This is a genomic window from Polymorphobacter sp. PAMC 29334 (genome assembly GCF_019431245.1).
In the GTDB taxonomy this organism is placed as follows: domain Bacteria; phylum Pseudomonadota; class Alphaproteobacteria; order Sphingomonadales; family Sphingomonadaceae; genus Polymorphobacter_B; species Polymorphobacter_B megasporae.
Genome location: NZ_CP080242.1, coordinates 343,485 through 458,827 on the forward strand (window position 1 = coordinate 343,485; position 115,343 = coordinate 458,827).

The window sequence follows — 115,343 nt, forward strand, 5'->3', positions numbered from 1 at the left end:
GCATCGATGGCGGCGGCGGCATTTCTTATACGCGACGGCGACATGCCCGGGCATGCGATTACTATCTTCGAGGAGTCTGACCGGATCGGCGGCGCGCTTGACGGCGCAGGCTCGCCCGACACGGGCTATTCGCTGCGCGGCGGGCGGATGCTCGAGAGCAAATATCTGTGCACCTGGGAGTTGTTCGCGTCGATCCCGACGCTCGACAGCAGCCAGACCGTGACGCAGGAGACGTTCGCTTGGAACGAGACGCTGAAGACGTCGTCGAAATCGCGCCTCGTTCGCGACGGCCAGCGCCAGACCGCGCCGGCATTCGGGCTCAGCGAACGCCACATCCTGACGATCGAGCGGCTTGCGCTCGAACCCGAAACGATTATCGGCCACACCAGCATTGCCGATCAATTCGATCCGACGTTCTTCGAGACCGACTTCTGGTTCATGTGGTGCACGACGTTCGCGTTCCAGCCGTGGCACAGCGCAGTCGAGTTCAAGCGCTACCTCGTCCGCTTCGCTCACATGGTCGGCGGCTTCGACCGCCTGCTCGGGATCATGCGGACGGTTTATAACCAATACGACTCATTCGTTCGACCGCTGCGCAAATGGCTGCTCGACCGCGGCGTGACGTTCCAGTTCGAGACGACGGTCACGGATATCAATTTGGTCGAGCCGAACGGCATCAAGTCCGTCACTGGCATCTCGTGTCGGCATGATGGGCGCGACCAGACCATCGCTATTGAACCCGACGACTTCGTCATCGTCACGCTCGGCTCGATGACCGAGGCGTCGAGCCTCGGCAGCATGGACGCCGCGCCGCTGCTGCTCGGCAAGGATGACGGCGGTGCGTGGGCGCTGTGGGAAAAGCTCGCGCTCGGACGCCCCGAGTTCGGCCGTCCCGCGGCATTTGCCGACCACATCGGCGAGTCGAAGTGGCTGTCGTTCACGACGACCCTGTCCGACCCGACCTTCCTGCGACTGCTCGGCGATCTGACCGGCAACGTCCCGGGCGAGGGCGGGCTGATCACCTTTCCCGACTCGAACTGGCTGGCGTCGATCGTCGTGCCGTATCAGCCGCATTTTATCGGCCAGCCCGCCGATGTGGCGGTGTTCTGGGGCTATGGACTATCGGTCGACAAGCCGGGCAACTTCGTTGCGAAGCCGATGTCCGCGTGCACCGGCCGCGAGATCATGACCGAGATCCTTGGGCACCTCCGCTTCGCCGACGACGCCGAGGCGATCATCGACCATGCAATCTGCATACCGTGCATGATGCCGTTCATCACCAGCCAGTTCCTTACTCGCGAGCACGGCGACCGGCCGCAGGTAATCCCCGCCAACACGAAGAATCTCGCTTTCGTGGGTCAGTTTTGCGAACTGCCCGACGATGTCGTTTTCACGGTCGAGTATTCGATCCGCTCGGCCCAGGTCGCGGCCTACGCGCTGCTCGGCATCAAGCGTGAACCGCCCGCAGTCTACAAAGGAGCGTTCGACCCGCGCGTGCTCTACAAGGCGTTCCGCGCGCTGCACGACATCCACGGCTGACGATGCCCGCTGACGCGGGATGCGGCGTGGGTAGTTTCCGATGCTTTGCCGGCACGGCCAAGTGTCCGAAAATCACCCCGCTCGAGATAAGGAAATGATCGCCATGCACGATGCAAACAATTGGGTCTTCGGCTGGGGCTGGGTCCTGTGGCTCGCGTTCATCTTCCTGCTGTTCTCTGGCGCCGGCAACTGGGGCTACACCTATCGCGCCCATCGAAAATACGATCGCTGGACGCCGCGTACCGCTCGCGAAATTCTCGACGAACGCTATGCGCGGGGCGAACTAACGCGCGAACAATTCGGTCAGCTAAAGGCCGATATTGCGGCATAGGCCCAGCGGCCGGGATCGCGTAGCGGACAGGTACCGGCTCAGGGGGTTCGAGCCGCATCGGCTCGAAGGGCCTCGTAGCCGGCAACAACGTCGAACAATTCCTCGTCGATGCCAGCCTGGCGCAGGCGGTGATATTCGCCGCCGAGCGTGTCGCGCAAGTCGTCGATGTTCTTTTCGGCGCGCTGCATCGCGGCCAGGCGACTAGTGTTCTCACTTGCCAGCGATTCAGCGCAGGCACGGAACAGCGAGACGAATAGATATTCCCGGATGAAGGCGGCGAGGGTCCCAGCGTTGGTGGCCAGCACCTCAGGTAGCCCCGAGGTTGGCCATGCCACTGCGGCCGTGCGCGAGCGCCATGCGTTGTCTAGAGGCAGAAGCTGGATGCTGACCGGGCGAAAGGTCGCCGACGGCGCGATCTGGTTATAGACGAGGTGGAGCTCGATGAGCCGGTCCGCGTCCAGAAGCGCTTGGTCGGCGATGAGTAATTGGCCGACAAAGGTCGTGATCGCATCTACTGACGCCGGAACGTCGAACGAATGCTCGATCACCCGGCCGGTATCGCTCATCAATTCGTGCACGCGCTGGCCGACGGTCCAGATCGCGACGGCGCCGGACTGGCCGGCGGCCAAGGCCGTGGCGCGATCGGTGACGATATCGTTGAAACGGCCGACCAGCCCCTGGTCGGAACCGAAGACGACGATCCTGACCGCACGCTGCCGTTGGTCCGGGGTGGGCGCTACGACGCTCCGCGCGCGAATGCAGACGCCGAGACCCAGCGATACCGTTCGCTGATATTCGGCCAGCGCCGTGACCGAACGTTCGAACTGTTCGATGCTCGCGGCCGCCTGCGCCTTCATGGCGCGCACCACCGATTGCAGGTCGCCCGCGCTGGCGATCGTGCGCCGCAAACCGGCGATCGTCGCGCTCATTGTGCAGGCGCCGGGTTTGCGGCCGGGTCTGCCTCGCCTGCCGGCTTTGCCGCGCCCGCTGGCGGCACGAACTCAGCGAGCGCGGTCTGCAGCATTGCCATGACCGCGGCCCGGTCCGCATCGGCGAGTTTGCCGGTTCCGGAAAGCCGGTCGAGCAGCCCGGTTGGCAAGGCGTCAACCGCCGCGCCGATTGCCGCCTGCGCCTCGTCCATGCGAGGCAGTGGCACCGGATCGAACAGTCTGGCCCCAAGCGCCAGAAGGATAGCGATCTGCTGCTGGACGGCGAGCGGTGCCATCTCGTTTTGCTTCAGGGCCGCGCGGATACGGCGGCCGTGGGCCAGCGTCTTCGCCGTTGCGGCGTCTAGGCGCGCACCGAATCGCGCGAATGTCTCCAGTTCCTCGAACTGGGCGTAGGCGAGCTTGATGTCGCTGGCGACGCCGCGCAGGATGGCGTGCTGCGCATTGCCGCCGACGCGTGAAACGGACTTGCCAACATCGACCGCCGGCAGCACGCCAAGCTCGAACAGCGACGGCGATAGATAGATCTGGCCATCGGTAATCGAGATCAGGTTGGTCGGGATATAGGCGGCAATATCCTCAGCTTCGGTCTCGATGATCGGCAAAGCGGTCAGCGAGCCGGCGCCGAGCGCCTTGTTCAGATGCGTCGACCGCTCGAGCATCCGCGAATGGATGTAGAAGATATCGCCCGGGAATGCCTCGCGGCCTGGCGGGCGGCGCAGCAGCAGCGAAATTTCGCGGTAGGCGCGGGCGTGCTGGGTCAGGTCGTCATAGACGATCAGCACGTCGCGGCCCTTCGCCATGAACGCTTCGGCGATGCTGGTCGCGGCATAGGGCGCGATATAGAGCAGGCCCGGCGGCTGGTTGCCCTCGGCGACGACGACGACGGTGTAGGCCATCGCATCGTGTTCCCGCAGCGAGGCGATGACCTGCGCGACCGCTGACGCCCGCTGGCCGATGGCGCAATAGATGCAGACGACATCCTTGCCGCGCTGGTTTAGGATCGTGTCGAGCGCGATCGCGGTCTTGCCCGTCCGCCGATCGCCGAGGATGAGTTCGCGCTGGCCGCGGCCGATCGGCACCATCGCGTCGATCACCTTGAGCCCGGTCTGCAGCGGCACCGTGACCGCCGCGCGGTCCATGATCGCGGTGGCCGGCCGCTCGATCGGCAAGCGGTCGTGCGCCGCGATCGCGCCGTTGCCGTCGAGCGGCCGGCCAAGCGGATCGAGCACCCGACCGAGAAGCGCATCGCCGACGATGACATCCATGACCCGCCCGGTGCGCAGCACCTCGTCCCCAGCCCGCAAATGGTCGTGATTGCCGAGCAGCACGACGCCGATCTCGTCGGCGTCGATATTGAAGGCGATGCCGAAGATGCCGCCGGGGAAGCGCAGCAGCTCCTCCGACCCGGTGCCCGGCAGGCCCGATACCTTGGCGATGCCGACCGAGACATCGGTGATCGCGCCGATCTCCTGCGGCACCAGCGCGACGGCGAACGCGGCCTGCCCCGCCTCGATCGCCGCGAAAGCGTCGTCGAACGCGCGATGCAGCGGCTCGGCGCGCTTCACTTCGCCGACTTCGCTGGCTTCGTCGCGGGCGTCGCTTCGAGCTGGGTATCGATGCCGGCCTGCATCGCCTGCAGATAGTCGGCGATACTCCAGCTCAGCTTCTGCCCCGAAACGACGAGTTCGAAACCGCCCAGCAACGCCGGTGAAGTCTCGAAATCGATGGCGACGTCGCTGCCGAGCAGGTGCCCGACCGCCGTGCCGATGGCGGTACGCTGGTCCGCGGGGAGATCAAAGGCGGTACGCACCATGGCCTTAGCGGCATGCGACGAGGCCAGCGCCACCTTCATCTGCGTCACGGCGGTGGCCTCCATCGACTCCAGCCGGCGGAGGAACAGCTTGCCGATGCTGGCCTCGAGGCTCGCATCGGCAAGATCGGCCAGCATCTTCCGGGTGATCGCGAAGACACCGTCGCTGGTGCGGCGGCGGATCGACGCGACGAGTTCGACATCCTCCGCTTTCAGTGCATCGCGGCGTCGCGCGGCCGCAGCGTCCGCGGCCGCGCGCGCCGCTTCGACGAGCTTCTTGCCCTCGGCATCCGCCGCCGCCTGCGCCTTCGTGAGCAGGTCGGCGCGATCGGCGTCGAAGTCGGCGTTCTTCTTCCCGAACGCGAGCTTTTCCGTATGCGCTTCGGCCTTCTGCCGCTTGGCATCGGCAAGCTGCCCGTCGATGCGCTTCTCGCGGGCGTCGATGGCATCGAGAACGGGGCGGTAGAGGAACTGCTTCAGCAATCCCATCAGGATGAGGAAATTGAGCGCCTGCGCGCCAACCGTGAACCAGTCGATCAGCATCTATTTGCCGGCGTGCGCGGCGACCGCCGTGACGGCCGCGTTCCAGAACGGGTTGGCGAAGATCAGGATCATCGAGACGACGAAGCAATAGATCGCCGTCGACTCGATCATCGCCAAGCCGACGAACAGAGTTCGGGTGATGGTGGCCGACGCATCGGGCTGCTGCGCCAGCGAAGTCATCGCGGCGGCGACCGCCCGGCCCTCGGCAAAGGCGGGTCCCATCGTGCCGAAGCCGGTGGTGAGACCGGCCATGACGATCGAGACCACGGCGATGATGACGCTGGCGTCCATGGGTGTTCCTTGTATCGGGAGATCAGGCGGGCACTGGCGGGGTGCGGGGTGCGGGGCGCGGCTGGCGCGCGGCGGCGGCGATGTAGACGGTGGCCAGAATGGCGAAGATGTAGGCTTGGACCATGCCGATCAGCAGGCCGAGCGCGGTCATCACGACCGGAAAGAGCAATGGCGTGATGCTAACCAGGATGCCAACGATCATCGCGCCGCTCATCATGTTGCCGAACAGGCGCACCGCGAGCGCCAGTGTCCGCGACGCCTCGCTGATGATGTTGAACGGCAGCATGATCACCGTCGGCTGGACATAGGAGGCGAGGTAGCCGCCGACGCCGCGCGCTGCGATGCCGAACACCGGCACCGCGACGAACACGCAAAGCGCCAGCGCGACCGTGGTCGACAGTGATCCGGTCGGTGGTTCGAACCCCGGGATGATGCTCGACAGGCTGGAGGCGCCGATGAACAGGAACAGCGTGCCGACGAAGGGAACATAGCGGCGCGGGTTGTCGAGGCCGATCTCGCCGATCTGGCCTTCGATCGCGGTCACGACGATCTCGAGCAGGTTCTGCCAGCGCGAGCGGCGGCTGCCGGTCGCCAGCCGCCGCGTGGCAAGCGCCGAGCCCGCCACCAGCACGACCATCAGCACCCAGGTGAACACGATCGTCGCATTCAGGCTGACGACACCGCGGTGCCAGAAGACCAGTTGATCGGGGCTAAGGCGCATGGTGGCCCATTCCGGGTGCCAACGTTCCCGCGACCGGCACCGGCAGCAACCGCGCGATAACAAGGCGCGCCGCGACGAACCCCGCCAAGACGACGAGCCAGCGCTGCCATTGGTCACCGGCGGCGACGAGGAAGCCCGCGAGCACGAGGGCGATCCGGACAATGAAGCTGGCGATCAGCCACGCTGCAGGAAGGCGCGCCGCCAGCACATGGCGGACCGTCCACCACAGGCCACCGAAGAACAGCGCTCCGAGCGCGACGCCGGCGGCCAGCGCCGGGGCGAGCGCGATGACGTCAGACGGAGTCGTCATCGTCAGCCTCCAGCTTGGCCTGTTGGGCCGCGACCCAGTGCCAGGCATTCCACGCGCCGATCGCCAGGCCTGCGACAAGCAACGCCAGCGTCCACGAGCGGCCACACGGATGGTGATGATCGAGCCAGCTGCCGAGCGCTGCCCCGAGCAGGGTCGGAATTGCCACCGACCAGCCGACGAGGCCCATCATGCCGAGGCCGAACCACACGCCGTGCCCGGCATTGCGCCGCGCCCGCGCACGGCGAACCGCCTGCGCGCCGACCGAAGCGGCAAACCCCGGGGCCCCGCGTGATCTTTTCGGCTCAGGCATTTTCGAGCGCCGCGAAACGCTTGATGAAGCCGCTCTCGAGCTGTGCCGAGACGCGGCGCTGGGCCTGCTGGAGATCACTCAGCGTCAGGAACTCGGCGGCGATGTTGTGCTGCAGCTGTTCAATGTCGCTCCCGGCGATGGCGCGGCGCACCGAAACGAGGACGTCGTCGCCGGCCTTCACCAGCACGCCCTCGTCGAGCGCCAACGTCACCTCGTCGACACCCTCGGCTTGGTAGACGAACAACCCCGGTACGATCGCCGCGACGCAGTCCGCGCGGCGCGACAACAGCCCGAAACTGCCGCCCGGCGTCATGAAGACGATCCTTGCGATCCTCGCTTCGTCGGCAAAGACCCGGTCCGGGAGAAGGATCTTAAGCTGCAAGGGGCTGGGCCTCGGATTGCGGCGCGTCGGTGTCGGCCTTTGCCTTGGCCTCGTCGACCGCGCCGATCATGTAGAGCGCGGCTTCGGGCACGTCCTCGAACTCGTCGGCAAGGATGCGTTCGCAGCCATCGAGAGCATCGGCGCGCGATACCTGCTTTCCCGCCTTGCCGGTGAATTGCTCGGTGGTGTAGAACGGCTGGGTCAGGAAGCGCTCCAGCCGGCGCGCCCGGCCGACGGTCTTGCGGTCATCCGGCGACAATTGCTCGAGGCCAAGCATGGCGATGATGTCCTGCAAGCCGGCATATTGCGCGAGGGTCTTCCGGATTTCCTGCGCCAGCCGGTAGTGGCGCTCGCCAACTACCGCCGGCGTCGCCATCTTGGAATTGGACTGCAACGGATCAATCGCCGGATACAGGCCCTCGGCGGCGCGCTTGCGCGAAAGGACGAGCGAGGCCGACAGATGCGAGAAGGTGTGGACCGCAGCCGGATCGGTAAAGTCGTCGGCTGGCACATAGACCGCCTGGATCGAGGTAATCGCGCCCCGGTCGGTGCTGGAGATACGCTCCTCGACCTCGGAAAGCTCGGTACCCATGGTCGGCTGATAGCCGAGCCGCGACGGCATCCGCCCCATCAGGCCCGAAACTTCCGCGCCCGCCTGGATAAAGCGGAAAATATTGTCGATCAGCAGCAGCACGTCGCGGTGCTGGTCGTCGCGAAAATACTCGGCCATCGTCAGTGCCGCATATCCGATGCGGAAGCGCGCGCCGGGCGGCTCGTTCATCTGGCCGAACAGCATGACCATGCCGGGCAGCACGCCCGCCTTGTCCATCGCATGGTAGAGTTCCTCGCCCTCGCGGCAGCGCTCCCCGATCCCGCAGAAGATGCTGACGCCGTTGTCGTGGCCGATCATGTTGTGGATGATCTCGGTCAGCAGCACCGTCTTGCCGACACCCGCACCGCCGAACAGCCCCGCCTTGCCACCGCGTTCGAGAGGCGCCAGCACGTCGATCGCCTTGATGCCGGTTTCGAAGATTTCCGACTTCGTCGACCGTTGGACGAGGGGCGGCGGGGCGCGATGTATCGATCGCCAGTCGACGCCCGCCAGCGCGGGCTTGCGGTCGATGGCGTTGCCGAACACGTCGAACATTCGCGACAGCACCGCCATGCCGACGGGCGCCTTGAGCGGGCCGCCGGTGTCGGTGACCGGCATGCCGCGGGCAAGGCCCTGCGTGGGTGCCAGGGCGATGCCGCGGACATGGTGTTCGTCCGGGTGCGACAGCACTTCGAGCGCTATGTCCAGATCGGCGCCAGCGCGCAGCAGCGAATAGATCGGCGGCAGGCGGCCCGGAAAGCGGACGTCGACGACGCTGCCGCGAATCGCCGTGACGATGCCCTCGCCGCGCGACGGTGACGGTTGCTGAGCCGGGGGGGCGACCGCCGCTGTCATCGCGAAAGCGCATCGCGCGTCGGTCTCGTGTAGGGCTGAGAGGCGAACGGCATCAGGACGATGTATTGCGCCCGTCGATGAACGAGCAGCCTCGGAAACTACGCATGGATCGGGGTCGATGGCCGGCGTCGGGGCGTTGTCCGCCCCGACGCGGCGCGATGCGACGACTGCCCCGTAGGTAGTTTCCGGCCCTCAGAGCCGGCGGTCGCGGCGGCTAATACAGCGACTTGTATTGGTGCTGCAGGGACGAACCGATGATCCTCCATGCCTCGAAGATCGAAGGCTTCGCACTGGAAGCGAGCGATGGCCCCATCGGCTCCGTCGTCGATTTGCTGTTCGACGACGTAACGTGGCGGATTCGTTGGCTGGTGATCGATACCGGCGGCTGGCTGGGCGATCGCAAGATATTGCTTCCGCCGTCGGCGCTGGGTCATGTCAACCATATTGGCCACCAATATTCGGTGCTGCTGACAAAGCAGCAGATCAAGGACAGCCCGTCGGTCAATACCGACGAGCCGGTATCCAGACAGATGGAGACCGGACTCTATGATTATCTCGGTTGGGCGCCTTATTGGTCGACCGGCTTCTACATGGGCGGCTACGGCTATACCGGCGGCATGATGGAGCCGCCAGGGCCCGGTTTCGCAGAGGCGCAGGCCAAGACGGATCACGCGGCCACGGGCGACGCACATCTGCGTAGCGTTCGTGAAGTCACCGGTTACCTGCTGGAGGCCACCAACGGCGAGATTGGCCATGTCGCCGATTTTCTGGTGGAGGACGCCGACTGGAGCATCCACTATCTCGTCGCCGACACACGCAACTGGTGGCCCGGCAAGCATGTTCTGGTTTCGCCACGGTCGATCACATCGATCGACTGGTCGCCGCGGCTGGTCCACGTCGATATCAGCCGCGAGACGCTGAAGGGTAGCCCGGCCTACGATGGCTCGCAGGCTGTGGATCGCGCTTATGAATATGCCTTCCACGGCTATTATGACGGCAAGCGCGTCGTCGAACCGGCCTGACACCATGCTGGCAACCGCGCTCGAGCCGCATCCCCCTGCGGCGGGACCCGAACCCCGCGACGACATCGACGCGCTCTGCATCGACACGATCAGGACACTGTCGATGGACGCCGTTCAAAAGGCTGATTCGGGTCATCCTGGTACCCCGATGGCGCTGGCACCGGTCATCCATACGCTATGGCAGGACGTCCTGCGCTATGATCCGGCCGACAGCCACTGGCCGAACCGTGACCGTTTCGTTCTGTCAAACGGCCACGCCTCGATCATGCTATACTCGATCCTGTTTCTCTGTGGCGTCCACAGTCCGCAGCAGGATGCGCTGACTCTCGACGACATCATGGCGTTCCGCAGCCTTGGCAGCCGGTGCCCCGGCCATCCCGAGCACGGACTGACGCCGGGTGTGGAAACCACCACCGGGCCGCTCGGTCAAGGCTGCGGCAACAGCGTCGGTATGGCGATCGCCGGACGTTGGCTCGGCGCACGCTTCAATCGCCCCGGCTTCGTGATGTTCGATCACGACGTCTTCGCATTTTGCGGCGACGGCGACCTGATGGAGGGGGTAAGCAGCGAGGCTGCTGCGCTTGCCGGCCACCTGATGCTCGGCAACCTCTGCTGGATCTACGACCGCAACCGCGTCACGATCGAAGGCCATACCGACCTTGCCTTCACCGAGGACGTCTCGGCGCGGTTCCTCGCCTATGGCTGGAACGTCGAGCAGGTCGGCGACGCCAATGATACCGCGCGCCTGGCCGCTGCCTTCGCCGGCTTCCGCGCCCGCTCCGACGTGCCGACGTTGATCATCGTCGACAGCCACATCGGCTACGGTGCGCCGCACAAGCAGGATACGAGCGCTGCGCACGGCGACCCGCTCGGGCCCGAGGAGATCCGGCTCGCCAAGCGGCGTTATGGTTGGCCGGAAGAAGTCGCCTTCCGCGTGCCGGGGGGAGTCGAGGCGCACTACAGCGCGGGCATCGGCGCGCGGGGCGGCACCCTCCACGCAGCGTGGCGCGATTTGCGTGAAGCCTATGGGGTCGCTCATCCGAAAGACGCGGCAGTGCTCGACCAAATCCTTGCAGGTCGTCCTCCCGCTCGCGTGACCGACAACCTCCCGGTCTTCCCGGCGGATGGAAAGGGGCTCGCCACGCGGGAAGCGTCTGCAACTATCCTCGACGCGGTAGCGCAGCGCTATCCAGCGCTGCTTGGCGGTGCCGCCGACCTCGCGCCGTCGACCAAGACCCGGCTGAACTTTGTCGGGGCCGGCGATCTGGAAGCGCCGAACCCGGGTGGGCGCAACCTTCATTTCGGCATCCGCGAGCATGCGATGGGTGCCATCGTCAATGGCCTCGCCCTCTCGGGTTTGCGCTCCTACGGCGCGACCTATCTGGTCTTTTCAGACTATATGAAGCCGGCCATCCGACTCGCTGCGCTGATGGCGCTACCGGTCATCCACGTCCTGACGCACGATTCGATCGGCGTCGGGCAGGACGGCCCGACGCACCAGCCGGTCGAACAGCTCGCGGCGCTGCGCAGCATGCCCGGCCTGCTGACCTTCCGCCCCGCCGACGCCAACGAGGTCGTCGCGTGCTGGCAGGTCATCGTCCAACTGCGTCAGCCTGCCTGCCTGGTGCTCACCCGCCAGGCGGTGCCGACGCTTGATCGCAGTCGCTACTCTGCGGCGGCGGGTGTCGCGCGCGGGGCTTACGTGCTGGCCGGCGACGCTGACGCCACCCCGGCGCTGATCCTGATCTCGACCGGCAGCGAGGTTGCGCTGTGCATCGCGGCGTTCGAAACGCTGAGCGCCGAAGGCATTGCGGTGCGGGTCGTCAGCATGCCGTGCTGGGCGCTGTTCGAGGCGCAGGACCGATACTATAGGGACGCCGTCCTACCACCGGGTGTCACCGCGCGAGTCGCGGTCGAGGCAGCTTCGCCTCTGGGCTGGGACCGCTACGCCGGTCCGGCCGGCACGGTCATCGCCATGCGCAGTTTCGGCGCATCGGCCCCAATCGGCGACCTGATGGAGAAGTTCGGGTTTACGGCGGCGGATGTGCTGTCGGCGGCCCGCGCACAGCTGGCCACCGGATGACACCGACAGATCGGTCGAATCCCGCACCGCGCGCCGTCGTCGGCGACCCCTGTACAATCGTCATCTTCGGGGCCGGCGGCGACATGACCAAGCGCCTCATGATTCCGGCGCTCTACAATCTTGCGCGGACAGGGGTGTTGCCAGAGGATTTCGCCATCATCGGCGTCGACCTCGCGCCGAACACGGCGAGCGGCTGGAAAGGCAGCTTGCACGCCATGCTGTCCACCTTCGTTGGCGACGAGCACGCCGAGTTCCGGATCGACGAGATCGACGAGGCGGTATGGCAGCGCCTTGCCGAAAGAATGACGTACCTCCAGGGCGATATCACCAAACCCGAACTCTACGCCGACATCGCCAAGGCGCTCGACACCCTCGGGGAGCAGTTCTCGACCCAGGACAACGCGATCTTTTACCTCGCAGTCGCCGGCAGCTACTTCGCCACCGTCGTTGCGCAGCTCGCGGCCGCCAATCTGACCGCGGATGCCGGCACCGGCCATTGGCGGCGCGTTGTCGTCGAGAAGCCGTTCGGCCACAGCCTGGCGTCTGCGCAGGCGCTCAACCGCGACATTCTCTGCAGCCTGCGCGAGGACCAGATTTTCCGTATCGACCATTTCCTCGGCAAGGACACGGTGCAGAGCATCATGGCGCTGCGCTTCGCCAACGGGCTGTTCGAGCCGATCTGGAACCGCGACCGCATCGACCATGTCCAGATTACCGTCGCCGAGACGGTGGGCGTCGAGACTCGCGGCAGGTTCTACGAGGCCACTGGCGCGCTGCGGGACATGGTGCCGAACCACGTCTTCACGCTGCTGGCGATGGTCACGATGGAGCCCCCAACCGGGTTTGACGCGGCTTCGATCCGTTCGCGCAAGGCCGATGTCTTCGCGGCGATGGCGACGGCCCGGCCGGATCAGTCGGTACGGGGTCAATACGCCGCCGGCACAGTGCGCGGGCGTCCTGTCGCCGCCTATCGCCAGGACGCCGACGTCGCCGCCGGCTCGACTGTCGAAACCTATGTCGCGATGGAGCTGGCGATCGACAACTGGCGCTGGGCCGGGGTGCCATTCTACTTCCGCACCGGCAAGCATCTGGCGGCGCGCAGCACGGAAATCGCCATCCGCTTCAAGCAGGCGCCATTCGCCGCGTTCCGCGATACGCCAGTCGGTAGCCTGCGGCCGAACTGGCTGGTGCTGAGCATCGCTCCTGACGAGGGCATTTCGCTGCAGTTCGAGGTCAAGCGCCCCGGTCCGGTCGTCGACCTCGCGGCGGTGCGGATGGACTTCCATTATGCCGACTGGTTCCCGAAGGAGCCGAACGTCGGCTACGAAACGCTGATCCGCGACGTGATGATTGGCGATCAAACGCTGTTCATGCGCGCCGACATGGTCGAGCAGGGCTGGCGCATCGTCGAGCCGGTGCTCGATGCCTGGGCTGCCGATCCCGGCGGCCCGGCGCGGTACGAATCGGGCAGCGACGGGCCGGCGGCAGCCGACGCTTTGCTGGCGCGCGACGGACGCGAATGGCGCGCGATCGGCACTTCGAAATGAGGCGCACACCGTCTTCCGACGTCGTCGGCCTCTCACCGCCGCTAATCGTCGCCGCCTCGATCCTCGCGGCCGATTTCGGACACCTTGCCGATGAAGTGCGCGCGGTCGATGCTGCCGGCGCCGACTGGATTCATGTCGACGTGATGGACGGCCGCTTCGTGCCCTCGATCACGATTGGGCCGCAGGTCGTCGCCGCCGTCCGCGCGTGCACGGCAAAGCCGCTCAACGTCCATCTGATGATTGTTGAGCCCGACCGGCAGATCGCCGCCTTTGCAGCAGCGGGCGCCGACCACATCCTCGTCCATGCCGAAGCGACCGCGACGGTTCATCTCCACCGCGTTCTCGGCGAAATCCGGGCGCTCGGTTGCAAGGCCGGCGTCGTGCTCGATCCCGGCACCCCGGTCGCGATGATCGAATATGTCCTTCGGCTCTGTGACATCGTGATGGTGATGACGGTCAACCCCGGGGCCAGTGGCCAGTCCTTCCTGCCCGACATGCTGCCCAAGATCCGTCACCTGCGCGCGCTGTGCGACGCCCATGGGTTCTCCCCGGTCATCGAGGTCGATGGCGGCCTCGACGGCGATACAACCGGCCTTGCCGTCACCGCCGGCGCCAATGCCATCGCCGCGGGCAGCGCCATCTTCCAATCGCCCAACTATGCCGCAGCGATTGCCGACCTGCGGCGATCGCCACGCTCGGCAACGCCCGGCCCCGCGCGTGGCCTGCTGCAGGCAATGCCGCTCACGTCGTGAGCACGGACGACATCATCCTGACGCTGAACGGCGGATCGTCGAGCATAAAGTTCGCGCTGTTCCCAGCGCAAGGTTCGCTGGTTCGTTTCCTTTCGGGTGCCGTCGACGGGATCGGCTCGGCAAATCCGCTCCTGCATATGAAGACGACCGGCAGCGCCGCGACCGCGATGAAGGCGGCGGCGGCAGACCACCGGGCGGCAGGTGACTTGGTGCTCGCTACGGCTGAACGGGAGGTCGCTGGCCAGCGAGTGCTCGCCGTCGGACACCGCATCGTCCACGGCGGTCCCGACTTCGTCCGCCCGCAGAGGGTCGGCACGACCGAGATTGATGCCTTGCGTCGCCTCGTCCCGCTCGACCCCGAGCATCTGCCAATCGAGCTCGCTTTGGTCATGGCAGCGATGCGCTGCTTTCCATCCGCTATCCAGGTCGCCTGCTTCGATACCGCCTTTCACCACGCCATGCCGCGCGTCGCAAAGCTGCTGCCGATCCCGCTTCGCTACGCAGCCAAGGGCGTTATCCGCTACGGATTCCACGGCCAGTCCTACGCCTATGTGATGGGCGAAATCGAACGCCTCTGCGGCGTGGCCGCAGCGCACGGACGGATCGTCATTGCGCATCTCGGCAGTGGTGCCAGCCTGGCAGCCGTGCATGGTGGTTGGCCGATCGACACTAGCATGGGCTTCACCCCGGCATCGGGCGTGCCGATGGGTACGCGCTGCGGCGATATCGATCCGGGCCTCGCGCCCTATCTGGCGCGCACCGAGGCGATGGACATCGCCACATTCGACCAGATGGCCAATTTCGAGTCCGGCCTGCTCGGCCTGTCGGAGACCAGCGCCGACATGCGCGACCTGCTCGCCTGCGAAGCGAGCGATCCGCGCGCCGCCGATGCCGTCGCCCTGTTCTGCTATGCGGTCAAGCAGCGCATTGGCGCCTTCGCCGCAAGCCTTGGCGGTATCGATATGCTGGTATTCACCGGCGGAGTCGGGGCGAACGCACCGGTCATCCGCGCTAGGATATGCAACGGGCTGGGCTTTCTTGGCGTTGTCGTCGATCCCGACCGCAACGATGCAGGCGCCGCCATCGCCTCGCCCGACGCCGGCCAAGTCATGATCCGCGTCATGCCGACCGACGAGGAGGTCATGATCGCAGGTTCGACCCGTGATCTGGCTGTTGCCGGGCATACCCGCTGATGCGGCGTGAGTAGTTTCCGATGCTCCCCGCCGAGGAGCGACCCAGGCTAGCTAACGCCGCGACTTACGCTCGGCCCCGCATGCGGGGCTGGCGTCGCTGGAGAAACGCGGTGCAGATCGGAATCGTCGGCCTCGGTCGAATGGGGCTCAACATCGCAATCCGGCTGTCTGCCGCCGGCCACGAGTGCGTCGTTTTCGACCATGATCCCGCAGCGGTTGCGGCTGCCGTTGCCGGCGGCGCCAAGGGTGCGGCGGACCCCGCCGCGATGGTTACGAAGCTGGAGTCCCCGCGGATCGTTTGGCTGATGGTGCCTGCTGCCGCTGTGGACGGTGCAATCGACGGGCTGGTGCCGCTGCTGGCGGCGGGCGACATCGTCGTCGACGGCGGCAACAGCAACTACCACGACGACCTGCGACGGGCGCACGCCGTGGAGACCTTAGGCCTCCATTACGTCGATGTCGGCGTCAGTGGCGGCGTTTGGGGCCGGGCGCGCGGCTTCTGCCACATGATCGGGGGCGAGGACGCGATCGTCCGCCATCTGGATCCGATCTTCCGCTCGCTAGCACCGGGCGTCGCTGCGGCGGCGCGGACGCCGGGCGCGGTCGGCGAGCCCGGCAATGCCGAGCTTGGCTACCTCCACTGCGGCCCGACTGGCGCCGGCCATTTCGTGAAGATGGTCCACAATGGAATCGAATACGGCATGATGGCGGCGCTTGCGGAAGGGCTGAATGTCCTGCGCCATGCCAATGCCGGCGCGGCGAATCACGCAGCCGATGCCGAAACTGCGCCGCTGCGCCACCCTGAGCTCTATCGCTACGACTTCGACATCGCCGCCATCGCCGAGATGTGGCGGCGTGGCAGCGTCGTATCGTCGTGGCTGCTCGACCTTGCAGCGGCGGCACTCCTGAAGAGCCCCGGGCTCGATGGTTTTGCAGGAAGGGTATCCGACTCCGGTGAGGGACGCTGGACGTTGCAGGCGGCGATCGATGAGGGCGTTCCCGCGCCGGTGCTTGCCACGGCTCTGTTCGGCCGGTTCGAATCGCGCGGTGAATCCGACTATGCCGATCGCGTGCTCTCGGCGCTCCGCTTCGGCTTCGGCGGCCATCTTGAAAAGCCGGCGGCCGCGCCGGCCCAGCATTGAAGGCCCAGGCCATGCTCGCCACCGCCGCCCTCAGTTCGCTCGGCCAGAGCGTATGGCTCGACAACATCACCCGCGACCTGCTCGATCGCGGCATGCTGCAGACGTATATCGACACGCTGTCCGTCACCGGACTGACCTCGAACCCTACGATTTTCGACAAGGCGATCGCCGGCAGCACTGCTTATGACGCGGAAATCCGGCAGCGCCATGCGACGGGCGAAAGCGACGAGGACCTGTTCTTCCATCTCGCGATTGCCGACCTGCAACGCGCCGCCGACCTGTTCGCGCCCGTCCACACCGCCCGTTGCGGCGTCGACGGCTTTGTTTCGCTCGAAGTGTCGCCCCGGCTCGCGCACGACACCGACGCCACCATCGCGCAGGCCAAGGCGCTTCACGCCCGCGGGGCGCGTGCCAACCTGTTCATGAAAGTTCCCGGCACCGCGGAAGGCGCACCTGCCATTTCTGAATGCCTGTTCGCCGGCGTGCCGGTCAACGTCACGCTGCTGTTCTCGGTCGAGCAGTACCAGGCGGCGGCCGACGCTTGGCTGACCGGGCTCGAACGACGCGTCGACGCGGGGCTGGCGCCGGATATCGCCTCGGTCGCGTCGCTGTTCGTCAGCCGCTGGGACGTGGCTGTCGCCGACCGGGTCCCCCCGTCGCTGCGTAATACGCTGGGGATCGCGGTCGCCGGACAAGTCTATCGCGCCTATCGCGAAATGATGGCGTCCGACCGTTTCCAGCGGCTGCAGAATCTTGGCGCGCGGCCGCAGCGGTTGTTGTTCGCCAGCACCGGCACCAAGGACCCCAAAGCATCGGACACTCTCTATGTCGACGCGCTAGCGGCGCCCAACACGATCAACACCATGCCCGAGAAGACGTTGCGCGCTTACGGCAAGGAAGGTCGGCAGCCGCTTGCGATGGTCCATGAAGCGGGCGCTGCCGATGCCATTGTCGCGCGACATGCCGCCGCCGGGATCGATATCGACGCGCTCGGCACGCAGCTACAGGACGAAGGCGCGGGTTCGTTTGTCGCGTCGTGGGCGAGCCTGCTCGCGGCGATCGCCGCCAAGCGGGCAGCGGCATGACTCCGAGCCCCGCCTGGGCAGCGCTTACCGCGCATCATGTCCGCGTCGCGGATGTGCACCTGCGGGACCTGTTCGCGGAAGACGAGGGGCGGGCGGCTAGCTTCTCGGCGAAGGGCGCCGGCTTGTTTCTCGACTATTCGAAAAACCGCATCACCGATGAAACGCTGGTGCTGCTGCTTGCGCTCGCCGCCGAGCGCGACGTCACCGGCCGCCGCGATGCGATGTTCGCCGGCGAACACATTAACACCAGCGAGAATCGCGCGGTTCTTCACGTCGCATTGCGGGCGCGGCCCGGCGAGCGAATTACGACCGGCGGTGTCGATGTGGTGCCCGAGGTCCACCGCGTCCTGGCGGCAATGGCGGGATTTGCCGAAGGCGTGCGCAGCGGCGCGCTGACAGGCCACCGCGGCCAGCGCTTCAGGACGGTCGTCAACATCGGTATCGGCGGCTCTTATCTGGGTCCCGAGATGGCCTGTCTCGCCTTGCGCGAATTCCGCCATCCCGGCCTCGACTTCCGCTTTGTCGCCAATGTCGACGGGGCGGCATTTACGGCCGCTACTGCAGACCTCGACGCCGCCACGACCCTGTTCATCGTCGCCTCCAAGACCTTCACGACACTCGAGACCATGGCCAACGCCGGCGCGGCCCGCGCGTGGCTGGTCGAGCGGCTGGGCAGCGAGGCTGCCGTAGCCAGCCACTTCGCTGCGGTTTCGACCAATATTGAAGGCGCCGTCGCGTTCGGCATCGACCGAGCACGCATATTCGGCTTCTGGGACTGGGTTGGCGGCCGCTATTCGATGGATAGTTCCGTCGGCCTGTCGACGATGATCGCCATCGGTGCCCAAAGTTTCCAAGCGATGCTCGGCGGCTTTCATGCCATGGACGAGCATTTCCGCAACGCACCACCCGCCGCCAATTTGCCGATGCTGCTGGGGCTAATCTCAATCTGGTACAACGATTTCTTCGGTGCCCAGACGCTCGCCGTGATCCCCTATGCCGCTGATCTGGCGCGGTTTCCCGCCTATCTCCAGCAGCTCCAGATGGAGAGCAACGGCAAGCATGTCGACCTCTCCGGACACCCGGTCGGTTGTGACACTGCGCCGATTATCTGGGGCGAGCCGGGCACCGACGGCCAGCACAGCTTTTTCCAGCTGCTCCACCAGGGGACGCGCCTGGTGCCGTGCGACCTGATCGGCTTCTGCCATCCAACCAGCCCGCTCGCAGGTCAGCACGACCTGCTGATGGCCAGTCTGTTCGCCCAAGCTGAGGCACTCGCGTTCGGCCGGACGGCCGCGACCCTGTCGGCTGCGGGTTCGCCCGCCGCCCAGACGCCGTTCCGCGTTACGGAGGGCAACCGACCGACCAACGTCATCCTCGCCGATCGGCTCGACCCGGCAACGCTCGGGGCGCTGGTCGCCCTCTACGAGCACAGCGTTTTCACCCAGGGTGCGATCTGGGGGATCGACAGTTTCGATCAGTGGGGCGTCGAGCTGGGCAAGGACCTCGCCGGGGCCATCATCCCCGAGCTCGACCGGAGCACGGCGCCGACGCTGGCGCACGATGCCTCGACCAATTCCCTTATAGCACGCTACCTGGGTCGGCGCGGGTGAATGACGCCGCCACCTTCAAGCAGCAGGCCGGCGAAGCGGCGGCGGCGCTCGTCGAGCCCGGCATGGTGGTGGGCCTCGGCACGGGGACCACGGCAATCTTCGCCATCCGGCGGATCGCGGCGCGGTGGCGCGGTGGCGAACTGCCCGGTCTGGTCGCGGTTGCGACCTCCACCAAGACCGCGGTCGCGGCGCAGGCGCTCGGCATCCTGCTGCTCGGCGACGACATGCCTCGCGCGATCGACCTGGTCATCGACGGCGCCGATGAAGTCGATCCGGCGCTCGATCTTATCAAGGGTGCCGGCGGCGCGCTGGTCCGCGAGAAGATCGTCGCGCAGGCGAGCGACCGTGTCGTGATCGTCGTCGACGCGAGCAAGGTTTCGGACGCGCTCGGCAGCAAGGCTTTGCTACCCATCGAGGTACTAGCTTGGGGCTGGGAGGCGCAACTGCGGTATCTTACTGGTCTCGGTGCGACTGTGACAGCGCGCGAGGCAGATGGTCGCCGCTACCTCACCGATGGCGGGAACATGATTCTGGATTGCGGTTTCGGCACCATCACCGATCCGGCCGGCCTCGCGGCGACGCTCGAAACGCGGGCCGGGATCGCTGGCCACGGCCTTTTCGTTGAGATCGCAGACGACGTTTTCGTCGCCGGCCCCGCGGGCGTCGAACACCGCCGCCGGAGCCGCACTGGGTAGTTTCCGATCCTGCACGGCAGCGGTGACAACCGTTAGCCTGACCTATGTCAACGGCGCACCGGCCATGCGCTCGCCATGTCAGGATGATCCAAATGACTCTCGACGAACCCCGCACCTGCGCGACCGACGAGCCCGAGGCTTTAGCCAACGGCACCGAAGAGCTTGCCTTGATTGATGCCTACTGGCGCGCCGCCAACTATATCTCGGTCGGCCAAATCTATCTTTACGACAATCCGCTGCTGCGCCGGCCGCTAACGCTGGCCGACGTGAAGCCGATGGTCGTGGGGCACTGGGGAACGACCCCGGGACAGAATTTCATCTACGTCCATCTCAACCGCGTCATCCGCAAATTCGATCTCGACATGATCTATGTTGCCGGCCCTGGCCATGGCGGGCCGGCGATTGTTGGCAACGTCTGGCTGGAGGGCAGCTGGAGCGAGGTCTATCCCAACGTCGGCCGCGACGAGGCGGGGATGAAAGCGCTATTTAAGCAATTCTCCTTCCCTGGCGGCATTTCGAGCCATGTCGCACCGACGACACCCGGATCGATCCACGAGGGGGGTGAGCTGGGCTATTCTCTGAGCCACGCTTTTGGCGCGGTGTTCGACAATCCGGACCTGATCGTCGCGTGCGTTGTTGGCGACGGCGAGGCTGAGACTGGTCCGCTCGCGACTTCATGGCAATCAAACAAGTTGCTTAGCGCAAGGACAGATGGTGCCGTCCTACCAATATTGCACCTTAATGGCTTCAAAATCAGCAATCCGACCCTGCTAGCACGAATTCCACACGACGAGCTCGATGCGTACCTCCGCGGATGCGGCTGGGATCCACACTTCGTCGAGGGCGACGATCCCACGACTATGCACGCACGCATGGCCGATGTGCTCGAGACGGTGGTCGCTGCCATTCGTTCGATCCAGCACAATGCCCGACATGGCGGTGCGCCACTCCGCCCAGCATGGCCAATGATCGTGCTCAGGTCACCAAAAGGCTGGACCGGACCGAAGGTTGTCGATGGCATGAAGATCGAAGGGACATTCCGCGCCCACCAGGTGCCGCTCCTTGTCGATCAAGCCCACCCGGCACATCTCCCGCTCCTCGAAAGCTGGATGAAAAGCTACCGCGCTGAGGAGCTGTTCGACGCCCAAGGCTGCCTGATCCCGGAGCTTGCAGCCCTCGCCCCGTCGGGTGCGCGCCGTATGGGTTCAAATCCCCATGCTAATGGCGGCCTGCTTCGGTGCGACCTTGTGATGCCCGATTTCCGCGATCAGGCCGTCGCCGTGCCGACGCCTGGGGGTTGCGATGGGCAGGATATGATCGTGCTCGGCCGTTTCCTGCGGGATGTCGCGTTGTATAATTCGCCACATCGCAATTTTCGCGTTTTCGGCCCTGACGAGACGCTATCCAATCTGCTCGGCGCGGTGTTCGAGGCGACGGATCGGCAATGGGATGCCACCAGCGTTCCAGGCGACGAATTCCTCGCGCCCGTTGGCAGGATCCACGACTCGATGCTGAGCGAGCACCAGTGCCAGGGGTGGCTCGAGGGGTATCTGCTGACTGGCCGTCACGGTCTGTTCAACAGCTACGAGGCCTTTATTCGGATCGTCGATTCGATGTTCAGCCAGCATGCGAAGTGGCTAAAGGTTTGTGCTGAACTGCCGTGGCGGCGCAGCATTTCCTCGCTGAACTACGTCCTCGCATCGCATGTCTGGCAGCAGGATCACAATGGCTTTACCCATCAGGATCCCGGCTTTCTCGATCACGTCATCAACAAGAAAGCCGACATTGTTCGGGTATACTTGCCGCCCGACGGCAATTGCCTGTTGTCGGTCATGGATCACTGCCTGCGAAGTCGCGACTACGTGAACGTCGTCGTCGCTAGTAAGCATTCCCGGCCGCAGTGGCTGTCGATGGATGATGCGATCGTCCATTGCACCAAAGGCATCGGCATCTGGGCCTGGGCGAGCAACGATGCGGGCGCGCGACCTGATATCGTCATGGCCTGTTGCGGCGAGACGCCGACGCTGGAGGTCCTCGCTGCAGTCTCGATCCTGCGCCAGCACCTCCCTGAGCTCAAGATCAGGGTGATCAACGTCGTTGACCTGATGCGGCTGCAGCCCGCGTCGGAGCACCCGCATGGGCTGAGCGAGGCGGAGTACGACGCACTCTTCACCCGCGACGTGCCGATCGTCTTCGCCTTCCACGGCTATCCGTGGCTGGTGCACCGGCTGACCTATGCCCGGGCCAACCGCAACCTCCACGTTCGCGGTTACAAAGAGGAGGGCACAATCACGACCCCCTTCGACATGCGCGTCCAGAACGATCTCGACCGCTTCCATCTGGTTGAGGACGTCATCGACCGGGTGCCGGGCCTCGGCGCGCGCGGAGACTATCTGCGCCAGGCGATGCGCGACAAGCTGATCGTCCACAAACATCACGTCGACACGTGCGGCGAGGATTTGCCCGAGATCTGCGAATGGAGATGGGGCACGCCGCCGGAAGTGTACGCGCCGTGACCGCCGAACTCATCGAAACCGCCCGGCTGCTCGTGGCGTGCGGCAAGGGCCTGCTCGCGATGGACGAGAGCAATGACACCTGCAACCGGCGCTTTGCCGAGGTCGGGATCTCGCAGACCGAAGATGCTCGCCGCCGCTACCGCACGCTCCTGATCACGACGCCGGAACTGAAGGAGTCGATCAGCGGTGCTATCCTGTCCGACGAAACGATCCGGCAACAGGCGCCCGACGGCCGGCCGCTTGTCGCCCTTCTTGCCAATCGCGGTATCGTGCCGGGCATCAAGGTCGATCGCGGTACCCACCGGCTGGCGCTCCACCCCGGCGAGACGGTTACCGAAGGCCTCGACGGATTGGGCGACCGGCTCAGCGATTATGCGGCGCTCGGCGCGCGTTTCGCCAAGTGGCGCGCCGTCCTCGCCATAGGCGACGACCTGCCGAGTGCGGCCGCGATCGCAGCCAATGCCCAGGCCCTCGCCCGCTATGCCGCGCTCTGCCAGGCTGCCGGCATCGTTCCCATCGTCGAGCCGGAAGTCCTAATGACCGGCACCCATTCGTCGGAACGCAGCGGGGAGGCGACCGCGGCGGTGCTGCGCGCGGTCTTCGCCGCCCTGGTCGAACAGGGGGTAAAGCTCGAAGCGATGATCCTGAAACCCAATATGGTGCTTGCCGGGAGCGACTGGCGAGGAGAGACTACGGCCGAAATCGTGGCGGTCGAGACGCTGTCCTGCCTTCTGCGCACAGTGCCGGCGGCGGTCGCTGGCGTCGCCTTCCTGTCCGGCGGCCAGTCCGGCCCGCTCGCGGCCGCACGCCTCGATGCGATCAATCGTTGCCGCTCGCTCGACAGTTCGCGCGCGCCGTGGCCGCTGGTGTTTTCCTTCGCCCGCGCGATCCAGCACCCGGGGCTGCAAATCTGGCAGGGTGACGAGGCCAATGTCGCTTTGGCACAGGCGGCGGTCGGCCACCGCGCGCGCTGCTGCCATGCCGCCATTCATGGTCGCTACGATGCAGCGATGGAAGAGGCGGCGTCGTGAGCGGCGACGCGGGACCTCCGACGATTTACTTCGTGCGTCACGGCGAAACCGCGTGGTCGCTGACTGGGCAGCACACCGGCAGGACCGATCTGGCGCTGACCACGCACGGTGAGGCTCAGGCCCGCGCGCTGGCGCCGGCGCTGCACGGCATCGTTTTTGCGCATGTACTTACAAGTCCGCTGCAGCGTGCCCAGCAAACCTGCGCACTGACCGGGCTAGCGGCTGCGGCGGTAACCGAACCCGACCTGATCGAATGGGACTACGGAAAGTATGAAGGGCTGCGCTCGGCCGAAATTCGCGAGAAGCGCCCTGCCTGGTCGCTGTTCGACGACGGTTGCCCAAGCGGCGAAACGCCCGACCAGGTGGCGGTTCGTGCCGACCGGCTTATCGCCAGGCTCGCCCCTCTGTCGGGCAATATTGCGGTGTTCAGCCACAAGCAGTTCGGTTGCAGCCTCGCGATGCGCTGGATCGATCTAGCCGTCGCCGAGGGTCAAAGGCTGGCGCTCGACACGGCATCGCTGAGCGTGCTCGGCCACGATGCGCGTCACTGCGGAACTCGCGTCATCGAACTCTGGAATTTTGTGCCCGATCGGTTTGCCGCGAGCCGCGTGGAGGTGTCGTCTACGCATCCGTAAGTAGTTTCCGAACCTGCCCTCTTAGCGCACTGAGCATTAATCTTCGACCTCAAACCGGCGGCGACGCGCGCAGCCGTCCAACCGCCATGCCAATCCGTCGCTGGGGCTCCCTGTCGCCCGGGCGCGGTCGCAACCGGTTTCAGGAGTGCGTTTTGTTGCTCAAGTATCTTCGGTCGTGGCTCACCCCGAAGCCGGCGGTGCCAGAGCCGCCGATTTGCGCCGAATTGTTCAGCATTGAGCGACTTGAAATATGCGCCCGCGAGCTTGCCGGCAGCCAGCCGATCGCCGCCAATCCGCGCCACGGACGCTCGATTACGGCACGGCTCAAGGATAACAGCAACGTCCTGACCTCAGCCTATCGTGCCGTCGCTGCCGATCTGGCCGCGCGACGCCCGATCAGCCCGGGCGCGAGCTGGCTGCTCGACAATTTTCACATTGTCGAGGAACAGCTGAGGCAGATCAGCAACGATCTGCCTCGGGGTTTCTACCGCCGGCTACCCAAACTGGCGGAGGGTTCGCTGCGCGGCTACCCACGCGTCTTCGGCATTTCCTGGACCTTGGTCGCCCACACAGACAGCGCCCTCGATGCGGCGCGGATCATTGGGTTCGTCGAGGCTTACGAGACCGTACAACCGCTCGACATCGGCGAGCTCTGGGCGCTCGCTATCACCCTGCGGCTGGTCCTCGTCGAGAACCTGCGCCGGCTGGCGGAAGCCATCCTGATGCAGCAGGCGGCGGGAGACGCAGCGGACAAGCTGGCCAGTCGGATCTTCGGCACGGTTGCAGGGCGGCCGCAGACCGACGATGAGATCGTCGCCTGCCTCGCTGCCGCGCCGTGGTCCAACGCCTTCGCGGTCGAGCTGACTGAACGCTTGCGCCACCAGGACCCCGGCACCGTACCGGCGCTGCGCTGGCTGAACGAACGGCTGGTCGCCGACGGCTCCGATACAAGCCGCATCGTCCATGACGAACTGCAGCGCCAGAGCGCCACCGACGTGACTGTGCGCAACGTCATCACGAGCATGCGCCTCGTCTCGATGATGAACTGGGCGGAAGTCTTTGAGACCTTGAGCCCGGTCGATGCGGTCCTGCGTGGCGCCAGCAACTTCGGTGCGATGGATTTCCCGACGCGCGATCACTATCGCCGGATTATCGAGCTCCTGGCCCGGCAGTCGGGCTTGGCTGAAGTCGAGGTCGCGCAACGCGCCATCACCACCGCGGCGGCGGTCAAGCCGGCGCCGCCGGGCGCAACGCCGCCGCGCGAAGCCGATCCCGGTTACTATCTCATCAACAATGGTCGCCCCGGCTTTGAGGCGGCGATCGGCTGCCGAGTGCCGCCGCAGACAGCGCTGTTCCGGCTTTACACGAATGTCGGCATTCTGAGCTACGTCGCAATGATCGCGTTGCTGACCTTGGCGATACTGGGCCTTGCCCTGTGGGCGGTTGTCGCGGCCGGGGCCGACAGCATGAAGCTGGGCATGTTTGCGATGCTGGGCGTGGTGCCGGCATCCGACATTGCAGTGGCGCTGGTCAATCGCTGGATTACCCGATCGGTCAGCGGCAGCCCGCTGCCTGCGATGGCCTTGCGTCAGGGTATCACCGCCGAATTGCGCACGATGATCGTCATCCCGACCCTGCTCGTCGATGCCGCGGGTGTCGTCGAGCAGCTCGACCGGCTCGAGGATCACCACCTCGGCAACCCGGATGAATATTTCAGCTTTGCGTTGATCTCGGACTGGCTCGATGCGCCGACCGAACATCTTGCCGGCGATCAGGCGCTCGTCGATCAGGCCGCTGCCGGGATCGCGCATCTCAACCACCTGTACGGGCCTGGTCCGGACGGGCCCCGCTTTTTTCTGCTGCACCGCCATCGAATGTGGAATGCCGGCGAAGGCAAATGGATCGGTTGGGAACGGAAGCGCGGCAAGCTTCGCGAGCTCAACCGCCTGCTGCGAGGTGCGACCGATACCAGCTTCATGGCGATCGGCGACGCGGTGGCCGCGTTACCGACCGCCATTCGCTATGTCATTACGCTCGATGTCGATACCCGGCTACCGCTGGGGACGGCGCGCAGGCTGGTCGGTAAGATGGCGCATACGCTCAATCGCGCCGAGTTCGATGTGCAGGCGGGCATCGTAACGCGCGGCCATGGCATGCTGCAGCCGCGCGTTACCCCATCCCTGCCGCTCAGCAGCAAAGGTTCCCTATTTCAGCGGGCGTTTTCTGGGCCGAACGGTCTCGATCCGTATGCATTCGCGGTTTCTGACGTCTATCAGGACCTGTTCGAGGAAGGCTCATTTACCGGCAAGGGCATCTACGAAGTCGACAGTTTCGAAGCCGCGCTGAACGATCAGTTTCCTGAAAGCACCGTGCTCAGCCACGACCTGCTGGAAGGCATCTTCGCTAGGGCGGCGCTGGCCGCCGACATCGAAGTCGTCGAGGAGTTTCCCTCTCGTTATGCCGTTGCGGCGGCGCGCCAGCATCGCTGGGTACGCGGGGACTGGCAGCTGCTCCCGTGGATCCTCGGTCTTGCCTCTTTCACGAAGGCCGGCCCGCACTCCACCTCAATCCCGCTCATGGGCCGGTGGAAACTAATCGACAATTTGCGCCGGTCGCTGTCAGCTCCGACGGCACTTCTGGCGCTGTTGATCGGCTGGCTCCAGCCGCCCGCCATCGCCGAAGTCTGGACCGGCTGCATCCTGCTGACGATCTGCCTGCCGCCGTTGCTGCCGGCGATTGCCAGCATCATGCCGACACGCGCCGGCATCTCGCTCCGCAACCATTTCCGCACACTGCGCGGCGACTTCGCTTTGGGGCTGATGCAGAGCGGCTTCCTGCTTGTCTTCCTAGCCCATCAGAGCTGGCTGATGATCGATGCCATCGCGCGGACGATGCTGCGGGTCTTCATCCGGCGTCAGCATCTGCTCCAGTGGGTCACTGCGGCGCAGAGCCGCGACGCCCATCGCTTCGATACCCGCGCACTGACGCTGCAAGTCGTCGCCAGCGCCGCCTGCTGCGGCGGGTTTGCGCTGCTGATCGCAGCGTCGGGCGACCGCACGTGGATCGTCGCGGTGCCGTTGCTGACACTGTGGCTGGTGTCGCCGCTGATCGCCTGGCGAGCCAGCCTGCCGCCCGCCGCAGCGGCCAACCTCACGATCACCGACGGCGATGCGATCGCCTTGCGGCTGGTAGCGCGGCGTACCTGGCGGTTCTTCGAAGGGTTCATCACCGCCGACGACAACATGCTGCCGCCCGACAATTTCCAGGAGACCCCGAGGCCGGTCGTCGCCCATCGCACCTCGCCGACCAATATAAGCCTCTACCTATTGTCGATCATCTCGGCGCGCGATTTCGGGTGGATCGGGACCGAGGAAGTAATTGATCGCTGCGAGGCGACCTTCGCGGCCATGGACCGCCTCGAACGCTTTCGCGGCCATTTCTTCAATTGGTACGATACCACCGACCTGCGTTCGCTGGAGCCGCGCTACGTCTCGTCGGTGGACAGCGGCAACCTTGCAGGTCACCTGCTGGCGTTGCGCAATGCGCTTCAGGAAATCGCCGCCGGACCGGTTGTCGGACGGGGCTGGACGGCGGGGATCGAGGACGGTGCCGCATTGCTCGCTGAAGCCATCGAGACGGACCGGGCGGCCGGCAGCCTGCCCGAGCCCGCGGCGGCGTCGATGCTGGCCCGCCTCGAGCTGTTCAACGCTCGATTGTCCGCCAAGGCTTCGGCCCATGGCGAACTGTCGTCGCAGCTGCGCGATCTCGGCGACCACGCCGACGCGCTGGCGGCGGCTGCGCGGCCAGCCGTAGGCTCCAACGACGTCAGCGAAACACTCGCTTGGACCCGGGCGCTCGTTGCAAGCGTCCGTGGCTGGAAGTTGGAGGTCGATGCTGCGAGCCAAGCTGTCGGCGCTCGCCGGCAGCGGCTCGCCAGCCTCGCCGATCGCGCAAAGGCGATGTTCGACGGAATGGCGTTCGGCTTCCTGTTCGATCCCGATCGTGAACTGCTGTCGATCGGCTACCGTGTCGACGATTCGAATCTCGACGCCAATTTCTACGATCTGCTGGCCTCCGAAGCCCGGCTGGCGAGCTTCATCGCCATCGCCAAGGGCGATCTGCCGGCCAAGCACTGGTTTCGGCTGGGTCGCACGCTCACCCCGATCGACGGCAGCTCGGGGCTGATCTCGTGGTCCGGATCGATGTTCGAGTATCTGATGCCGTCGCTGGTGATGCGCGCTCCCGCCGCGAGCCTTCTCGCCCAGACCAATGAGCTGGTCGTCTGGCGTCAGCGTGATTATGCCGAGAAACGGGGGATGCCTTGGGGGATATCGGAGTCGGAATACAACGCCCGCGACCTCGAGCAGACCTACCAGTACTCCAGCTTCGGCATCCCGGACCTCGGTTACAAGCGCGGCCTAGCCGACAATCTGGTGATTGCGCCCTATGCGAGCGGCTTGGCCGCGATGATCGATCCAGCTGCGGCGGCAGCCAATTTCGACAGGATGGCCAAACTGGGTGCGCGCGGAGTCTACGGCTGGTACGAAGCGCTTGATTACACCCGTTCCCGGCTGCCTGACGGGACCAAGATGGCGATCGTGCGCGCGTACATGGCGCACCATCAGGGGATGGTGCTGGTCGGCATCGGCAACGCGCTGCACGACGGCCGGATGCGCGCGCGCTTTCATGCGGAGCCGATCATCCGCGCCTCCGAACTTCTGCTTCAGGAACGCATGCCGCGCGATTTTGCCGTTGCGCGTTCGCCCTCCGAGCTGACCGGCCCCGCCGACCAAGCCGCTGCAACCGCGACGCCCGACAACGACCGACACTATTCGTCGCCGCATTCGCGCATGCCACGCACGCATCTGCTCTCGAACGGCCGACTTTCGACGATGCTGACGGCAACGGGATCGGGCTATTGCCGCTGGAACGACATCGCGATCACGCGCTGGCGCGAAGACGTGACCTGCGACGAGCGCGGCGCCCACATCTTCCTTCGTGACTGCGACAACGGCGCGGCATGGTCGGCAGGCTTCCGACCGACCAATGTCGAGCCCGCGCAGTACGACGTCGCCTATTCCGAAAGCGCCGCCCGGATCACCCGCATCGACGACGATCTCGAGACCGCCTTGGAAGTCATGGTGTCGCCGGACGACGACGCCGAGGTGCGACAGCTCTCAATCGTAAACCACGGCACCCGTGACCGGTTCATCGACGTCACCTCCTATGCGGAGCTGGTCTTGGCGCGACAGTCCGACGATCTGGCACACCCCGCATTCGGGGCGTTGTTTGTCGAAACCGAGTTCATTCCCGATTTGGGTGCGCTGCTGGCGACCCGCCGACGCCGCAATGCGAGCGATCCTGAGGTCTGGGCCGCGCACCTCAGCGTGGTCGATGGCGAGGCGACCGCCGAGGTCCAGTACGAGACCGACCGGGCGCGGTTCATAGGCCGCGGCCGCACGGTCGAAGCGCCCGCCGCCATCACCAACGGCTGGCCCTTGTCGAACTCGGTCGGAGCCCTGCTCGACCCGGTCTTCAGCCTGCGTCGGCAGGTTCGTGTACCGGTAGGTTCGAGCGTCCGCATCAGTTTCTGGACCTTGGTCGCGGCGTCGCGCGAGGCCGTGATTGCGCTCGCGGACCGTCACCATGATACGGTCGCCTTCGAACGCACCGGCACCCTGGCCTGGACCCAGGCACAGATGCAGTTGCGTCACCTCGGCATCAATAGCGGCGAGGCGCAGCTCTTCCAGCGCCTCGCCAGCCACGTGCTATTTTCCGATCCCGCGCTCAGGCCCTCGTCGATCGATATCCAGCGCTGGGCCGGGCCGCCGTCCACGCTCTGGGCGGCGGGCATCTCCGGGGATTTGCCGATCGTCATGGTGCGGATCAGTGACGATGCGCATCTCGACCTGGTTCGAGATGTGCTTCGCGCGCACGAATATTGGCGGCTGAAGCGGCTCGCGGTGGACGTCGTCATCATCAACGAGCGCGGCGTGTCGTATGCCGAGGGCTTGCAGGCTGCGCTCGATGCGTTGGTCAGGATATTCCAGTCACTCTCCGGAGAAGCGGACAGGTCCGCGGGTGCGGTGTTCATGCTGCGCGCCGACCTTATCGCGCCCGAACTGGGCGGCCTGATCGCCGGCTGTGCCCGCGCCGTGCTGTACGGCGACAGGGGTACGCTCGCCGACCAGCTGCGACGCGCAGGCGACGCGGATGACCGGAATGCCGGCGACTCGTTGCGCACGCCGCCAAGTGTTGTGACGCGACCGGCGGCGCCGCCCCTCCCCACGCTCGAGTACTTTAACGGCAGCGGCGGGTTCGATAGCGACGGGCGCGACTATGTGACTATCCTGGATGACGGCCGGACGACGCCGGCACCGTGGCTCAACGTCATCGCCAACCCCGGCTTCGGCTTTCAGGCGAGCGCTGACGGCAGTGGATTTACCTGGGCGCGCAATAGCCAGCAGAATCAGCTGACGCCCTGGTCGAACGATCCGGTCTGCGATCCGCCCGGCGAGGCGATCTACATCCGCGACGAGGACACCGGTGCCGTCTGGACGCCGACCGGGCTGCCGATCCGCGATCCCGCCGCCCGCTACACTGTCCGCCACAGCCAGGGGTTCAGCTGTTTTGAAATGTCCGCTCACGGCACTGCCCTGTCGCTGACTCAGTTTGTCCCGGTCGACGATCCGATTAAGATCTCGGTACTCCGTATTCACAACGAGTCCGGCCGCCCTCGCTCGTTGTCGGTCACAGCCTATGTCGAGTGGGTGCTTGGCCAAAGCCGGTCGGCAAGCGCCCCGTTCGTCATAACCGAGGTCGATCCCGGGACGGGTGCCATCTTCGCGCGTAACCGGTGGAACGCGGCCTTCGGCGACGATGTCGCCTTTGCCGACCTGAACGGCGCACAGACTTCGCTGACCGCGGATCGCACCGAATTTCTCGGCCGCAACGGCGCCATGGAGCGGCCGCAGGCGCTGGCGTCGGGGCGGCCACTGTCGGGCAGCGTCGGTGCGGGTCTCGACCCGTGCGCCGCGCTGCAAACGAGGCTGCAGCTGCCGCCCGGTGCAACCGCCGAAATCGTCTGCTTTCTCGGGCAGGCGGACTGCACCGCAGCGGCGCAGGCGCTGCTGGCGAAGTATCGCGCCGCCGACCTCGACGCCGTGTTGGCTGCCGTGACCACTCAATGGGATGCAACGCTTGGCGTCCTCCAGATCAGCACCCCCGATCGCGCGCTCGACGTCATGTTCAATCGCTGGATGCCATATCAGACGCTCGCCTGCCGGGTGTGGGCGCGCACTGCCTTTTATCAGGCGAGCGGGGCATATGGGTTCCGCGACCAGTTGCAGGACGTGCTGGCGCTGTGCGTGGCGCGACCGGAGATTGCCCGCGCCCATCTCCTGCGTGCCGCCGCCCGCCAGTTCGCAGAGGGCGACGTCCAGCATTGGTGGCTGCCCGAGTCCGGGCGTGGTGTCCGCACCCGGGTCTCGGACGACCGCGCGTGGTTGGCCTATGCGATTGCGCACTATGTGATGGTAACCGGCGACGCTGCCATTCTCGATGAACCGGTACCGTTTATTGCCGGTCCAGTACTGGCCGACGGCGAACGCGACGCCTTCTTCCAACCGACCACGAGTGCGGAGCGACCCAGCCTGTTCGACCATATGGCGCTGGCGCTCGACGCCAGCCTCGCGACCGGTGCGCACGGCCTGCCGTTGATCGGAACCGGCGACTGGAACGACGGCCTGGATGCGGTCGGCGCTGGCGGCCACGGCGAGAGCGTCTGGCTTGGGTGGTTTCTCTACGGCGCACTATCCGACTGCGCGTTACTGGCCGATCATCGCGGGCTGCCAGACAAGGCCGATGCCTGGCGCCGCCATGGTAACTTGCTGAGGTCGGCGCTCGATGACGTTGGCTGGGACGGAGACTGGTATCGACGCGCCTTCTTCGACGACGGAACCGTACTGGGTTCGGTCGGCGACCGGGAATGTCGGATCGATTCAATCGCCCAGTCGTGGGCCGTGATCTCGGGCGCGGGCGATCCGGCCCGCGCGACCCGCGCGATGGCCGCTCTCAACCGGTACCTGGTACGGCGCGATGACGGCCTAGTGCTGCTGTTCGAGCCGCCCTTCGACAAGCCGGATCGCGATCCCGGCTATATCAAGGGCTATCCTCCCGGCATTCGCGAGAATGGCGGCCAGTACACCCATGCCGCGACCTGGGCGGCACTGGCATTTGCGCTGCAGGGCGACGGGGATCGAGCCGGCGAAATCATATCGATGCTCAATCCGATCCGCCACAGCGACACGGCGGTGGCAATCAACCGCTACAAGGTCGAGCCCTATGCGATCTGCGCCGATGTCTATTCGCAAGCGCCGCATGTCGGGCGCGGCGGCTGGACTTGGTACACCGGGTCGGCCGCGTGGATGTATCGCGTGTCGCTGGAGGGGCTCCTCGGCTTCCGGCTGAGCGGCGCGACGTTGCGGATCGACCCGTGTATTCCCCGCGACTGGCCGAGCTTCGGCATCGTCTATCGCCACGGCTTGACCACCTACGACATCGTCGTCGACAATCCCGACAGCGTGTGTCGCGGCGTCGTCGCCGTCCAGCTCGACGCCGCGGCGCTCCCCCCTTCGGCACCCGTAGTGCTGGTCGACGACGGCGCAACCCACCGCCTGCACATCACCCTCGGCTCCACATCCTAGAGGTCGCCATGCCCGAAACCATAAGCCCCCTTGCCGGCAAGCCGGCGCCGCGGTCGCTGCTCGTCAACGTGCCGAAGCTGTTGACCGCGTATTTCACGCTGGTGCCCGATACGGCCATCGCAGCGCAGCGGGTGTCGTTCGGCACCTCGGGGCATCGCGGGTCTGCGTTTGCGAGCGCCTTCAACGAGGCCCATGTCCTTGCGATCACCCAGGCGATTTGCACGTGGCGCCGGCAGGCCGGCGTCGACGGCCCGTTGTTTCTCGGCATGGACACCCATGCGCTATCCGAAGCTGCCTTCGCCAGCGCCGTCGAAGTGCTTGCCGCCAACGGCGTCGAGACGATGATCGACGACGCTGGCGGCTATACTCCGACGCCGGTCATCTCTCACGCCATCCTCGGCTACAACAAGGGGCGGAGGGCCGGCCTCGCCGACGGCATCGTCATTAGTCCCTCGCACAACCCGCCCGACGAAGGTGGCTTCAAGTACAACCCCGCCAACGGCGGTCCCGCCGATACCGACATCACCGGCGCGATCGAGGCGGCGGCGAACGGCTTGCTCGCTGATGGGCTGAGGGATGTGCGCCGCATCCCATACGCGAGAGCGCGCAAGGCCGCATGCATCCACGAGCACGACTATGTCACACCCTACGTCGTCAGCCTCGGCGACGTCGTCGACATGGCGGTGATCAGCGCGGCTGGCGTGCGCGTCGGCATCGACCCGCTGGGCGGTGCCGCCGTCCATTATTGGCAGCCAATCGTCGATCGCTACAAGCTGGCGGCGAAGGTGGTGAACGACGTGATCGATCCGACATTCGCCTTCATGACCGTCGATCACGACGGCAAGATCCGGATGGATTGCTCGTCGCCTTGGGCGATGACCAAGCTGGTGGCGTTACGCGACAGTTACGACGTCGCGTTCGCCAACGACACCGACGCCGACCGTCACGGCATCGTCTGCCCGTCTGCCGGACTGATGCAGCCGAACGAATTCCTCGTCGCTGCGATCGACTATCTGTGCCGAAACCGGCCTGATTGGACCGGCGCCGGGGCGATCGGGAAGACCGCGGTTTCCAGCGCGATGATCGACAGGGTGACGGCGAGGCTCGGACGCAAGCTGTTCGAGGTGCCGGTCGGTTTTAAGTGGTTCAGTACCGGGCTGATGGACGGATCGCTCGTATTCGGCGGCGAGGAAAGTGCTGGCGCCTCGTTCCTCCGCCGCGATGGCACCGTTTGGACCACCGACAAGGACGGGTTGATCATGGGCCTGCTGGCAGCCGAGATAACTGCCCGCACCGGCATGGATCCGGGCCGCTATCATGCGCAGGCAACCGCCGGACTTGGGAAGTCGCATTATGCTCGTACCGACGCTCCGGCGTCGCAGGAACAGCGCGCTAAGCTCGCAAAGCTCTCGCCCGAAGCAGTAACAGCGACCTCGCTGGGCGACGAGCCCGTCCTAGCGGCGCTGGACCGCGCACCCGGCAACGACGAGCCGATCGGCGGGATCAAGATTGTGGCGCATGATGGCTGGTTCGCCGCCCGCCCGTCGGGGACCGAAAATATCTACAAGATCTACGCCGAGAGTTTCCGCGACGCCGCGCATCTCGGGCAGATCGAGGGTGAGGCCCACGCGCTGATCGACCACCTGTTCGGGCAGGCTTAAGGGCCCTGGCCTGGCTTGCGGCCGCCGGAGGCAAGGAGTTGGCCGCCCTGCAGCGGACTTGCCCGCCATGAGTAGATCCCGAAGCTGTTGAGTCCCAAGCAGCGGCGTAGAGATGACCTAGCACGGCCGTCGCCATGCCAATCGAAGGACGAGACCATGACTGAGGATGCAAACTCGGAAGCCAAGGTAACCGCGAGCGATCCGCCCGTCGCCACCAGGGAAGATGGCCAGTCCCGCGACCGCCGGACACTGCGACTGTCGCCCAACCCTCAGCATCCGTCGGCGGGTAGACCGCCCCTTTTTCGTCAGTAGGGTACCAGGTCCGACCGCGTGAGGCCCCTGATCGCCGGTAACTGGAAGATGCATGGGCTGGCTGCGCAACTGAGCGAGATTGGCACGATTTCCGAGTCCGTGATCGCCAATCCGCCTGCCGCCGACGTGCTAATCTGCGTGCCGTCGACCTTGCTCGCGCAGGCCGTGCAGGTCGCTGCGGGTCGGATCGCGCTCGGCGGCGAGGACTGCCACACCGAAATATCAGGGCCGTTCACGGGTGATATCAGCGCTCAAATGCTCCGGGATGCAGGGGCTGCGTCGGTGATCGTCGGCCACTCGGAGCGGCGCCGACACTATCACGAGACGGATATGATCGTAGCCGCGAAGACGGCGGCGGCTTGGCGTGCGGGATTGGCCGCCATCGTCTGCGTTGGCGAGTCCTCAAAGGAGCGAACCGACGGCGATGCGTTCGCTGCCTGTTCAGATCAGGTCACGGGTAGCCTGCCCCGTGATGTCGCCCGCTCCGGACGGGTTGCGGTCGCCTACGAACCGCTGTGGGCTATCGGGAGCGGGGACGTCCCGACCCTTAGCCAGATCAGCGAGATGCACCGGCATCTTCGCTCCAGCCTGATCCTGCTAGCGGGTTCTGCAGGGGCGGACATTCGCATCCTCTACGGGGGGTCGGTGACCGCCGACAACGCGAGCGAGATACTCAGAATGCCTGACGTAGGTGGTGTGCTGATCGGCGGCGCGAGCCTGCTGGCAGCGGACTTCGATGCAGTGCTCCGCTGCGTACCGTGAGACACTCCATCCGAGTAGCTTCGGGCCGCCTGTCACGCCGCAGTTGCCAAGCCATCGCTGAATGCGTGAGGCGCACAGGCCGCCGTGCGGGCACGGATGAGCGAACGGCAGTTTTCACCAACAACGACACATTGGAGCCTGCACTATCGTAATTAAAGCGGCTGTCGGTTTACGCGAGGAAGATTCCGCCATTCAGAATGGTGGCTATGGCTGTTATCGACCTCGCTCGAGACTGATGCCTAGCTTGCGAATTGGAAGTCAAATGAGCTTTGGGCTTCAGACGCCCCGCGAGAGAGGCTGAGATCGGAAAACGTAAATCACAAAAACGATATGCGGCAATCACTTGATAAGGCGACACTTCCCGGCCTGCGCTTCTGCCGGACTGCACCCGACCAAGCCAGAATATCAATTGAGCACTTGCAACGCGGGTGCCATCCACAGAAGACAGTCAGGAAAAGGCCCCTTAGCTGCATTGGATGGCCCGCTGACGTGGGCCGAACCGCCTGGAGAGACCATTATCCGACGCCGCTCGTTCTGCTGCCACATTATCTGCCGTGGAGCAGCTTCTTATGACGACGCCAGCGCAACGAACGGTCATCGTTACTGGAGCGGCGGGTGGCATCGGCGCAGCAATCGCGTCGAATCTTACGATGTCGGGATGGCGCGTATTTGCAACCATGCGCCGACCGGTTCTAGCGCAGCACGGGCCGGATGCTCTGGCGCTGGATGTCACCAGGGATGATAGCGTAAATGCCGCCGTCGCTGAGGTCGTGGGCCGCACCGGGCGCGTCGACGCAATCGTCAATAACGCGGGTGTCGATATGCTCGGCGCTGTCGAGGAAACCACAACCGAGGAAGCGCTCAAGCTTTTCGAGACAAACTTCTTTGGCGTGCATCGGCTCACCCGGGCAGTGCTACCAATTATGCGTGCCCAGCTTTCCGGCCGCATCGTTACGATCGGATCGATCGCCGGGTTTGTACCGACCCCGTTCAACGCGTTCTATTGCGCATCCAAACACGCGTTGAACGGCTACTGCGAGGCGCTCGACTACGAGATCAGACCTTTCGGCATTCGTACCATCCTGATCGAGCCGGGATTCATTCGGACAGGTCTCCGAGCCAAGAAAAGGACGGTGGCCGACAGCATCGACGCATATAGCGAAATTCGCGGCCGCGCGGGGGCTGGGTTCGACGAGAGTGTCAGTCGTGGGACCGATCCGGCTCGTGTTGCTGAAGTGGTCCAAAGGGCGCTCGTTGCCGCTCACCCAAAGTTCCGGCAGCTGGTGGGCAATGACGCCCGGTTACTCAACATCGTCTATCACTATTTGCCTGGCTTCCTCTTCAAAGCCGGTATGAACCGGCAGTTTGGGATCGCGGGTCGGTAAATGCGCAGAGGGCGAGCCGGCAGGGAAGCAAACGCAGCGGAGGAAAGATGACAATCGCAGGGAGCGCAATCATCGAGAAAAGGAACGGCGGAATGGCCTTGGGCGCACTGGCTATCGGGGCGGTCGCCTTCGGGGCCGCCGCGGTAGGAGCCTTTGCCGTAGGTATCATGACTGTCCGGCGCTTACGGATTTTGGAAGCTCGTATCGACAAGCTCTCCATCGGAACGCTAACCGTTGATCATCTCAATGTGAAGTCAGCTGACGCGACGGGCTCTCTGTAGCTCATTTCGTTTGAAAGCCGCCCGGCCGTGTGTGGCCGCCCCGATGGATGCAAGGGGTTTTTGAGGGCATGGGTGCGCGGGACTAGGTGCTTCCGTGTGTCCGGCCTGTTGATGCAGCCATATCACGGCTGCTGGCCTGTATGAAGATCGCGGATCGGGTCCAGACCGCTTTGGCGCGCTCGAAGCGCTTGGACAGTGCACTGGTTTTGCCGACCCTGTCTTCTGACCGTTGCGCCATACCTCTCTGCTGACCTTACCGTTGCGGCCTATGTCCGTGCGCTGTCGGGGCAGGACCTCGGGAGTGACGCTGCGCGCGCCACCGGAGAGCGTGCCGCGGCCACGATCGGGCGGTACTTCGTCCATATCGGCTGGGCTTACCGCATGGCGGGGCGTGACGATCCGACCGCAGCGCCACTGGTGCGGTTCGAGCATAAGGCGGCGCGCAAGCTCCTCGGTGTGCGGCAGCGCCAGGCGCGCGCGATCCGGTTCAAGGGCGACGTCACCGACCTCGACGGGCCGCCGGCGGGGGTGTGCCTCGCGACGCTGCTCAAGGCGTGCCGCAAGGACATGCTCGGCGCGCGCGACCAGGCGCTGCTGCTGCTCGCCTACGACACCGGCTGCCGGCGCTCGGAACTGGTGGCGATCGAGGTCGACCATATCGATGGTCCCGACGGCGAGGGGGCGGGAACGCTGTTGATCCCGCGGAGCAAGACAGATCGGGAGGGGGAGGGGGCGCTCGCTTATCTGTCGCCGGCGGCGATGAAGGCGATCAAACGCTGGCGCGAGATGGGGCACATCGATCGCGGGGCGCTGTTTCGTCGGGTCGAGACCTACTTCGACGGCGGCGTCCGCACGGTCGGGGAGGGGGCGCTCCACCCCGGCACGATCGGGATCATCTACACGCGGTGATCCGCGCCGCGTTTGACAAGAAGCTGCTCGGAACCATGAGCGAGGCCGAGTCGAGCGCTGGGTTAAATCGGTGTCGAGCCATTCGATCCGGGTCGGGGTCGCGCAGGACAATTTTGCTGCAGGGGAGGGGTTGCCGGCGATCATGCAGGCGTACCGCTGGCGCGACGCCAAGACGGTGATGCGCTACGGGGCCAAATTGGCAGCGAAAAGCGGGGCGAGCGCGCGGTTGGCGAAGCGATTTGCCGCGGATTAACGGTCAAGGTTGTCGGCAACTCCCTCGACATCAATGGCGAAGCAACCAACCATCTGCCGGCCGAGCGGTTCGAGGAGTTCCTCGCCAGTCTGCGAGCCGCGGTCGAAGCCGGCGAGTTCGACAAGGAACTCCCCGACTAGGGCCACGGCGACGCCAAGGTGCAGGCTCGCAAGCGCGCACCGCCATCGATCTCGCCCGAAGTCGCCAAGCTGCGCGAATCAGGGCCGCTGCTACCCGCTAAGCAATCGAGAGAAGGCTAAAGCCGGCAAGAGACAGACGCTAACATTTACAAAGAGCAACTACCGCAATTTGAGGACGGCAGGCAAGATTTACAATGTGGCACTTGTGGTGGTCGTGTCATTTGATGTACAGTGTCACGCATGAACGAGATGGTCGACATCCGGATTGCTGAGAACGGGCGCATGGTGCTGCCACGAGCAGCGCGACAAGCGCTTGGTGTAACGGGAGCTGGTATCGTAGTCCTGTCGATCGACGGGGACAACGTGAAGCTGACTTCGATGCGTCAGAGCATCAAGCGCGCTCAGGACCTGTACCGTAAGCACGCGACCCATGATCTCTCGGTCGATGATTTCATCGCCGAGCGACGCGCCGAAGCCGTCCGCGAAGACTTCGACTAAGCCAGCAAGAAAGCATGGCATCGATCGTTTTTGACGCCTCGGCGATATTGGCGCTGCTGCGCGACGAGCCCGGGGCCCATGTCGTCGCGCCGTATATTGGCGACGGGGTCATTTCGGCGGTAAATTTTCAGGAAGTGATCAAGGGCCTGTTGCGCCGCGAAGTTCCCATCGAGGCTGCGTTAGCGATGCTCGACGCCCTGCATCTAGAGGTGCGTCCGCACGCGCGCGAGGACGCTATCGCGGCGGCCAAGCTCTATTCCGCCACCAAGGAATTTGGCAGCGGCCTTGGGGATCGGACGTGTATGGCGCTGGCAATTGCTGAAGGACTGCCGGTCCTTACCGCTGATCAGGCGTGGGCGCGGATCCAAATCCCAGACCTCAAGCTTGTGCTGGCGCGATGACGGATCACGGCCGCAGTCGCCAAAAAGCATGTCTGTCATGACCATTGATAAGCTGTTCGATCAAGCGCGGGCGGTCGCCGCCGCGTTAATCGCGAAGAAGCAAACGATCGCCGTCGCCGAATCGTCGACCGGGGGCTTGATCTCGGCAGCGCTGCTCGCGGTGCCGGGAGCCTCGGCCTATTATCTCGGCGGCGGCGTGATCTATACGCCTCGCGCCCGCCATCGCCTGCTCGACCTCACGCGCGAAGATGTTCGTGGCCTGAAATCGGCAAGTGAGCCGTATGCAGTCCTGCTCGCCTAGACCGTCCGTCGGCGGTGCAGCGCCACTTGGGGCATTTCCGAGACCGATGCTGCGTGTCGGACCGGCAACCCCCATGCTGATGTCGCCGGTCATTGTTGCTTCGCCGTTGCCAGCACCACCACCGTCGCACAGACCCTCGAGATCCGACGCAGCGACCGGCTGAAGAACATGATCGCGTTCGCCGCCGCGGCGTTGACCCTGCTCGAACAGCAAATCGCGTCGAGCTGAACGACCTGCGGGCGCCTACTGAATATGGCAGCGGTGCGCCCATATCTCGTCACCTAGATGTTTGGTCCCGGGATCTGATGGGTCGGATCTGACGTAAATCTATGAGGCTCGGCAAGCCACGCTTTGCAGATAGCTTCATAGGGTGTGAGGCCTTTGAGGGTCTTGAGCCTGCGACCGAAGTTGTAGGCGGCAACGAAGTCGCCAAGATGCTGCCTGAGCTGATCGTGCGTGTCGTAGTGATACCGTTTGACGGTCGCTTCTTTGATGGTGCGGTTCATCCGTTCGACCTGCCCGTTGGTCCAGGGATGGCGAGGCTTGGTGAGCCGGTGGTCGATGTCGTTCTGGGCGCAGGCGAGCGCGAAGGAGAGGCAGCGGAAAAGTTCGCCATTCGCGATGGCGCGCTTGACCTCTTCGACAGCCGAGCCCGGATACTTGGGATCGGTGAAGTGGATGCCGTTGTCGGTGAGCACGGTGCGCACCGTGTACGGCACCGCGGCGATGAGATGCCGAAGGAAGTCGGCAGCGACCCTGGTGATCGCCTTCTCATGAAGCTCGACGAAGGCGAACTTGGAAGTGCGGTCGATCGCAACGAGCAGATAGAGCTCCCCCTGCTCGGTGCGTACCTCGGCGATATCGATGTGGAAGTAGCCGATCGGATAGCTCTTGAACTTGGCGCGGACGGGCGCGTCGCCCTCGATCGTGGGCAGCTGCGAGATGCCGTGGCGCTGCAAACAACGGTGTAGCGACGAGCGCGTCAGGTGCGGGATGCTGGCCTGCAGCGCGTACAGGCAGTCGTCCAGAGGCAGCAGCGTATGTCGGCGGAAGGCGACGATCACGGCTTCATGTTCGATCGACAGCACCGTCGATCTGGCGACCTTGGGGCCGGTCGGAAGATCGGCTGTCGAGGTCCGCTTCTTCCACTTCGCGACGGTCTTCCGGTTGATGCCGTGGCGCTTGGCCAGCGCCCTCAAGCTAGCTTGACTATGCTGTATCGCTCGACGGACTGCCTCAGTCGTCGTGGCGTTCCCGTGGAGGACCTGCCCATAGCGCTTCCCTGCAGCTGGCACTGAATAATACACCATCAAAGCATGGGATCACACATCTAGGACACCGCCTGTCGGCGCTCGGAACTGGTGGGGATCGAGGTCGACCATATCGACGGGCCCGATGGCGAGGGGGCGGGGACGCTGTTGATCCCGCGGAGCAAGACAGATCGGGAGGGGGAGGGGGCGCTCGCCTATCTGTCGCCGGCAGCGATGAAGGCGATAAAACGCTGGCGGGAGAGGGGGCATATCGATCGCGGGGCGCTGTTTCGTCGGGTCGAGACCTACTTCGACGGCGGCGTCAGCACGGTGGGGGAGGGGGCGCTCCATCCCGGCACGATCGCGATCATCTAGGAGTGGCTGATCCGTGCCGCGTTCGACAAGAGGCTGCTCGGGGCCATGAGCGAGGCCGAGCTCGAGCGCTGGGTCACGGCGGTGTCGAGCCATTCGATCCGGGTCGGGGTCGCGCAGGACAATTTTGCGGCAGGGGAGGGGCTGCCGGCAATCATGCAGGCGTACCGCCGGCGCGACGCAAAGACGGTGATGCGCTACGGCGCGAAGCTCGCCGCCAAGAGCGGTGCGAGCGCGCGGCTGACGAAGCGGTTTGCCGCTGAGTAGCTACTAGTCGGACCGGGTGCGAGACTGAAGCCTCGCAGTGGGAGGTGCCGTCGCCGATATGTCCGAAACTCTTGGGTTCCGGACATATCAAGCGCGTGAGCCCAAATCGTTTGCCCGCGTGTCCAACGCCCTGCGCGTCAGGCGATATTTGGACCTCTTAAGCCGCCTGTGCGTCGAACGCCGGCGCGAGCTTGGCGCGTAGGGAACGTGGCTTTTTTGCCGAAACGGCCTCAACCGCGGGTGCGGGCGGGGCCTTGCGTCCGAGTCCGATCTTTATCGCCAGGCTGCGACGCTGCTCGGCATAGGCAGGCGCGACCATCGGATAATCAGCGGGCAGTTTCCACTTGGCGCGGTACCCGTCCGGCGTCATGCCATAGCTGGTCATCAGGTGCCGCTTGAGCATCTTCAGCTTTTTGCCGTCCTCGAGGCAGACAAGGTAGTCCGGCTTGACCGAAGCCCGGATCGAAACCGCCGGATCCTGCTGGACCTTCTCCGGCTCGACCTGTGTTCCAAGGCGAGCAAGCGCTGCATGGACGCTTGCGATCATTCCCGGGACGTCAGAAAGCGCAACCGAGTTATTGGCGACGTGCGAGCTGACGATATCGGCCGTCAGGGTCAGAAGTTCATTATTAGACGCAAGATCGTTCACAGAAAGTTCCTTGTCTGAGGCCGTTTGCATATTTCAGCTGACCGGTAATCCGCACTTAGTCTGCCAGTTGTCACATTACCAGATGCCTAATCAAGATCTTCGATCTTAATTGCAAATCAATGTCGAGGCAGTTTTGTCCAAACGCCGGATTATTGGGGAGAAGGGCTGATCGGAGGCTCGCGATCGCTTCTGGGAAAGTTCATCGGGCTACTATTGTAGTGATGCAAGGCCTCGTGGACAAAGGCTGACCCTAGGCTCAGGGTTGATTGAAATCTGTCTTCTAAAGGCAACTTAGCGCCAGCAAATCGGGGGCGCGGATGAAGAACGAATGTTGGTTCTGGTATCTCGCCCCAAATGTCGTTTTTGAGCGGGGGGCGACATGTCCGCGATATTCAATTTTAGACATGTCGAACAGATTTTCTCGCGGCCTAATCGAGCACCCGACCCCGCCCATCAGGCGATGTCCGGCTCCAACGACGCGATCCTCTTGTTAGATGACGTTGCTAGGTGCGGGGGGAGCGGGTTTTCTTTGAGTCGCCGGCCCGTGCGGTAGATGCGCGCTGCGCGGTGGAGTTCATCCGCCCGAGCCCGATTTTTAACGCCAAGTTGCGACGCTTTTCCGCATAAGCGGGGGCGACCATCGGGTAATCTGCAGGTAAGCGCCATTTTGCGCGGTACGCGTCTGGCGTCAAACCGTAGCCATTCATCAGATGTCGTTTGAGCATTTTAAAATGTCTGCCGTCCTCAAGACAGACAAGATAATCGGGCTTGATCGACGCGCGAATCGAGACCGCCGGTGTCTGCTGGCCGGCTTGCGGTTCGACCTGGGCGCCGAGGCGAGCGAGGGCCGCATAGACGTTCGCAATCATTCCTGAAAGGTCGGAAAGCGCGACAGAGTTATTGGAGACGTGCGCACTGACGATATTGGCGGTTAAGGAAAGCGTTTCACTTTGAGCAGCAAGCACGTTCACACAAAATTCCTTAGTTTAGGCCGGTTGAATTTTTACGTCGTCTGTATAACTCGTGCTGAGTAGCGACGTTCCAATCGCACTTTTAGTGGCTCATCGGCGCTGGGCGCTTTCGATTATTTAGTCCTAAAAGATGAAAACTATTTGAACCGTCTCAGACGGACTGAAGGGACAAAATAACGTAAACGGTCATTCGGTCGAAAGACGTCTCGTCCGCTGTGCGCCCATTTCTCGCCGTACAACTTTCCTGAGCCCGAAAGCCGCCGTCCGTTCAGGTGGCTCAGCTGACTTAATTGGTAGATTAAGGCCGGCCGCTTTCGAGCGCTGAGGTGACGCAAACGGCCTTTCGTTCATGCGTCGCCGGCCGACAGCTTCGCTTCCGATTTAAGACAATTGCGATGGGCGATTCGAGCCTGGAAGCGGTGGTTTATGGCATTGTGCAGGCCGCTTGCACGCTCAGCCTCGGATGTGTCGCGAGCCCGTTGAAGGCGGATGGTCGGCGCGACTTCACGACCGCGCGAACGCGATCAACGGCTCAAAGTCTTCGGCATCGGCTGCTTTGAGCGCGGCAATGTAGGCCTTGCGGGTCTCGGTCGGATCGACGAGATTGACCTGCCCCCAAGTGAAACGCGGTTGGGCAAGTTCGATCGCGAGAAGGTCGCCGACCATACGGGAAAAGCGACCGTTGCCGTTTGGATAGGGGTGGATCGCGACAACGCGGTGGCTGAAGCGAATGGCAATCTCGTCGGCCGGAAAGGTCTTGTTTGCGGCCCAGTATATGGCGTTATCGATTGCTTGGTAGAGCTCGACCGGGATGCGGTGGGCGTCGATGCCGATATTGCGTGCGGTGGTGCGGTAGGTGCCCGCCCACCTCCAGACATCACCATACATGCGTTTATGCAGCTCATTTAGAAAACGGGGATTGAGTACTTCTCGCTTTCGCGACGACAGCCAATTCCTCGCGTCTGCGATGTTGGTCAGTTCGGCTTCGTTCAGTTCGGCGCGCAGCGTGATGTAAGATGGAATGAGCTGCTCGCGCTCTTCGGCTTCGAGAGGCGTGTTGGCATCGTCGTCACCCTTAAGGAGCGGATCGCTCATTCCTTTTCCCACAAGCGACGGTTCAGGTGGGTAAGCCATTCACCAACGAGCCGTCGCTCCTCGTCTTTTAGATCGGCAGGCGTGAGCGCCTGATTTTCGAGGCGCATCGTGTGATTGAGGTGTGCAAGTTCGTTACGCACCTTACGCGCGGCCTGATCGTAGAGCATCTCGTCGAGTGGCTTTGTCGGCACGAATGCATAGACAAACTGACAGCCCAAAGCTCCGGCCGTTTGGCGCAGAGTTTTGAGGGTAACTGCGCCTGCCGTCTCCGCTTTCTCGATCGTGGTGACGCGCGAGGGTGCTACGCCCATGCGCTCGGCGAGCTGGCGCGTGGTCATGCCAAGGGACTCGCGAATGGCTTTCGTCCAACCGCGCGAAGGCGTCACAATCGGCTCTGTCCGTAGGGGGGCGAGCTTCTTGTCGAGGTTTTTTCTGGCGAGTTGGGCCTGTTTCATGCTCATATATATGTGTCCATCCTTGAGTACAATAACATCTTTATATGAGCAGAACGATGATAAATAGTCATATACAAGTGAGCAAAAAAAGAGAAACTGCTTATACATAAGTGAGCGGGCAAGGCTGCAGCGGCGGAATGAAGTCGGCGTCCCGCTCTAATCGGAAAAGGTAGTGTCCACGCGATCGGCAAGTTTCGGACATCGCCATCGTCTCCGGGCACGACTGCTATTGGGGGCGGGAGCTGCCATCGGATCCGTGATACGTCGAACGGCAGCTATGCTGCACTCATGCCGGAAAGCTGCCAGACAGTTACCGGCCCCCCCCTTGTCGCTGGGGTTCAAGCACAAGAAGTGGCGCCGGCGCGATTTGCCGCCAGCGGGCTTTCGGCATAGCTAAAGGTGATAAACATCCTGTTGAGGACGTCCGACGGTGAAAGGTGCAATGCGCATGCTGGTTGTCGCGGTCACTGCGGCGACCTTTCTGGCTGGCTGCGGTAAGCAGGAGCCCTCGTCAGGTCCCCCGAGGAACTCAGGTCGATTTACGGGCATAGGTGTATTCGATGCGGGACGGCTATGGGCGAAGATGAACATTGCTCGAGCCAAGCCCGACGCGGCTGATGCAGGGATCGAGGATGATGAACACGTGATCGTCGTCCTCGACAGCCATACCGGTGAGGTGCGCCAATGCGGCGACCACAGCGGCTACTGTGTAGAAATGAATCCCTGGAGCGGGACGAAGGGGCAAGGAATGCTGCCGGCTAAATTGACGAAGCACGCTTCCGACTTTGCGGTCGAGGACCAGACCACCACGGTTGAAACCTCAAAGTAGCGCCGTAGCTATGACGCCACATTAAGACCGGCAGAAGCGTTCAATTTTATTTTCCGAGGAACGACTGCGAGAGGTCGAATGCGGCGGCGACATCGCGGTCTACGATGACAGCTTTCTCCCTCCTGACTGCCGAAAGCGGACTGGCGACTATCGGCCCCGTCCCAGCTAGCACAGAACACCATTACGTGGATTTGCCACGAGGGGGTGTTTAGAGGTCGGCAGAAGATTGCTAACTCTCCTGGGGCGGGTGGTCGGCCGACTGTAATTGGGCGGGCATGCCTTACGACAAGTCGACAGCTCCGTGTCTGCGAACCCCGCCTCAGCCGATCAGGCCTGCTAGGAGCCGGCCCGACAACCACGCTGCCTCGATGCGCGGCGCCAGCAGCCAGTCGCCGCACACTCCGATCCTGAGAGCGTTATCCCGCAGCGCACCGGGCCCGCTAGTGGTGTCGCTGCGGGCGTAACGCCACCGGTGCGCTGACAGGTATACTGGCGCCGGTAGCGGCATGCCGAGCGCGGCTTCGAGACGACGCAAGAGTTTGGGCGCTATTTCCTCTGGTGACGCTTCCAGATGGGCGACTGACCATTGCGGCGAGGCTTGGACGATCCAGGTTTCCGCATGATTACGGCCGGGTTTCGCGCCATCGCGAGTTGCCCATGCGACAGCACCAATGTCGCGTATGATTGTGGTCTCCGTCACGATCGCCTCCGCAAAAGCGATCATTGCCGTCCAGCACGGCGCCGAGCGGCGGCGAGCCGCGGACGCGGCGAAGTCGGCATGAAACGGCTTCAGCAGCGACGCGGCCTGTTCGGCAGGGACGGCAATGATCATCGTGTCAAAGCCCCCGGCCTCGGGCCGACCGACGATACGCCATGTTCCGCCGTCACAGTCGAGCGTCTCAACTCGCGCGTTCCATGTTACCGCGTGACCCGCCGCCATCGCCCTCACGGGTGCGCTCATGCTGGGCGTGCCGACCCACGCGTCCGCGCCTGCTTCGGGCCAGCGTGCCGCCACACCGTCGCGCTCCCAGTCGGCGACCTGCAACGCGAAGGCGGGATCGCGCACAGTAAAATATTGGGCGCCATGGTCGAAGTGCAGCGTAAGTCCGAGCGCCTCGACCCGCCGCGTCGACATGCGGCCGCCTGGTCCTCGCCCTTTGTCGAATAAAGCCACCTCGTGGCCCTGCCGGACGAGAGCGTCGGCGCAGGACAGACCGGACAAACCGGCACCAATGATCGCGATCAGCATAATCGGTTGCACCCGCCTCATGTTCGACTGGGCGGCAAGTTCCTTATCTATCCGCATGCTTGAGTTCATGGCTCGGTTCGACAGCGATTGCCCGCTTTGCCGCGATATTGGTTCAGGCCATCCCAAGCTCGGCCGCGTGCTGACATTTAATTTTGGCTCTTGAGGCGTTGGGGGCGGCGGTGTCGCCGCCCCCGGATCATCCTCAGGCCGTCGGCATCAGAACGGTATCGATCACGTGGATGACACCGTTGGTGCACTCAATGTCAGCGGTTGTGACGTGCGCGCCGTTGACGCTCACACCATGATCCGTGGTGATGTTGAGGTGCTCACCACCAACCGAAGCGGGCGACATCGGCCCAGTGATGTCGGCTGCCATGACCTTCCCCGGAACGACATGAAGCGTAAGGATCGCGGTCAGCTTGGCCTTGTTCTCGGGCTTCACCAGTTCCTCAACGGTCCCATCGGGGAGCTTGGCGAACGCGTCGTCCGACGGGGCGAAGACGGTAAACGGGCCGGCACCCTTTAAGGTCGCGCCTAGGTCGGCCGCGGTGACGGCGGCGACGAGCGTCTTGAACGAACCCGCGGCGACGGCAGTATCGACGATATCGTGCATGATATATCCTTTAAAGATCGCCCCGAATATCCTGGGTCGACACAATAACCCTAGACTAGCTGCGGATTAAGATCAGCAAAAAGATCTAACATGTGACGTTCTGTCTTTGCGTCAGATTAATGACACATTAGAATATTATATCGGAGCGATATTGTAATCGCTTGATACTGGACGCGGCGCTGGCCGCGGTATTCGTCGGCGGCCAAATGGGTCGGTGTCACGGCGCTTAAACAGGATCGGGGCGAGCATATGCGGTACCGTCAGGATCGACAGCGCCATGAAAGTCGCCGCCGTCAGTCGTTCCGGCACCGCAAGCCCGCCACGAATTAGATAAATGCAGGTGACGATCGCCAGCGCTGCACCGGTCACGGGAACGACAACCGGGAGCCACTGTGCGACGCGCCCGCGCCGCGCAGCCCGGAGAGCACCAACGAAATGCCGCGGGGAATGGAACAGGCAAAAGAACGCTGCAAACCCGATTACAGGAGGCAACGCGGTGAGTGCGATCAGGCTCGCGATCGCTGCCGCTGCGGAAGTAAAGCGGCGCGCGGCGATCATGGCCAGGATTCCGGCCGCAGCGATCGCCAGCGCGACCGGCCCGACGAGTAGGAGCCCGTCGGCAAGCCGCGCGGCGGCCGGCGCTTTTGTCAGTGCGACAAAGATATCGGCGACCTGAGCGTGGTGCAGCATCGCGGGCGCGGCGATGAGGGCGACTGCGAGACCCGTGGCAAGGAAGCGCGAGTCGGTTGCCTCCCAATCCTCGGCAAAATGGATAACGGCGATGACGATAAATCCCGCGAGCGCCGCCACTGGTTCGACCAGCCAAGCAGCGGTCGTTATCGCTGCGATGCCAAGATAGACCGAGAGGATCGAGGCCAGGCCGTGACTGGTCCTGCCGCGGCGGTGGATCAGCTCGATGTCGAGTGCGCCATGCGGTAAGCCAAAGACGAGGATCGCCGCACACGCCGCGACGAGAGCGGTCGAACCGGACAGCGGCACGCCGGTGACTGCTGCGACGAGCAAAGCCACGGTTGCGCTAAGCGCAACCGTGGCACCGGGGAAGGTCGATTTTTCCATCGTCGTGGTACGAATGCCACGCGGTCCGTGCGAAACCGCGTGGACCATCCTACGCTGCAATCGGCCGGTTTCCGGCGAAGGGCTCATCACGCTCGGCTGCCGATTTCCGCACAGCGATATTGTACACAAGAATGCCGAGACCGACCTTCGAGATGATGTCGGCAAATGTATATCCAATCTGCACACCCGTCGTCACTGCACCGCCGCTTAGGCCGGTATACGGCAACATGTAAACGAGCGGGTAAAAGCCCCATGACGCAAACGTCAGCAATCGCGCGCTCTTGATCAGGCCGCGGACATTCTCGGGCTGCCGGTTGATCGATTCGCCCAAGCCCTTGAACAGCGCCCATACGATATAGATGAACGGGATGGTCGACAGCGTGCCCCACAATGCGCGGGTGGCGTTGTCGCCTGCAATCTCACCGGGGTAGCCAAGGCCGATCATCAGCACGGCCGCAAGGCCGAGGCGGAACGACCGCGAAACCGTCTCGCTCTGCGGCAGTTTCATTACGAGAATTAGCTCAATGAGCAATAACGGCACGGTCAGCAGCCAATCGACGTAACGATAGGCATCGTTAAAGGCGAAGCCGGTTGCCGTCAGCGCATCATTACGTAGTGTGTAGGCGCTCTCCCAGCTGTTGAAGATGCGAAAATAGTGATAAGCAGCGATCGCTGTGACTAGTCCGGAAATAGTCAACGCTGTCTTGTAAGAAGTCGAAACCTGGCTTCGCCCCATCCATAAGAAGATCGATGCGGCCGCCATCGTAGCTAATGTGAATGAAAAGGCGTTGTACACAAGCGTGTACTGCCCCACTGTTAATTGGGTCATGTCGGTCTCCGCTGTTGACGAAGCCATATCGCGCCGACACGAAACCCCGTCTATGGGCGAAATGTCATGCGTGGGGATGCCACACGCGGCAGATGCGCCGCACTGGGCCATTCGGCGACCAAGGGCGGCGGCACCGCGTCCGAATAAATGCACAAGCGATTGCAAGGCCGTCGCACCGGCGTACTCCCACATAGTTGGCATTTCTAGGCCCGTACTTACCCCCAACCGCCCGTCATCACGAAGATCCCGGTGAAAAAAGGCAGGATTGCGAGGACGAAAGCTGGCGGGATGGTGCCTCTGGTCCCTCATCGCACTTAGCCGGGCGTTGCCATCCGGGCCTGATCCGGCATCTCGCCAGCTTTCTTAGATCGTGACCTCCGCAGGCTCGCCACTTACGCACGCCAAATCAATGTCGAGTACAGCGAAACCGCCAAGGGCTGGCAGCTGACAGTCACCGATGACGGGGTCGGAATGCCTGGCGATGTGAGCGCTGCCAAGGCTGGACTGGGAACGACGATCGTAACCGCGCATGCCAAGCAACTTTATGCCACTGTTCACGTCGTCGCCGCCGAGCCAGGCACAATCGTAACCGTCAATCGGACCACGTTGAGGCTCGTCGGAGGGGCCGCCCGCGATCCCGAAGTCTAGGCAGTCTAGCAGAAGGCCTTCAGCGCCTGCGATTTCAAAGCCTTATTGTCACGGCACGGAACAGCGAATGACACGGTCGGTTAAGCGTTGGTTATGGGGGCCATTGTGAAGATTGATATGCGCGAAACCCTAGATGTGCCTGAAGCGATCCCCCTGCTTCTCATGGTCGTCGACGACGAGGTTCTGATCCGATTTGTTGCGGCGGACATTCTGCGGGACGCCGGCTTTGCAGTTGTCGAGGCCGGCGATGCGGACGAGGCAATGATATTGCTGGCGACGGGAATGCCCTGCAGTCTGATTTTTTCTGACGTGAATATGCCGGGCTCGATCGATGGGGTCGGACTGGTGGCTCATGTGAAAGAGCATTACCCGGTCATCCCGGTGGTCCTCACGTCGGGTGGTGTAGCGTTGCACGAACTCGTCAATGCCGGAGCCGTGGCGATCGTGCCCAAGCCCTATTCCGAATCTACGCTCATCGGCACAATCGACCGTGTGCTCGGCCGATCCGGTGACTGAGCGGCCAAAGCCGCGGGTCGAAGAAGCGCTGCTTCTGGTCGATGGTGAGGTGATCGCCCGCCACGCCTTGGCCGAATATCTGCAACACTGCGGCTATGCCGTGATTGCGGCGGCCTCGACCGAGGAAGCGATGACCGTCCTGAACGCCCCGGATTATGTCATCTCGGCTATGCTGTGCGCATTGCCGGCGATTGGTTCGCAAAATGGCTTTGCTTTCTGCCGCTGGGTTCGTGACAATCATCCGACGATAGAAATCGCGCTGGCCGGCACCCTCGATGCTGCGGCTGAAGCGGCTGCTGAGTTTTGCGACGCCGGGCCGCGACTGGTTCGTCCCTACGACCCCGGCGCTATTGTCGAACGGGTCCAACTGATGCGCGAGCGCCGCAGGCAGAAGCTCGCGCTGGGCTGATTGACGCATTCCCGCGGCGGCTCAGCATAGGTGTGTCGCCGACCGAAGTCTCTGCTCCTCAGCGACGTCTCGAGGGTCGCGGACTAACCTAAAGGTCCGCTTTCCACGATCGGTCGCCCGAAAGCCGCCAGGCCGGAAACGGCCCCCGCGGTTGTGGCGCTGACACTCGCAATCGTCGGAATGCATTTTCTGATTATGTTACCCGCACTGGGGCCCCGAGTCGGAGGGCTCGGGGTAGCGTGCGTCGTCAATGCAGCGTTGTTCTGGCGGACGCGAAGCTACAGGGTGCAGGCAGCATGGGTGATAGATGGGCTGTTGAAGCTAGCACTACTTTGGCAGATTAGATTTTGCGGGCGGGGTGAGGTGCTCATTGCAGTGCGGGCATCGCATCGGTGGCGCTCTCGCGAACAGGTCGACGATTGCCTGCCTGACGGCTGGCATGCTTGGTTGCGGTGGTGGTCCCGAGACTCTTTTTTTTCCGTCCCGCTGCTGTGAGGCGGCGGGACTGAAGGAAGGCGTAGGCGATCATCGTCATCAAGGCGTGTCGATGCAGGCCTGTCCACGATCGACCTTCAAAGTGGTCGAGGCCGAGTTCCTCCTTGAGCTGCTGGTGCGCCTGCTCGCAGATCCACCGCGCCTTGATTGCTCCGGCGAGCGTTTTGATCGCGGTGTCGGCAGGCAGGTTCGAGAGGTAGTATTTGCGCTCGCCGGTCGAACGATGCTCACCAACCAGCCACACTTCTTCACCCGGCAGATGCTGGCCGCCCATGTCGCGGATACGCTGGGTCGGGCCGTCGGCGACACGCACGCGCAGTGCGGCGAAGCGCGCGGCCAGTCGCCCTTTCGTACCCCGTCGCCAGCTGACCCGTTTCCATGGCTGCCCGGCGAGCAACGTCTCGGACGCAACGGACTTTGCATCGGGGATATGGTGCTGGCGAGGTCGGCCATGTCCCGAGATCGGGAAGATCATCGCGACATCGGCCGGATACACCTTCTGCCGGCCGGGTATGCCGACCGCCCAGGACAGGCCGCGCTCGCTCAGCGCCTGGCGGAACGGCGCGCTCATGCCATATCCGGCATCCGCCAGCACACAGCCGAAGCGCACGCCTGCCGTCGCGACCCGGTCGATCTCGGCGATGGCGATCTCGGGCTTGGTCAGGGCGACCTGCCGGTCGGCGGGCACCTTCGCCTTCGTCATGCGCTCGGGATCGCTGGTCCAACTCTCCGGCAGGAACAGGCGCAGACCAACCATCACTGGCACCTCGCGCGATGCGAGCGTCACCGACACGAGCGTCTGGCAGTTCGCGTTCTTGCCGAGCGAGGACGCATATTGCGGCGCGACACCGACCGAGTGGCGCCCCTTCTTCGGCATCGCGGTGTCGTCGATCACAAGGAAGGCATCGCCGCCGCCGACCAACCGGTCGGCTTCGGTCAGCAGCGCCGCGTCGAGCGGAGCACTGTCCCAGACCCCTGCCGCCACGAAGTGATGAAGCTGGTCATACCCAATGGCATCGGCGCGAGCCGCCATCGGCTGGACGCTCTTGCGGTCTCCAGGGCCGATCAGGCCGGCAACATAAGCGGGACACATTCGCGCCCGCTTCTTGTGACCGAGCGCCGCTAAAAACGGCGCCAACCAAACCTCAAGGTCGCTTCGCCAATCTCCGCCCATCGCCAGCCTCCATAGCTGGCTCCCTATGAATCACGCAAAACTACCCAAGGGAATCCCAAAAATTATGCTTCTGCCAAAGTAGTGCTAGGCTCAGGACTCATTGATCACAGCCAGAAGATGACGGTTGCGGCTAGCGCGATGGCCGAGAAGAAGGCGTGCGCGCATCGGTCGTAGCGGGTGTGGATGCGGCGCCAGTCCTTGAGCCTGCCGAACATGTTCTCGATGCGGTGACGTTGCCGGTAGAGGGTTCGGTCATGCGGGATCGGGGTTTTGCGGTTGGCCTTCGATGGGATGCAAGGGGTGATGCCCTTGGCGATCAGGGCGGCGCGGAACCAGTCGGCGTCATAGCCGCGGTCACCGAGCATGGCCCTCGCTTTGGGCAGGGCGTCGAGCATCAGCGCTGCGCCCTTGTAGTCGCTGGTCTGCCCCTCGGTGAGGAGCATGACGAGCGGTCGGCCCTGGCCGTCGCAGACCGCGTGCAGCTTGGAGTTCAGGCCGCCTTTGGTGCGTCCGATACATCGGGGAAGAGCCCCTTTTTGAGGAGGCTCGCGGCGGTTCGGTGTGCCTTCAGGTGGGTCGCATCGATCATCAACTGGTCGGGCTTGCCGCCTTTTGCCGCCAGCGCTGCAAAGATACGGTTGAACACACCCAGCCGGCTCCAGCGGATGAAGCGGTTGTAGATCGTCTTGTGCGGACCGTAGTCCTTGGGCGCATCGCGCCAACGCAGCCCGTTCCTGATCACGAAGATGATCCCGCTGATCACTCGCCGGTCGTCAACGCGCGGCACCCCATGCGACAGGGGAAAGTGCGGCTCGATCCGACGCATCTGTGCCGCCGACAACCAGATCAAATCACTCATCACGACGCCTCCCTGGCGTCACCATTGAATCAACCGATCACCGTCTCCGCAACCACTTTAATAGGTCCTGAGCCTAGGTCGCCTCTGAAAGAGGCTTCTCGCGCAATACTTGGCAAGTGTCATGCCGTCGATGCCGCCACTCGCTGATAGAGATATAGCGAAAATGGCTTCGGGCTTCGACGGAAAGGCTTCCGCTTGCTCGACCGATCACGCTTACTACAGCGTTTAGGCTACACTAGTTGGATATGGCCCCGACTAGCTTCAAGAATGGCCTCGGCGTTGATCGCCGAGGCCATATCATGCTCGTTTCAGATCAGGCCGATGCTCGCGTTGCGCCGACGGATCGAGGCTCCCACCATTCCAAAGCCAAGGATCATCGCGCCCCAGATCGACGGCTCGGGGACAGCCGCAGCAACGCTCACCGTCAATTGCGTCGGGTAAAGGTTGCCGATGGCGGCCGAGATTTCGCCGCCCGAGTTATTGTCGATAAACGACACGTTGGCGGCCTGACCCGCCGCCAGTGCCAAGCTGATCGGCTGGTCGACCGTGGCGGGAAATCCAGCTCCAGTGAGATCAACGTAGAAGTTGTTGTCGCCCGATCCGCGGACCATGTCGTTCGACAAAATCTGGTAGTCTCCCATAGTGTACAGCGAACTGTAATTGCTGCCGGCCGTGGAGAAGCTCCGGCCGTTGATTGTCAGGGTTCCGCCGACGGCATACGGCGGGCTGCCACCGAAAATGCTGTTGGAGGACACCCCGGTGCTCGTCTGCGGCCCGAAAGCGTTCACCGCCGACGTGTTCACGATGAACGTCTCGACGAAGCTCTTGTCGGTGAGGCGCTGATCCGTCCCGTAACCGAAGACGTCGGCGTTATCAGAGATGTTCTCCGCGTTGCCGGTGAGCGTCACGGTGATCAATGTCGCCGCGGCGGGCGAAGCCGCAAGGATCAGCGAGCTCAGCGCTGCGCCGACCAGAAAATGCGATCGCATGATGTAGCCTTCCAAGATATTGATCAGAGCCGGACCGCTGGAACGTCGTCATTGCTGCCAAGCAGCACGAATCATTAACCGTTCTTAATGACGACAGTGTGACGTTCGGCCCGGACGACGCCGATCATGCAGTGACGGCACCGGCTTCTGCGCGGCGACTGCGAAGGAAGCTGCCCAAAGTCACGAAGCCCAAAAGCAAGCTTATCCAGGTTGAAGGCTCCGGGACGCTGCTCGTGACGGTTAGCGTATCGCCAGCGCCACCTAGTGGATTGATCGGGACGGACGAGTCCTGTTGGGGATTCCCGGCGACGGTCGAACGTGCGACGTTGGGGGATGCGCACTGGTATCAGGATCGAGGTCACGGCCTCGGACAAGGCTCGGCTTGAAGCGATTGTCGCGGCGCGCGGCTCCCCGCAAAAGCACGTGTGGCGGGCCAGGATCATTCTCCTGACAGCGGGCGGCCTGGGCACTGTTGCGATCATGGCGGCGACGGGCAAGTCGAAGACCTGCGTGTGGCGCTGGCAGGAGCGCTTCATGGCCGAAGGCGTCGATGGCTTGCTGCGCGACAAGACCCGACCTCCGGGCATCGCGCCGCTCGAGACTGCGCTGGTCGACAAGATCGTGGCGTTGACCCTCGCACCACCCGACCATGAAGCGACGCACTGGACAGTCCGCGCGATGGCCAAGGCGGTCGGCATCGCTGCGTCCTCGGTCGTCAAGATCTGGCACGACCATGGCCTGGCACCGCACCGCTGGCGGAGCTTCAAGCTGTCCAACGACAAGGCTTTTGCCGAGAAGCTGCACGACGTGGTCGGCCTCTACGTCTCGCCGCCGGCGCACGCGATCGTGCTGTCCGTGGACGAGAAGAGCCAGATCCAGGCGCTCGATCGCACCCAGCCGGGGCTGCCGCTCAAGCGCGGCCGGGGTGCGACCATGACCCACGACTACAAGCGCAACGGCACGACGACCTTGTTCGCGGCGTTGAACGTGCTCGACGGCTCGGTGATCGGGCGCAACATGCAGCGCCATCGGCACCAGGAGTTTATCCGCTTCCTGAACACCGTCGAGGCCGAGTTGCCGCCCGACAAGGCCGTCCACGTCATCCTCGACAATTACGCTACCCACAAACAGCCCAAAGTCCGCGCCTGGCTGGCCCGGCATCCGCGCTGGACGTTCCACTTCGTGCCGACGTCGTGTTCGTGGCTCAACGCCGTCGAGGGCTTCTTCGCCAAGCTCACCCGCCGGCGCCTGAAAAACGGCGTCTTCTGCTCCGTTGTCGACCTCCAGGCCGCTATCAACCGCTTCATCAAGGAGCACAATCAGCAGCCCCGACCCTTCGTCTGGCGCGCCGATCCAGACGAAATCATCGCCGCCGTCAGGCGAGGGCACCAAACGTTAGAATCAATCCACTAGGACAGCGTCTTGATAGACGCCGGTCGCTGCGAGCGCCGTGCCGGCGAAATATCGGATAATCGTTCCAACGCTCGCGGCACGATATTCGATGACCACGTCGGTTGGGCGAGGGGAGAAGCTCAGCCCAGTAGGCAAGATCGACTGAGTGTCGCAAGGTGCTCCGGCATATCCAATGCAGCTGGCCATTTTTCCGTACGGCTCGATCACATTCAGATCGAAGTTATATTCGCCAAATGTATTCGCAGCTTCCTGAGAGAGAAATTCCGGAGCGACAACGGTAAAGCCCGATCCTTGCCCCAGATCGAAGGTGTATTTTACGGTCGCCAAGGCCGGGGTGGTTGCAACGAGTGAAGCAGCTACCGCCATTACGTGAAACAGAGCTATTTTCTGGCTCGTGATAAAGCGCATAATTTGCTCCCTGCATCGCGATCTCAGAAATCCGATATTTACAAATTATTATCCATCCAAGTGAAGTTTTTGAGACAGCCCAGGGGCGTACTAATTTTGGTGATGACGACTGGTGCGATCCCTCTCTCAAGCTCAAGAACTCGTCCACAGGGCAGCATAAAGATAGGGGCTAACGCAGGATCTAAATCTTCTGCTTCGAGGTGCCCAAAGCCGGTTGTGCGACCGAGGTAAAAGGATGGCCGCTTCTGGGAGCCGCTCATGTCCACCTAGCGTCCGGAACTGGGTCTTGCTGGTGTACGGCGGTGGCTGAACGAAAGTCCGCTTTGAAGCGTCAGATGCCCGGAAGCTGCCAGTCCGGAAACGGCCCCGAGGCCGCCCCGGGACAGGCTCCGCGGCAGCGGCGACTGAGGGGTGGAAAGCGGACACTCAGCGCAGCGTATTGAGTCGACGGGACCGAAGCGGCCGTGAACTCAAAACCAGGACTGTGCTTCGCCATTGAAACCAAAATGGATGGCTTGCCAACCCATGCCCGACCGCACGAAAACGAAGTTCCATTTCAACACATTGTCGCGATGTTGAGCGAGGTAGATTTGGCGAACCGCCATCGTGCCCAACGTTTCACAACAAATCCGCTCATAGCCGGTCATCGGTCCATTTATGCGTATGGAACTGTCGATCTGCCCGACCAACTGCTAGCGCATTCCAATCTTTGTTGCCCACAACGGGGAACAGCCGAATATTTCGTCGACCGCTTCGGCACTCCTTCGATCATGCATCAGGCTGAAAAATGCTTCGATTTGGGTTTCAACGTCGTCTGACATTCAAGCCTCGGGATGGCCGCACGATGCGATGGAGCGAAGAGAGACTAGCTGATACTGCGAATGACAGGAACGGGGTCGGAAGCCACGGTCGGAGCCGGGACTGGTTGAACGGCAGCTATGCCCGGTTTCACGCCAAAAAGCCGACAGGCCGCTTTCGGCCCCGTTTAGGAATTAGGATCGGTCGACGACGAAAGAGCGTTTGGGAAGGAGGGATCATGCATATCCTCTGGGTCATGGGTGTCAGTCTGGTTGTCGCTTCGCTTGCCGATTGGCTTTTCATAGGCGTGCTGTTCCACAATAGTTATTCGACATTTCCCGAAGTTTGGCGTGACGCGAAGGATAAGCGGCGTCAAATCCTGATTGCTCAGGCATATTCCGCGATGACAGCCGTCGGGTTCATATGCTTAGCAATTCGGTTGACTCTTGTTTCACTTGGTGGTGCGCTGAGCCTTGCGGTCTTAATCTGGATTATTGCGCCTCTACCTTTGCTGCTTGGCAATCACGTTTTCATCAAACTTGATCAGAAAGTGACGCTCGCCCACGCTTTAGGTTGGCTGGTTAAGCTGCTACTAATCGGCGCGACAACTGCAGCACTGCTTTAACAGTCGGTCGACAAACGGAGCCGCTTCGCATGCGTGTCCCTTCCCCTTCGCCGATCGCGACCGTCAACACGGGTTTTGGCCGCCGGCAAGTCAGTGGTGGCAGACGGCGGTTATCCCGCTACTGGCGCTCCAAGCAGCCAGACGCCTTACGGCCCCACTACGTGGTGACAGACTGCACGCCTTCGTCCGCGACCGGTTTGCCGTGATTGTGGTCAAAGCGGGCCGGATTCAATTACTTAGCGACGTCCTGTGCCGCGCAGGCGACCATCGCCGAGAACTACGTCGGCCTGCCGCTCTAGTCGACGTGGCCCGGCAGGCGCTCGCGGCGCGGCGCCGTTTCCCGGAGGAAAAGCGACAGGGCAAGCCCGATCGCGAGACCGGCGAGCGGAATGACGAAGATCTGCGCGATGCCGTAGTGCTGGGCGACGAAGCCGGCGATGACCGGGGCGATCCCTCCGCCGAAGATCTCGCCGGCGCCCGCTACGACCCCGACGGAGGAGGACATCAATGCCGGCGACACTGCTTCCGAGGCGACAGGGCCCGCAAGGATCGACGTCAGACCGAGGGCGAAGAAGGCGGTGACCGACAGCCAGCCGAACAGGAGCCATGGGTCTGCGGGGGCGTGGGCGAAGAACCACGTGCCGACGGCGGCGCCGAGGAAGGCGAGCGCGGTGGCGGGACGTCGGCCGATGCGGTCCGAGATCCCCGCAACCATGAATTCGCCGAGGAAGCCGCCCCAGCCCATCCCCGACATCACCAGCCCCATCGTCACCGGCGTGAGGTGCAGGAAATCGACGAGGTAGTTCGGAACCATGGCGCCGAGGACGAAGATGCAGCTCATGGCGGCGAGCAGGCACAGCGCACCCAGGATGACGTTGCGGGACTTTATGACGTCAGTCCACGGTGCGCGCGGGGCGGTTACCGCCAAGCGTGGGGCGTCGCGGAGGACGCGGTTGAGCAGGAAGGCGAGGATGAAGCCGGGGATCGCGACGATCATGAACACCTCGCGCCACGACGGCAGGACCTGGAGCAGCTGCGTCGCGACGATGGGGGCGATGCCGAAGCCGAACAACGCGAAGGCACCGAGCTGAAGACCCTGATTCAGACCGCGCCGCATGGGTAGCGATGCCTCCGCGGTCGCGGCGACGCTGGCCGGGAGGAATGCCCCCTCGGCTGCGCCCATCGTCGTCCGCGCGAGCAGGAGCATCACGAAACCCGTCGCCAGTCCGGCCGCACCGGACAACGCCGAGAACACGACCAGTGCGGGGAGCAGAACGGCGCGGCGCCCGATCCGGTCGGACAGGTTGCCGATCAGGATCGCGAACACTCCCCACGCAATGCCGAGGCCGCCGACCAGCGTGCCGAGCTGGCCGTAGTCGAGGTGGAGGTCGGCCATGATGGCTGGGAACAGCGGCCCGAGGATCCAGCGGTCGAGACCGACGAGACCGAAGGACAGCGACAGCAGCAGGACCACGCGCCATTCGTATCGCGCATCCCAAGAGCCGCCGCCGCGGAGTGCAGCCGGGGTCGTGTTCGCGGCTATGGCGGCGGTCATCGGCGCGTCCTCAAATCGGGAAGTGTCCAGGTTGGGTCTCTATGGTGATCCAGCGGAGTTCGGTGAAAGCGTCGATGCCGGCCTTGCCGCCGAAGCGGCCGTAGCCGCTCGCCTTGGTGCCGCCGAACGGCATCTGCGCCTCGTCATGAACGGTCGGGCCGTTGATGTGGCAGATCCCGGACTTCATTGCCCGTGCGATCGTCAATCCCCGGGCGACGTCGCGGGTGAACACGCTTGCCGAAAGGCCGTAGTCGGTATCGTTGGCCAGTTCGACGGCATGCGCCTCGTCCCGCGCCCGGGTGACGGCGACGACGGGACCGAAGCTCTCTTCGCGGAAGAGCGCCATCGCAGGGGTCACATGATCGACGACGTGCGGCGGCATGATGACGCCGTCCGCCGGGCCGCCGGTCCCCAGACGTGCCCCCGCGGCGACCGCGGCGTCGACGAGCGCGGCGACGTGGTCCACCGCCCTCGTGTCGACGACCGATGCAGCGTGCATCGTCGAGACCTTGGCGGTGAAGGCCGCGACGAACGCCTCGGCGACCGCGTCGACGACGATGATCCGCTCGGTCGACATGCAGATCTGTCCGGCGTTCATGAATGAACCGAATGCCGCGGCTTTTACTGCTTGGTCGAGATCGGCGTCAGCCAGCACGATCAGCGGTGCCTTGCCTCCCAGTTCGAGCAGCACGGGTTTGAGGTTCTGCGCGGCGCGGATGGCGATGATGCGCCCGACCGCGGTCGAGCCGGTGAAATTGATCCGGCGGACTGCGGGATGGTCGATCAGCGCGCCCACGACCTCGCCAGCATTTGCAGGGGCGTTGGTCACCAGTCCGACCACGCCCGGCGCGAAGCCTGCGTCGGCGAAGGCATCGACGATTAGCCCATGCGTCATGGGGCAGATTTCGGACGCCTTGAGGATCACGGTGTTGCCGCAAGCCAGCGGCACCGCGAGCGCGCGCACGACGAGGATGACCGGTGCATTCCACGGCGCGATGCCGAGACACACACCTGCGGGTTCGCGCAGCGCCATCGCGAGGCACCCCGGCTTGTCCGACGGGATTACCTCGCCGCCGATCTGGGTCGTGAGCGCCGCCGCCTCGCGCAGCATGTCCGCGCCGAGGCGCAGGTTGAACCGCGCCCATCCCTCGTGCGCCGCGCATTCGGCGATCATGGCCGCGACTATGGCGTCGCCCTTCGCCTCGAGCGCCATCGCGGCAGCATTGAGTTGCGCGCGGCGCGCATTGGGGCCGAGCGCGCTCCACGCCGGCAAGGCGGAGGCAGCGGCGGCGGCGACCGCGGCCGCCTCTCTGACGGTCATTGCCGGTGATCGCGAGGCGAGCACCCCCGTCGCGGGGTTCAACCGATCGAAGGTTGTCACGCGAGGATCTGATGCCAGGCGCCGGCCCCCGCTCCGGCATCGACGGACACGTCGGTCCCGTTCATCCACCGCGCATCGTCCGAGAGCATGAAAGCGACGACCGGCGCGATCTCCTCGGGAGTGCCGGCGCGGTTGAGCTTGAGATCGTCTTCGGCGCGCTGGCCGAGCGTCTTGATGAAGTCGGCGAGGATCGGCGACGACACCGGTCCGGGCGATACGCTGTTTATGCGGATGCCGCGATCCTTCCAGCGCTGGCATTCCCATAAAGTCCAGGCAATGACGAGTTCCTTCGACAGGTGATACGAAGGGGCGCCCTCCACGTCCTGTGCGGCGATCCACGCGTCGGCATCGGCGAACGAAGTCGTCAATCCCGCCCGCACCACCGCAATGTTCGCGCGCCACTGGAAGCCGGCAAGCGAGGCCAGATTGATGATCGCGGCACCGTCGGCCAGCCGGATCGTCACGGCTTCCGTGAAGTGACGCAGGCCGAAGAAGTTGACCTTGAGCACCGCGTGCTTGTCGGCGGTCGGCGGAAGACCGGCCGAGTTGACCAGACCGTCGAACCGTATGTCCACCGATCTGAGCGTCTTCTCGATCGCGCTCTGGTCGCCCATGTCGATCGGGAAGAAGCCGTCGACCGCGAAGCCGGGCGCGTTGCGGTCGAACCCGACGACCCGCGCTCCCCGCGCCTGCAGCAGTTTCGCCGTCGCCGCCCCGATGCCGGACGATACACCCGTCACGGCGAAGACCTTTCCCTCGAACATCCCCTAATCCCCTTTCCGCGCGATCAGAACTTGAAGCCGGCGCGGACGTAGAATTCGCGCGGTCGGTTATAGGTGCCGCCGACGTAGCCGATGCCGGCCTGGTCCTGCCCCGAAATTATGAAGCGCTCGTCGGTCAGGTTCGTCACGCCGGCGTCGACATGGTAGTTCTTCGCCGCCGAGCGGTATGAGATCAGCGCTCCGACGACGTTGGTCGCCGGCGAGATTAGCTCGGGGGTGTTCTCGGCGTCGCGGGCTATGCTCGACTTGAACGCATAGTCGACGTGCGCATCGACCGATGCGCCCGAGGGCAGCGGAATGACATAATCCACGTTGGCCGAGGCCGCGTAGTCGGGGGTGTTGACGAACTTGTCGCCGAGGTTTGTGCCGGCATCCTTCTGCGTGTAACGCGCGTCTATATAACTGAAGGTCGCCGCCAGCGTCAGCGCGGAGGTCGGAACCAGAACCAGTTCGGCCTCGATACCTTTGATCTCGGACTGTGCGGCGTTGATCGTGATCGGCGAAACGCCCGAATACACGGTAACTTGCAGGTCCTTGTATTTGGTGTAGTAGCCGGCGAGGTTGGCTTGCAGCAGTCGGTCGAAGAACTGCCCTTTGACCCCAACCTCGTAGGTATCGGCTTTTTCCGGATTGAACGTCGGCGCGGCGAGGATCGGGGTTGTCGCCCGCGTCGTCCAGCCGCCCGCCTTGTAGCCTTGGCTGAACGTCGCGTAGGTCAGGATCTGGTCGGTCGCCTGGTAATTGACGCCGGCCTTAAATGAGACGTTGCTGAAACTGAGGTGATTGTCCGTCGTCGGAAAATACAGTGTCGGGTCAGTTGGATCGGGATGAAGCGATAGTGGATAGCCGAGCTTGTAGGCGAGGCTGTTCAGGTCGCGCTGACCGCCCTGGAATTCCTTCTCATCGCGCGTGTAGCGGACGCCGCCGGTCAAACCCAGCTTGTCGGTAATCTTGTAGTCGGCCTGAGTGAATGTGGCGTAACTTGTTGTGTGGAATGTGTTTGGTCCATCGATCTGGAGCAGGCCGCCCGCAAAATGAACGTAATCGGTCAGGTCGCCCTGCTCGTGAAAGTAATAGAGACCGGTGACCGTCTTCAAACGGCTGTCGAGGAAGTCACCAAGCAGCTGGACCTCCTCGCTCTCCTGCTGCTGGCGCATGGTGAAGGCATGGTCGCCCATCGGGATCGGCGAGCCGTCGACGTCGAGCGCGAAGCGGCTGTCGAGGTTGCGATACGCGCTGATCGACTTGACCGCGAGGGTGTCGGTCAGTTGCGCGTCAAGCGTGCCGGAGAAGCCGAACGTCTTGATCTTTGAATAGCCCGCGCCGGTGGCATACGAGGTGTCGATCCGCGGCGAGAAAAACCGGCTGTCGAAAACCAGATGGTTGTTGTTCGGGTCGGCGTCGACGTTGACCCCGCCGAGCGGGGGTAGCACGACGTTGGTAAACCCCGGCACCGTCGCCGCCGGCAAACCGCGCGGCGTGTTGCAGATGGCGTTTAGCGGCGTTGTCGCCAGGACGGCGGCGGGTGTCGAAATGCAGGTATTATAGACATCCTTCAGACCCGGCTTGAGGGCGAGTAGCTGGCTGCCGGTCGACTGGTCGTCGTCGTTGGTATAGTCGCCGGTCAGGCGGAAGGTCACGTCGGGCGCGATCTTCCACTTCAACTTCACGCGCAAATTCTGATCATTGTAGCCGCCGGCCGCTTGATAGGTCGTCGAGTCTGGCCGGACGAAGGCCCCGGAATCGTCGACGTAGTTGCCGGGAAACTTCAGGAAGTGGAAATAGCCGTCGGCGTGCTTCGCCGAGAACGACACCTGCGCCAGCAGTTTGTCGTCGATGATCGGAATGTCGACCGAGCCGCGGACATCGACACGATTATACGAGCCGTAGGTGACGTCGCCCGCCCCGCTGAAGGTGTTGCCGGGGTCGCGGGTGACCACGCTGATCGCACCGCCGATCGTGTTGCGGCCGAACAACGTCCCCTGCGGGCCCTTGAGGATTTCGACATGGTCGAGATCGAGCAGGTCGACAACCGCGCCGACGGTGCGGGCGTAATAGACGCCGTCGACATAGACGCCGACGCCAGGATCGAGGTTGAAGGCGAAGTCGTTCTGCCCGATGCCGCGGATGAATGCCGAAAGAACCTGGCTCGAACCGGAGAAGGGCGAGGTCCCGACGATCTCGACCGACGGTGCAAACTTGCCGAGCCCGGCGACGTCGGTGATCCCCTTCTGCGCCAGCGCCTCGGGCGTGAACGCGGTGATCGCTATCGGCACGCGCTGAAGGTTTTCCGACCGCTTCTGCGCGGTTACGGTGATCTCCTCAATCTGCCCGCCCGAGCCCGGGCCGGGCGTACTGCCGACGGCCGTCGCCTCCGGCGGGTTCGCGGCTTGCGTCGCCACCTGTGCTCCGACCGGCCATGCGGCGGTGACAAGAAGCGACGCGCCGATGCGCGCGGCGATGATGACGCGGTTCGAAACGATGGACATTGGACGATCCCCCTGATGGCTGGGCTTCTTGACGAGCTTGAGCACTGCCTTGCACCGATCGTGCCAACTCGGGTCGCTCCTACGACGGACACCGCGGAGCTGGACATTTTGGGTTTTAAGGCGTCAGTCTACAGACGGTCGCAGGCCGGGTTTTGGGTCGAACTGTCGACAATTCGACGGGGGAGAGAAAGTATGAAGGTTGGATCAGGCGCTGCTTCGCTTGTCGTGCCGCCTGATCTGCCACGTATCTCCGACTTGGCGGCGACGCTCCATTTCGCTCCCGAGCAGGGTCACATCTGGCTCGCCGGGAGGCGGATGGTTCTTGTCCACGCGCGGACCATGGGCATCGTCCGACGCGAGGTAATCAACGCCGTCGGCTACGACCGCGCCCGTGCGGTCTTCACTCGGCAGGGATACGAGGCCGGGGCGATGGACGCCGACGTTGCCGCCAAGGTCCGCTCCAACGACAGCGTCTACGACGCGTTCTCGGTCGGGCCTCAGCTTCACGCGCTGGAAGGCGCGGTCCTCGTCGAGCCGATCACGGTCGACGTCGATGTCGCAAACGGGCGTTTCTATGCCGAGTACAGGTGGCGTCACTCGTCGGAATGCGCCGAGCACGTCACGGCGTTCGGCATCGGGCAGGCTCCCGCCGGATGGGGACAGATCGGCTATGCCAGCGGCTACGCCAGCGTCTATTTCGGCCGGCCGATCGTCTACCGCGAGGTCGAGTGCATCGCCATGGGCCATGACGAATGCCGCATTGTCGGCAAACCGGCGGAGGCCTGGGACGATGCTGAGCCCGATCTCCGCTACATGAGGAGCGAACAGCTTCACACTGCAACAGACGCGATCCGCACAGTTCGTGAGGGGGACGCGAAGGCCGCCGACAATCGATGGCGGGTCGTCGGCGCGTCGTCGGGGTTCAACACCGCCTTCGATATGCTGCGTGACGTGGCCGACACCGATGCGCCGGTACTCTTCCAGGGTGAGAGCGGCGTCGGCAAGGAGATGTTCGCACGCAACCTCCACGCGATGGGCAAGCGCGCCGAAAAACCATTCGTCGCGGTCAATTGCGCCGCAATCTCGGAGACGTTGATCGAATCTGAACTGTTCGGCGTGGAACGGGGGGCCTTCACCGGTGCCACGGTGAGCCGTCCCGGCCGGTTCGAGCGGGCCGAGGGCGGCACGCTTTTCCTCGACGAGATCGCGACGCTGTCGCTGATCGCGCAGGCGAAGCTGCTGCGGGCACTCCAGGAGGGCGAGATCGAACGCGTCGGCGATACGCGGGTGCGGTCGGTCGACATCCGGCTGGTCGCCGCGACCAACGTCGATCTGCGCGAAGCGGTCGCGAAGGGGGCGTTCCGCGCCGACCTGTTTTACCGGATCAACGTCTTCCCGCTGCGCATACCGCCGCTGCGCGACCGTCGGGCGGACATACCGCTGCTGATGGATCATTTTCTTTCGGTCTTTCGTACCCGCTACGACAAGAAGGTATCAGGCTTCGACGAACAGGCCGTGTCGGCGATGCTCAGCTACGATTGGCCGGGAAACGTCCGCGAACTCGAAAACATGGTAGCGAGGGGCGTCATTCTCGGCCGCAGGGGCGAGCCACTGCGCGTCCACCACCTATTTACGAGTGGAGAGCGGCTCGGCGACCAGCGCTATCGGCTCGGCGCGGACGGACGCGTCCGATCTAGTGGACATCATGGCAATCGGTCACCGGTCGCAATCGCCGCGCTTATGGATGCGGGACTGACGATGGACGACGTCGAGCGTGATCTGCTGGACGAGGCCTTCCGCCGATGCAGCGGCAACAGGTCCGCCGCCGCGCGTCTGCTCGGTGTTTCAAGGGCCCAATTTAATCACCGCTACACCCAGGCTTCGAAGGCGCGATAAGTCACGGGTAGCTGTAGCGACGCTAAATGATCCGCCGTATTCTCCGCGCAAAGGGAAAAAGTTGGCTGCCGAAACTTCTCGAGAAGTGCATCGACATGTGTTCGGTCGATCGGGCATGTGCCCGCCGGAAGCTCGACGCCGTCCGTAGACGAATGTTCGACGATGGATATACGACATCTCATCAATCGGTCCTATTCGCGTTGCTTCACTTACGTGAACGGAAATCGGCTTCCGGGTGGTCAATCAGCAAATGCAAATGACCGAATGTGGGGGTTCTCGACGGCAGCTCCGGCTTAACAGAGGTCCGCTTTCGCTATCTGATCACCTGGAAGCCATCAGGCGGCTACCGGCCCCGAAGTGCCGAAAGTGTTCACATCGCAATTATCATTGCCGTCGCAAGCGTTCGCGGCGGGCCGACGCTCGCCGCGTTAGCAGACTATCAAATTTGCGTACTTGCGTCTTCCTGCAAGCTGCGCATCATCCTCCAAATGAAAAGAGGATCATTCGCGATCCAGCGCGGCAGCGGCGGTCCCACGGCGGTCGAGGCGCATTCTGGACAGAGCTTCGACCGCCACTCGCATGATGAGTACGGGATTGGCGTCATGCTCGCGGGGGCGCAGCGGTCGTGGAGCGGACGTGGAACCGTCGAAGCCATCGCCGGCGATGTTATCACTGTCAATCCAGGCGAGGTCCACGACGGCTCGCCGATCGGGGAAAGCCGTCGTTGGGCGATGCTCTACGTGGCACCCGGTCTGATGAAGACCATTGCTTTGGATATTTACAACGGCGATCGCGGAGACGTCGTATTTTCCAATCCGGTGGTGCGTGATAGTCGCGCCGCGGGGCGCTTTGCTGCGGCGTACGCTTCGATAACCGACAGGGAGGAGATCGATGCCGCTGATGAGCGCCTGACGTTGCTTATCGCGGGAATGATCGACTATTCGCCGCGCCCGATATCGGTCGCGTGTTCATCAACTGCGCGTGCCAAGGCGAGGATCGATGACGATCCGGCCGGAGATCATCCATTGGACGCTCTGGCCCAAGAAGTCGGAACCGGCCGCTTTCAGATGTTGCGTGGTTTCGCTCGCCTCACGGGACTAACGCCGCACGCCTATGTCGTACAGCGCCGACTCGACCTCGCAAGATTAATGCTCCGGCAAGGTGTAGGACTGGCTGACGCGGCAATCGGCGCCGGGTTCGCAGACCAGAGCCACTTTCACCGGGCATTTACGCGGCGATACGGCCTTACGCCCGGCAATTTCGCGGCGGCAATGCGTTAAGCGGCTGCAATTTCGTTCAAGACCGCCGCTTTGTGCCCCGGCATCAATCGTCCGCCATAGGAGACGATCGATGCGACCTCACGATGATGACGCTTCTGGGACTGTGATCCCTCCGTTTATTCGACGATGCGACGAAAATGACGTGTCTGTCATTCTGGCGGTGATCAATGCCGCCGCCGATGCGTATCGCGGCGTTATCCCAGCCGACCGGTGGCGCGAGCCGTACATGCCGGTCGAGGAACTTCGGATCGAGATGGCAGGCGGCGTTGTCTTCGCAGGGTATGTTCAAGACGGAACACTAGTGGGTGTCATGGGCATCCAGCGCGTACGCAACGTCTCCCTGATTCATCACGCCTATGTTCGACCAGACGTGCAGGGGCGCGGAATTGGCTCAAAGCTGATCGCTGATCTTCAAAGCGCAGGCGATCGCCCCTGTCTGATCGGAACATGGGCAGCGGCGACCTGGGCGGTCCATTTCTATGAACGACATGGTTTCAACCTCGTACCACACGAAGCGATCGGCCCCCTCCTGCGAGCCTATTGGAACGTTCCTGATCGGCAAATCGACACGTCGGTCGTTCTGGCGATGCCGGCCCTAAGTGCAAGCGCTGCAAGCCAGTTGATCGAGGCCTCGCTCGACCCACGTTATGTCTTCGCAGCTCGATAAACCGACCGATTAAATTGCCGCTTCGACAAAAGTCGTAACAATTCTTCGGCAGTCATCAACAAGCGGCAATTACCTTGTATTGCTATCCTAATACATTGCGTCGTCAGCGAATAAGAAGTTAGAGGTTGTCCCATGTTAATAGCATTTGTCGCCTTGCTCCTTTCTCCTGTAAACGTCGATGCGTCGGCCGATCTTAAGACAATCATTGATCGTTACACCGTGTGGCGCGGTGGGATTGCCTTCGAACATCTGTCGTCCATCCGCGAGTCGAATACCCTCGACAGCGGTGGGCTTCATGGAACCGAAAAGATCCTCACTGCTCGCGACGGGCGTAGTCGCGTCGACCTGGATTTGGGGCCGTTGAAGCAGATCCAGGCGGTGACACCCGATGGCGCGTGGGAGGTCACCCCGGCCGCGCAAGTGCAGTCGATGGCCCTGATCGACACGCTGTCGTTGCGGCGCAGTGCAGCCCTCCAATTTGCCGATGCGTTGCGTGGTCGAGGTGGGGCTAAAGTCGAACTTGCTGCACCCACTACCGACAGCGGCCGCACCTGGGCCACCGTGCGGGTTACGTTCGGCGACGATGATATCTACGATGTTCTGGTCGATCCGGTATCCGGCGAACTTGGCGGCATTCGAGTGACGGCAGAGCGGCAGCTGCAGATTGAGCGGTTCAGCGACTGGCGGCCCGTCGACGGGGTTCGGATGCCATTTCTGAAAACAATCGAGGGGGCTGTGCCGAGCGACAACGAAACGCATCGCGTTATTACCATGAACATCAACGAGCCTGCGGGTCCGGGCAGCTTCACCAGACCATCCTTTATCAGGAAGACGGCGTTCACCGGCTGCGCGTCATCGACTGGATGGCTGCACTTCGAATTTTACGACGGCAACCGCATGTTCATCCCGGCGAGAATCAACGGTCACGACACGCTAGCGCTTCTCGATAGTGGTGCGACAGTGTCTACGATCGACAACGACTATGCGAAGCAAATCGGGATCAGTGCCGCAGGGCGAGTCACCGCCGGGGGTACAGGCGGGGTTGATACTGCGGGGTTCGCGGGTGGCGTCGATGTCGAAATCGGCAACCTCAAGATCGCCGGATTGACCGTCGCTTCGCTCGACCTGAAGCCAATCGCCCGGCGAATCGGTCACCCAATGCCGTTCGTTCTCGGCGATGAACTGTTCAACGAACTGGTTGTCGATATCGATTTCGCGCACCGTCTGATTTCGTTTCGCGACCCCACAGGCATTGCGCCGCCATCAGGTGCCGCCACGGTCCCGCTAAGGCGGCTAATCGGGAACCGATCGGTTCCGGTCAGCGTCGAAGGCGCGCCGCCCGTCGAGTTTGAGTTCGACCTTGGCAACGGCTCTCCGATGGAAATCTATCCGGCTTATTATCAACCACGCCAGCTGCTCGCGGGCCGGAAGAGCTCGGAAGTGCTTGGTGGGGCGGTCGGTGGCTTCCACCCGGAAATTATAGCCACCCTCCGCCGCATCGAGTTTGCGGGCGTCACCTTAAATGATGTCCCGGCGAGTTTTACCCGTGACGTCGTTTCAGCATCGAACTCAAATCGCGTCGTGGGCAACCTTGGCCTTCCGGTCCTGGCAAGGTTCCGGTTGCTGATCGATTATCCACAGGACCGGCTCTACGCAGTGCCGCTGGCTGGCGCCGGTTCATCGGCCTTCCACAAGGACCGCCTTGGCTTGAGCATGTCGGGAGAGAACGGCGTGCTCATGGTGCAGTTCGTTTCACCCAATAGTCCGGCGCAGGCGGCAGGGTTTAAGGCTGGCGATCAAATCGCGGCATTGAACGGCGAAGCAGCGGCGCTCTGGACGGACGATCGAGTTGCAGTGTTCCGCGATAATTCGGGCACCGCCCCGATCACCTTCTTGATGTTGGATGGCAGTACCCGACGGGTTAGACCGAAAGCCTTTTATTAGTCGGCCGAGTATATAGATCTCGCTACAATCTCGGTGCGTATGAGTGCCGCACCGAAGTCGGGCATTAGCCGGTACGGTTTCCGTAAGGCGCGGACTCTTGACCGTTCCGCTCATTGGGCTGTTGAATTTAACGGCTGCTTTTCCGGGGCCGCGTGCCGCAAGCCGCCTGACCGCTTACGGCTATGCCGAGGAGAGCAGCAAAAAACTTTGTCATCACTGAGTGAGCTCAAAATCACGTATTTGTGCTCATAGCGGTCGTTTGCCGCATCGCAGGTATGAACCATACCGTCAGGATAACGTTTGGGGGTAACCTTGAGTGGAGCCGATCGCATGATGACTTTTGTTCAACGAACAACTCGTTTCGCTATCATTTCCAGTCTTGCGCTGTTTGCAATGGGCACTGCTCCGGCGGGCGCAGTTACTGTCTATAATCAGTTTTGAGTTCGCTCGATCAGGTGCCACCGCAGGAAAGCAACGCCTCTGGGATGGGCGAGCTAATACTTGCTTGGGATGAAACAGCTTCAGCGTGGTGATCGATTACACCAGCCTGTCGTCGTCAATCGAGGGCGCACATGTCCACTGTTGTGAGTCCGCTAGCGGCAGCACGCCGATCGCCGTCGCCTTCTCGCTCCCGGCCGGCAATCCCTCGACGGGTGTGATCACGGGGACATACAATCTGACACTGGCATCGACCTATACCTTTGACGTTCTGACTCTGGCCGACGGTACCGCAACAGCCGCTCGAACCTACTTCCTAAACGGCCTGACTAGCGGATGGCGTATCTCAACGTACATTCAATGGCGTTTCCCGCCGGTGAGATTCGCGGTCAGCTTCCGGCAATGGCAGCTGGCGGCGTTCCCGAGCCGTCGAGCTTGGCGATGATAATCACTGGTTTTGCGCTCGTCGGAGGCACGATGCGCCGTCGAACGAATGTCGCTGTTGTAGCATTGGCATAGCCGCCCGGAACTATCTTCTGCCCGATACCCGCGAACAGGCTATCGGGCCAGATGCTTCGTGGCGCTTTCGGAGCAGAGCAGATAAGCGGCTTGGCCCTCGCGCTACTGCAGTTGGCGAATACAGTCGGCGCTAGGCAGCGACGACGGGCAGCCCTTGGCGCCGACGGCCGAAGACGCCGACGATGCCAATCCGGTGAGCATCATCGCCCACGAAGCCGGCTCGGGAACGCTGCCGATATTGGTGATTTGCCCCTGGCTCACCTCGTCATCCGATTTTAAGAACCGTGCAAAGCCCTTCAGTCGTGGTGCTTCACTAACGAACCCCGCAGTGTAAGCGGCCTGGGCGGGGCCGTATGGCCCCGTCGCGGTAAAGGTCGCAGTCGGATATTCGACCGTCCAAATCGCCTGTTGTATCGCAGCGAGTTGAGCGGCTTTGTCGCTCACGCCGCTGGCGGCGATGGTGAAACCGAGACGTGCCAGTCCTGTGATCTCGCGTACCTGCCCGTTTGACAACGGGTTTCCGCTGCCATCGCTCGTTGACGCTGCGACATGGTAATAAAGGGTCTCGGCGAGCTGGGAACCAACTCCGACGTAAATCAGGTGGGACAGGTCGACGCAGAAGCCGAGAAAGTCGAGCGTTCCTCCCTTACCCGACGCCCGTCGGATCCTGAAGCGGCCAGGCCGTGATCGGCGCCGCGCCCGACAGTTTGGTGCTGGAAACGCCAGGGCTAATTAGTGTTAAAGCGCGGACCGCCTGTACCGCGCCAAAGATATCGGGATTGCCGGTCCGCTTCCATTGGAGGCGCTCGTGTAATACGGGCATCGTAGCTCTGATCACCTGTGTGGGCGGCAGCGATGGGAGATTGGCCCGGTGTTGATGTGGGTGGCAGCCGTCATCGCGGCGATAACATCTGCTGGATTGGCCCCTCCAGCCGCCGACCCGCTTACGGTATCTGTCGAAACCGCCGATGCTGATCGTTTTGCGGCGGTATTCGATAGCGCCAACGGTCGACCTACAGCTGAGCAGCTGCAGCACGGTTATCTCGATCCCGGCAGCTATGGCGTTCGCGTTTTCACTCCAGACCGAATCATCGACGCGTATCATCTGGCCGAAGCTGTAGCGAAACGCCCGGATTTCTACGCCCGGGCCATCAACGTCTGCCTACCGGTTGTGAAGGGAACGACGGCTGAGTTGCGCGCGACGTATCTCGCCTTTCGCGGTCTTTTTCCGGAACTTCCACTGCCACGTTTTTACCTGGTCGTCGGCGCCGACAATTCGGGCGGGACCGCTGGCCCCGGGGCCCAAGTCTTGGGCTTGGAAACGCTCTGCGGTCTTGCCGATACGCCGGAGAAGCTCCGCGAGATCGTGCGCGGCTTCTATGCCCATGAAACGGTCCACACCTTTCAGTCCGCTGCAGGCATGGAAGAACTCGACGATGGTTTGCTGAGCAGCGTGCTGGTCGAGGGTGCAGCAGATTTCATCGCGACGTTGGTGACTGGCCGCCAGATCGACCCAGCCCGTGCTACGTGGGCCGCGCCGCGCGAAGCTGAGCTGTGGCAGCAGTTCGAAGCCGATCTAGCGACTACTCGCAATATGAAGTGGAGCGCGCGGAAGCCCGGAACGCCTGCTGCCGAAAGTTTCAACCGCTGGATTGGCAACTATGGCAGTGCTCCAAAAGGATGGCCGACCGAGGTCGGGTATTGGATGGGGCAGCGAATCTGGCAACGCTGGTATGATCGGCAGCCGGACAAGCGGGCCGCGATGCGCGAGATGGTGGCGCTGACTGATCCTGCCGGGGTCTTCGCTCAGGGCCGCTTCCAGGATGCGTTACCGGCAAAATAAATAACGCTGCTAGTACCGGTCGCCCTCAATTCCGCTGTCTTAAGGAACGGCAGCTATGCAGCCTTTAACGTCCCAAAGCAGCCCGTCTGAAAACGGCCCCCAGGCCGACATCCGATTGTAATGAAGGGCAAATCTTGGAACGCGGCCGGGGCGTGGTGAATGTCCGGGACCGGGTCAATAACCTGCAGCGTACGGCGTATCGGCCAGTGCAGCATGCGTACCTCTGACCCCCCGGTCGATTAGATCTAGAAAAGTGCCCTTCGCCGCCTCGGCATTGCCCGTTTCGCTTAACTGAGCATGAGCCCGTACGAATGCGGTGGTCCACGCCGAGGCAATCAGCCCGGCAGCGAGGTAGGCGACGGCATCATCGCTGGACCGATCCGCAGCTTCGCCTAAAACGGCGGCCAGGGCGCGGATGAAGTCGTCGCGCATCTGTCTTGCGCGGGCCTTCAGCGCCTCGCTCGCCAGGGCTGTTTCGACGAAGGCTTGAATGTCTGCAAATAGCGGGAAGCCAGGTTCGTTTTGTTCGGCCATGCGGTGGGCGAGTTCCCCCAGCGCTTGGATCGGTGAGGTGGCAGGGTGGCGCGAGCGGATGGCCTCGAATGCGATATCGCGGGCCTCGTGTTCGCGATCAAAGTACATGTCTTCCTTGCGGGGAAAGTGATTGAAAACCGTCATGCGTCCTACATCGGCTGCCTCGGCGATCTCGTCGACCGTTACCCGGTCAAAGCCGCGCTCCATGAACAGGCGTGTGGCAGCATCGGATATAGCCTGACGGGTCGCGAGCCGTTTGCGGCTTCTTCTATCCGAGATTGGTCTACTCATGGCTTGTGTCTCAACATATACCCAGTACAATGTGGGAGTGTATTTAATTTGAGGATGTTCCTATGGCTACGTCAACACCTGAGCCATCTGCTAGTGCGGCACGTAGTAAAGCAGTGCTCGTCAGCGGCGCGAGCTTTGCCGGCCTCGCTACCGCATATTGGCTGAACCGGCTCGGCTACAGTGTCACTATCGTCGAGACGGCAAACGAGCTGCGGCGGGGCGGTACGCCCGTTGATATCGAGGGAGAGACGATCGACATCCTTACCCGCATGGGGCTTGTCGATGCGGTTCACGCTAAAGCCCTGCCCCCTCGCGGCTTCGAGTTCAAGGACGCGGACGACGCCGCGCTGGGGTCGATCGGCAGTGGCGCTGACCCGGCGGCAAACGAGCGCTATGAAATTCATCGCGACGATTTGCTGGATATCCTGTTCGACACGCTATCCGACCAGATCGATGTGCTGTTCAGCCAGTCGATCGATCAGCTTGACGAGGGTTCAGATCTTGTGTCGGTCACATTCAACAATGGCGACAGGCGGGACTACGCACTCGTCTTCGGGTGCGACGGCAACCGTTCGAATACGCGCAAGCTGGCGTTTGGTGATGGCGACCAATTCACCTACTTCATGGGCGGCTACTTTTTCCTGAAGGTGGTGCCGCAGATCGGGCTGCTTCCCGCCAACAAATCGCAGGTTTTCAGCGTGCCCGGCCGCATGGCAATGCTCAACGGCTATGACGATCGCACTGACATCGGGTTCGGTTTTCGGACCGATGGCGAGATCGATTACGACTATCGCGACCGGGCGCAGCAACGGCGCCTCATTCACGACCATTTTCATGCATTGGGATGGAAAGTGCCGGCCATGCTCGCGTGCGCGGACGGGGATGACGATTTCTACTTCGATCGGCTTAACCAGATCAGGATGCCCTGCTGGTTGCGCGGTCGCGTGGCTCTGGTGGGCGATGCGGGCTACTGCGTCTCACCCCTCGCGGGCTTCGGCGGCTCGATGGCGATTATCGGCGCCGGCAGGTTGGCGGACGCGCTTGAGCGGCATCCCGGCGATTATGCTGCCGCATTCCGACAGTACGAGGTCGGGCTGCGGCCATTCGTCGAAGAGGTGCAGGAACGCGCGGCTACCACCGGCCTAGCGATGATGTTGCCCGCCGACGAGATTGAGCTTGCCGAGCGCGATCGCAGGCTTGCTACAGGTGAAATCGACTTTTAGAAGCTGCCGACTTTTGCTCGGATGGAATCGGTCCAAATCTGAGCGGGAGCAGCTGGCCCGCCGCCAGGTTTGTGGAAGTCTAAACCTCAGGCCCCGGATTGATGTATCCAGATCAGTTTTTGGAGAGCGCGTCCGAACACGTCGCATGGTGAACGCGCGTCAAAGCTTCACACCCTGGTGAACGCATGACTGCTTCGGGAAGTGACTAAGCCACCTTGGGTGGCTGCTTGCGGGTCTTTTCCAGCTCAACGAGATGAACTGATTTAAAGTCCGCTTTGCCCCGTCGAACGCCCGAAAGCCGCCGGGCGGCAATCGGCCCCGATTCCGTCCGGCGCGCGGGATCGGCGGCAGAGGCGCCTGATGGGGTGGCTTGCAGACGGTCTGCTTCTGGCAATGGCCAACGCAACAACCAACAGTTGCTGGTCGGTCCGTCGTGCCTCGCCGCGTCGTGGCGGTTGATGCAGCAGCCTGGCTTGCAAAGCACTAGCATTCGGATGAAGGCTTGAGCTGGGGGAGCCCGCTTGATGACGGGGACTGATGCTGCGGTGCTGACGCGCCGGCGACCCTGGGGCGGAGTGCTCCTGATCGGCTACCGGGTGATCTGGCTGGCGCTGTTCGCCGCCGGGCTGGTGGCAACGGGCTATTTCGCGCCGCGCGACGAGATTGCGGGCCAGTCAGCCTACGCCGCTGCGGCCGCGTTAGGTTTCGTTCCATTTGGCAACGCATCGCTGGAAGGCCAGTTGGGAGCACCGTTGGGCGACGAAGGGCGTCGGATCGGCTATAAAAACTTCGATCTCCTGCTGACGGTCGACGGTCATGCATACCCGCCGACAAAACTGCGCAAACGCGCCTTCTGTCGGGACCAACAGGTAGCCTAGCGGTGCTTGGATTACGGCATGACACCGGCGAGCGATACACGGTTCGTGTAGCCCGCGACCCGCAGCGTCTCGCGGCGGCACATGCCGGCTGGCACATAAGGTTTCAAGGCAGGCGATGGGTCCAGTTCGGCTTCGAGACTGCGTCGACCGTGGCGATGTTCGCTGCTGCGGCGCTGCTCTTTATCCGGCGTCCTCGCGATGTTGTTGCCCAGCTCCTCTCGTTTTCTATCGTACTGGCTTCCGTACCTTTCACGCAGTTGCTGCACGTCGTGCCGTTCGTCAGTGCGATCATTGCCTCTCTCGCGCAAATCCTGCTTCTCACCGCGCTGCTGCTTTTCCCCGATGGTCGTCTCAACACGCGCTGGCACTGGCTGGCGGCGCTCATGATTATCGCCATGTCCGTGTGCTCGCTGATCAACTTCTGGTTCAGCGCGGCGGGCAACGTGACCTTTCTCGTCTATGTGGCGACATTCGCGATAATAATGCTGGCGGTCGTGACCCAATACCGCCGCACACCCAGTGGCATCGCGCGGCAGCAGGGCAAGTTCGTGCTGTTCGGTATTGTCGCATTTTGTATTCTCGAGATCACGACAGGCCTTCTGATGCTGTTGGAACTATCTCTGTCAACCGTGGGCGCATTGGCATGGGCCACCTTGGCTAAGCACGTTGTCGGGGAGCTCGCTTTCGTTGCGCTGCCCGCTGGCCTGCTCGTTTCGATGCTGCGTTACCGGCTGTACGATGCCGAGACCGCGATCAGCCGGTCGGTGGTGTACGGGACGTTGACGCTCGCGCTGCTCGCCATCTTTGCCGGGTCGGAGAAGGTCATCGAGATACTTGGTGAGCAGTATTTCGGGGAACGCCTTGGCGCGCTCGCGGGCGGACTCGGTGCCGCTTTTGCCGCAATCATGATGGTGCCGCTCCATCACCGCGTGACGCACTCGGCCGAACACCGCTTCCAGGGCGACCTGGTCCATCTGCGGGGTGCGCTGCCGGTGCTGGTCGGCGACATGGGCACGACCGCGACGCCCGCGCGGCTCGCCGACACCGTGCTCGTGCGGATCGAGAAAGGCGTCCGGGCTGCCCACGCCGCCATCGTGGTAGACCACCAGGTGCTTGCGGCCCGCGACGTCGATGTCGGCGCTGTACAGACGTGGCTATCGAACTGGCAGGAGCCGGCCGAAGGCGAAGGCGATCTACACACCAACCGTGCTGATCCGCTCTTCCCGATGCGGGTCTCGCTCCATGCCGACAGTGTCGGATCGGTCGGATGGATACTGCTTGGTCCGCGTCCCGACGGGAGTTTCTACGGGAAGGACGAGCGCGACACCCTGATCGCCATCGCCGAGCCGGTGGCGCGTGCCATCGTCGTTGCGCGCCAGCGCGAGGAGCGCGACACGAGGCGCGAGGAACGCGACATTGGACGTGGGCGTGAGATCGGCGGCCTTGCCAACCGGATGACGGCCGTCGAAACGCGACTGGCCGGCATCGCTCCACAGGCCGCATGAGCGGCACGGCTGGCCTGCCAACGTCAAGCCGTTCGCCTCAAGTGAGATAAGGCGAACGGCAGGTTCTAGGATCGCCCAAACAGTTCCTGAATGGCGACTAGTGGGGCGGAAGCCACCGTCGATGCGAAACCTGTCGAACGGCAGCTATGATGCGTTCCGCGCCGAGAAGCGGACAGGCGGCTTTCGGCCCCCTTGCGATCGCCAAGCCGCACCTGAACAAGTGTTCGCGTTCGGGAAGCGCTACTCGGCAGTCAAATGGCCGTCCTTGGGTCGCCGCCGCCGCTAAACAACTTGGTAGAGACTAGCCACACTTTCTCCTACTCAATCTGTCAGGCGCTAAAAAAATAGGAAAACTTGCTGCTCTAAGTACGGGGAGGCGTTGCGGCCTTCGCTCATGTCAGCAGTCCTAGCCGGTCCTCGTCGGTGTAGACCTCGAACCGCGTGAGCGTTGCCAAGCCGAAGGTCGTGGTCAGCGCGACGTCGGTCGCGTCGCGGCCCCGCGCCATCAGGATGCGGCCCTTGCGCGGGCGATTATGGCGGGCGTCGAATGTGTACCACTCGCCGTCGAGATAGGCCTCGAACCACGCCGAGAAGTCCATGTCGCCGACGATTGCTGGCAGGTCCATGTCGCCCATGTACCCTGTGCAATAGCGCGCGGGGATATTCATGCAGCGGCACAGGGTGATTGCGAGATGGGCAAAGTCGCGACAGACACCCTCGCGTTGCTGGTGCGCATCCCACGCCGACTTGCCCGGGTGCGCGGTCGCATAGTCGAAGCGAATCCGGTTGTGCGCGTAATCGAGGATTGCCTGCACCCGCGCCCACCCCGGCGCGACGGCGCCGAACAGCGACCATGCCGTGTCCGACAGCCGGTCGGTTTCGCAGTAGCGGCTGGCGAGCAGGAAGACGAGGACGTCGTCGGGTAGTTCCTCGATCGGCGATTGCCCGGCGTTGGGTTCGACGCGGTCGGGCTCGAACGGGTCCTCGATGACAAAGCCGCAATTGATCGTGATCCCTCCCGCCGGCATCGTCAGCCGCGTGCAGACGTTTCCGAAGCGGTCGACGTAGTCGTACACCGGCACATCTGGGGTCGACATGATCCGTTGCGCCGTCCGCAGGTCGCGATTGCGCGAGGCGTGGACGCTGAGGTTGGCCAGCATCGGCACTGGCTGTACGGCTTGAAAGGCGATGGTAAAGCCGGCCCGGATCAGCATGCAGATTCCCTTGGTTGCGACGATGACGCGCGTTGTGATCGAACGTGTACGTCAGCTCCGCGCCGCCGAGGGCATGAAATTGCGCGATCGCGCCGCGCCGGGTCTGGAGCGGGGCCGACTAGGCCAGTTGATCGCTTCGGAGTAAACGAATGGCCGATGGTAGGGAGGCGGAAACTACTCGGGAACGTCGTCTCGATTTCCGCTACCGGCTGCCCCGAAACGGCCAGTCCGGAACCGGCCCCATTCGACTTAAAGTCAGGTTGTGAGTGAATGGCCGGTTCGGGGAGCGCACAAGGCGGCCCGAATGCGACTTATGGGTCAGCGCTCCCGATGAATGCCTTGTGCAGCACCGATGCCGACGCCATCAACCGCGCTGTAGTGCTTTGCTACAAGCGGAGGTTCTCCTGACCAAGATCGTGAACGGCTCCAGCCTCCAGCCCTTGTCCGGTGCCACGCGCAGGATCGTGCTGCTGCTACACGGCTTCGGCTCGAACGGTGCCGACCTGATCTCGGTGGCGCCGCAATGGCAGCGGCAATGCCCAGATGCTTTGTTCCTCGCACCCAATGCGCCTCAGCGCTGCGGCCCCATGGCGGGCGGTTATCAATGGTGGCCGCTCTCCGCATTCAGCCCGCAAGCGCTGGCGGCGGGCGCGACCTCGGCCGCGCCCGCGATCGACACGTTCATCGACCGGAAGCTCGACCAATATGGCCTCACTGAACCCGATCTAGCGATCGTCGGCTTCAGCCAGGGGACAATGATGGCGCTCCATGTCGGGCTCAGGCGCGCGCATCAGGTTGCCGCCATCGTCGGCTATTCCGGCATGCTTACGGGTGCGGCCGACCTCGCGCATCTGCCGATCACCAAGCCGCCCGTGCTATTGATCCATGGATCAGCCGATCCGATTGTTCCCGTCGCCGCGCTTCAGGCCGCTAAGGCCGCTCTCGAGCGGGTCGGAATCGCCGTGTCGGAGCATGTCTCGCCCGGGCTCGGCCACAGCGTGGATCCGGAAGGGCTGGAGCTTGGCGGCGCGTTTGTGGCGAAAGCCTTCGACAACCAGCGGGCGGAGCCGTAGCTCAAGCTTCGCCGGGCGGCGTCCTGCTTTCTACTAACAAATGCTCTTCGGCCGCGCGAGCGCGCTGCCCCAACCGGACGCTGTAGCAAGTTAAATAGATGTCTGCTTTTCGGGAAGCCCTCACGCTGCCTTAAACGTACACTTGTGGGTCAAGCTAGCGATCTATCGTCCGGCGACAGAAGAGGCTCGCCGGGTTACCAGATTCGGGCGCGCTTCTCGGGTGGCACGTACAGCGCGTCGCCCGGCTTGATCCCGAACGCTTCGTACCAGCCGTCGATGTTTCGGACGACGCCGTTGACCCGGTACTTGCGATAGCTGTGCGGGTCGCTCGCCGCCTGCTTGCGGATCGCCTCGTCCGTCGCCTTGCCCGCCCACACCTGCGCCCAGCCGAGGAAGACGCGCTGATCGCCGGTCAGTCCGGCGATCACCGGAGCCGTGGCACCGTGGAGCGAGGCGCGATACGCGTCGAGCGCGATCGACAGGCCGCCCAGATCGGCGAGGTTCTCGCCCATCGTGAGGTCGGGGTTGATATGGACGCCCGGCAGCGGCTCGTAGGTCGCATATTGCGCGCCGAGCACCGCCGCGCGCGCCTTGAACGCCGCCGCGTCGGCGGGCGTCCACCAGTCGCGCAGGGCGCCGGCGGCGTCGATCGTCCGCCCCTGGTCGTCGAAGCCGTGGGTCATCTCGTGGCCGATGACGCCGCCGATCGCGCCATAGTTGATCGCCGGGTCCGCGTCGGCGTCGAACATCGGCGCCTGGAGAATGCCGGCGGGAAAGACGATGTCGCGCAAGGAGCCGTTATAGGCGTCGTTGGTCTGCGGCGTCATGCTCCAGTCACCGCGGTCTACCGCGCCGTCGCTGCGCCCGAGCTGAAACGTCCACTCCGCCGCCGCTCGGCGAACATCGCCAAGAAGATCGTCGCGCCGGATGACGACCTGCGAATAGTCGCGCTGCTTGTCGGGATAGCCGACTTTGATGATATAGGTGTCGAGCTTCTTTAGCGCCTCGGCCTTCGTCGCCGGACCCATCCACCCGAGCCGCTCGATCCGGCCGTGGAAGGCCATCTTGAGATTGGCGACCAGCGCCTCTATCTTGACCTTGTCAGCGGCCGGAAAGTAGCGTGCCGAGTAAAGCTCGCCAACCGCCCAGTCGAGACTGCCGAAGCAACTTGCCTGATCGGCGCCGCAGTCGCTACCGCCGACCGCGATGATGCCGCGTTTCCATCGTGGCTTCTGCTCAGCTTGCCCGGCGAGAACCTTGCCGTGGAGATCAAAATGGGCGTCGGCGAACGCGTGGCTCAAATACGGTCCAGCGGCGTCGGCGACGCGAAACGCGAGCCACGCCTTCAGCACGGGAAGTGGCGTCGCTGCGACGACCGCGGCGAGCTGAGGCATTGCGGTGTTGGTCGTCACGATCAGTCGCGTCTTGCCGCCGAGCTGTGCCGCAGCGAGGAAGGCGGGCCAGTTGAAGCCGGGCGCATAGGCTGCGAGTTCGACCGGGGTCATCGGGTTGTACTGGACGGCGAAGTCGCGCTGCTGGACATTGGTCCAGCTGACCTCGGCGAGCCGCGTTTCAAATGCGAGCAGCGCTACTGCCATCGCCGGTGCATCAGGCCAATTGACTTGTGTCAGCAGTGTCATCGCATAGGCGACGAATGCCGTGCGATGACGAGTGAAGTCGGCTTTCAGATAATAATCCCGGTCAGGGAGCAGCAGCCCCGATTGGCTGACATAGGTCGCGTAATGCTCGGGGGCCTTGAGATCAGCGTCAATGGAGACGACAAACGGTGCCGGGAAGAGCGAAGAGCCGCTCTTTCCCATCAATCTCGCGATCTCTTCGGGGCTGTGAACGGCACGGATCGCATCGAGCTCAGGCGCGATCGGCGAGGTTCCCGCTGCCTCGATCGCTGCGTCGTCCATGTATGCGGAGTACATGGCGCCGACTTTGCCGCGGACATCGGTGGGTTCGGCGAGCACGTTCTTTGCCGCATCCTCAAGCAAGCCGCGAAGCCGGTCGTCGATGCGCCGCGTCATGTCGAAGCGCTTGCCGGCTGTGACCTGATCGGGCGGAATGATGACCTTCTTCAAGTAAGCGCCGTTAGTCGCCTCGAAGAAGTCGTCGCCGGGCCGAACGCTTCGATCAGGCGCGGCGAGATCGAGGCCGAAAGGTGGATAGACCGAAGCCGCAACTGCGGGTGCGGTAGCTGCCAGCAAGAGGCACCACAAAGCTTTCACGGATCAGTCCCCCCAACTCGGACGCGAGCAACTGTTCGTAGGCCGATCATACGCGATGAACAATCTCCCGCAGATCTCGATGGCGCGCGCCTTCGCTCTGAATGTGCGGAAACGCCGTAAAATCAGCCGCATCGGCAATGGGCCTCAGAAGGTGGACACTGATTGTGCGCCAAAAATGATTTGAGGTGCTTGCGACAATTTTGGTGGGTCCCGCTCCAATTTCGATCTACACCCCGCCCATCGGCAGCTGCGCGCCCAATCATAGTCATTCGGTGTTGTGCTTCCCAACGCAGGCAACTTAAGTCCTACAACGCGGTCTAATGATGGCGCTCGGCATCGTTGATTATATCGTTTGAACGATCTTCTGGATCAATGGGCAGACTAGCGAGATCTGAGCCGTCTTCGAGACCTTGCCCGGTGTTGCATAAGCGTGCCGATAATTTGTGACCATTTTGAAAAACCAAGAGGCCGCTCTCCTCGGACGCTCCATCATAGTTTCGGACGTAGTTACCGAGATTAAAGTAGTGAAAGAGCACGTAGCTGGTCGCGCCGTTTACAAATCGCACCTGGGTCCAGCCCGCACGGGGGAACGAGGCTACTAGCTTGAAGACGGTATGCGTTTCTGCAGTACCGGAAATCCTGATTTCTGGTACTGCGCCGTGACCAAATGCGTATACAAAAGTATTTCCGGTTTGCGTGACTCTCGCCAATCGGCCATCCTTCAAGCCGCAAGAGGCGATTAGTGTTGGTCGATCGATTGGCTTTTTTAGCGCTATCTCGGCGTTGCTATCCACAGATAGTAAAAAGCTAAAGCAGAAAAAGACCCTGGTACGATGCCCCAGACGATGTCGACCCATCAGTAGTCCATTAATTTTTGGGATTGGCGCTTAGCGATATTATCGCGCTGCGTGTGTGGCGGCTTCGGTGCGGGCAAGCGCTATGATTGCAAGCGCGCTAGCGACCGTACCTTCAGCGGGGGCGATCTCGCCCAACGGCACATCATCGGGTTTGTCGTTGACTTGGAAAACGACCCGTTTGGCGTCTGCAATGCTAGGCTGCAATGTATAGGTAACCAAAGATGCCACAGGATGATCGGGGAAGCCGTCAGCTGGAATCAAACGAAATGTTCCGGCCGACTGCAGAATCTTGTCGATACCTGGCCGATTGGGGCCAGAGCGATCGCCTAACGCGACTTCGACGCGGATCTGCGCTGTACATTCGATCCTGCCGGTCGTCGGGTCGTTTCCATCCAACACAACATCTGAAAAGATGAGTAACCTTTCACTTCGCATTGCCTGCAGAACCGCATGTGACGGGTCAGGCAGGCCAGCTGCCATGCGCGTCAGTGCGTGGTCGGCCTCATCGTATAGCAGTCGCGTTACGGCCATCTCGCTTTCCGGCGTGACGCACCTTGACCCTGGGGACGGATGCTTGAAGCCACACAAACCCATAAATGCAGTGAGCAAGACTGGCGCGACCGATTTCCGCTTATAAAGACCGGTTGATGCTATCATGGGATTACCCCGACAAAAAGTACGGCTTGGCGCTGTCGCAGCGTCTCGGTGACGGCCTTAATGCCTTCTTCGAGCTCGGCCATTTCTTCTAATACCGCCTCGCCAGTCGTGTTGTTAATTAGGGAGCGCAGCAGATCGGCTTGGCCAATCAACAGCTTGTCGATCTCGCCCAGAAGCTCCAGAGTTTCGGCTTCCGATCGATAGCGCTGTGACATCCGATCATTCTCAGGCACGGGCTGATGACGTATTTGGCCTTCTAATGCTCCGATCGAACGCGACAATCGCTCCAACGTCTGGGCCCCTGTGACCGCTTCCGCATCGGGAAGCGGATGCGCGCGCGTGGGCGCCGGCAGGCGGAGACGGCGATACGCCGCCTCCGCCACTTCGACTGATTTGCGCGCCTGCGCAAGCAAGTCGCTTGCGTAGGACCGGACAAGCTGATCGTCGGCACGGAGCTGATTTTCCCGCCGATAGAAGTTGTAGCCCCACCCGTGGAAGAGGTTGACCGCTATCTCGCCCAGCGGCCCGACATCGTAAAATCGGCTCACCGTTTTATCACTTGCCGATCCCGACCTCGTTGGTAACCGGGAAGAAGCCCTGCGCCTGCCCGATCTGGAAGGGTACGCCGGCCGCTGCATTGGGTGCCGATACCAGCTCCTTGTCCGCCATCCGCAATGCCAGGTAGTAGCGCACTGACTCGATTGGCGAGAGGCCGATCGCCTGAAGCGAGATCAGTTCGCGCATCCGCTCGTCGCGCGGCATGATTAGAACCTTGAGATCGTTCAACACGATACCGTAGACTTTGAGGAAGTCGGTCAGGTGGACCTTCACCAGCTCGCGAATATCCCCGATCCGCTCATTGATGTTTTCCATCTTGGTGACCTGAAGGACCTGATTGATCGCCTGTTCGATCGCCGGGCCGGCGTAGTCGGCCACCTCTTGCGTATCGATCATGGTCCCGGCAAACGGCATGTGGGTGATAAGGTCGAGCGCGCCTTCCTTGCTGTCCACGTGAATGTAATAGTCCGCGACATAGGACATTTCCGCCATTTCGGCTGAGGTCGCGACGCCTTGATTGCGCACCAGCAGCTTTGACCGGTTAATGTAGATGACCTCGTAGACCCACGGCGAAGAGCCGCCGAAGAAACCCTGCGCGATCGAGCCTAAGATTGGTTTGTCGGGTGTCTCGAGCGCATATTGGCCGGTCTCGTAGACGTTGAGCACGGCGCCGCGCGACTTGAGAATGCCGAAATGGTTGCTCTCCACGGTCAGCAAGGATCCCGAGACGATGCTCTCATCGACGATCTTGATGGCAAGCGTGCGAGTGCCGAGCGCGTCGGTGCCGTCGCGCTGGAGTGATGTAATAACCTGCCGGGTAATCGCCATTGGTGCCGTCCTTTGCTGGGGTAATGTGGGGAAATCTACTTTTGCCGTTTGCCTGACAGCATCGCCATCATGCGTTCAGTTGCATCGCTACCGGTCATGCCGGCTGCGCTCATCATCTCGACCAGATCCTTCGCGTCCTTCAGATCGAGCCCTGTCTGCTGGCGGACGATCTTGACCCGCTCGATCACGCCCATGTTCTGAAGCGCGGCCCAGTCGATCGTCGCATGTGTGCTCGACGGCGGCGCCATGCCTGCGTTCATTCGCTCCACCATGTCCTTCGCCTCGCGCAGGCTAACGCCTTGCTGGGCGCGGACGGCCGCAATCTGCTCAATCATGCTACCTTTAGGCGCAGACGACGCGATGCTGCCGGCCAGCGCATCGTACGGAATAGCGTAACCCATGGCAGGCGAATCGATGGTAAGCGTCTTGGGGTCGGCGGGATCGTAGCGCACCGGCACTTCGGCTCCGCGATGACAGATGCGCGCCACTTTCTCGGCGCTGGAGAGCGTAATCGTAAGGTCCGCCTGATAGGGAAAGCCGGTCTTTGGCGAAACTTCCAGATCAAGCCGCCATTTGCTTGCACCGGTCGCCCCGAGCGCGGGGTTCGCCAGCGGCACCTCGTTGGCTGCGCGCACTACCGCCATCGCCTCGGCCCCGCGCAGAAGGATCGACGGGCCAAGCACGACAGCGTCAAGCCGGCTCATCCCTGCCGGCAGCTTGTACCCTTTCCCAAGCGATACCGGCAGCGACGCGCGCGAAGAATCGACTGGATCGAGCTCGACATAAATACGGTCGCCGCGTTCCAGCTCGGCAGCCGAAGGCACATCGACCGTCACCCGGCGCTTCGGCTCGCCGATCGCATCGAGTTGTACCGTGGCGATACGTGCGCCTGTCAGTGAAGAAACGGATAGAATGTCGCCCACGCCTAGATTAAGGGGCCTGGTGCCCGCGACAGACGTCTGATTGCCGGTGGACGTCGTGACGGTCGTAGTCACCGACATCCTTCCAGAACCTAGGCCGTTTGCCTCAAGCGCCTTTTGCAGAACTTCTGCGATATTCTGGCCGAGATCGGTCGTGCCAGTTTCAGATGCCGCACCTGATTGCATTGACTGGGCAACCTGCGCGCCCAAGCGGTTCATCAATCGCTTGCGCCCCGCTCTTGCTCTCCCAAATGCGAAGATAATCAGAATGACAACGACAAAGACAATTACGGAGGCCGTCATCATTGTCTCCATCAAGGCCGCCAAAAGCACGGCAGGTCATTGAAACTGCCATATAGTATCATGGGGTTACAAGCCACGGTGTCGTGGTAGCAACTGGACAATCGCGAATACCGTCGGCTCGGGGGTTGGGCGTTTGGTGGCTAGGCGCGCGATCATGGAAAAGGCAGGTCGTGCCTCGAGTATCGGACCGAGGCGAGTCGCAGCGTCGCATGATCGAGCCTAAGATGAGCGATATATGTCCCCCCGGTTGGGCAGCATTCGGGATCTCCCTGTTTCCACATGGCGCCGAACGCGCGCAGGTGTGGCCAGTCCATCGCATTGCCGTGCCGCTGCGAGAGGCCTTGCGGGATTTTCACCTGCCACCGATCGGTTCGGACAGGGGTCCATTTTCCAGCGACGATACGGAGCACGGCGTCGTACGTCGGGTGCATGCTCGCTTGCGCAGTCATTGGGATTACGACGATGCTGCCTTGTTGGGTACGCACCTGCCGGGGACGTTCAATCCAGGCATTCGAGCCGGCCCAGCCCGCAACCCGACGAAAGGCGGCTTGCGCCGGCATCTTTGCCAAAAGGACGATCCCGATTCCGGCCGGCGCTGTGTCCGTTGCATTTTTCAACAGGTCGTAGGCCTGCTGCTGATAGAAGAGCGTGGTGTGCGTGCCCGGAACGGCCCGGAAAGCGACGACCCGACAACGCTGGCCCGGTTCGATTTCCTCCCACAACGTCTGCGTTTCAGTCGCTGAAACACATTGCGTCATCGGCGGATGGGCCACGATGGGCTCGGCGGTCACGTTCGCCGCGGCCAGACCCATGCCGGGGAGGAGGACAAGGCTCATGGAAATCGTTTTTAGAACGCCCAAGTTTTCAATCCTTGCGCGATAACAGCGGCGACCGCAGATTCGACGCCAGCAAGAATTGGCATGGGAATCGTGGCCTCGTCGCTCCTTCGGCCTATGTTACTGCGGGACGCCATGGAAAGCATCCCGCCGCCTTCTCAGCCCGCCTGTTTAGCCGTCGCTGGGCTCATTCCGGTTGGACAAGCGCCGAGGTATTTGGCTTCCGCCGTAGAGGTGCGCTCGGTCTGCATAGCTGGCGGGATGTTGGGACCGCTCATCTTCGTCTTCATGACCGTCTTATAATTCGACGAGAAGTCGCCGCTTACGTCACCCTTGGTGCTCATCATCATGCCGTTCATTTTGCATGCGATGTCGATCGAGTAGCCGGTCGCCGTCTTGGTGAAACCATTCTTGGTGCAATCAGCGCCGGCCTGAGGTGGCGGCGCGAAAGGATTTGTTCCCGGTACCGGCGCACCGACGCACATCTGCGTCTTCATCGAATTCGGCATGCCCTCTGCAGAAACCGTCATCTCCCGCAAACCCGGCTTCGGCATCTTCGCGTCAGCAAGTGCGGCGCCAGCCCCGCTTGAAGATGTCGACGTGCTATCTGCGTCATCTTTCTTGGCGGAGCAGGCCCCAGGCAGGATCACAGTCGAGACCGTAAGTGCAGTAGCCGCAGCAAAAATTTTCATACGATACCCCTGGTTGTCGCGCCGAAGCTCGGGTGGCGTGCCACAGCTTATGGTCTCGCAGAGCAGCTGGCTAGGCCGCGGTGCCTGAGGGGGCCATCTATTCAACTGCGCTCGGCGGATCGGTCCTGCCGTACGACATGCTTTGGACGGCGTGATCCGCAGCCGAACCAAGCCGAAAGTCGCCGTAGGAACGCATGAACGAAGACTAAAATTGGCGAGCAAACAGGGTGGTCCAATCGTCGACGAGTGGGTCTTGCCGGACTACCGAGTTAGCGGAACGAAAGTCCGCTTTGCCGCGTCGGACGCCCCTAAGCGGCCGGGCGGCAATCGGCTCCTTCACGATTGTGCTCGTGCTATCGATTGCGGAAGTGATGGTAGTTCAGCAGCGACTACCCGAGCACTTATTCGCTCAGATGAGTGATAATGCTTTGTAGCCCGAGCTCGGTGTATTATCTTTCCACCACAGAAGTTGCGGGGAATTAAGTGGCTCGGTTCGATCCTGACGCAGCGACCGCCGCATACATGGCAACGCTTTCGCCCGCCGCACACGCGCAGGCGACCGCCTATACGCAGGGCGGCCACTGGATCCTGTTATGGGGCTGGCTGATTACGGTTGCTGCTGCTTGGCTCATCCTGCAATCGGGCATTCTCGTCGGCGTCCGCAATCGGATAGAAAAAATCCGGTCTCGGCCGAATCTGACCGTGTTCTGCTGCGTGGTTGTCTTCCTGCTGCTCGACTGGCTGCTCGAACTTCCGTGGTCGATCTATGCGGCGTGGTGGCGCGAGGGGCAGTATGGCCTGACCAAGCAATCGTTCAACGGTTGGTTTGATGAAAACGTGATGTCGCTGGCGATCAGCGCGGTGGTGTCGGCGCTGATCGGTCTTGCCGTCTACGCGCTGATCCGGCGCGCGCCGCGGTGGTGGTGGGCGTGGTCGGGCGGTGTCATCGTCGCGGCGCTCGCGGTGTTGATGATCCTGGGGCCGGTTGTCATCGAGCCGTTGTTCAACACTTATACGCCCGCTCCCCCGGGGCCGACCCGCGATGCAGTGGTCGCGCTCGCCAAGGTCAGCGCTGTGCCGTCGGACAAGATATTTGTCTACAACGGGTCGAAACAGTCGGAACGCTATACCGCCAACGTCTCTGGGTTGTTCGGAAGCGCGCGGGTAGCGATGAGCGACACTATGTTCGCACAAGGTGCCGACCTCGCCGAGGTACGTGGCGTCGTCGGCCATGAGATGGGCCACTATGCGCGCGGGCATATTTTCTGGTCGGTGCTCGTGCTCGGTCTCCTGGCGGTGGTCGCGCTTTGGCTGGTCAGCAAGATGTTCCCCGTCGTACTCGCCCGGATCGCCGGGAAACCGCAGATTGCTGGGATCGCCGATCCGGCCGGCTTGCCGATCATGATGGCCCTCGTTGCGACGCTGGGGTTGCTTGCGACGCCGCTGACCAACACCCTCACGCGGCTGCAGGAAAGCGACGCCGATCACTTCTCGTTCGAACACGCGCACGAGCCCGACGGACTCTCGAAAGCACTGGTGAAGACGATCGCCTACCGTGCATCGTCGCCATCATGGCTGGAGGAGACGATCTTCTACGATCACCCCAGCGTCGAACGACGCGTCCACCGGGCGATGGTCTGGAAGGCAGAGCACCCGGAACTCGTCGGAAAATAGTGTAGCCACCTCCTGAACTGATATGGTCCTGTCGGTTTCGTTCATTCGCTTTCGAAGCGGCAGGTCCGCTCCGATCCGCTGGCGGACGGCACTCAGCGCGATGGCCATTTCCATGCTGGTGCACTGGCATCGACGACCGTTGTCTCGCCCATGTTCTTTTGAAGCTCGATCTGGGTGGCGTCGCCAAAGTCCATCAGCGCGGACACCAACTTCTGCGCGTGCGATACGACGATGATCTGACACCGCGTCGAAGCCAGGACGAGCAGGCGAGCCAGGGGGGCGAGCAGGTCGGGGTGAAGACTGGCCTCGGGCTCGTTGAGGATCATCAGCTCCGGCGGTCGCGGCGAGAGCAGGGCGGCTGCGAGGAGGATGTAGCGCAGCGTGCCGTCCGACAGTTCTGGAGCGCTGAGGGGTCGGAGCAGCCCGTGCTGTCGCATCTCGACTTCGAAGCGATCGCCGACACTTATCTTGGCACCGTCGAACGCGTCTGCGATCGCATTACGCAGTGCCTCGGCGTCGCCGATCTCGATGATTGTCTGCACCGCGGCGCCGATGTCCGAGCCGTCGCCGGCGAGTACTGGGGTGACGGTTCCGACCTGCGGCCGCCGCGACGGTGCTTCACGATCGGTCCGCAGATCATCGTAGAAGCGCCAGGCGCGCATCCGCTCGCGCAAGATCAGGAGCTCCAAGCCATCCGCCGTGTCGGCGCACTGCGCGACCATGCTGTCGACAGCCGAAAAATTCCTGACGACCTCGCGCCACTCGCCGGTCTCGCTAGTGCGAACCCGGACAAGCTTGCCTCGACGTTCGGCAAAAAGGTTTGAACGGCCCAGTGTGGGCCCGGTCCAGACCGCCTCGAGCTTGATCTCGGGGTCATAGCTGAAGCGGGTCGTGGATGGGATCGGCAGGCCAAGATCGATCGCATAACCAAAATCGTCGGACGCGAAGCCGAGTCTCAGGCTCACTGGTCCGGTGCGGACGGTCCCTTGGACCGGCATCGTGCCGGCTCGCATTTCGCGGCTGAAACGCTCCGGACCTGCCCACAATGTTGATGCCAGCCCGCCTTCTGCCGCCAACGACGCGATCGCGCGGCCCAGGGCAACATCGGACAGCAGGCGCAGGGCTCGATACAAGCTCGATTTACCACTGCCGTTTGCTCCTGTGACGATGTTCAGCGAACCCAGCTCAAGCGTGACATTGCGAAGCGAGCGATAACCGGCAACAGCAAGGCAGATGATCATGTCGGCACGCTATAGGCTGCGAGCACGACCATCCATAGAAGATGTTCGTAATCGCGTTATCAGACGCTGTCAGGCTAGATTCGAATGGCCGCTTTAAATCCCGATAGCGGTCAGTCGGCTTTCGGCTCCCCCCTGTCCTTTACTTCGTTGGCGAGACCGCCGAACATGCCGGAGCCGCCCCAGTCCAATCGGCCGTATCGCCGAACGGCAAGGTACCGTGCGCAAGGTTGTGCCGGCTACCATTGCCTGTGAGCTGGTAGACCCGCGACATACTATTGTTGAACCCAGGAATTGCGTCGTTGATTGCCTTGGCCTCGTCGGCGCTGATTTCGGGGCGGTCGGTTCGACTGGTCATCACCAGTCGCACGACGTTACCGTTCATTCCCGATGCCCGCCAATAGGTGGTCGCTCCGAGGATGCGGTTCATCGGCTCGGCGTCGAGCGCCCAGCGCCAGCGGGCGTCGCCAAGGGGTAGGCGGATCGTCGTCGCATAGCATTTAAACCGCGGGAATTCGGTTGCCCAGGGAACGGTCGCGTCCTGCTCCTGAGGCCTGCGCCGCAGGTCAGGCGGGTAGAAGCCGCCCCCCGGAAGATCGTACCGGCGGCCGCCAATGTCGTCGCCTTCCCAAGGGAGCTTGCCCTTGCCCCGCATCGAGACGACCATCGTCGCGGCGCGTTCGTCATAGTGCCACGCAACGCTGTCGGGATCGGCCCAAGGTATCTGGCGGCGCCAATAGGTCCGGACTGCACGGTCCGCCTCCTCGGCCGATAGGGCAACAAGCTGTCGGTCGGTGGCAAACGCCTCGTCTTGCCTAATGACATTCTGGACCGCGACCGTCGCCAGCCGGTCAATGCCCGCACTCGCGTCGATGTCAATCACGCCAATGAACTGCGGCCGATCCAACGCTTTCGGCGGCACCGCTTCCAAGTCCCCGCCGTGGGCGCTCAGAGGCAGCCCCCATCTGAACGCTGGGGCGGGCAGCATGTCGAGATAGCGGTCGCCAAGGCGGGTGCCGTCGAGCCAATATGCGTTAGGACCGATTCGTACGCGGACGACGACATGGTTAAAGATGCTCGGGCTCGGCAGCCGCGCGTCGCTGCCGTCGCCGCCGCCGAGGTTGACCAGCACGGGCTCGGCCTCGATCCCGAGCTCGCGGAGAAGTGCAAGCAGCAGCACCGTCTTCGCCTTGCAGTCGCCGAAACGGCGCTGCCACGTCTCGTCTGCGGCAGCAGGGCGATAGTTGCCACCGTCAAGGCCGACATAGACATAGCGCGTCTGATCCTCGACGAGCCGTAGAGCCGCTTGGGTTCGCTCGACCAGATCGGTGGACGTCGCGGCGATCTTCGTGGCCTCGGCGCGAACGGGCGATCCCGGGGTGAGCGTCGCGGCAGCATCGAACAGCCCGGCGAAACGCCGCGACACGTCTTTCCACGTAGCGAAGTCGGAGAACTCGATGAGGCGGCGGAAGTTGTAGCGTTCGGGCGCGCCGTCGTTGACGATAACCCCGCCGGGATCGCGCAGTTCATAGACGACGCTGTTCTGCCCACCGACGTCGAGCGGCAGCGCCGGCGGGAGGTCGCGCGTCGCTCGAAGCACCAGCGGTAGCGCCGGCGGCCAGAGCAGGCGGAAGCGAAACGCCCCGGGCAGTCCATGGATCGGCAGCTGGGTAATGCCGAAGCCATGGTCGCCGACCGTCGGATCGCGCCTGACGACGGTCGAGGCGAACTCGAGCTCGTCGCCGACGCGCAGCCCCGGGACCTGAAGCGTCGCGGTCAGCTGCCCGTCGAGCATCGACTTCTCGAGACCACCCTCGCGCTGGATGACCGCGAACTTCTGGCCTTTGAGCACGTCTATGACGGCGCCATCGCGGATGATCCGCAGCGAGTGCACCGTTGCCGACCCGCTCGCCGGGCTCCAGTCGATGCTGATGTTGCCGATCGGCAGCGCTTCGGGCTTAGCAGGCGGACGCGGAACGCCGAGTAGGTTTCCTCGCCAGCGGGACCGATCCGGACCTGCTGGTCAGAATAGACGAAACGGATCGGGGCCTCGGCCTGCGTCGGCGCTGTCGTCGCGGCCGGCGGGGCGATCCGCCAACGCCCCGGTATCCGTTAACGCAGTATCACGCCCGGCTTCCCCACCTCAAAGCGCGCGCCGATGTCCAGGCGGCAATTAAACGCGCGGGCGGCACGCGCCGTTTTCACCTACAGTTTGAGGAGCTTTAATGCCGGCGACGACGATGAGACGCGTGCTGCTTGGACTGGCCGCGCCAATGGTTCTCCACGGCGCCGCCGTCGCGAACTCCGATAACGCGGTGATCTACGCCGCGCCGGGTTCTTGGGTCGCGATCGTAGTCGCTGAGATGCAGCAGCGCGTTCACGCGTTGGTCGGGATTGTCGAGCCGGCGGATCATCAACGCCGCCGCCGCGTCGAGGTCACCTGCGCACAGTTGGACCTCCGTCAGCAATTCGGGCGAGTCGCGCTCGTGCGCCGCCATATAGCCGATGTCGCCTTTCACCGCCTCCGCGTCGCCGAGCGCGAGACGGGCGCAGCTACGGACGAGGCGCAACTCCATCTCGCCATATCTCGAGATGCTGTCGTCGGCGGCGAACGATTTCATCGTCGCGAGCGCGTCGGCGTTGCGTGCAAAGCGGATCTGCGCCTCGCCGAGGTTTATCGTTTGACTGACGTTGAATCCGCCTTGTTCCTTGGCGTCGATGGCCTTGCGAAACGTTGCGACCGCTTCGTCGTAGCGCCCGAACCGCTCATAGAGGCGCGCCATCTCGTCCCAATACCAGTTGCGCTGCTCGTCGAGGTCGGTGAAGGCAGCCCCTGGCGCGTCGGGCCGCGCGGCGGCAAGAGTCGCGAGCGCCTCGTCGTAGCGGCCGAGCATTCGGAGGTAGCGCGAGACGTCAAGCACCGCGTACATCGATCCGGCATGGCTCGCCGCGACGTCGCGCGCCTGCGCCAGGTGTTGCTCGGTTGCCGCTCGACCGTCGAACTCACGGGGCAGAAAGTCGCGCAGACGGGGGTCAACGCTGACTTCGAGCAGGACGGACGGCTCCGTGATGCTTGCAACGAGCGCGGCCGCCGCCGCTCGGTCGCCGTCGGCTGCCAGCAGCGCAGCATAATCCGACCTGAACGGATCGGCCACCGGCGCGCCCTCGTCGGGGACGTAGCTAGAGGTCGTCAGAACGGCGAGCAGGCGGCGGTCGGCGGCGCGGTCGTGCAGCACGTCGAGGCTGCGGCGGATGGCGTGAAAGTGATTGACGGTTATCGACGCTAGCGCATCGGATTTGGCGACCACCATGGCCTCGATCGTCGTGACCGCCGCGAGCGGCTGCTGGTTGTCCTCCTCGATGCCCAGCCGCATTCGCCACAGGTCGACGCTCGCCCCGGTGAGCGAGGTTCCCGCCAGCGCGAAGCGACGCGCCGCGACGGGCTCGTGCATCTGAACCGAGCACCATGCGCCGAGGGTATAGGCATCGGTCCGGTCGACGACCGGCCCCTTAGTAAACGCGGGCATGGCAAGCAGAGCATTGACAGTGGCGAGCGCCGCGCGGCAATCCATACTGTCGGCCTGGTTATTGTTGGCGCGAGTGAACGCGGCCTGGAGAGCATCGTGCGCATTCGGACGTTCCGCCGCACCTGCCGCTGCCGCGACCGCAATGGCGATGATCAATACCCGCGTAAATACCATTCCGCCCCCGTGGGCGCGCCAACTTCTATCCGACACGCCCTGCAACGAACAGGATAGCAGCTCTGACGGCTCGATAAAGGGATGCATAACACCGATGGCTTCACGCCGAATGTCCTCTTGCCTCCCGAGGGAACAAGCACTCATGCGCCCAACTTTGGTCCTCGGACGCCTAACAGCAAACGGGCGTTTTCGGGAAGCGGCGGAAGACTCCTGAATGTCCACAAATAAGTCTGACCGGCATACGGAGGTAGCTGAACGAAGGTCCGCTTTGCCGTATCCGACGCCTGGAAGCAGCCTGGCCGTCAACGGCCCCGACGTCGCCCATGGCCGGAGCCGCGGCAGCGGCGACGGGTGGAGAGCGGATTGTCAGGTTGTAAGGGCAAAGCGCACATCAATTACCATCGGTCAAAAGGTCTAAATGCAAGAATTGATTAAATTTGCTTTGTTCGTAGCCCGAGAACGCTTCGCTTTGCTTGAAGCCGCGCTTTTGATACAGCGCCAACGCTGCGTCGAATGCAGAGCCGCTTCCGGTTTCAAGGCTTAGCCTTTTTGCTCCCTTTGACTTGGCAGTCCGAATAATCGTTTCGAGGATCGTTGCACCCGCTCCCTTTCGCGCGAAAGCAGGGTTCACCCGCATGGATTTCACCTCAGCATCCCCATTATCAAGCATTTTGATCGCGCCGACACTGGCGACCTCTCCGCCTGACCAAACCGTCCAGACGGTGACATTCGGCTGCTGCAGGCCCGACAAATCGAGAGCAAACACGCTGCCTGGCGGTGAATTTGCATGCATTCCACGGAGGTGGAGAGCGAGCAGCTCGCGCGTTGCCTCGCCGGTCAGATCATCCTCTCGAACCTCGAACATTACTGCCCTTCCGTACTCGACGTACGCTTGTGGCGACTTGATTAAGCAAGAGCAACGTCTGCAACGGGGTCTGAAGCCACCCTCGGATCCGCATCTTGTCGAACGGCAGCTATGCCGCGTTGAGATTTGGCAGCGAACCGACGGCTTCCGGCCCCTTAGCCGCTCGCTAAAGTACTACCAACTTTACCACTGTCGTCTTGATTCAAACCTTGCAGCTAACGTGGATAGATCAACGACCGAAGCTGGGGTCGTGAAAGGGCATAGCGAATGGCTGACTTTGGATCTTACCGGCGTAAAGCGATGCCTGAATCAAGGTCCGCTCTGCTGCATTTGATACCCGAAAGCGGACCGGCGACTATCGGCCCCTCGGTTGACGACATTGTCGCCGATAATCTTCGACTCGGCTCGAGGCTTTCCGCTATATTGGTGCGAGAGGTAGGCCTTGCGACACATTTATCGATGTCAGAAAGTTAAGGAAGATGTCTTTGTCACGCCCACTTTCTGGCATGTTGATTTTGTTGTCTACAGCTTACACGTATGCAGCTGAGGCAGCGACTGTTCCCTATCTTTACGGCCGCAACCACGTTGACGCGGAATCCGTAGCAACGGCTGCGACCCTTCGTGTCCAATTTATCGGATCAGTCTCCCCAACTGCAAAGGTGATAAATCAATCGCTCCCCGCAGGTAGAGAGGTGTCTCCAGGAGCGACGATCGTCGCTCGCATGGATACAATCGCTAACGTCCAAGTTCCGCTATTTATCGGCTTCGATACTGCCGCTGCCGCATCCCGAGCGCAAGCTGGCGGTTTTAGGGCAGTCTTTCTCGGTCCATCAGCGCCTGGAGCTGTTGTCGTTGAGCAGTCCGTGCCGGCGGGTCGATCCGTAACCCGGGGAACCGTCATTGAACTCCAAATGAGGTTCAAAAAGCCAACCCAGCAACCGCGGTAGGCCCGATAGCGGTCGATATGAGCCTTCGACCGCAGTGGGCACAACAAGATGCCGATCAACGGCTGCTAAACACGCAAGCCGATCAAGGTTACGCGATCGAAGAGGGAACCGACGCGCTCCGCTGCCGACTGTTATTTCGTTCAAGCCGTTGCAGGGCGAATGTATGAAGATGGGCGCGTACCGCCGCAAAGCGAACAGGTAGTTATCGGCCCCGAGGCCGCCCCGAACCGGAGCCACGGCAGCGGCGACTGAAAGTGGGAACCCAACATTGCTTAGCAGCGCTGCCCAACTAAGGTAGGAGCATGATCTACAACGTCATCGATCAGCGGACGAGGCCGTATCGCTGGCGCGAGGTAAACGCGATCATCGAAGCGACATCACACGATAACGCCTGCATGGACGCGGATCAGCAGCCCCCCGCCGACGCTGATCTAGACTATGGCGAGCGAGAGAACATTACGCTGCAAGAAGGAATTGCGTGGGCCAGCGAACAGTCCTGTCCGGTGACACTTTATCTCTATGACAAGGGTTCAGGAACGGCCTGACGAATCGTCCGCTATTGGGCAGGGGGCGGCTCTCCTACCCAACCTGCGTTATAATCTGCTGGTTGAGCCGGAAGGAGAGCGATTATGCCGCAGGCAGTTGTGGCGACGATCGGGCTGGATGTCGCGAAGTCGGTGTTTCAGGTGCATGGGATCGATGGGGCAGGGCATCGAGTACGGCAGGATCACCGCGTTACCGACCAACTATGTGATCGATCGCAGCGGCGCGTTGCGCTACGCCTACGACGGAGCCTTCGGCATAACGGTCTCAAGACGACAATCATGCTACTGCTTCGCGAGGATGGTCCGCCGGTCGCAGCAGCGAAGGGCGCGAGCCCGGTCGCATGATTTCTTGGCAGGGTTGTTTATTCATGCATTGGCTTAAGAGAAGTGCCGCAGTGGTCGCCGCCCTGGCGGGAGCTACATCTGCAATGGCGGCCGATCAACCGCGATCGCTCGAAGCGGTAGCTGCTGCATTCGGGGCGCGAGCATGGATGCGAAGCGGTAGCTTGTCGCCCGACGGATCGCGCATCGCATTTATTGCGCCCGGCGAAGGGAAAACGAACGCTGCGATGGTCATCGATGTCGTCAAAGGTGAGCAGGCACCGATCTTGTCGGCAAGCGCCAATCCTCTGAAACTTGAAGCCTGTGGCTGGTCGGCGGCCGATCGACTGGTCTGCGAGCTTTACGGCATCACCAGCGTCGATGCGCAGCGTTTGTCGTTTACCCGGCTGATAGGCGTCGATGCCAACGGGGCTCACCAGATGCCGCTCGGACGCAAGACCGATGACCGCTCGCTCGGCATCAACCAGTATGATGGAATGATCGTCGACTGGATGGCGGGCACCGACGGCAACATATTGATGGCACGTAACTTCGTGCCGCACGAGAGCACCGGTACGATGATGTCGGTAAGCGCGAAAGGGCTTGGTGTCGAACGGGTCGATACCAAGACCGGCGCGGGTCGCCTGATCGAAACGCCCAAGGATGCCGCCGTTGCTTATTACTCGGACGGTAATGGCACAGTGCGGATCATTGCGCTCGAGGAGCATGCAAACACGCAAATGCTGACCGGCACCACCACCTACCGCTATCGGACGCTCGGAAGCCGCGACTGGGCGGCCTTCAGCCGGGTCGAGGCAAACGGACCGGGCCTGCGCCCGCTCGCGGTCGACGGCACCGCAAACATCGCCTATGCGCTCGGCAAGAAAGACGGCCGCGACGCTCTCTACAGGGTGACGCTCGACGGGACACTAGAAACCGAACTGATTTATGCTGATCCGAAGGTCGACGTCGGAGATGTTGTGACCGTCGGCCGCCGTGGCCGGGTGATCGGCTTCACTTACGTCACCGATCAGCGCAACGTCGTCTATCTCGATCCCGAATACAGAAAACTCGCCGTGCAGTTGTCGAAAACGCTCCCCGACCTGCCGCTGGTCGACTTCGCCGATACTAGCGCCGACGAGAGCAAGGTCATCGTCCACGCCGCGAGCCCGACCGACCCCGGCCGCTTCTACCTGCTCGATCGCTCGACCCACAAGATGATCGAAATCTCGCCGGGACGCCCGGCGCTGGCAGGCTATACTTTCGGTACGGTCAAGGCGATCAGCTATCCGGCGGCCGACGGGACGTTGATCCCGGCCTATCTGACGCTGCCGCCAGGCAGCGACGGCAAAGGCCTTCCCGCGCTGGTCATGCCACACGGTGGTCCGGCGTATCGCGATACGGGAGGTTTCGATTATCTCGCTCAGTTCTTCGCTCAACGCGGTTTCGCGGTCATTCAACCCGAGTATCGAGGGTCGATCGGCTACGGCGATGCCTTTTACAATAAGAACGGTTTTCGCTCCTGGCACACCGCGATCAGTGACGTCACCGATGCCGGCCGCTGGTTGGTCGGACAAGGGATTGCCGATCCAGAGAAACTTGCGATCTTCGGCTGGTCGTATGGCGGCTATGCCGCGTTGCAATCGAATGTCCTCGATCCGCGCCTGTTCAAGGCCGTTGTCGCGGTAGCTCCCGTCACCGATCTCGATATGATCAAAGACGAAGCACGGGGCTTCACCAACTACGATCTCGTCCAGCGTGAGGTCGGCGACGAGAAGACCGCGACCGAGGCGTCACCCCTCCGCCATACTGCGGCATTTCAGGCACCGGTGTTAATGTTCCACGGCGACAACGACCTCAACGTCAGCATCGCTGAATCGCGCGCGATGGACGCCGCGCTGCGGCGGGCCGGTAAGCGGAGCCGGCTCGTTATCTATCCCGGGCTCGACCATCAGCTCGACGACAGTAAGGCCGAGGCGGATATGCTGGCACAGTCCGATCTATTTCTGCGGGCTGCGCTCAAGATCGGCCAGCCTGAACCGAGCCGCCCCTAGAAGTGCGCGCTTGCGATCGTAGCGCCCGTTGCTCGGCCTTCGAGAATCGCGCTTCTCAAATTACGGTCGTTCTCGGAAGAGGCACCACCATCATCAACGGTATTTAAGCTATCGTTCCTGCCAAACTACTTGCCTACTCACCGAGCCCACCAGAATGCTAATTCAGATCTTGGAATCCTCAATCGCTCGTGCCTCTCGATGAATAAATTGTCCGCAGCTGGAAAGTCGAAAACGGCCTCTGAATGAACGACTTTGGGATCTGTGCGGCCGAGCGGAGGTAGCCGAATGAGGGTCTGCTAACCGCCACCGGTCGCTCTAAAGCTGCCCGTCTGGTTTTGGCCTCCTTCCAGCCAATGGCTGACGCACTACCAACTCTATTGCTGACCAGCCATTTCTCAGGCAGTTCGCACGCCGAAGACAGAGCTGTATTCGACGCAAAGTTGCGTTAGGCTGCGAATAGCCCTCAAGCAACTTACCGGGGCACCGCCGACTAGCGAGGAGCGGCTGCAGACTCATTTTTGAGGACTTGGGCGTGCATTTCGGCCATTGCGAGACGAGACTTTTTGGCGTCGGGGCGAACGGCTTCGTCGGCCCACTTGCGGTGTCGGCGTTCCCGCTCGACGCGCACCTCTAGACGTTCTGTGTCCGGCATGAGAGCCTCCCGATCGGATGTGCGGGGAGCGCTACAAGCTCATCACCGTGATCAATGACTTCCAGGACTTGCCGTCTGACGACGGTCGTTGGGCTCGCTGTTGCGCCGCCACGGGCATAGGACGTGTTTATTCTCGTAGAGCTGCGCATCGGCAAGGCCCATCAGTGCGCTTGCCGCCATTCCCGGCTGTGCCGCAGAGAGACCGATCGCTGCCCCGATCTGCAGCCGGCGCGGACCCACGATCAGCGGCTGGGCGAGCCGTTCGGTAAATGCAGCGGCAAGGAGGTTGGCAGCGACGCTCGATGGGCTGATTAGCGCGAATTCGTCGCCGCCAAGCCGCGCGACAAAGTCATCGGGACCAGCGGCATGGGTTAGTTCGACCCCCACGGCAACGAGCAAGTCGTCGCCGACGAGATGCCCGTGCTCGTCATTGACCGCTTTAAAGCCGTTGAGATCGATCATTCCGATGACGAGCGGCTCGCCGCGCGCGAGTCGGCGGTCGAGTTCGTTGTGGAACGCGAAGCGATTGGCGAGGCCAGTCAGCGAATCATTGTGCGCAAGCAGCTTCAGCGCGCGGGTGGCTGCAAGGCTCCCCCGCGCGGCGACCGCCAGCATGACCAACGCGGCGAGGAGCAACGCCGCATGAATGGGGCCCCACCGCGCGATGGCAGCGCGCCCCGGCTCGCGCGGACGCCAGGAGAAGACGATCGGCGACCCGTTATCTACCGCGATGGTGACGGCATTTGCGTCATCGCTTGCCCGGGCATCCATAGCTATGCCCGGGGGCAAAGTGCGAAACTCCTCGACGCCGAGACTCGGCAGGATCCGGGGCACGATCTGCCGCACGACCGGTGCTACGATCGCGAGGCGCCGCACCGGCTCGGAGGCGCGCGCAATGTCGCGACCGGTCGGCGCGGCATTCGCCACGGCTATGGCCTGAACTTCGCCGCGCTCGTCGCGCCGGAGTGTGGTGACGGTCGCCGCGCCTTGAGTCGGCAGCCGCGCGGCGACAGGAGCGATCATCCGGGCCGCCGCCGTTAGCGACGGACCGGTCCACGGTCGCCCGAAACGCGTGCCGGCAAAGGCGGTGCCGTCGGGGTTGAGAACTACCGTGCCGTGATAACCGAGCGAGGCGGGACTGGTAAAAGGGAAGAAGCTGTAGGTTGATGCCGGCGTCCCTCGCGGGTCTGACAGAGTCTCGGCAACCGGCGCCGTTGCAACGTTCATCTCGACCCCGGCATCCAGATTCGCCAACGCTGCAGAGAAGCCGCGGGTGACCGCCTCTCGCGCCCGCGATGCGTCGCTGACGTCGGCCTCGTGCGCAATGACGACCATGCCACCGCCCGCGAAGACGACGAGGAGTACGAACAGCGCGGCAAACGGCGCGATCGGCTGTAAGGCAGCAAGAGAAGCAACGATCGAGCGCACAAGGCGCGGCCTCCAGTCCTCCCCAAAAAACATCCATAAGCTGAATTACATTAAGGAAGTGATATGCTGCTGCTCAGACGCGAGCGGCTGCTACAGGGAGCGGACGGGAAGGGCTAGTTGCTCGACGCTCGATCTTCGGGCGCACAGGGGTAGCTGACCAAAGTCCGCTTTGCTGCATCCGACGTCCACAATCAGCCAGGTGGCCTATGGCCCTCTTTAGGGATTTGTGCAGGCGGCGTGAGTGACTGAGTGTGATCCTCGAAGCCGCGAAGGCTCCCATCCCTTGTGACGCGAATACTTTTGGTCGCTTTCAATGCCGTGTTGCCGCCCCGATCGATAAGCTAGCGACGACGTCACCGTCCTCGTCGACGATCTCTAAAATGCTTCCCGAAAGCTTTAAAGCGTGGTCGGCATGATGTCGTTCCTGCCTGGCTAATGTGAAGCGACCAATTGCGATCGCATCGGAAAGGTTGCTGAACTCCGCTTCTCCGCCGTTCGCATGCGTGGCATCGCCTGTCCGCACCTGAAAACTATATCGCGCCATTGAGTGCCTCTCGATGATTAACTGTAACGCGCGTCCTGTCTGATCGCTATGGCTTGGGTACACCACTGACATGCCTTATGGAGCTGCGACGCCGGACCCCGGCGGCGCCTGCACCGCCCTGCAACCGTTCAACATGCATTTAAGAATCATAGTTACCGCTTTGAAACGATTAGGACCTGATCCGTCGGTCGCGTAAATAGTCTGTTAATATTCTGGAGGCCTGCGATGGCAGAGAAGATTATCGACTATGTCGTTCGATCGAGCGACGGCTCCTGGACGGTATGCCGGCGGAGTTTCGATCCGGCACTGTCTTGGCTGCAAACGCACGAACTCTCTCAGCATTTTGCTCGTGAAGACGCTGTTTTGGAGATGCGGGACCGAAATTTGATGCATGCGCTAAAGGGAATACCCTCTAGCCGTGCTTGATCAACCCGATAGGGTTCTGGTAAACAAAACCTGAAGTTTCGGAGGATTTGAGGTGGCTGAGGTTGTCGTCAATTCGCCGTCCGGACCCGGGACGACGCATGGACTGTATGTCGCCGCGAGCTCGATCGTCGGATTACGTGGCTGACGGCGGCCAACGTCGCAAGGCGGGCTGAGCGGTTACGCTGCGAACTTACATACGAAAATCCATCTCGGAACTCCTGCAGAGAGAGCTAGCTCTCATACGAAGACCGATGTCATCGGCGGTGTAGAGGCGGTGGCTGACGCCGGGCAAAGAAGGTGATAGTGAACGTGTCGCTTCGTCGTAGAAGTATGGCGCATGAAGACCTTGGCTCTTGCCCTCGCGCTGCTCGCGGTAGCGTCGCCTTCCGTCGCGCAAGAGGCTCCCCGGCCTCGGCATCGCCTGACACCGGAGGACGCGGCCCGTTTGCTGGCGAACCCCGCAGCGCAGAACCTGATTGCGCAGAAGATCGCGTCGCTCGCGAGCATCGTTCTTGACACTAAGGTCGGGCCGCTTGCGGCGTTGGCAGACCCGCGCGACGATGTCCGCCCCGACGACACGCTGTACTCGATCGAGCGACGCCACGACCCCGATCTCGACCGCCATCTCTACGAGAGGTCACATCGCGGCGTCGCCACTGCCGGTGCGATAGCTGGCGGCGCGGTGACGGAGGCGGCCGAGTTTCGCCGCACGGCTGCCCGCCTGCGCGCCGCGCTCGCCCCGTTAGTCGATGCGGCTGAGGCGCCCAAGTCTCGCCAGCAAAGACCCGGCTACTAGATAGAAAGGATCTAAGAGGACCCCGCCGCACAATAGCGGCAACGCTCGCAGATCTGATGAACGGTTGTTGGAGAGGGGGTTTAAGCGCCTGGTCGGTTGTTGGGTCTTCTCGGCGCACAGAGGTGACTGAACGAAAGTTCGCTTTGCCACATCGGACGCCCATAAGCTGCCAGGCGGCTTTCGGCCCCCCCAACAGTCTTAAAACTGCTTTTGCCGTCAACGATTATGAAACGCTCGATCGATACTGCGATGGTGTCACCCCGTGATAAGCGATGAACGTGCGGCAGAGGTGCGAATGGCTGCTGAACCCGCATTCGAGCGCGATCTCAGTTAGGCTTAACCCATGCTGCCGAAGCAGCCGAGCGGCATGTTCGACCCTCGATTGCCGAATGTATGCGCCGACCGGTGTGCCGAAATGCCGGCGGAATTCGCGCGCGAGATGGACTTCGTGGCGACCTGCCCCTGTGGCTATCTCCGCTAAGCCGAGAGGTCGCGCGGCGTTTGTATGAATGAAGTCGAGTGCCGTGCGCAGCCACGCCGGCGGTCGTCCACACGTGCCGTCCTCAATTTCCCGGCCGAACGCCGCCACAATTTCCGCCATGAGCCCGTCACAGGCGAGGGCCGTGAACGCGTCGTCGACGCGCATCTCGCGGATCAGCCGGTCGCCTAGGTGGTGGAGGGCAGCCGAATGCACGTGGGGCGCCCGGTCGAGCGCGACGCGGCTATCCGCGAGGTGCTCGATCCACGCAGCCTGCGGCTCGAAGATGATCTGCCGCGCCCCCCGGGGGCCAAATGCCTGCGCATGGGCCACGCCAGCCGGGAAGAAAGCGGCATGACCGCAGCCGTAGTCGCGCTCGCTGCGGCCGACTTGCTCCTTAAAGCCACCCCGGACGACGATGCTCAACGTCGCCTCGCGGTGGTCGTGCACCGGCATCGCCGTGTCGGCCGGATAGTCACGGAGGCTCGGACGTGTCTGCACGGGCACCTGCCGATCGCGACGACTGTCCGCTGAGATAAGCAGACGCGCTAAGCCCGTGCAAGCGCGCTAGCCCCGCGGAAGACGCCGGTCCCTCGCCGTCCTAAGCAACCATCACGACAGCGAGGTGCGACGATGAACCGGAAGACGATGCTCCATCGGACCGTGGCGCTGGCCATGCTCTCCGCATCCGCCGCCGGCCGATGCGCCGTCGCGGTCTCCACGCCGGCTCAGGCCCTGTCCTACGTTCGCGCGTCCGATCTTCGTCTGTCGCCCGACGGATCGCAGCTGGCCTACGTGGCGGTCAGCTACAACTGGGACGCCAAACCTCATCTCCGCGTCCTCGATATCGCCGCCGGCACGGAGCGGGAGTTGACGCCGGCAGGCAAGTCGGATCGCTCGCCCCAGTGGTCGCCCGACGGGACGACGCTGGCCTACCTGTCCAACGTTGGCGGCAAGACGCAGGTCTACACGACCCCGTCCCGCGGCGGCACGGCGACCGCGCTGACCGCGAGAAAGTTCGGCGTCGACCGCTTTCACTGGTCGCCGGACGGACGGACTATCGCCTACCTCGCGCGGGACGACGACGCACAGCCGCACGGGATCGGGCCCCAGGTCGCCGACCGCGAAGACGACCTCTCCCGCGTGTGGCTGGTCGATCTCGGATCGGCGGCGAGCCGAAAGCTCGGGGTTGACCGTTGGAGGATCGACGAGTTGCAATGGAGGGACCTGACCCATCTGCTGCTCGTCGCGACCGAGCGGCCTAACGTTGAGGAGAACACCGACGCCGTCTACGCCCTCTCGACCGCGACCGGCGCGGTCGAGCGCGTCGCCGCGCCACCGCAGCCGTTTGACGCCCTGCTGGTGTCTCCGGACGCACGGACCTACCTCGTTCGTTCGACCGTCGCCGGCGGCCCGTCGGAGCGCGATCTTCTGGTTGGATCTGTTCGGGGCGGCGAGCTCAAGGCGTTGACTCCGGTGCCGGACCTGGCGATCGCGGAGGTGAAATGGCGGGATCCCTCGGCGGTCTGGGCGCGCGTCGTCGATGGCTTCTGGAACCGGATCGTCCGACTGGCACCGGGCGCGGCTGCGGCGGCCATCGATCTGCCACTCTCGGTCGCCTCGTTCGACGTCGCCAGGGATGGCGAGCTGGTCTTCGTCGGAGAGGACTTCGATCACCTCCCCGAGATCTACCTCCGCACCAATGTCGGCCGTGTGCGGCAACTCACCCATCTCCAGCAGGGCTGGGACGGTGTCCAGTTGGCCATGACCACGGTGTTCCAAACGCGCAGCTTCGACGGCACAATGATCGAGGCGGCGTTGATGAAGCCCGCCGTCGGAGCCGTCAGCCGGGCGCCGCTCGTGCTGCTCGTCCATGGAGGTCCGTCGTCGAATTTCACTGCCGGCTTTAGCTGGGAGGCGGCATGGGCGCAGATGCTCGTCGCGCACGGTTACCAGGTGCTGATGGTCAATCCGCGCGGCTCGAACGGCTACAGTGAGGCGTTCCTCAAGGCCAATCGCGGCGACTGGGGTGGCGGCGACTACAGGGACCTGATCGCGGTGCTCGACGCCGTCATCGCGAAGGGCGAGGTCGATCCGGAGCGCCTCGGCATCGGCGGCTGGTCATACGGCGGGGAGATGACTGCTTGGGCCATCACCCAGACGCACCGGTTCAAGGCTGCGGTCGCCGGTGCCGGCGTGTTCGACCAGCAAGCCGAGTTCGAGACCGAGGCGCATCCGGACGGCGACGAGTGGTACTTTGGCACGCCGTGGGAGCATCCGGACGTGTTCGCGCGCAACTCGCCGGCGACCTACATCCGCAACGCCCGCACGCCGACGCTGATCCTCGACGGCGAGGACGACGCCAGCAATCCGGTCGGACAGTCGAAGGGGCTTTACCGAGCGCTGAAGCACTTCGGCGTCGAAACCGAGATGGTGCTCTATCCAAACGAGGGGCATTCACCGCGGCTCGGCTCGAACAACATCGATATGTTCGAGCGCATTCTCGCTTGGTACGACAGTCATCTTCAAGCCAAGTAAATGGATCGCGAAGGTGAGAATCGACGACCGCTTCGTTCCATCCAACTCCATAAAGCTGCCAGGCGGCTTGCGGCCCCCTAGTTAAGGCAACGTGGGCGCGACTATGGCAGGATCACGTTAGGGTAGTCCCCTCCATAATCAATATGATTGTAATTACCGATCGCATCCGCACGGGTTGCACGCCGATACCTATTATCTAGCGAACCGCTTTTGCATAGGTTTGGTAGCCGGTCATAAGTTCGCCGACGCGTCGATCGTAAGTGCGCTTGAGGCAGATTGGGTCGGCTCCGCATTTCCGACGATTCGCAAGCCAAGCTCGCTGGTCGTCGCGCATCGCGCCGTTGCCGCCCATTAATTGGACGCTGCCGAGTATCCCCAGCATCGTGTCCATACGAGGTGTTCCGCCCGAACTCGTAAAGCTCGTCGCTACGGCTGAATACCGCAAGGCCTATCGAAAACACGTCTACGACCGCCACGATGAAATCGATGATCTCACCAACGGCGAAGCCATGGCTGACAACCCATGCGATCAGCACGCCGGCCATGATCGCCAGCGACTTCGGCTCGATGAGTGCGCGCAACTGAGCAGCGATTGCCGGACCGATCTTGCCGGCCGTTCGTTTCAGCATCTCCCTGAGGCGCTGCTCGCTCTGCCCTCACCACGTCTCCGCCGACGGCCTGATTTCTGTCTCGAACGTCCAGGCGTCGCTGGTCTGCTGGTGGAGCACCCAATAGGTCTCGGCAACCGAAGACGGCTGCAGCAGCGCTCGGTCGTCGCTGACCCCCGCAGCCTTCATGCGCTCGCGCACCCATTCAGTATCGACGCCGGCGTCGATGACTAGGTGCGCCACGTGGATGCCTTTCGGCCCCAGTTCGCGCGCCGCCGCTTGTGCCACTGCGCGGATGCCGAACTTGGCACTGGCAAACGCCGCGTAGCCCGAGCCGCCCCGCAGGCCGGCAGTGGCACCGGTGAAGAACAGCGAGCCCCTGCCGCGTGGTAGCATCACCCGCGCACCTTCGCGCCCCGTCAGGAAGCCGGCAAAGCAGGCCAGCTCCCAGACCTTGCGGAACACCCGCGCCGTGGTCTCGAGCAGCGGAAAATTGACGTTGGCGCCGATGTTGAAGATCACCACCTCGACCGGTGCCGCCGCCTCCGCCTCGGCGATGAAGGCGATGACCTGCTCCTCCTCGCGCGCATCGAGGGCTCGTGCCTCGGCACGCCCCCCCGCGGCCTCGATCGCGGCTTTCAGCGGCAACAGCTTGTCGGCGTTGCGGCGGCCCATGAACACCAGATAGCCTTCGGCGGCGAAGCGCTTGGCGATCGCGCCGCCGATATAGTCCCCGGCGCCGACGACGACGACGCTGGCGTTGCGCGGCGACTGGGAGGTCTCGGTCATCACGGTGTCCTTCAGGGTCAGGCTGCGGCGCGCACAGCGGCGGGCGCGTCGAGCAGCCCGGCAAGGCGGGCGCGGATGATCAACTCCGCCTCGGCCATGATACGATCGATCAGGTCGCGCACCGTCGGCACGTCGTCGATCAGCCCGGCGACCATGCCGCACGACCACGCGCCGGCATCCATTTCGCCGTTGTACATTATCTGCGGATAGACGCCGGCGACCTCCGGCCCGATGTCGGCGAAGGTGATCCTGTCCCCCAGCGCCTTCTCCTTGGCGATCAGCCGCTCGACCCCGGCGTTGATCAGCACCCGCTCGGTATTGCGCAGCGGCCGCATCACCAACCGGGTGTCGAGCTCGCTGGCGGCGACGATCGCGTCCTTGACGTTCTGGTGGACCGGCGCCTCCGTCGTGGCGACGAAGCGGGTCCCCATATTCATTCCCTCCGCCCCCATCGCGAGCGCGGCGACCAGCGAGCGCCCGTCCGCCATGCCGCCCGACGCGACGAACGGGATTTTTAGCGTATCCGCGGCGCGCGGCAGCAGGATCATGTTGGGTACGTCGTCCTCGCCTGGATGGCCGCCACACTCGAAGCCATCGACGCTGACCGCGTCGCAGCCGATCGCTTCCGCCTTCAGCGCGTGGCGGACCGAGGTGCATTTGTGGATCACCTTGATCCCCGCCTCGTGCAGGCCGGGCAGCCATTTGACCGGGTTGTTGCCGGCCGTCTCGACGACCTTGATCCCGGCTTCGACGATGACGCGAATATAGCCCGGATAGTCGGGCTGACTGACGCTCGGCAGGAAAGTCAGGTTGACTCCAAACGCCTTGTCGGTGATCTCGCGGGTGCGGGCGATCTCGGCTTTCAGATGCTCGGGCGACGGCTGGGTAAGTGCGGTGACCATGCCCAGGCCGCCGGCATTGGCAACCGCGCCGACGAGTTCGGCCAGACCGACGCAATGCATGCCGCCCTGGATGATCGGATGCTCGATTTCGAACATCTCGGTGATCTTGGTCCGCATCACTCTCTCCCCATCCGCCGCCGTGTGGGCGGTCGGTATCAGTTCTATTTCTGCACTCGCCAGTCGGTCAGGGCAAGCCCGATTTCATGGAAGTCCGGTCGATCAGGAACCGTGGTGCGCTTTCAGGCTGACACCGGGCAGCCGCAGGATCTGGAACATGTTCTCGGGCAGCACCTGGACATAGTCGTTGAGGCCACCGGCCCGCAGGATCGGCAGCGCCTTGGCGGTCTGGTAGACGCCGTCCTCGATCAGCGTCTTGTCGATGTGCACGGCGACAACTTCGCCGAGCACCATCCAGCCGTCGATCTCGCGGCCATGCCGGTCCTTGTACTGGACGATGTCGATGACAACGCACTCCATTGCGGCACGACTTTCGCCGACCCTCGGCGCCTTGACGATCCGGCTCGGCAGCGGCGTCAATCCGGCGAGCAAGAACTCGTCGACGTCGGCGGAGACGGGGGCGGAGGTTTCGTTCATCTGCTCGCCCAGCTCCCGGGTGACGAGGTTCCACACGAACTCGCCGGTTTCCGACGCATTGCGGACGCTGTCCTTCCACGCGATCCCCGAGAAACCGATGATCGGTGGATCGTAATTGAAGGCATTGAAGAAGCTGTAGGGTGCAAGATTGGCGCGGCCCGCCGGGTCGATCGACGAGATCCAGCCGATGGGACGCGGCGCGATGATCGCGTTGAGCGGGTTGTGACGCAGGCCGTGGCCTGACGCCGGCTCGTAACTATGAAAGTCGATCTCGGGCACAGGCGATCTCCGGAAAGCGTTAGGCGAAGACCGCCACCGTCTGGCGCATTGCGGCGACGGGTTCGCGGCGGTCGTTCCAGATCGTCATGTCCTGCGCCGAACAGCCCGACGCCGCGTTCTGCGCGACATTGTGGATCAACCACCAGCCGGAAAGACTGGCAGGCGCGTCGGACAGCAGGTCGATGGTCCAGGTCATCGTGCTGATTGGGCGCATACCCGCGGGAAACAGCACTATCGCCGCCGGCGGCAGCGCATCGGCAAGCGCGATGAAACCGGTTAGCGACGGGGCGGGGTCACGGTGGCGCATCCACACCAGCATGTCCGGGTCGGCGCCCGGCGTGCGCGGCCGCGCACCGGCCGCGAGGCGGCCGTCGAAGTGATGCGCGAAGCCTGGACGCTCGGGCGAACTGAAGAAAGGCGGGCAGGTCTCGGGGTCGACCGCCTCGGGCGCCGGCAACCCCCAATGATCGAGCGCCGAATTCCGGTTCGCGCCGAAACACAGCAGGCCGCGCACCGCCAGCCCCGCCTCGCCGGACAGGTCGACACCGACGAAAGTCGTCGACTTGCCCTGGCGCAGGATCGCGGGCGTCGCGGTCAGGATGCCGCTCGCCGGGCCGACAAAGGCAAACTGCGCCGACCGCAGCGGCGGCAAGTCGGGCGACTGCCGCTGCGCCGCCTCGAAACACAGGGCCGCCGACAGGCCGCCATAGGCGGTGCGTCCTTGCAGCCAGTCGGCCGGCACCTCGACCGTGAAGCCATGCTCCCCGTGCACCATTGCTGCCAGCAATGCGTCGAATGTCGTGTCCTGCATTCCGCCTCCCCGATTGCATCGACACTAAACCTACAAGCGGCAGTGTCGAGTGAGTGAGTTCTAAAACAACTCTTGTCATGCGACCACCCGCGTCTATCATCGCTGTACAAAAAGGGGAGAGTTGCCATGCTCAACGTAGCAGTGCGCCCGGGCACGGCGGCAGCCGATGAACGCACTATTGGCTATGCACCGCGCGAAGTTCTGGTCCGGCACGGTGAGAACGGGTGTCTGGTGCTGGAGTGCTGCCAGCCCCTGACCGGTGTCGAGACCCACATCGTCAACTATCTAGAGCGCTGGGCTGCCGCCGCGCCGGACCGGGTGTTCCTAGCCCAGCGCGCCGCGGACCGTTCGTGGGAAACGATCACCTACGCCGCGGCGTGGCGGCGCGTGCAGGGTATTGCGCAGGGCCTTATCGATGCCGGGCACTGCGGGGATAATAGGGCGGTAATGATCCTGTCGCCCGCCTCGATCGAGCACGGCCTGCTGATGCTGGCGGCGATGCTGATCGGTGCCCCGGTAGTGCCGGTCTCCCCGGCCTACAGCCTGCTGCCGGAGGCGCGGCCCCGCCTGCACGAAATCGCCGAATTGATCCGGCCAGCCTTCGTCTTTGGCCAGACGGCCTCACCGTACGCAGCGGTCCGCGATACGCCCGGGCTGGCGGATGCAGCGTGGCTCAATCCGGCCGCGCTGGCTGAATGGTACGGGCTCAATGCGACCGCCGCGGTGGCCGCGCGGCGCGCCGCGGTCGGCGGCGACACGGTCGCCAAGATTCTGTTTACCTCGGGCTCCACCGGCTCGCCGAAGGGCGTCATCAACACCCAGTCGATGCTTTGCCACGCCATCGCCAGCACCAGCGTGCTGATCCCCGATCCGGTCGTGGGCACGGTGTTCGTCGACTGGATGCCCTGGCACCACACGATGGGCGGCAACTCGGTGGTGCACGGCACGCTGCGCAGCGGGGGGACGCTCTACATCGACGACGGCAAGCCGTTGCCGGGTCAGTTCGAACGCACCATCGAGAATCTCCGCGACGGTCGCCCAACGGTGATGCAGAGCATTCCCGCCGCCTATGCCCTGCTGGTCGCCGCGCTGGAGCGCGACGACGATTTCCGCATCGCCTTCTTCAGCCGGCTGGAGCGGTTGATCTATGCCGGTGCCAGCCTGCCGTCGGACATCTGGGACCGAATGCAGGCACTCGCGGTGCGAACGCGCGGGCGGCAGATCGACTTCGGCTCGGCGCTCGGCACGACCGAGACCGGCCCCGGCATCACCGTCACCCACTGGGCGAGCGAGGGTGATGGCGAAGTCGGCCTGCCGGTTGCCGGCGTCGAGATCAAGCTGCTGCCGGTCGAGGACCGCTACGAGATCAGGGTTCGGGGACCAAACGTCACACCGGGCTATTTTGGCCGTCCCGACCTGACCGCGGCGGCATTCGATCAGGAGGGCTTCTACCGCACCGGCGACCTCGTCCAGCTCGTCGACCCGGCACGCCCTGAGCTCGGGCTGAAGTTCGCCGGGCGGCTCAGCGAGAATTTCAAGCTCGCCAACGGGTCGTGGGTGGCGACAGGGGAACTGCGGTTTGCCGTGCTGGAGGCATGCCGGCCGCTCGTCGGCGACGTCGTGCTCGCCGGCGTCGATCGGGACGATGTCCGCGCCATGCTGTGGCCGGCGCCCGGCAGCGACCTGAGCGCGCCGCGTGCTTTGCACTTCTTGACCGCAGACATCGCCGCGTGCCTCGCCGATTTCAACGCATGGCGCCACGGCGCAACCCAGCGTATCGCCGCGTTCCGCATCCTCATGGACCCCCCGTCGATCGGGGCTGGCGAGATGACCGACAAGGGCTATGTCAACCAGCGCGGCGTTCTCGCCCGGCGCTCGCCGCTCGTCGACGATCTCTATGCGGCAGAACCGAGCCGCGACGTTATCCCCGTCCCGCCATGTGGAGCCACTTGAATGACCGCGACCATCGACTTCTATTTCGATTTCGGCAGCCCCAACGCCTATCTCTGCCATCGTGCCCTGCCGTCGATTGAGGCGCGGATCGGCAAAGTCTTCGTGGTCAAACCGGTGCTGCTCGGCGGCGTCTTCAAGGCGACCAACAACCGCTCGCCGGCGGAGGCATTCGCCGGCATTCCCAAGAAGCAGGCCTATGACCAGCTCGAGATGGAGCGGTTCATCAAGCGGCACGACATCACCGCGTTCCGCTTCAATCCCTTCTTCCCGATCAACACGCTGACCATGATGCGTGGCGCGCACGCCGCCAAGAGGCTCGGCGTGTTCGATGCCTATCTTGAGGCGGTGGTCAGCGCGATGTGGGAAAAGCAGCTTGACATGGGCCAGATGGAGGTGTTCGCGGGCGTTCTCGACGCCGCCGGTCTGCCGACCGCGGACCTGTATCGCGAGGCCCAGTCACCCGACGTCAAGCAGGCGCTGATTGACATGACGCAAGAGCTGATCGACCGCGGCGGCTTCGGCATCCCGACCTTTTTCGTCGGTGATGAGATGTTCTTCGGCAAGGACCGCCTGCGCGAGGTCGAGGAAGAATTTGTCGCGCAGCGGGGCGACTAGATGCAGTGGAGTGAACTCGCGGAGCAGAACTGCTCCTTTGCGCGCACCATGTCAGTGATCGGCGACCGCTGGACGTTGCTGATCCTGCGCGACTGCTTCATGAAAGTCCGGCGCTTCGACGATTTTCATGAGCGGCTGGGCATCGGACGTCCGATCCTGACCGATCGGCTGAAGAAACTCGTGGCCGCCTTCGTGCTGACCAAGGTCGCCTATCAACAGAACCCCACTCGCTATGAGTATCGGCTGACGCAGAAGGGCCTCGACCTCTACCCGGTGGTGATAGCGATCGTGCACTGGGGGGATGTCCACATGGGCGACCGCAAGGGTCGACCTGTTCTGCACCGGCACATGGCCTGCGGGAACGACTTCGATCCCGTGATGGTGTGTTCGGAGTGTAGCGCGGAAGTGTCCCCCCGGGCAGTAACCATCCGGCCCGGGCCTGGTGCGCGCGATCCCGTGCACCTGCCGCCGAATATGCCAGCGCCCCTGCGCAAGCGCGCCGCGCGGTTAGCGGACATTCCGCCCGCCCATCCGTCCGCCCAGTGTGTTAAGCTTCTCAAATAATGGCGCAGACCTCTTATGCTCATGCAGTCGCCAGCACACCGCTCGGCGCGGTGACTTTGAACATCAGCGGATCGTCAGACATAACCATTCGCGTAACCCCGGCGGACGTGCCCGAACTGCCGGAGGGTGTAGCTGTCGACGGCGTGCTGATTTTCTTGGTCAGGTTAGGATAGGCGGTCACCCGAAAGTCGCCGCTCGTATTGAGAGCAACGGCAGACAAAGACGGCGGCTGGGACAGCGGCTAGTATCTTGATAGCATGGTATTCAAAAGTGCTGCAGGTGTTCTGCAAGTCGCCCTTAGGGACGATGAGTGGCTCGCTACCAAGGGCATGAGCGCAAAGCCGGTCCGACACGAACACCAGGGTAGGGCGCAGGTTATAAGCGTAGCTCCGGCTGGAACAGTGCTCTGGGTAAGTGTGGCGTGGCGGACCGCCGCCGCAGGGGCTTTGAACGACAGCTCCACATGGGTTGCGGCTGATCTTGCACTCCCCGGCTAACGCGCCAAGGAATGCACTAGCTAGGCTCTATTGGGCCAGCGTGCGCATCTGAGTGTCCGCAAATGGGCGGGAGCTGCCGTTAGACCCGCGGCTATTCGAACGGCAGCTATGCCATATTCGCCGTCGAGAAGCGGACAGTCAGCAAATGGCCCCTCACATTGACCGAGCAGTTGTTTGACCGATCGATACTCTGTCTAAAACAGCCATTTGGCTCAACAAGACACTAGCCTGGTGGTCCGCTCGACGCGCAAAAAATGGTCCAAAACGGGCTTGCCCTCACGGCTTCTCCGGGCACGGCAGCCTGAATGAACCTGGCATCACCACTCGTTGCTTGAATCGTCCTGCCGAAAAGGCATACTGCATCGCAGCGGGAGTTATCGCCATGACATTCAAACGTCGCACGAAGGTAGTTTTCTGCCTGTTGATTGCCGAGTTCGTTATGAGCGCGCCTGCGGTTGCTGCGCTTCCGTTAGCTAGCGGGTTTATCGACCTTCAAGCATCAAACGATGGATTTGGATCTCCCGAGTCTATAAGTATCAGCACTCTATATCATGGTGCGACCGCAAGTTCATATCAATCCGAAGCATCAGCATATGTAGATGCCCAGAATGGTCTCTTAATCTCTAGAGCTTATACGGGTGATAACGGAAACGCTGGAAGCATCGCGGCGGCATCCTATGATTATTATTTCAAAATTGATGGAGTTGCGTCGGGTACGCAGGTCCTTCTCAACATCAAAGATATCCTCAATCTCGGCGTTGAATACTACCAAGACCAAGCCCATGCCACTGGCCAAGAGTCATTTTTGATTCTTGACCCGACACAGATGGCCAACACGGTCGTTAACGACAATCTTATTTACGGTTATGGCGGCCAAAAAATACAGTCGATTGTCGGGGATCGTAATGTCAGCGTCACTGCCGGCACGACGTATTATCTCTTAGCTCTATTATTTAATACCTCGAGTGGCGGCGCGAAGGTGGAGGGGAACGCAAAGTCATCGTTCACAATCGCGCCGACCTTCCTTCAAACCCACCCCGGTGCAAACATCGAGTATAGCCCAAACGTCTTCCAAAAGGTGGTGGCGGTACCCGAGCCCGCGAACTGGCTTCTGTTTATTCTCGGCTTTGCCGCGATTGGGTTAAAAACTCGGCAAGCGAACCGACGGTTGGAGGTGTTGTCTTCGCTTATCTATCAGTCGAACTAAATCGTTTTGTTTTCGTTGCGTAGCGGCTGGTTTGGGTCTTCAGTCACCGGCGGGGACCGTCCTGCCGTCCCCGGCAGCAAGCGATGAACTTGGGGAGCACGATTGCGGAGGGCGCGATGCGGGTGAACCGTATTGTAGTGCGCGCACAGCCTGTAGCTAGTCCAGCCGTCGGACCTGGGTCCCATGCGTACCTACCCGGGACTGAGTTCGGACGACCGCCTGCCATGCCGTTCGATCGCGGGCTTTCGACCGCCTTGATGCAGGGAACGAGGCCGATGTTGAAGACGAACCGGCGCGCGTCGTGTGAGGGATAGCAGCTGCCGCTGCAATTTCGCCGTTCGAACAGCTCGGCCTACGCCGACATCGAATATGGCTTGCCAAAGAGGCTCAACTGAAAGCTGAAGATCGAGGTCGTCAAAAAAGCGGTTCGTCGGTCACAGAAAGACTGGTTGAGAAGCCGGCGCGTCAGCCCGGTTAACTCGTGATCTTGCCATCTCGATAAAAGCCGAGCGGGGTGTGAAATTTGGAGCGCTGGATCTCGTCGCGATCGAGTTCCGTGGTGGCCGCTGGTCTGGCTCGCATCATCGCGGCGAGAATGGTCACGTATCGACACGTCGCACATAGCCACCTCGCCTTGATCAGCCTCATACATTGAGAAAGCAGCGCCGAGGTAGAGAGAGGCCAGCACAACGCTGTACCCGCAGCGGCTATTGCATATCCAAGACCGAAAAGCAGACAGGCGGCAACCGGCCCAAAGCGGCGTCGATACCCAACCTTGAAACCGGCAACGTTGCGCCGGCGCGGCAGGCACATTGAGCGGCGGCATGGTCGGTGCTTACGATGCCGTGCTGAGCAATGTAACTAACCAAGCGGCCTGATGGGCGCCGGGGTTGGGTCGGAAGCAGGAGGATGGTTCCACAAAAGTCCGACGCTTCGCAACCTCGCACGCGACTCTGGAGGTTGCGGCCAACAAGTTCTGGTCGGACACGATCACATGCCCGACCAGAACGAAGTCCCCACCCCTGTCCAAAACCGGCTTTCATCCATATCTCGTCAGAGTGGGCCGGCCTTTGGCAGGACGGCGGCTCCATTGACTCTGACCGTGCCGGCGCTGATCACGACGGGGTCGCCGTTGAAGCTGGTGAAGGACCAGGTCGGGGCGGCGCCGCCGACAGCTTTTTCGGCATAGCCGAGGCTTTCACCCCGGAGCAGTTCTGCGGCGATCTGCTCGCCGAGCCGCAGTGACCGTGTATTGTCGCTGCGCCAATGAACGCCGCCCATCGAGCGACCCATCGCGACGTTGCACGCGAGCTTGTTGAGCTCGCCACCCACAGTCATGGCCGTCACGCCGGGGCCGCCGTACGGAATGAGCTCACC

General features: G+C 63.0%; 102 protein-coding genes and 4 pseudogenes (2 of these 106 cut by a window edge). 53 read left to right on the top strand and 53 right to left on the bottom strand.

The window, feature by feature from the left end; genetic code table 11:
* Both KZX46_RS01635 and KZX46_RS01640 read left to right on the top strand, forming a co-directional pair.
* Positions 1–1,539, top strand: the 3' portion of a protein-coding gene (locus tag KZX46_RS01635) for an oleate hydratase (protein WP_216710877.1). The gene continues 72 nt to the left of window position 1, outside the view; 1,539 of the gene's 1,611 nt are visible here — the last part of the coding sequence; its start codon lies beyond the left edge, outside the window; the stop codon is at positions 1,537–1,539.
* A 94-nt stretch (positions 1,540–1,633) separates the two neighbouring features.
* Positions 1,634–1,870, top strand: a complete 237-nt coding sequence (locus KZX46_RS01640) for an SHOCT domain-containing protein (protein WP_226895894.1) — start codon at positions 1,634–1,636, stop codon at positions 1,868–1,870.
* A 38-nt stretch (positions 1,871–1,908) separates the two neighbouring features.
* On the opposite strand, the gene KZX46_RS01645 is transcribed toward KZX46_RS01640, so the two are convergent.
* The 9 genes from KZX46_RS01645 to atpD are packed head-to-tail and all read right to left on the bottom strand — an operon-like array spanning position 1,909 to position 8,634.
* Positions 1,909–2,799 (bottom strand): F0F1 ATP synthase subunit gamma, encoded by an 891-nt coding sequence (locus KZX46_RS01645; protein WP_219774154.1) that lies wholly within the window; start codon positions 2,797–2,799, stop codon positions 1,909–1,911.
* Positions 2,796–4,385 carry an alternate F1F0 ATPase, F1 subunit alpha gene (locus KZX46_RS01650; RefSeq protein WP_216710875.1) on the bottom strand — a complete coding sequence of 530 codons (1,590 nt, stop codon included), beginning with the start codon at positions 4,383–4,385 and terminating at the stop codon, positions 2,796–2,798. The genes KZX46_RS01645 and KZX46_RS01650 overlap by 4 nt, the downstream gene beginning before the upstream one ends.
* Complete coding sequence (locus tag KZX46_RS01655) at positions 4,382–5,173, bottom strand: F0F1 ATP synthase subunit delta (protein WP_216710874.1); 792 nt, start codon at positions 5,171–5,173, stop codon at positions 4,382–4,384. The genes KZX46_RS01650 and KZX46_RS01655 overlap by 4 nt, the downstream gene beginning before the upstream one ends.
* Complete coding sequence (locus KZX46_RS01660; protein WP_216710873.1) at positions 5,174–5,464, bottom strand: F0F1 ATP synthase subunit C; 291 nt, start codon at positions 5,462–5,464, stop codon at positions 5,174–5,176. It abuts the gene before it with no gap.
* A 22-nt stretch (positions 5,465–5,486) separates the two neighbouring features.
* Complete coding sequence (locus tag KZX46_RS01665) at positions 5,487–6,185, bottom strand: F0F1 ATP synthase subunit A (RefSeq protein ID WP_216710872.1); 699 nt, start codon at positions 6,183–6,185, stop codon at positions 5,487–5,489.
* Complete coding sequence (locus KZX46_RS01670) at positions 6,175–6,495, bottom strand: ATP synthase subunit I (protein WP_216710871.1); 321 nt, start codon at positions 6,493–6,495, stop codon at positions 6,175–6,177. Before KZX46_RS01670 ends, KZX46_RS01665 begins: the two co-directional genes overlap by 11 nt.
* A complete protein-coding gene (locus KZX46_RS01675; protein WP_216710870.1) occupies positions 6,479–6,805 on the bottom strand; it encodes an AtpZ/AtpI family protein in 327 nt (108 codons plus the stop codon). Before KZX46_RS01675 ends, KZX46_RS01670 begins: the two co-directional genes overlap by 17 nt.
* Positions 6,798–7,187, bottom strand: a complete 390-nt coding sequence (locus tag KZX46_RS01680) for a F0F1 ATP synthase subunit epsilon (RefSeq protein WP_216710869.1) — start codon at positions 7,185–7,187, stop codon at positions 6,798–6,800. Before KZX46_RS01680 ends, KZX46_RS01675 begins: the two co-directional genes overlap by 8 nt.
* Entirely contained in the window at positions 7,177–8,634 is a 1,458-nt protein-coding gene (atpD, locus tag KZX46_RS01685; RefSeq protein WP_216710868.1) for a F0F1 ATP synthase subunit beta, read from the bottom strand. The genes KZX46_RS01680 and atpD overlap by 11 nt, the downstream gene beginning before the upstream one ends.
* A gap of 254 nt (positions 8,635–8,888) precedes the next feature.
* Here atpD and KZX46_RS01690 point away from each other — a divergent pair, with 254 nt between their 5' ends.
* From KZX46_RS01690 to KZX46_RS01765, 17 genes and pseudogenes are all read left to right on the top strand, one after another.
* A complete protein-coding gene (locus KZX46_RS01690; RefSeq protein WP_216710867.1) occupies positions 8,889–9,656 on the top strand; it encodes a PRC-barrel domain-containing protein in 768 nt (255 codons plus the stop codon).
* Between the two features lie 4 nt (positions 9,657–9,660).
* Complete coding sequence (tkt, locus tag KZX46_RS01695) at positions 9,661–11,739, top strand: transketolase (RefSeq protein ID WP_219774224.1); 2,079 nt, start codon at positions 9,661–9,663, stop codon at positions 11,737–11,739.
* The gene (gene zwf, locus KZX46_RS01700) at positions 11,736–13,286 is read left to right on the top strand and encodes a glucose-6-phosphate dehydrogenase (RefSeq protein WP_219774155.1); all 1,551 of its coding nucleotides are present in this window, start codon (positions 11,736–11,738) and stop codon (positions 13,284–13,286) included. The genes tkt and zwf overlap by 4 nt, the downstream gene beginning before the upstream one ends.
* Entirely contained in the window at positions 13,283–14,038 is a 756-nt protein-coding gene (gene rpe, locus KZX46_RS01705; RefSeq protein WP_216710864.1) for a ribulose-phosphate 3-epimerase, read from the top strand. The genes zwf and rpe overlap by 4 nt, the downstream gene beginning before the upstream one ends.
* A complete protein-coding gene (locus KZX46_RS01710; RefSeq protein WP_219774156.1) occupies positions 14,035–15,231 on the top strand; it encodes an acetate/propionate family kinase in 1,197 nt (398 codons plus the stop codon). Before rpe ends, KZX46_RS01710 begins: the two co-directional genes overlap by 4 nt.
* Before the next feature lie 110 nt (positions 15,232–15,341).
* Positions 15,342–16,373 (top strand): phosphogluconate dehydrogenase (NAD(+)-dependent, decarboxylating), encoded by a 1,032-nt coding sequence (gene gnd / locus KZX46_RS01715; RefSeq protein ID WP_216710862.1) that lies wholly within the window; start codon positions 15,342–15,344, stop codon positions 16,371–16,373.
* Between the two features lie 11 nt (positions 16,374–16,384).
* Positions 16,385–17,458, top strand: coding sequence for a transaldolase (gene tal / locus KZX46_RS01720; protein ID WP_216710861.1), 1,074 nt, complete (start codon positions 16,385–16,387; stop codon positions 17,456–17,458).
* Positions 17,455–19,068, top strand: a complete 1,614-nt coding sequence (gene pgi / locus KZX46_RS01725; protein ID WP_219774157.1) for a glucose-6-phosphate isomerase — start codon at positions 17,455–17,457, stop codon at positions 19,066–19,068. Before tal ends, pgi begins: the two co-directional genes overlap by 4 nt.
* A complete protein-coding gene (gene rpiA / locus KZX46_RS01730; RefSeq protein WP_219774158.1) occupies positions 19,065–19,763 on the top strand; it encodes a ribose-5-phosphate isomerase RpiA in 699 nt (232 codons plus the stop codon). Before pgi ends, rpiA begins: the two co-directional genes overlap by 4 nt.
* 92 nt (positions 19,764–19,855) lie before the next feature.
* Entirely contained in the window at positions 19,856–22,279 is a 2,424-nt protein-coding gene (locus KZX46_RS01735; protein WP_216710858.1) for a phosphoketolase, read from the top strand.
* The gene (locus KZX46_RS01740; protein WP_226895895.1) at positions 22,276–23,310 is read left to right on the top strand and encodes a class I fructose-bisphosphate aldolase; all 1,035 of its coding nucleotides are present in this window, start codon (positions 22,276–22,278) and stop codon (positions 23,308–23,310) included. The genes KZX46_RS01735 and KZX46_RS01740 overlap by 4 nt, the downstream gene beginning before the upstream one ends.
* Entirely contained in the window at positions 23,307–23,945 is a 639-nt protein-coding gene (locus KZX46_RS22630) for a histidine phosphatase family protein (protein ID WP_226895896.1), read from the top strand. The genes KZX46_RS01740 and KZX46_RS22630 overlap by 4 nt, the downstream gene beginning before the upstream one ends.
* An 86-nt stretch (positions 23,946–24,031) precedes the next feature.
* Positions 24,032–32,650, top strand: coding sequence for a GH36-type glycosyl hydrolase domain-containing protein (locus KZX46_RS23370; RefSeq protein WP_370647447.1), 8,619 nt, complete (start codon positions 24,032–24,034; stop codon positions 32,648–32,650).
* A gap of 8 nt (positions 32,651–32,658) precedes the next feature.
* The gene (pgm, locus tag KZX46_RS01750; protein ID WP_216710855.1) at positions 32,659–34,311 is read left to right on the top strand and encodes a phosphoglucomutase (alpha-D-glucose-1,6-bisphosphate-dependent); all 1,653 of its coding nucleotides are present in this window, start codon (positions 32,659–32,661) and stop codon (positions 34,309–34,311) included.
* A 330-nt stretch (positions 34,312–34,641) separates the two neighbouring features.
* Positions 34,642–35,385 carry a triose-phosphate isomerase gene (gene tpiA, locus KZX46_RS01755; protein WP_216711458.1) on the top strand — a complete coding sequence of 248 codons (744 nt, stop codon included), beginning with the start codon at positions 34,642–34,644 and terminating at the stop codon, positions 35,383–35,385.
* A gap of 569 nt (positions 35,386–35,954) precedes the next feature.
* Positions 35,955–36,770, top strand: a complete 816-nt coding sequence (locus tag KZX46_RS01760; protein ID WP_216711457.1) for an SDR family NAD(P)-dependent oxidoreductase — start codon at positions 35,955–35,957, stop codon at positions 36,768–36,770.
* A 503-nt stretch (positions 36,771–37,273) separates the two neighbouring features.
* Positions 37,274–38,213: pseudogene (locus KZX46_RS01765) on the top strand (tyrosine-type recombinase/integrase).
* Here the strand turns inward: KZX46_RS01765 and KZX46_RS01770 are convergent.
* Positions 38,210–38,359: a hypothetical protein gene (locus KZX46_RS01770; protein WP_219774160.1), complete on the bottom strand. Its 150-nt coding sequence runs from the start codon at positions 38,357–38,359 to the stop codon at positions 38,210–38,212. The pseudogene KZX46_RS01765 and the gene KZX46_RS01770 overlap by 4 nt on opposite strands.
* Before the next feature lie 234 nt (positions 38,360–38,593).
* On the opposite strand from KZX46_RS01770, the gene KZX46_RS01775 reads away from it, so the two are divergent.
* From KZX46_RS01775 to KZX46_RS01785, 3 genes and pseudogenes are all read left to right on the top strand, one after another.
* Positions 38,594–38,851: an AbrB/MazE/SpoVT family DNA-binding domain-containing protein gene (locus tag KZX46_RS01775; RefSeq protein ID WP_216711456.1), complete on the top strand. Its 258-nt coding sequence runs from the start codon at positions 38,594–38,596 to the stop codon at positions 38,849–38,851.
* 14 nt (positions 38,852–38,865) lie between these two features.
* On the top strand, positions 38,866–39,252 hold the full coding sequence (locus KZX46_RS01780) for a type II toxin-antitoxin system VapC family toxin (RefSeq protein WP_216711455.1): 387 nt from the start codon (positions 38,866–38,868) through the stop codon (positions 39,250–39,252).
* A 43-nt stretch (positions 39,253–39,295) separates the two neighbouring features.
* Positions 39,296–39,781, top strand: a pseudogene (locus tag KZX46_RS01785) (CinA family protein).
* A 53-nt stretch (positions 39,782–39,834) separates the two neighbouring features.
* Here KZX46_RS01785 and KZX46_RS01790 read toward each other — a convergent pair.
* Positions 39,835–40,863 carry an IS481 family transposase gene (locus KZX46_RS01790; RefSeq protein ID WP_219774226.1) on the bottom strand — a complete coding sequence of 343 codons (1,029 nt, stop codon included), beginning with the start codon at positions 40,861–40,863 and terminating at the stop codon, positions 39,835–39,837.
* Positions 40,864–40,887: 24 nt separating this feature from the next.
* Between KZX46_RS01790 and KZX46_RS01795 the strand changes: the two are divergent.
* Positions 40,888–41,442, top strand: a pseudogene (locus KZX46_RS01795) (integrase); the annotation flags it as partial.
* Between the two features lie 157 nt (positions 41,443–41,599).
* On the opposite strand, the gene KZX46_RS01800 reads toward KZX46_RS01795, so the two are convergent.
* The 4 genes from KZX46_RS01800 to KZX46_RS01815 all read right to left on the bottom strand — a co-directional run bounded on the left by KZX46_RS01800 (position 41,600) and on the right by KZX46_RS01815 (position 44,618).
* Entirely contained in the window at positions 41,600–42,121 is a 522-nt protein-coding gene (locus tag KZX46_RS01800; RefSeq protein WP_216711453.1) for a MucR family transcriptional regulator, read from the bottom strand.
* 473 nt (positions 42,122–42,594) lie between these two features.
* Entirely contained in the window at positions 42,595–43,062 is a 468-nt protein-coding gene (locus tag KZX46_RS01805) for a MucR family transcriptional regulator (RefSeq protein WP_216711452.1), read from the bottom strand.
* A gap of 504 nt (positions 43,063–43,566) precedes the next feature.
* Positions 43,567–44,157: a mobile mystery protein B gene (locus KZX46_RS01810; protein ID WP_216711451.1), complete on the bottom strand. Its 591-nt coding sequence runs from the start codon at positions 44,155–44,157 to the stop codon at positions 43,567–43,569.
* Positions 44,154–44,618 (bottom strand): mobile mystery protein A, encoded by a 465-nt coding sequence (locus KZX46_RS01815; RefSeq protein WP_219774161.1) that lies wholly within the window; start codon positions 44,616–44,618, stop codon positions 44,154–44,156. Before KZX46_RS01815 ends, KZX46_RS01810 begins: the two co-directional genes overlap by 4 nt.
* A 442-nt stretch (positions 44,619–45,060) precedes the next feature.
* On the opposite strand from KZX46_RS01815, the gene KZX46_RS01820 reads away from it, so the two are divergent.
* Entirely contained in the window at positions 45,061–45,441 is a 381-nt protein-coding gene (locus tag KZX46_RS01820; RefSeq protein ID WP_219774162.1) for a hypothetical protein, read from the top strand.
* Positions 45,442–45,760: 319 nt separating this feature from the next.
* Here the strand turns inward: KZX46_RS01820 and KZX46_RS01825 are convergent, their stop codons facing one another.
* Entirely contained in the window at positions 45,761–46,690 is a 930-nt protein-coding gene (locus tag KZX46_RS01825) for an NAD(P)/FAD-dependent oxidoreductase (protein ID WP_216711448.1), read from the bottom strand.
* Here KZX46_RS01825 and KZX46_RS01830 point away from each other — a divergent pair.
* Entirely contained in the window at positions 46,674–46,853 is a 180-nt protein-coding gene (locus tag KZX46_RS01830; protein WP_216711447.1) for a hypothetical protein, read from the top strand. The two genes, KZX46_RS01825 and KZX46_RS01830, sit on opposite strands and share 17 nt — an antisense overlap.
* A 39-nt stretch (positions 46,854–46,892) precedes the next feature.
* Here the strand turns inward: KZX46_RS01830 and KZX46_RS01835 are convergent, their stop codons facing one another.
* The 3 genes from KZX46_RS01835 to KZX46_RS01845 form a co-directional block, all read right to left on the bottom strand.
* The gene (locus KZX46_RS01835; protein WP_216711446.1) at positions 46,893–47,303 is read right to left on the bottom strand and encodes a fasciclin domain-containing protein; all 411 of its coding nucleotides are present in this window, start codon (positions 47,301–47,303) and stop codon (positions 46,893–46,895) included.
* A 135-nt stretch (positions 47,304–47,438) separates the two neighbouring features.
* Positions 47,439–48,428: a Brp/Blh family beta-carotene 15,15'-dioxygenase gene (locus KZX46_RS01840; protein WP_219774163.1), complete on the bottom strand. Its 990-nt coding sequence runs from the start codon at positions 48,426–48,428 to the stop codon at positions 47,439–47,441.
* 1 nt (position 48,429) lies between these two features.
* A complete protein-coding gene (locus tag KZX46_RS01845) occupies positions 48,430–49,209 on the bottom strand; it encodes a bacteriorhodopsin-like (RefSeq protein ID WP_219774164.1) in 780 nt (259 codons plus the stop codon).
* 471 nt (positions 49,210–49,680) lie between these two features.
* Between KZX46_RS01845 and KZX46_RS01850 the strand changes: the two genes are divergently transcribed.
* The 3 genes from KZX46_RS01850 to KZX46_RS01860 all read left to right on the top strand — a co-directional run bounded on the left by KZX46_RS01850 (position 49,681) and on the right by KZX46_RS01860 (position 50,782).
* Positions 49,681–49,857 carry a hypothetical protein gene (locus tag KZX46_RS01850; RefSeq protein WP_219774165.1) on the top strand — a complete coding sequence of 59 codons (177 nt, stop codon included), beginning with the start codon at positions 49,681–49,683 and terminating at the stop codon, positions 49,855–49,857.
* A 105-nt stretch (positions 49,858–49,962) separates the two neighbouring features.
* The gene (locus KZX46_RS01855; protein WP_216711443.1) at positions 49,963–50,373 is read left to right on the top strand and encodes a response regulator; all 411 of its coding nucleotides are present in this window, start codon (positions 49,963–49,965) and stop codon (positions 50,371–50,373) included.
* Positions 50,366–50,782, top strand: a complete 417-nt coding sequence (locus tag KZX46_RS01860; protein ID WP_216711442.1) for a two-component system response regulator — start codon at positions 50,366–50,368, stop codon at positions 50,780–50,782. The genes KZX46_RS01855 and KZX46_RS01860 overlap by 8 nt, the downstream gene beginning before the upstream one ends.
* A gap of 367 nt (positions 50,783–51,149) precedes the next feature.
* Here KZX46_RS01860 and KZX46_RS01865 read toward each other — a convergent pair whose 3' ends face one another.
* The 4 genes from KZX46_RS01865 to KZX46_RS23375 form a co-directional block, all read right to left on the bottom strand.
* Positions 51,150–52,451: an IS701 family transposase gene (locus KZX46_RS01865; RefSeq protein WP_219774166.1), complete on the bottom strand. Its 1,302-nt coding sequence runs from the start codon at positions 52,449–52,451 to the stop codon at positions 51,150–51,152.
* Positions 52,452–52,555: 104 nt separating this feature from the next.
* A protein-coding gene (locus tag KZX46_RS01870; RefSeq protein WP_219774167.1) for an IS5 family transposase occupies positions 52,556–53,310 on the bottom strand; the annotation gives its coding sequence in 2 pieces (ribosomal slippage) (positions 52,556–52,977 and positions 52,977–53,310; 756 coding nt in all).
* 308 nt (positions 53,311–53,618) lie between these two features.
* On the bottom strand, positions 53,619–54,218 hold the full coding sequence (locus KZX46_RS01875) for a PEPxxWA-CTERM sorting domain-containing protein (protein WP_226895905.1): 600 nt from the start codon (positions 54,216–54,218) through the stop codon (positions 53,619–53,621).
* A gap of 205 nt (positions 54,219–54,423) precedes the next feature.
* A complete protein-coding gene (locus KZX46_RS23375; protein WP_219774227.1) occupies positions 54,424–54,573 on the bottom strand; it encodes a PEP-CTERM sorting domain-containing protein in 150 nt (49 codons plus the stop codon).
* Between the two features lie 59 nt (positions 54,574–54,632).
* Here KZX46_RS23375 and KZX46_RS01885 point away from each other — a divergent pair, with 59 nt between their 5' ends.
* Positions 54,633–55,712 carry an IS630 family transposase gene (locus tag KZX46_RS01885; RefSeq protein ID WP_219774168.1) on the top strand — a complete coding sequence of 360 codons (1,080 nt, stop codon included), beginning with the start codon at positions 54,633–54,635 and terminating at the stop codon, positions 55,710–55,712.
* Here KZX46_RS01885 and KZX46_RS01890 read toward each other — a convergent pair.
* Positions 55,701–56,120: a hypothetical protein gene (locus KZX46_RS01890; RefSeq protein WP_219774169.1), complete on the bottom strand. Its 420-nt coding sequence runs from the start codon at positions 56,118–56,120 to the stop codon at positions 55,701–55,703. The two genes, KZX46_RS01885 and KZX46_RS01890, sit on opposite strands and share 12 nt — an antisense overlap.
* 464 nt (positions 56,121–56,584) lie before the next feature.
* On the opposite strand from KZX46_RS01890, the gene KZX46_RS01895 reads away from it, so the two are divergent.
* Together KZX46_RS01895 and KZX46_RS01900 are read left to right on the top strand one after the other, a co-directional pair.
* Positions 56,585–56,938 (top strand): hypothetical protein, encoded by a 354-nt coding sequence (locus KZX46_RS01895; protein ID WP_219774170.1) that lies wholly within the window; start codon positions 56,585–56,587, stop codon positions 56,936–56,938.
* Between the two features lie 218 nt (positions 56,939–57,156).
* Positions 57,157–57,543, top strand: coding sequence for a DUF1761 family protein (locus KZX46_RS01900; RefSeq protein ID WP_216711609.1), 387 nt, complete (start codon positions 57,157–57,159; stop codon positions 57,541–57,543).
* 295 nt (positions 57,544–57,838) lie between these two features.
* Here KZX46_RS01900 and KZX46_RS01905 read toward each other — a convergent pair whose 3' ends face one another.
* The 4 genes from KZX46_RS01905 to KZX46_RS01920 are packed head-to-tail and all read right to left on the bottom strand — an operon-like array spanning position 57,839 to position 63,750.
* Positions 57,839–59,098 carry an MFS transporter gene (locus KZX46_RS01905; RefSeq protein ID WP_219774171.1) on the bottom strand — a complete coding sequence of 420 codons (1,260 nt, stop codon included), beginning with the start codon at positions 59,096–59,098 and terminating at the stop codon, positions 57,839–57,841.
* Between the two features lie 10 nt (positions 59,099–59,108).
* On the bottom strand, positions 59,109–60,419 hold the full coding sequence (locus KZX46_RS01910; RefSeq protein ID WP_255614881.1) for an aldehyde dehydrogenase family protein: 1,311 nt from the start codon (positions 60,417–60,419) through the stop codon (positions 59,109–59,111).
* A gap of 56 nt (positions 60,420–60,475) precedes the next feature.
* Positions 60,476–61,243, bottom strand: coding sequence for a coniferyl-alcohol dehydrogenase (locus KZX46_RS01915; protein WP_219774172.1), 768 nt, complete (start codon positions 61,241–61,243; stop codon positions 60,476–60,478).
* A gap of 23 nt (positions 61,244–61,266) precedes the next feature.
* Entirely contained in the window at positions 61,267–63,750 is a 2,484-nt protein-coding gene (locus tag KZX46_RS01920) for a TonB-dependent receptor (RefSeq protein WP_216711606.1), read from the bottom strand.
* Between the two features lie 192 nt (positions 63,751–63,942).
* Here KZX46_RS01920 and KZX46_RS01925 point away from each other — a divergent pair, with 192 nt between their 5' ends.
* The 7 genes and pseudogenes from KZX46_RS01925 to KZX46_RS01945 all read left to right on the top strand — a co-directional run bounded on the left by KZX46_RS01925 (position 63,943) and on the right by KZX46_RS01945 (position 70,494).
* The gene (locus KZX46_RS01925; protein ID WP_216711605.1) at positions 63,943–65,646 is read left to right on the top strand and encodes a sigma-54-dependent Fis family transcriptional regulator; all 1,704 of its coding nucleotides are present in this window, start codon (positions 63,943–63,945) and stop codon (positions 65,644–65,646) included.
* Positions 65,647–65,912: 266 nt separating this feature from the next.
* On the top strand, positions 65,913–66,926 hold the full coding sequence (locus KZX46_RS01930) for an AraC family transcriptional regulator (RefSeq protein WP_226895898.1): 1,014 nt from the start codon (positions 65,913–65,915) through the stop codon (positions 66,924–66,926).
* A 142-nt stretch (positions 66,927–67,068) separates the two neighbouring features.
* Positions 67,069–67,593 carry a GNAT family N-acetyltransferase gene (locus KZX46_RS01935; protein ID WP_226895899.1) on the top strand — a complete coding sequence of 175 codons (525 nt, stop codon included), beginning with the start codon at positions 67,069–67,071 and terminating at the stop codon, positions 67,591–67,593.
* Positions 67,594–67,746: 153 nt separating this feature from the next.
* A complete protein-coding gene (locus KZX46_RS01940) occupies positions 67,747–69,537 on the top strand; it encodes an aspartyl protease family protein (protein WP_219774174.1) in 1,791 nt (596 codons plus the stop codon).
* A gap of 97 nt (positions 69,538–69,634) precedes the next feature.
* A complete protein-coding gene (locus KZX46_RS23140) occupies positions 69,635–69,757 on the top strand; it encodes a hypothetical protein (RefSeq protein WP_255614856.1) in 123 nt (40 codons plus the stop codon).
* Positions 69,758–70,066: 309 nt separating this feature from the next.
* A pseudogene (locus KZX46_RS23380) lies at positions 70,067–70,279 on the top strand (PEP-CTERM sorting domain-containing protein); the annotation flags it as partial.
* 32 nt (positions 70,280–70,311) lie between these two features.
* Positions 70,312–70,494 (top strand): PEPxxWA-CTERM sorting domain-containing protein, encoded by a 183-nt coding sequence (locus KZX46_RS01945; RefSeq protein ID WP_216711701.1) that lies wholly within the window; start codon positions 70,312–70,314, stop codon positions 70,492–70,494.
* 102 nt (positions 70,495–70,596) lie between these two features.
* Here KZX46_RS01945 and KZX46_RS01950 read toward each other — a convergent pair whose 3' ends face one another.
* A complete protein-coding gene (locus KZX46_RS01950) occupies positions 70,597–71,007 on the bottom strand; it encodes a PEP-CTERM sorting domain-containing protein (protein ID WP_219774176.1) in 411 nt (136 codons plus the stop codon).
* 358 nt (positions 71,008–71,365) lie between these two features.
* Between KZX46_RS01950 and KZX46_RS01955 the strand changes: the two genes are divergently transcribed.
* Complete coding sequence (locus tag KZX46_RS01955) at positions 71,366–72,337, top strand: hypothetical protein (RefSeq protein WP_219774177.1); 972 nt, start codon at positions 71,366–71,368, stop codon at positions 72,335–72,337.
* Between the two features lie 174 nt (positions 72,338–72,511).
* Here KZX46_RS01955 and KZX46_RS01960 read toward each other — a convergent pair whose 3' ends face one another.
* On the bottom strand, positions 72,512–73,162 hold the full coding sequence (locus KZX46_RS01960) for a TetR/AcrR family transcriptional regulator (protein ID WP_219774178.1): 651 nt from the start codon (positions 73,160–73,162) through the stop codon (positions 72,512–72,514).
* Between the two features lie 113 nt (positions 73,163–73,275).
* Here KZX46_RS01960 and KZX46_RS01965 point away from each other — a divergent pair, with 113 nt between their 5' ends.
* The 3 genes from KZX46_RS01965 (at position 73,276) to KZX46_RS01975 (ending at position 76,768) form a co-directional block, all read left to right on the top strand.
* The gene (locus tag KZX46_RS01965; protein ID WP_255614859.1) at positions 73,276–74,385 is read left to right on the top strand and encodes an FAD-dependent monooxygenase; all 1,110 of its coding nucleotides are present in this window, start codon (positions 73,276–73,278) and stop codon (positions 74,383–74,385) included.
* Between the two features lie 524 nt (positions 74,386–74,909).
* Positions 74,910–75,263 carry a hypothetical protein gene (locus KZX46_RS01970; protein WP_219774180.1) on the top strand — a complete coding sequence of 118 codons (354 nt, stop codon included), beginning with the start codon at positions 74,910–74,912 and terminating at the stop codon, positions 75,261–75,263.
* A 149-nt stretch (positions 75,264–75,412) separates the two neighbouring features.
* Positions 75,413–76,768, top strand: coding sequence for a hypothetical protein (locus KZX46_RS01975; protein WP_219774181.1), 1,356 nt, complete (start codon positions 75,413–75,415; stop codon positions 76,766–76,768).
* Between the two features lie 392 nt (positions 76,769–77,160).
* On the opposite strand, the gene KZX46_RS01980 is transcribed toward KZX46_RS01975, so the two are convergent.
* Positions 77,161–77,982, bottom strand: a complete 822-nt coding sequence (locus KZX46_RS01980) for a transglutaminase family protein (RefSeq protein ID WP_219774182.1) — start codon at positions 77,980–77,982, stop codon at positions 77,161–77,163.
* 383 nt (positions 77,983–78,365) lie between these two features.
* Here KZX46_RS01980 and KZX46_RS01985 point away from each other — a divergent pair, with 383 nt between their 5' ends.
* Positions 78,366–79,055 (top strand): alpha/beta hydrolase, encoded by a 690-nt coding sequence (locus tag KZX46_RS01985; protein WP_226895809.1) that lies wholly within the window; start codon positions 78,366–78,368, stop codon positions 79,053–79,055.
* A 194-nt stretch (positions 79,056–79,249) separates the two neighbouring features.
* On the opposite strand, the gene KZX46_RS01990 is transcribed toward KZX46_RS01985, so the two are convergent.
* From KZX46_RS01990 to KZX46_RS02025, 8 genes are all read right to left on the bottom strand, one after another.
* Entirely contained in the window at positions 79,250–81,289 is a 2,040-nt protein-coding gene (locus KZX46_RS01990) for a M13 family metallopeptidase (protein WP_219773699.1), read from the bottom strand.
* 317 nt (positions 81,290–81,606) lie between these two features.
* Entirely contained in the window at positions 81,607–81,999 is a 393-nt protein-coding gene (locus KZX46_RS01995; protein ID WP_219773700.1) for a hypothetical protein, read from the bottom strand.
* Between the two features lie 186 nt (positions 82,000–82,185).
* Positions 82,186–82,626, bottom strand: coding sequence for a hypothetical protein (locus KZX46_RS02000; protein ID WP_219773701.1), 441 nt, complete (start codon positions 82,624–82,626; stop codon positions 82,186–82,188).
* A 173-nt stretch (positions 82,627–82,799) separates the two neighbouring features.
* The gene (locus KZX46_RS02005; protein ID WP_219773702.1) at positions 82,800–83,351 is read right to left on the bottom strand and encodes a hypothetical protein; all 552 of its coding nucleotides are present in this window, start codon (positions 83,349–83,351) and stop codon (positions 82,800–82,802) included.
* A gap of 7 nt (positions 83,352–83,358) precedes the next feature.
* Positions 83,359–84,189, bottom strand: a complete 831-nt coding sequence (locus KZX46_RS02010) for an SPFH domain-containing protein (RefSeq protein ID WP_219773703.1) — start codon at positions 84,187–84,189, stop codon at positions 83,359–83,361.
* Positions 84,190–84,224: 35 nt separating this feature from the next.
* On the bottom strand, positions 84,225–85,415 hold the full coding sequence (locus tag KZX46_RS02015) for a ribosomal protein L7/L12 (RefSeq protein ID WP_219773704.1): 1,191 nt from the start codon (positions 85,413–85,415) through the stop codon (positions 84,225–84,227).
* A 149-nt stretch (positions 85,416–85,564) separates the two neighbouring features.
* A complete protein-coding gene (locus KZX46_RS02020; protein ID WP_219773705.1) occupies positions 85,565–86,248 on the bottom strand; it encodes a hypothetical protein in 684 nt (227 codons plus the stop codon).
* Between the two features lie 158 nt (positions 86,249–86,406).
* On the bottom strand, positions 86,407–86,940 hold the full coding sequence (locus KZX46_RS02025; protein WP_219773706.1) for a DUF3617 family protein: 534 nt from the start codon (positions 86,938–86,940) through the stop codon (positions 86,407–86,409).
* A gap of 483 nt (positions 86,941–87,423) precedes the next feature.
* Between KZX46_RS02025 and KZX46_RS02030 the strand changes: the two genes are divergently transcribed.
* A complete protein-coding gene (locus KZX46_RS02030) occupies positions 87,424–88,614 on the top strand; it encodes a M48 family metalloprotease (protein WP_226895810.1) in 1,191 nt (396 codons plus the stop codon).
* A gap of 92 nt (positions 88,615–88,706) precedes the next feature.
* On the opposite strand, the gene KZX46_RS02035 is transcribed toward KZX46_RS02030, so the two are convergent.
* From KZX46_RS02035 to KZX46_RS02050, 4 genes are all read right to left on the bottom strand, one after another.
* Complete coding sequence (locus KZX46_RS02035) at positions 88,707–89,855, bottom strand: AAA family ATPase (protein ID WP_219773707.1); 1,149 nt, start codon at positions 89,853–89,855, stop codon at positions 88,707–88,709.
* Between the two features lie 139 nt (positions 89,856–89,994).
* Complete coding sequence (locus tag KZX46_RS02040) at positions 89,995–91,800, bottom strand: DUF3857 domain-containing protein (protein ID WP_370647448.1); 1,806 nt, start codon at positions 91,798–91,800, stop codon at positions 89,995–89,997.
* 1,562 nt (positions 91,801–93,362) lie between these two features.
* The gene (locus tag KZX46_RS23385; RefSeq protein WP_219774233.1) at positions 93,363–93,419 is read right to left on the bottom strand and encodes a hypothetical protein; all 57 of its coding nucleotides are present in this window, start codon (positions 93,417–93,419) and stop codon (positions 93,363–93,365) included.
* A gap of 525 nt (positions 93,420–93,944) precedes the next feature.
* Positions 93,945–94,418 (bottom strand): GNAT family N-acetyltransferase, encoded by a 474-nt coding sequence (locus KZX46_RS02050; protein ID WP_219773709.1) that lies wholly within the window; start codon positions 94,416–94,418, stop codon positions 93,945–93,947.
* Positions 94,419–94,924: 506 nt separating this feature from the next.
* On the opposite strand from KZX46_RS02050, the gene KZX46_RS23390 reads away from it, so the two are divergent.
* The 3 genes from KZX46_RS23390 to KZX46_RS02065 all read left to right on the top strand — a co-directional run bounded on the left by KZX46_RS23390 (position 94,925) and on the right by KZX46_RS02065 (position 98,285).
* Complete coding sequence (locus tag KZX46_RS23390; RefSeq protein ID WP_226895907.1) at positions 94,925–95,365, top strand: PASTA domain-containing protein; 441 nt, start codon at positions 94,925–94,927, stop codon at positions 95,363–95,365.
* 302 nt (positions 95,366–95,667) lie between these two features.
* Positions 95,668–95,910, top strand: coding sequence for a hypothetical protein (locus KZX46_RS02060; protein WP_219773711.1), 243 nt, complete (start codon positions 95,668–95,670; stop codon positions 95,908–95,910).
* 569 nt (positions 95,911–96,479) lie between these two features.
* Entirely contained in the window at positions 96,480–98,285 is a 1,806-nt protein-coding gene (locus KZX46_RS02065; RefSeq protein WP_219773712.1) for a S9 family peptidase, read from the top strand.
* A 703-nt stretch (positions 98,286–98,988) separates the two neighbouring features.
* Here KZX46_RS02065 and KZX46_RS02070 read toward each other — a convergent pair.
* The gene (locus KZX46_RS02070) at positions 98,989–100,365 is read right to left on the bottom strand and encodes a diguanylate cyclase (RefSeq protein WP_219773713.1); all 1,377 of its coding nucleotides are present in this window, start codon (positions 100,363–100,365) and stop codon (positions 98,989–98,991) included.
* Positions 100,366–100,675: 310 nt separating this feature from the next.
* On the bottom strand, positions 100,676–100,909 hold the full coding sequence (locus KZX46_RS02075; protein ID WP_219773714.1) for a hypothetical protein: 234 nt from the start codon (positions 100,907–100,909) through the stop codon (positions 100,676–100,678).
* 763 nt (positions 100,910–101,672) lie between these two features.
* On the opposite strand from KZX46_RS02075, the gene KZX46_RS02080 reads away from it, so the two are divergent.
* A complete protein-coding gene (locus tag KZX46_RS02080; RefSeq protein ID WP_219773715.1) occupies positions 101,673–102,131 on the top strand; it encodes a hypothetical protein in 459 nt (152 codons plus the stop codon).
* A gap of 223 nt (positions 102,132–102,354) precedes the next feature.
* Here KZX46_RS02080 and KZX46_RS02085 read toward each other — a convergent pair whose 3' ends face one another.
* A complete protein-coding gene (locus KZX46_RS02085; protein ID WP_219773716.1) occupies positions 102,355–103,065 on the bottom strand; it encodes an AraC family transcriptional regulator in 711 nt (236 codons plus the stop codon).
* 177 nt (positions 103,066–103,242) lie between these two features.
* Here KZX46_RS02085 and KZX46_RS02090 point away from each other — a divergent pair, with 177 nt between their 5' ends.
* The gene (locus tag KZX46_RS02090) at positions 103,243–105,147 is read left to right on the top strand and encodes a S9 family peptidase (RefSeq protein ID WP_219773717.1); all 1,905 of its coding nucleotides are present in this window, start codon (positions 103,243–103,245) and stop codon (positions 105,145–105,147) included.
* Between the two features lie 196 nt (positions 105,148–105,343).
* Here KZX46_RS02090 and KZX46_RS02095 read toward each other — a convergent pair whose 3' ends face one another.
* The 5 genes from KZX46_RS02095 to KZX46_RS02115 form a co-directional block, all read right to left on the bottom strand.
* Positions 105,344–105,538: a hypothetical protein gene (locus KZX46_RS02095; RefSeq protein ID WP_219773718.1), complete on the bottom strand. Its 195-nt coding sequence runs from the start codon at positions 105,536–105,538 to the stop codon at positions 105,344–105,346.
* A 265-nt stretch (positions 105,539–105,803) separates the two neighbouring features.
* Positions 105,804–106,544: an SDR family NAD(P)-dependent oxidoreductase gene (locus KZX46_RS02100; RefSeq protein WP_219773719.1), complete on the bottom strand. Its 741-nt coding sequence runs from the start codon at positions 106,542–106,544 to the stop codon at positions 105,804–105,806.
* Between the two features lie 17 nt (positions 106,545–106,561).
* Positions 106,562–107,563, bottom strand: coding sequence for a nitronate monooxygenase family protein (locus KZX46_RS02105; RefSeq protein WP_219773720.1), 1,002 nt, complete (start codon positions 107,561–107,563; stop codon positions 106,562–106,564).
* Between the two features lie 102 nt (positions 107,564–107,665).
* A complete protein-coding gene (locus KZX46_RS02110) occupies positions 107,666–108,319 on the bottom strand; it encodes a flavin reductase family protein (RefSeq protein ID WP_219773721.1) in 654 nt (217 codons plus the stop codon).
* A gap of 19 nt (positions 108,320–108,338) precedes the next feature.
* Positions 108,339–109,130 (bottom strand): acyl-CoA thioesterase II, encoded by a 792-nt coding sequence (locus KZX46_RS02115; RefSeq protein ID WP_219773722.1) that lies wholly within the window; start codon positions 109,128–109,130, stop codon positions 108,339–108,341.
* Positions 109,131–109,256: 126 nt separating this feature from the next.
* Here KZX46_RS02115 and KZX46_RS02120 point away from each other — a divergent pair, with 126 nt between their 5' ends.
* The 4 genes from KZX46_RS02120 (at position 109,257) to KZX46_RS02135 (ending at position 113,966) form a co-directional block, all read left to right on the top strand.
* Complete coding sequence (locus KZX46_RS02120; RefSeq protein WP_219773723.1) at positions 109,257–111,083, top strand: AMP-binding protein; 1,827 nt, start codon at positions 109,257–109,259, stop codon at positions 111,081–111,083.
* Positions 111,084–111,698 carry a 2-hydroxychromene-2-carboxylate isomerase gene (locus tag KZX46_RS02125; protein ID WP_219773724.1) on the top strand — a complete coding sequence of 205 codons (615 nt, stop codon included), beginning with the start codon at positions 111,084–111,086 and terminating at the stop codon, positions 111,696–111,698.
* A complete protein-coding gene (locus tag KZX46_RS02130; RefSeq protein ID WP_219773725.1) occupies positions 111,699–112,262 on the top strand; it encodes a helix-turn-helix domain-containing protein in 564 nt (187 codons plus the stop codon). It begins immediately after the preceding gene.
* An 879-nt stretch (positions 112,263–113,141) separates the two neighbouring features.
* On the top strand, positions 113,142–113,966 hold the full coding sequence (locus KZX46_RS02135) for a hypothetical protein (protein ID WP_219773726.1): 825 nt from the start codon (positions 113,142–113,144) through the stop codon (positions 113,964–113,966).
* A 474-nt stretch (positions 113,967–114,440) separates the two neighbouring features.
* Here KZX46_RS02135 and KZX46_RS23150 read toward each other — a convergent pair whose 3' ends face one another.
* Entirely contained in the window at positions 114,441–114,569 is a 129-nt protein-coding gene (locus KZX46_RS23150; RefSeq protein ID WP_255614696.1) for a hypothetical protein, read from the bottom strand.
* A gap of 450 nt (positions 114,570–115,019) precedes the next feature.
* Positions 115,020–115,343: the final stretch of a vanadium-dependent haloperoxidase gene (locus KZX46_RS02140; protein WP_219773727.1), read on the bottom strand. 1,074 nt of this gene lie beyond the right edge of the window; the window shows 324 of its 1,398 coding nt (coding positions 1,075–1,398); its start codon lies beyond the right edge, outside the window — the gene reads right to left on this strand; the stop codon is at positions 115,020–115,022.

What these genes read in the sequence shown, in the direction of transcription:
- KZX46_RS01970 (WP_219774180.1), top strand. Translation starts at nt 74,910, where the DNA reads ATGACGGGGACTGATGCTGCGGTGCTGACGCGCCGGCGACCCTGGGGC.
- KZX46_RS01665 (WP_216710872.1), bottom strand. Translation starts at nt 6,185, where the DNA reads ATGCGCCTTAGCCCCGATCAACTGGTCTTCTGGCACCGCGGTGTCGTC.
- KZX46_RS02060 (WP_219773711.1), top strand. Translation starts at nt 95,668, where the DNA reads ATGATCTACAACGTCATCGATCAGCGGACGAGGCCGTATCGCTGGCGC.
- KZX46_RS01655 (WP_216710874.1), bottom strand. Translation starts at nt 5,173, where the DNA reads ATGCTGATCGACTGGTTCACGGTTGGCGCGCAGGCGCTCAATTTCCTC.
- KZX46_RS01945 (WP_216711701.1), top strand. Translation starts at nt 70,312, where the DNA reads ATGGCGTATCTCAACGTACATTCAATGGCGTTTCCCGCCGGTGAGATT.
- KZX46_RS01810 (WP_216711451.1), bottom strand. Translation starts at nt 44,157, where the DNA reads ATGAGCGATCCGCTCCTTAAGGGTGACGACGATGCCAACACGCCTCTC.
- KZX46_RS02120 (WP_219773723.1), top strand. Translation starts at nt 109,257, where the DNA reads ATGCTCAACGTAGCAGTGCGCCCGGGCACGGCGGCAGCCGATGAACGC.
- KZX46_RS02115 (WP_219773722.1), bottom strand. Translation starts at nt 109,130, where the DNA reads ATGCAGGACACGACATTCGACGCATTGCTGGCAGCAATGGTGCACGGG.
- KZX46_RS01790 (WP_219774226.1), bottom strand. Translation starts at nt 40,863, where the DNA reads ATGGTGTATTATTCAGTGCCAGCTGCAGGGAAGCGCTATGGGCAGGTC.
- KZX46_RS02025 (WP_219773706.1), bottom strand. Translation starts at nt 86,940, where the DNA reads ATGAAAATTTTTGCTGCGGCTACTGCACTTACGGTCTCGACTGTGATC.
- KZX46_RS02080 (WP_219773715.1), top strand. Translation starts at nt 101,673, where the DNA reads ATGAAGACCTTGGCTCTTGCCCTCGCGCTGCTCGCGGTAGCGTCGCCT.
- KZX46_RS02125 (WP_219773724.1), top strand. Translation starts at nt 111,084, where the DNA reads ATGACCGCGACCATCGACTTCTATTTCGATTTCGGCAGCCCCAACGCC.
- pgm (WP_216710855.1), top strand. Translation starts at nt 32,659, where the DNA reads ATGCCCGAAACCATAAGCCCCCTTGCCGGCAAGCCGGCGCCGCGGTCG.
- KZX46_RS02135 (WP_219773726.1), top strand. Translation starts at nt 113,142, where the DNA reads ATGACATTCAAACGTCGCACGAAGGTAGTTTTCTGCCTGTTGATTGCC.
- KZX46_RS01675 (WP_216710870.1), bottom strand. Translation starts at nt 6,805, where the DNA reads ATGCCTGAGCCGAAAAGATCACGCGGGGCCCCGGGGTTTGCCGCTTCG.
- KZX46_RS02035 (WP_219773707.1), bottom strand. Translation starts at nt 89,855, where the DNA reads ATGATCATCTGCCTTGCTGTTGCCGGTTATCGCTCGCTTCGCAATGTC.
- atpD (WP_216710868.1), bottom strand. Translation starts at nt 8,634, where the DNA reads ATGACAGCGGCGGTCGCCCCCCCGGCTCAGCAACCGTCACCGTCGCGC.
- KZX46_RS01780 (WP_216711455.1), top strand. Translation starts at nt 38,866, where the DNA reads ATGGCATCGATCGTTTTTGACGCCTCGGCGATATTGGCGCTGCTGCGC.
- KZX46_RS01690 (WP_216710867.1), top strand. Translation starts at nt 8,889, where the DNA reads ATGATCCTCCATGCCTCGAAGATCGAAGGCTTCGCACTGGAAGCGAGC.
- KZX46_RS01900 (WP_216711609.1), top strand. Translation starts at nt 57,157, where the DNA reads ATGCATATCCTCTGGGTCATGGGTGTCAGTCTGGTTGTCGCTTCGCTT.
- KZX46_RS01820 (WP_219774162.1), top strand. Translation starts at nt 45,061, where the DNA reads ATGCTGGTTGTCGCGGTCACTGCGGCGACCTTTCTGGCTGGCTGCGGT.
- pgi (WP_219774157.1), top strand. Translation starts at nt 17,455, where the DNA reads ATGACTCCGAGCCCCGCCTGGGCAGCGCTTACCGCGCATCATGTCCGC.
- KZX46_RS01850 (WP_219774165.1), top strand. Translation starts at nt 49,681, where the DNA reads ATGCCTGGCGATGTGAGCGCTGCCAAGGCTGGACTGGGAACGACGATC.
- rpe (WP_216710864.1), top strand. Translation starts at nt 13,283, where the DNA reads ATGAGGCGCACACCGTCTTCCGACGTCGTCGGCCTCTCACCGCCGCTA.
- KZX46_RS02095 (WP_219773718.1), bottom strand. Translation starts at nt 105,538, where the DNA reads ATGGACACGATGCTGGGGATACTCGGCAGCGTCCAATTAATGGGCGGC.
- KZX46_RS23370 (WP_370647447.1), top strand. Translation starts at nt 24,032, where the DNA reads ATGCCAATCCGTCGCTGGGGCTCCCTGTCGCCCGGGCGCGGTCGCAAC.
- KZX46_RS01920 (WP_216711606.1), bottom strand. Translation starts at nt 63,750, where the DNA reads ATGTCCATCGTTTCGAACCGCGTCATCATCGCCGCGCGCATCGGCGCG.
- tkt (WP_219774224.1), top strand. Translation starts at nt 9,661, where the DNA reads ATGCTGGCAACCGCGCTCGAGCCGCATCCCCCTGCGGCGGGACCCGAA.
- KZX46_RS02020 (WP_219773705.1), bottom strand. Translation starts at nt 86,248, where the DNA reads ATGAGCCTTGTCCTCCTCCCCGGCATGGGTCTGGCCGCGGCGAACGTG.
- KZX46_RS01800 (WP_216711453.1), bottom strand. Translation starts at nt 42,121, where the DNA reads ATGCAAACGGCCTCAGACAAGGAACTTTCTGTGAACGATCTTGCGTCT.
- KZX46_RS02000 (WP_219773701.1), bottom strand. Translation starts at nt 82,626, where the DNA reads ATGGCAGCTGGCCTGCCTGACCCGTCACATGCGGTTCTGCAGGCAATG.
- KZX46_RS01845 (WP_219774164.1), bottom strand. Translation starts at nt 49,209, where the DNA reads ATGACCCAATTAACAGTGGGGCAGTACACGCTTGTGTACAACGCCTTT.
- KZX46_RS01960 (WP_219774178.1), bottom strand. Translation starts at nt 73,162, where the DNA reads ATGAGTAGACCAATCTCGGATAGAAGAAGCCGCAAACGGCTCGCGACC.
- KZX46_RS02075 (WP_219773714.1), bottom strand. Translation starts at nt 100,909, where the DNA reads ATGGCGCGATATAGTTTTCAGGTGCGGACAGGCGATGCCACGCATGCG.
- KZX46_RS02085 (WP_219773716.1), bottom strand. Translation starts at nt 103,065, where the DNA reads ATGCCGGTGCACGACCACCGCGAGGCGACGTTGAGCATCGTCGTCCGG.
- tal (WP_216710861.1), top strand. Translation starts at nt 16,385, where the DNA reads ATGCTCGCCACCGCCGCCCTCAGTTCGCTCGGCCAGAGCGTATGGCTC.
- KZX46_RS01980 (WP_219774182.1), bottom strand. Translation starts at nt 77,982, where the DNA reads ATGCTGATCCGGGCCGGCTTTACCATCGCCTTTCAAGCCGTACAGCCA.
- KZX46_RS02065 (WP_219773712.1), top strand. Translation starts at nt 96,480, where the DNA reads ATGGTCATCGATGTCGTCAAAGGTGAGCAGGCACCGATCTTGTCGGCA.
- KZX46_RS01885 (WP_219774168.1), top strand. Translation starts at nt 54,633, where the DNA reads ATGCGCACTGGTATCAGGATCGAGGTCACGGCCTCGGACAAGGCTCGG.
- KZX46_RS01660 (WP_216710873.1), bottom strand. Translation starts at nt 5,464, where the DNA reads ATGGACGCCAGCGTCATCATCGCCGTGGTCTCGATCGTCATGGCCGGT.
- KZX46_RS02100 (WP_219773719.1), bottom strand. Translation starts at nt 106,544, where the DNA reads ATGACCGAGACCTCCCAGTCGCCGCGCAACGCCAGCGTCGTCGTCGTC.
- KZX46_RS01915 (WP_219774172.1), bottom strand. Translation starts at nt 61,243, where the DNA reads ATGTTCGAGGGAAAGGTCTTCGCCGTGACGGGTGTATCGTCCGGCATC.
- KZX46_RS02130 (WP_219773725.1), top strand. Translation starts at nt 111,699, where the DNA reads ATGCAGTGGAGTGAACTCGCGGAGCAGAACTGCTCCTTTGCGCGCACC.
- KZX46_RS23390 (WP_226895907.1), top strand. Translation starts at nt 94,925, where the DNA reads ATGTTGATTTTGTTGTCTACAGCTTACACGTATGCAGCTGAGGCAGCG.
- KZX46_RS01640 (WP_226895894.1), top strand. Translation starts at nt 1,634, where the DNA reads ATGATCGCCATGCACGATGCAAACAATTGGGTCTTCGGCTGGGGCTGG.
- KZX46_RS02090 (WP_219773717.1), top strand. Translation starts at nt 103,243, where the DNA reads ATGAACCGGAAGACGATGCTCCATCGGACCGTGGCGCTGGCCATGCTC.
- KZX46_RS01835 (WP_216711446.1), bottom strand. Translation starts at nt 47,303, where the DNA reads ATGCACGATATCGTCGATACTGCCGTCGCCGCGGGTTCGTTCAAGACG.
- KZX46_RS01775 (WP_216711456.1), top strand. Translation starts at nt 38,594, where the DNA reads ATGAACGAGATGGTCGACATCCGGATTGCTGAGAACGGGCGCATGGTG.
- KZX46_RS01840 (WP_219774163.1), bottom strand. Translation starts at nt 48,428, where the DNA reads ATGGTCCACGCGGTTTCGCACGGACCGCGTGGCATTCGTACCACGACG.
- KZX46_RS01815 (WP_219774161.1), bottom strand. Translation starts at nt 44,618, where the DNA reads ATGAGCATGAAACAGGCCCAACTCGCCAGAAAAAACCTCGACAAGAAG.
- KZX46_RS02050 (WP_219773709.1), bottom strand. Translation starts at nt 94,418, where the DNA reads ATGTTCGAGGTTCGAGAGGATGATCTGACCGGCGAGGCAACGCGCGAG.
- KZX46_RS01905 (WP_219774171.1), bottom strand. Translation starts at nt 59,098, where the DNA reads ATGACCGCCGCCATAGCCGCGAACACGACCCCGGCTGCACTCCGCGGC.
- zwf (WP_219774155.1), top strand. Translation starts at nt 11,736, where the DNA reads ATGACACCGACAGATCGGTCGAATCCCGCACCGCGCGCCGTCGTCGGC.
- KZX46_RS02010 (WP_219773703.1), bottom strand. Translation starts at nt 84,189, where the DNA reads ATGGCGATTACCCGGCAGGTTATTACATCACTCCAGCGCGACGGCACC.
- KZX46_RS01825 (WP_216711448.1), bottom strand. Translation starts at nt 46,690, where the DNA reads ATGCTGATCGCGATCATTGGTGCCGGTTTGTCCGGTCTGTCCTGCGCC.
- KZX46_RS01670 (WP_216710871.1), bottom strand. Translation starts at nt 6,495, where the DNA reads ATGACGACTCCGTCTGACGTCATCGCGCTCGCCCCGGCGCTGGCCGCC.
- KZX46_RS01735 (WP_216710858.1), top strand. Translation starts at nt 19,856, where the DNA reads ATGACTCTCGACGAACCCCGCACCTGCGCGACCGACGAGCCCGAGGCT.
- KZX46_RS01890 (WP_219774169.1), bottom strand. Translation starts at nt 56,120, where the DNA reads ATGCGCTTTATCACGAGCCAGAAAATAGCTCTGTTTCACGTAATGGCG.
- KZX46_RS01830 (WP_216711447.1), top strand. Translation starts at nt 46,674, where the DNA reads ATGATCGCGATCAGCATAATCGGTTGCACCCGCCTCATGTTCGACTGG.
- KZX46_RS01760 (WP_216711457.1), top strand. Translation starts at nt 35,955, where the DNA reads ATGACGACGCCAGCGCAACGAACGGTCATCGTTACTGGAGCGGCGGGT.
- KZX46_RS01910 (WP_255614881.1), bottom strand. Translation starts at nt 60,419, where the DNA reads ATGACCGTCAGAGAGGCGGCCGCGGTCGCCGCCGCCGCTGCCTCCGCC.
- KZX46_RS02105 (WP_219773720.1), bottom strand. Translation starts at nt 107,563, where the DNA reads ATGCGGACCAAGATCACCGAGATGTTCGAAATCGAGCATCCGATCATC.
- KZX46_RS01645 (WP_219774154.1), bottom strand. Translation starts at nt 2,799, where the DNA reads ATGAGCGCGACGATCGCCGGTTTGCGGCGCACGATCGCCAGCGCGGGC.
- KZX46_RS02015 (WP_219773704.1), bottom strand. Translation starts at nt 85,415, where the DNA reads ATGATGACGGCCTCCGTAATTGTCTTTGTCGTTGTCATTCTGATTATC.
- KZX46_RS01865 (WP_219774166.1), bottom strand. Translation starts at nt 52,451, where the DNA reads ATGGGCGGAGATTGGCGAAGCGACCTTGAGGTTTGGTTGGCGCCGTTT.
- KZX46_RS01925 (WP_216711605.1), top strand. Translation starts at nt 63,943, where the DNA reads ATGAAGGTTGGATCAGGCGCTGCTTCGCTTGTCGTGCCGCCTGATCTG.